This is a genomic window from Bradyrhizobium sp. Bra64, assembly GCF_024519875.1.
In the GTDB taxonomy this organism is placed as follows: Bacteria; Pseudomonadota; Alphaproteobacteria; order Rhizobiales; family Xanthobacteraceae; genus Bradyrhizobium; species Bradyrhizobium japonicum_G.
This window is the reverse complement of sequence record NZ_JALJRD010000005.1, coordinates 54578-166004: the sequence shown is the minus strand read 5'-3', so window position 1 is coordinate 166004 and position 111427 is coordinate 54578. Positions and strand designations below refer to the sequence as shown.

Below are 111427 nucleotides of genomic sequence, written 5' to 3'. Positions count from 1 at the left end.
GCGGCGAAAATGCGGCGAGCGCCAGCAGGATCAGCGTGGCCGCGGCGAGCTTGCGGCCGAATGCGGCAAAGCGCGTCGCCATCAGGACGACCGAGACGATCCCGAGCTCGATCATGAAGTTGGTCGGCAGCACCGCGGTGCCGAGGGTCTTGGAAAGGACAAAAAGCAGGGGCGCCTCGCTGGAATGATCGTGCCTGTTGCGCGGGCCTTGACCGGCACCTCGATCTTCAGAAAGCTTCTTGGAAGAGGATCGATTGCCTGGTCAAGCCCGGGCCTCGCAAGTCCTCATGGCAAGTTCAGATGAAACCGACCAGAGGCGGCCAATGACCCATCACCACCTGCGTTCGAGCCCCGAAACGTGCCACTGGGGCTTTTTCGAAGCCAGGCTCGAGCCCATCCTCACCATCGCGAGCGGCGACGAGGTGACGGTCGACACCATCAGCGGCGGTCCGGACATGCTGCCCGACCGCAGCAAGTTTCACATTCCCCCTGAAATTTTCGAGGTTCATGCCAGAAACGAGCGCATGCTGCCCGGCCACATCCTCACCGGCCCGATCGCGGTCGAGGGCGCCGAGCCTGGCGACGTGCTCGCGGTCGAGATCCTGGACGTCCAGCTCCGGCAGGATTGGGGCTGGAACATGATCAAGCCGCTGTCCGGCACCCTGCCCGACGATTTCCACGAGACGCGCATCCTCAACATCCCGCTCGACCGGACGCGGATGGTCGGCCGCATGCCGTGGGGCCTCGACCTGCCGCTCAAGCCGTTCTTCGGCGTGATGGGCGTTTCGCCGCCTCCCGCCTGGGGCCGCATCTCCTCTCTGGTCCCGCGCGCCATGGGCGGCAATCTCGACAACAAGGAGCTTGGCGCTGGCGCGACACTCTACTTGCCGGTGTTCGTTCCGGGAGCGCTGTTCTCCTGCGGCGACGGCCATGGCGTGCAGGGCGACGGCGAGGTTTGCGTCACCGCGATCGAGACCGCGCTTCAGGGCCGCTTCCGCCTGACGCTGCGCAAGGACCTGCGGTTCGATTATCCCCGCGCCGAGACGGCGACGCACTACATGACCATGGCGATGGACCCCGATCTCGACCAGTGCGTGGTGCGCGCGCTGCGCGACATGATCGCGCTGCTCGGCGAGACGCGAAATCTGTCGCGCGAGGACGCCTATACGCTGTGCAGCCTGGCGGCCGATCTGCGGGTGACCCAGACCGTCAACGGCTCCAAGGGCATCCATTGCATGATCGAAAAGGCGATCGTGCACGGCTGAGCCGGCACGCCTTCCCTGACCTGTCGAGCCACGACGCTGCCCGGCACTCCCGGCGGCGCGCGTTGCCGCGTCCAATTTCTCTTGCGATTCCAACGGGCTGAGCCATGACCTCAGCCGGCATTTGACTTCCACCCCCGAACCTAAATAGAGTCTTAATCGTTACTTTTATGTATCTGAGTATGAGGTTAGCGTTCGGACCATGGCCACCGAAAAAGCCGAGACTGACCGCATTCCCGTAACCTTGGCGCTCTCGACCATCACCTATCTGGAGAAGTTGGTGAGACAGGGCACCCACGGCACCAGCGTTCCCGGCGTCGCACGGACATTGATCGAGGAAGGCATCCGTCTCGCCATCAAGGACGGGCTTTTGTCGATTCGCGACAACGGCAGAACGTGAGCGCGCGCCGGACGTGAGGCGGACGGATCTCGAGAGGCGGATGGCCGACATCCTGCAACCTGGGACCGCTACAATGCCTGTTCTCTCAGCGACTTCTTCACCCACTTCTTCACCGACCTGGACCAACGAACGAATTGAACTTCTGAAGCAGCACTTCGAAGCCGGACTTTCGTGCCGCGAGATCGCCGCCGATATCGGCGTCAGCCGCAACGCGGTGATCGGCAAGCTGTCCAGGCTCAATCTGACGCGCAGCCGCGCGGTCGAAGCCCGCAGGCTCGAGCGGAGCCTTGCGCCGGCGCGCGCGACGAGAGCGGTGCCGCGGCTGCAATATGAGATGCTCGCCACCATCTACGGCGAGACCGGCGCGCCGGTGGTCGCCGGGCCGATCGACGAAGCCAATCGCTGCTCGCTGCTGGAGCTTGCCGAGAACCGCTGCCGCTGGCCGATCTCGACGCCGGGTGCGGACGATTTCTGCTTCTGCGGCAATTCGGCGCCGGACGGCCAGTCGTATTGCGCCGGCCACAGCCGCCTCGCCTACCGGCCGAACTCGCGCGCCCGTGTCATGCGCGGCTAGATTCTGCTTGACGCGTTTTCTTTACGCGAACCGGTATCCACTTCGCTTGAAAACGCTTTGCTGAAACGAAAAACCTCCGGCAGGGCATTGCCGGAGGTTTCTGGAGGCTTAGCATCAAGCTAAGAGCCGCAACTTTCGAAATCGGCTGAAAGCTATATAGCTTAGTAACTCAGGTAAGTAAATAAGTCTGGGGCCGATCGAACCGCATGGCTCGTCTTCGTCGCCCGCACGGGCTGCCGGATTTTCCGAACGCCCCTCTTGTAAAAAAGCCCCGGCGGTGTCCCGCCGGGGCTCTCTGATCGATCTGCGAGATCGATGTTAGAAGTTGCGCTGGGCGCGCAGGAGCATGCTGACCGAGTTCTGGTCCTTCAGCTCGTACACGGCCGCCGGCTTCGCAGCGCTGGCAATACCCGGGCTTGCAATGGAGCCGGAGTACTTCTGGTCCAGATGCGACCAGCTCACGTCGGCAGTGAGCGCCAGGTTCTTGACCGGAGTCCACACGGTGTTGACACCGACGACCGCGAAGTTGAAGTCCGGATTGCAAGTAGCGCCCGCGACCGCGATAGCAGCGAAGTTGCCGCAGATCAGGCCCTTGCCGGCATCGCCGTACTTCAACTGGGCGTAACCGCCGTAGACGGCGCTCGCCCAGTTCGGGCTCCAGTTGTGGGTATAGCCACCACGCAAGCCCCAGGTCTTGACGGTATCGATGCCGGTACCGGCACCGAAGACGCCGTCGGAAACACCGGCGAAACCGGTGCTCTGATACGCGGTGCCGCTACCGCTGAACATGAAGAAGCTCTGCGGGAACAGGCTCTGGAAGTTGTAACGGGTTGCACCGTCGGTGTAGACGGCCTGGAAGTTGATGTTGTCGCCCGCGCCGGTCGGGATATTCTTGATCGACAAGGCGCCCTGCACAGCCCAACCCCACTTGTCGGAGGGATGACCGGTCGATTCCGTGGCGCCGTAGTAGGCGGCATGGAGGTCATGCGCGGCAACCGAGATCTGGGCCAGACCCCAGGCCTGGTCGACGCGGACCTGACCGATGATGTCGGGAGAACGCGTGCCACCCCAGGCATTGGCGCCGTAGACGCCCGTCACGAACTGAGCGGCCGTACCCGAGGACACGTTCCAGAGGTTCGACTGGCCGTTCGTCGCCGTCGTCTCGTCCTGCAACGCGAATGACGCGGTGATGCCCTGGCCGAAGTCGGCCGTGTAGGCAACCTGGTTCACACCGTTGGTATGGTTGCTGCCGCCCGGAATGGTGTCGGGACCGCCAGCCGGATAGCTCTGCCACGGGGCGTCGAAGATCGAGACCGTGCGGCCGAACGTGAAGCCGGCGAACTGGATGAACGCATGGTAGAGGCCGAGCGAGGCGGAACCGGTCGAGAACGTCGAGGGATTGCTGCCGGTGGCCGTCTGGGAATCCCAGCTGAAGACCATGTCGGCGTAGGTTCGCACCACGCCATACTCGGTCGCCGTGCGGGTGTCGACGTTGAAGTCGAAACGAGCGCGGCCGGTATAGTAGTTGGTCAGACGGTTGTTCGAGCCCGCGTTCGCGCCCTGCTGGAAGCCATAGTCGCCTGCGCCGCCAAGGATCGCGTCAGCGCGCAGATAACCGCCGAGCTTGATGCAGGTGTCGGTGCCCGGCATGTAGTAGAATCCAGCTCCATACAGGGAGCAGATCTTGACGTACTCGACTGCCTTGGCCTTGACCGGAAGATCGGCCGCCTGGGCTGCACTCACGGCGATCAGACCCGCCGCAGTGCCGAGCAAAAGGCTCTTCACCACTCTCATTTAAAACCTCCAAGTTGCACATTTTGCGGAGACCGGACCGTGAGGCCCCCCAGATCCCCGTCTCTTCAAATCCGCTCGGCCGCTTCGCGCTTTCGGACGCACCTGCTTGAACGCGAGGAACGTGAGCGAACCACCTGCAACGGGACGATCGAGAACCCCCCACCGTCACGGAGCAATATGCCTGCGCCGTTCCCTTAATCAAAATAGTTTATTTAGTCAGCTTTGTGGTTTCGCTAAACCTGTGCCCCGCGCGCAACACCCCGGCTGAGCCAGTCTGCTGAGCTGATCATCTTTGTAATTTTAGTGACGAAATTACCCTGCCCTGCACTTGCGTCAGAGCAGGCTTGCGTGAACTATGGCCGCGCAAAACACCGGCCGCAGGTATTCAGATCACGGGAGTGACGCTGTGTCAGCCACGAGGAAAGAAGGGGCGCGCCTCCGCTCCGTCGGCAATCTGGATATCATCCGGCGCTTCACCTGGGAGATATCGTCGATCAACATGTATCTGGAGGAGCTGCGTCAGTTCTGGGCGAGGACGCTCGGCATCAGCGGCCCGCAATGGCTGATACTGATGGCGATCTCCGACCTCGACAAGGACGACGGCATTCCCGTCAACGTCGTCTCCAAGCTTCTCCACGTCGATCCCTCGTTCGTCACCACCCAGTCCAAGCTGCTCGAGAACAAGGCCCTGTTGCGCCGTCGCCCCTCGCTGACCGACGCACGGGTAGTCCGGTTGTCGCTGACCGAGAAGACGCAGAAGCACCTGGCGAGCCTCAACGAGCAGTACAAGACGATCAAGGAATTCGTCTTCCAGGAATTCGACGAGCAGGAACTCACCGAATTCACCACCAAGCTCGCGACCTTGAAGACCCGTCTCGAAAAGGCCTGCGTCCGCCTGACCCTCGACTTCTGAGGCGGCGTGTCTAGATGCGCCCGGCGGCGCCGAGCCGCGTTTCGAGCCAGTCGAAGATGTATTCGTTGGCCAGGCTCGGATTGTCCGCATGGGACTGCGCCGCACCGGTTTCGGCCGCGGTGAACACCTTCAGCATCACATCCGAGCTGCCGAGCCGCGAGGTCTGGACGATCTGCCGCGCCCGGTCGGCCTTGAGCCAGCCGTCCTCACCCAGCGTGATCAGCACCGGACAGTCGGCGCTGGAGGCCATCAGCGGCGTATGCGGCACCGGCACGATGCTGACGTCGCTCATGGCGAATCGGCTGGCGAAGAAGGCCCGTTCGTGCAGGTCCCAGAGGCCGCCATCGCAGACGGCGGCGGCAAGCCGCGGCTCCTGCAGCACCGCGCGCGCCACGAAGGAAGAGCCCCAGCCGTCGGCCACGATCGCGACGCGCCTGAAATCGACGTCGCTGCGCTTCTCCAGATAGTCCATGACGCTGGGAATCGCGCTTTCGAGATCCCGGCGCCGCAACAATGCGTCGAGATAATCATCGCGCTGGTCGCCGAAAAGGTCGAGTGCCAGCATCGAGAAGCCGCGCTCGCGCGCATGCGGCGCGAGCTTGAACAGGAATTCCTCCTTGCGGTGGCCCGGCTCGCCGATGCAGATCACGGTCGGGGCCTGCTCGCCTGCCGACGGCGCCGGCAGGAAGTAGCCCTGCAGCGAATGTCCGTCGAGCCAGGGTATCGTGACGACGTCGCCGGCCGGGCCGCGCGCCGTGAGGTAGCGGCGGGCGCATTCCTGCATCGCGAGCACGGCAACCCAGCGGCGCTCGTCGGCCTGGTCGAGCGGCATCGCCGCTGCGCCGTAGTAATTCATCGCGCGCAGCCAGTTGCGTTGTGCGCTCGCCATGTGGCCTTCCGCGAACGCGGCCTCGGCGCGATGACGATTGGCCTGCGCCAGCTTTTTCCACTCGCGATGCCAGGATTGGTCTTCGTCGCGCTTCAGCTGCCGCGCGATCATCAGGCATTCGGCGATCGTGGCGCCGCCCTCCTGGGCCGCGGTGAGGAGCCGGGTGAACTCAGCGGAAATGTCCTCTCGCTCCGGGCAAAGGATCCAGTCGTCGGAGAGGCATGCGGGTATCATCGGGAGCTACGCTCTGGTCATCGCCTTACACCTGACTGACTAAACTATTTCGGTTCCCTGACCAAGCTGCCGTGCACCGAATGAGAGCCGTTTAAGATCACCATCGCTTGAACGCATCGACGCGCCGCATGCGTGACATTCCAATTCGTCATGATTGGAGAAAAGCCGGCAACAAAAGCTGGCAGGAGGTGGCACGCAAAATTACATGCGCGCCTCTTGCCATGACGATCATCATACCCATATTCGCGCGCGCTCGTTGACGGCGTCAGCCAAGCCGCCAGCCGACTTCCTGGGTAAAACTTTCATAGAAGGCGCGGTCATAGGCCTGCTCCGGCGTGGCGCGCACGCGCTCGTCGAGTCGGCGGGCGTCCTCGCCCACGAGAATGCGCCAGCGCTCCGCCTTGACGCCGTCGAGAATGATCTTCGCGGCCTGCGCCGCCGTCGTCGGCGCATCCTCGAGGAAGCTGCGCGCGCGCTCGGCGAACGCCGCCTGGATGTCCTCGTCCGACATCCTGTCGGCATCCGGCACACCGGCCGCGACCATGCGCTTGCGGGTCAGCGCGACCTCGTCGGCGCTGAGCCGCTCCGAGCCGTCGGCGCTCTGCACCTTGCGCGAGTTGGAGACGATCGAGGTGCCGATGTGGCCGGGCATCACCACCGAGCATTTGACGTGCGGCGCGTGCAGGCGGAGATCGTTGATCAGCGCTTCGGAAAATCCCTTCACCGCGAACTTGGCCGAGCTGTAGGCGGTGTGCGCCTGGTTCATGCCGATCGAGGCCCAGAAGCCGTTGACGCTCGCAGTGTTGACGATGTGGGCTTCGTCGGCCGCGACCAGCATCGGCAGGAAGGTACGGACGCCGAGATAGACGCCGCCCCAGCAGATGTTGAAGGTGCGTTCCCACTGCTCGCGCGTGTTGGTGAACAGGCTGCCGCCGCCGCCGATGCCGGCGTTGTTGAACAGGAGATGGATCCGGTCCGTCTTCTGCTGCTCGGCGAGTTCGTCGCGGAAGCGCTTGAGATGATCCTCGATCGAAACATCGGCGACATGGGTCGTGACGCGCAGGCCCTGCGGCAGCTTCTCGACCTCGCACAGCCGCTTCGTCTCGGCCATCGCGGCTTCCGAGACGTCGCACATCGCGACGTTGCAGCCCTCGGCGACGAGCTGCCGCGCGAGCTCGCGCCCCATTCCCGTGCCGCCGCCGGTGATGACGGCGATCTTTCCTGCAAATTCCTTCATGGGACTTTCGGCCCCTCCCCTTGTCGGTCTGTTTCTTCGACGCCGCGCCGCATCGGGACGCACGCAAAATCTAGCAGCGCCGCATCCGCAGGTAAAAGCGGATCGGCGCTGCCGGCTTCGAGATCGATTATTTCGGCGGGCGGACTATTCCGCCGCTTCGACGCGTTGGGCGTTCAACGCGCCGAGACCCTCGAGCGCCTTGCGGATCGCCGCCTGCTGCGCAAGCGATGCCTCCGGCATCGGCGCGCGCGGATAGGTCCTGGGCAGGCCCTGCAGCGTCTGCGCGTAGCGCGTGCAGGCCGGCAGATTGTCGGCGATGGCGGCGTTCCACAGCGTCAGCAGCTTCTTGTGCAAATCCAGCGCGCGCGGATGGTCGCCCGCCTTCACCGCGTCCCACAGCGCGACCGAGGCATGCGGCGCCGCGGTCAAGATTGCCGCGATCGAACCATGGGCGCCCAATGTGTAGGACGGATACATCAGGGCATCGACCGCGCTGTAGATCAGCTTGTCCGGCGCCATCATCATGAGGTCGGCGAGCAGCTTGAGATCGCCCGCACTCTGCTTGACGCCGACCACCAGCGGCACCTCGGTCATGATCCGCGTCAGCAGCGCCGGCGACAGATAGGACCACGGCACCACGTTGTAGATGATGATGGGCATGCCGGTCTCGTCGGCCATGGCGCGGAAGTGCGCGACCATCGCCTCGTCGTCGGGCTTGAACAGATAATGCACCGGCGTGACCTGGAGGGCCGCAACGTTCATGTCGCGCACGAGCTTGCCCCGGCGAATCGCATCGCGCGTGGAATCGACGATGATGCCGGCGATCACGGGAATGCGCCCCTTCACCGCCGCCACCGTCGCTTCCATCAGGTCGCGATATTCCTCGTGGTCGAGCGTGTGGCCTTCGCCGGTCGAACCACCGGCGGCGACGCCATGCGCGCCGGCGCCGATCATCCAGTCGACCTGGGGCGCCACGAGCCCAAAGTCGATCTCGCCGTCCTTGCGAAACGGCGTCGTCATCGGCGGAATCACGCCGGTCGGTCGTGCCTTCATGGTCTGCCCTCGCGTTTCCAAAGCCCTTGCTGCGGTCCTGCTCTCCCGGCGGGTATCCGCAGTCTGCGAGCCTATCGGCTGCGAGGGCCCTGTGAAGCGTCACCGGCGCGGCGCTGCCCCCACAATCGGTCATCCCTCGCCCGGTTCCCCGTAGTTGCCCGGCTTCGGTTTATGGGCAATTTTTTTACAATCCGAATCGTCAAATGGACTCCGGACGCTGGGTCGAGTCGGCCAGGCCAGCGTGTTGTTTCAGTCACAGGCTCTGGCACTCCGCTTGCATCCTCTTCGTGGTCAGAAACTACCGATGAGGTGACAGGAATGTTCGTGACCGTCGTTGCCGTGCTCTGCCGGCTTAGTGCAGCCAGCTCAGGCAGTTGCATCGAGGAAATCGTGACCGACAGCAACATGACGCCCGAGATATCGATGATGCAGTGTGCGATCGGCGCACAGGCCCCGCTGGCGAAATGGATGGGCGAGCATCCGATCTACCACGCCAACTGGCGCCTCGATCGCTACAAATGCGTGCCGGGTCATTACGAGATCAAGGGCCACGCCTGACCAAATAAGGCCCCGCAAAACTACTGATATCAAGACTACGGATATCAAGACTGAGGATGAGGAAACGCCCCGGAGGCCGCATGGTCCTTCCGCGCGGGCACCGCCAGCGCCAGCCCCCATTGCGGCGGCGCGCTTTGTGACAACGATCACACCCTCCTCTTAAGCCACCGCCTGCAAAATCATCGCCCGCGCGCGCCGTCCTTCCGGCGTCGGCATCAGCGCGTAATTGTGCGGCTGGTCACGGAGCAGATGCAGCTCGACCGGCACGCCCGCCGCCCGCGCGCGCTCCGCAAGATCGACGCTGTCAGGGTAGAGCAGATCGCGCGTGCCCGAGAAGATCGTCATCGGCGCAAGCGCGCGGAAGGCGCCGTTCAGCGGGCTGACGAAGGGATGGCCGACATCGAGCTCACCGGCATAGAGCCGCCCCGCCTCGACGATGCCCGGAATGTCCTGGATCGGATCCCGGGCCGCGATCGCCACCTGCTCCGGGCGGCTGACCGAGGCATCAGCCGCGGGCGAGATCAGCACCAGCCGGTTCGGCTGCCGGTGCCCGCGATCACGCAACCACTGGCACGCAGCGAGCGCGAGGTTGGCTCCGGCCGAATTGCCGACAACCGTGACCTTTGCGGACCCGGCATCCTCGAGCAGCATGCGCAGCAGCTCGGCCGTCTTCGGGACGATATCCTTCGCCGTGGCGCGCGGCGCCAATGGATAGATCGGGACGACGCAGACAACGCCCGCGTTGCGCGTCATCTGCCCGACGAAGCGCCAATGCGCGGGCACGATCTCGTTGATGAAGCCGCCGCCATGCAGGAACATGACGTGGTTGCACCCCTCATGTCCCGACGACGGCGCCGTGTAATAGACCGGCCATCCGCCCATCTTGGTCAGCGTCGCCTCGACGCCGCGCCCCAGCCCCGTCGGCTCGAACGAGGCCGGCTGCAACGCGAGCTTCTGCACATGCGCCTGCACCGCCTCGGCGGACGCCAGCTGTTGCTTATACGGAAGCTGCCGCAATAGCAGATTGAGGGCGCGGCTTTGCAGGCTCGGTGCGGAATCGCGCTGGGATGGCGTATTGAACACGCAACCGCCCGGACAAAAATGCAAGACAGACACGATCCTGGCAACGCTCATGGCCACATCCCCATCGGCTCTTTCGACGCGGCGTCAAAGAGGCTTGCCGACCCGCCGCCACTTGCGGGTATAATGCGAGCATTCACTCGCTTTTCCTACTCGCATTCAGATCACAAGGCCGTGGCCCGCAAACCGCCGACAAAAGCCCGGAAAAATGCCTCGCAGCAGCGATCCCGCGCCACCGTCGACGCATTGGTAGAGGCCACCGCTCGCATTCTGGTCCGCGAAGGTTTCGAGAAAGCGAGCACCAACCGCATCGCCGAAATCGCCGGCGTCAGCGTCGGCTCGCTCTACCAGTATTTTCCAAGCAAGGAGGCGCTGGTCGCCGCCGTGATCAATCGTCACAACGAGGAGATCATGGGCATCGTCCGTTCAGCGCTGACCGAAGTCACCGACATGCCGATCGACAAAGCCGTGCGCCGCCTCGTCACCGTCGCGATCGAGGCGCACCGCATCAACCCCGAACTGCATCGCGTCCTCGCCGAGCAGATCCCGCGCGCCGGAAAGCTCGACGTCGAAGCCTTCAACCGCGAGATCCACGCCCTCGTCCGGGCCTATTTCGACATCCACCGCAAGGAAATGCGCAAGATCGACCTCGACGTCGCAACCTTCATCTGCGTCAGCGCAATCGAAGCGGTCGCGCACAACACGGTGCTGAACCAGGCCGCGATGCGATCGGACAAGACGGTGCGGACGCTGGTGGATGAGACGACGCGGATGGTGGTGGGGTTTTTGAGGTAGTGGGACGTCGCGGAACGCGTGCTTCCAGGGAAGACGACATCACTTCGGCTCGCGAAAATGTCGTCCGATTGCGATTGCCCTCTCCCGCGCCCAAAGCCCCGATCTACAGACTGGCACGATGACATCATGCCCCTGTTTTGCCCGACGCGTCAAACTGTTTCGGAAAAACGTCATCTCGCCGATGGCTTCGCTACTTTGCATGGGGTTGTTTTCCGCATTTTAGTTTGCCGACCACCGAAGCAGCCATCTGCTGCTGATCGTCGCGCATGCGTCACGGGCGGGAGCCGGCTCCACGCCGAAGGTCAGTCCACCCGACAGATGATTTGAGAAAAATGGTCGGAGCGAGAGGATTTGAACCTCCGACCCCTAGTCTCCCAGGCGAGCGCTGGCATCTGAATCTGCTCACATTTTTTGCAAACTAGGTGATTTTCCCCTCACTGAATTCATTGCGCTTTCGATCTTAATTGCAAACTTTACCGGGCCTAAAAGGCCCCGCGTCGACCGTTACATTGCTATCAATAGAATTATAGCTAAGATATTGATTCAGCGCATCTATTTGCCATAAGCCCGCCACAATCAGTGCGCAAGATAATTGCGCGTTCGGACTTCAATCCGAAATAAATGCACACACAGAGAACCGTCCCTCGCTCGCCTAACCAGCGGGCCAAGCTCTCTGTCGTGTCCAATTGTCGATCGCTTCGCGCTTCAAATCCCTTCTCGGTATCGAGACTAAGGCCAGCCTCGCTGAGCCCGACGACTTCCTGTTGTCGCTGTTCGGCGGCGGACAGACCCTTGCCGGCGCCAATGTGACCCCGGCCAGCGCCATGACGTGCGCGCCGGTCGCGTGCGCGGTGCGGTCGATCTCCGAAGCAGTCGGCCAGCTTCCCTTGCGCATCTACAAACGGCTTGCCAATGGCGGTAAAGAACCGGCGACGGACCATCCCCTCTATCGGCTGCTCGGTGACGCGCCGAACGCCTGGACCCCCGCCTCGCTATTCCGGTCCCAGATCACGGCCGACGCGCTGCTCCAGCCTTACGGCGGTTTTGCGCAGATCGTCCGCGTTGACGGCAAGCCCTATGAACTGATCCGGCTCGACCCGGCGCTTTCGTCGATTGTCGTCGATTACTCCAATTACGAACCGGCCTACGCCATCAAGGCGGACGGCAAGAAGCCGGCGCGCGAAATCCCCGCCGCTGATCTGATACATCTCCACACCCCGGCCTATCGCCCGTCGCGCGGCCTGGTCGGCGAGGCACGCGAGGCCATCGCGCTGTGCATGGTCCTGGAGCAATACGCCGCGCGCCTGTTCGGCACCGGCGCGCGCCCGTCTGGCGTGCTCTCGCTCAAAAGCAACATGACGCCCGACGCCATCGCGAAGGTGCGGGCGGCTTGGCAGGCCGCGCACGGCGGCTCCAACAGCGGCGCCACGGCCATCTTGCCGGGTGATGTGAATTGGCAGGCGCTCGCACTTACAAGCGTTGACGCGCAATTCCTGGAGATGCGCCAGTTCGCCATTCGCGAGATCGCGCGAATCTTCCGTGTCCCGGCGCATATGCTGATGGACACGGACCGCGCCACGCCTCGCAGCATCGAAAGCTTGGGCCAAGAATTCATCTCCATGACCTTGCTGCCTTGGCTTAAGGCCTGGGAGCAGTCGCTCGAATTGAAGCTCTTGGCGAAAGTAGAGCGCGATCAGTTCTGCATCGAATTCAACCTGGACGCCTTCGCCCGCGCTGATCTGCTTGCAAGAGCGCAGGCCCTTTCCGTCGCGGTCGCGGCGCGCATCCTCAATCCGAATGAAGCGCGCTCGATCGGTTTTGGCCTGCCTGCCTACGCCGGCGGCGACAAATTCGAGAACCCCAACACGTCATCTGCACATGCCGGCGGCGCGCTGAACGCTGGCAACGACAACAGCAATCAAGAGGCAGCCTAATGCTTCGTGCGTCTCATACAGCATTCATCGGTGACCAAGAATACGCATTCCATGTCACACCGGCATTGATCGGCGAGCTTGAGGTCAAGTGCGGCCCGATCGGTGCGCTCTGCAATCGCGTGTTCGCTCGCAACTTCGCGCAGGCTGACATCAACGAAACCATCCGCATCGCATTGATCGGCGCCGGCACCACGCCCAAGCGCGCCGCTGAGTTGATCGCGGCTTACGTCGATGGTCAGCCGCTGGTCGAGACGTATGAGCTCGCGGCCAAGATCCTCGAAAAAACCCTGTTTGGAAATCCTTCGAAAGGAAACGACAAGTGAGCTTTGCCACCGGCACGCCCATCAGCGACGCCAACCCGCTACCGACGGCCAAGGTCAGTGTTCAGGACAACACCGGCCGTTGGATCAATCCAGACAGCTACATTCAACATCTGACCTACAACGCTGATGGCAACTTGGCGACCGTGTGGTTTTCAGATGGGGTTCAAACCTGGACGCAAACACTCACTTATGTCGCGGGCCAGCTGAGCAGCATCAGCAACTGGGTAGTCTCTTAAATGGACCGCCTGGAGATAAAAGCGACGCTCAGCGCCAATGACGACGGGACCATCGTCGGCACGGCATGGCCGTTCGGCGAGCCTGACACGACCGGCGATTTGATCGTCAAGGGCGCGTTCAATTTCGTCTCGAATGAGCTTCCGGTTCTGTTTCAGCACAACCCGGCAGACCTTATTGGCACCTGGACCGACGCTGCGGAGACCACCGACGGTCTGGTCGTGAAGGGCAAGCTTCACATGGATCAGCCACGCGCCCGCACGGTGCTCGGCATGGTCAAGAGCGGGTTGGTCTCCGGCTTATCGATCGGCTTCAAAACGAAGTCCTCAACTCAACAGGGCCGCAACCGCGTCATCGCGGCGCTCGATCTCTACGAAATCAGCGTGGTCCGCAACCCCGCTCATCCTCGCGCTCGCATCACCAGCGCGAAGAATTACGACACCGCTGAAGCGGTGGCCGCAGTCATTCGACGCTTCACGGCGGCGTCAACCAACTGACCCCAACCTCTGAAAGGCAAAGTCCCACTCCAATGAAGCATGTTTCCCCAATTGAGCTGAAAGATACCGGCGCCGGTAACGACGACCCGGCCGCGATCGTGACCAAAGCCCTCGAAGGCTTCCAGGGCACGTTCGAAGATCGCATCAAGGCTATCGAGACCAAGTCGGCGGAACGCCTCGATCGTCTCGAAGCCAAGCTGAACCGCCAAGGCCACGGCACGGGCGCGGAAGTCGAGACCAAGTCTTTCGAGACGTTCCTTCGCCACGGCCCGGACGGCTTGAGCGAAATCGAAAAGAAGTCGCTCGCCGCCGCCGGCAACACCGTGCTTACGCCCCCGGAATTCGGGGCGGAAGTGCTCAAGCTCCTGCGCCAGTTCTCGCCCATCCGCCAGTATGCGCGCGTCGTGACGGTCGGCTCGGCACAGGTCCAGTATCCACGCCGCACCGGTTCGACCGCCGCGACCTGGGTCGCCGACACCGCCGACCGCACGTCGAGCGATCCGTCTTTCGAGGGCGTGACGATCACGCCTTACGAAGCGGCGACTTACACCGACGTCTCCAATCAGCTCCTGGAGGACAACGCCTATAACCTCGAAGGCGAGCTGGCTTCCGATACGGCTGAATCGTTTGCCATCGCTGAAGGCACTGCTTTCGTGAAGGGCAACGGCACCACTCAGCCGGCCGGCCTCATGACCGCGAGCGGTATTTCCCAGATTATCACCGGCGCTGCCGCAGACTTCCCGGCCTCGACGCCGGCAGACGTGCTTATCAAGATGTTCCACGCGCTCCCGAATCTCTGGGCTCAGCGTGGCGCCTGGCTGATGAACCGCAACACGATCGCGGCCATTCGTCTGTTCAAGGACAGCATGGGCCGTTACCTCCTGATCGACGACCTCAACAATGGTGCCGCGCCGACGCTGCTCGGCCGGCCGATCGTTGAGGCGCCCGACATGGACGATATCGGCGCGAACAAGTTCCCGATCTTGTTCGGCGATCTCTCCGGCTACCGCATCGTGGACCGGATCTCGTTCCAGGTGCTTCGCGATCCCTACAGCATGGCGACCAAGGGCCAGACGCGCTTCCACTCGCGCAAGCGCGTGGGCGGCTCGATCACGAACCCCGATCGGTTCGTGAAGCTCAAGGTCTCGGCGAGCTAAGGGACACGACTATGCGGCTCGCAGCAAACTTCGCCCTCCAGCTGGGAAGCAAGGCTTACGTCTTGCGTCCGACGCTGCGGGCCGCATTCCACCTCCATCAGAAGTATGGCTTCCCGGCGCTGTATCAGGCCGTCGCAGAAGGCAGCTTCACCGCCATCATGGACCTGATTACCGCGACCAGCGACACCGTTCCGGTCGCATCCGTGCGCAGCATCTTGGATGCGCGCGAACAGCTTCTGGAATTCGTCCTGATCTTGAGCGGCGCCGACACGTCTGATGACAAGCCAGCATCGGGCAAGCCCATGGCGTTCGATGAATACTTCACGCGCCTTTTCCAGCTCGGCACAGGTTGGCTTGGCTGGTCTCCGGAAACTACCTGGAACGCGACAACTGCTGAAATTCTAAGCGCCCGCGAAGGCCGCATGGAAATGCTTCAGGCTCTGTTCGGTGGCAAGCGCGAGGAAGAGACCGCAAACGATCTCGACAGCGTCCGTGACAGGCTCAACGCGATCGGCGACCTCAACGTCCATTCACTGGAGGCCATCTAATGCCCTTTAAACCTCGCCGCGTGTGTAACTGTGGCAATCGCGTCTGGGCTGGCGAGCTGTGCCCCTGCCAGATCAAGCGCAAAGCTGAGAACGACCGGCGCCGGCCGAATGCGAGCGATCGCGGCTATGACAGCCGTTGGAGCAAGGCACGTCGCACGTTCCTGGACAAGCATCCGGATTGCGCCATGTGCGGCAAGCCTGCCGTCGTGGTCGATCACAAGACGCCCCATCGCGGCGACCGAACCAAGTTCTGGGACAAGGGCAATTGGCAGCCCCTATGCACCCATCACCACAACAGCACCAAGCAGTCCCTCGAAAGGTCCAAGTAGTCCCATGCGCCAGATCGAATTCAATGGTGTAACTCGCCTAGTCGCTGATTGGGCTCGGCTGACCGGCATCAGTTCAGACACGCTCACCAAGCGGCTGAACATGGGTTGGTCCGTGGAAGAGGCCCTGACCAAGCCCGTCGGTAAGCAAGGCCGAAAGCCCCAATCGCGGCCTGCGCCGTCCCTCACTCACGGCTTGCCTGCGCTTGTGGAGTGGCAGCGCGACATGCACGCCGCACACCGGCAGATGACGCGTTCAGTCCGGTCGTTCGTCCGTCAGATGGAAGAGCAGATGGCACAGCTACGCCACGGCCTCGACCAGCACCTCGCTGCGCAGCGCGACGAAGCACACCGCCACATCATCGCGTCACACACCCGGGGGGTGGTCTCAGCGGACCAAAAAAGCCGCCCTGACCGGTCCATTTCCTCCGCGCAAGAGACGCTCTAATTGGAGATTTTTTGACCGTGCCCGGTATCACCCTCGACCAGGCTAAAGCCCACCTGAACGTCACCCTGGACGCTGACGACGCGCTGCTTACCGACAAGCTCGCGGCGGCAAAGGCGTGGGTTTCGGCTTACACGGCCGGTGATCCGGATGCGGACGCCGCTCCGGCGCCCATTCGAGAAGCGGTGCTGCAACTGACTGCGCACCTCTACCAGAACCGGGAAGCCAGCTTGATAGGCGTCACCGCCATGGCGCTGCCGTTCGGTTTCCTCGATTTGCTAGCCCCTTACCGCGCATTTGCCTTTTGAAATGACCCCTTCTGACCCCTCTCTCGCCCTCCAGAAGGCCATCCGGTTGCGCCTAATCGCGACCCCGGAACTGATGACGCTGATCCAGGCGGACCATGTGATGGACGCCAACGGGCGGCCAGAGATCATGCCGGCCGTCTACATCGGCGAAGGCCAGACCGTCTTCCGGCGCTGGGACGCCACCACCTACGCCACGTTGCATGTCTGGTTTCAGGAGCCGGGCCTCGCTCAGTGCAAAGAGGCTGTCTCCGCCATCGTCACAGCGCTCCGGATCGACGCTCAGGCGGATGGCGTGCTGCCGATCGACGGCTTCACCGTCCATGACATGCAGGCCACCCAAACCCGTTATCTCCGCGACCCGCACGGCTCCTACAGCCACGGTATTGTTTCGGTCGCGGCCATCGCGAAAGCGAGGGCAGCGTGAGGGCCGGCAACCTCGATCGTCTCATTGAGATCCAGCGCCGCACCACCGGTCTAGACCTCTATGGAACGGTGACAGACACCTGGACCACCTACGCCACCATGCGGGCGCAACTTCTCAAGAATGCCACCGACGACCGCGAGGGCGCGAGTGGGCACACCACCGACGCGGTGCTGACCTTCCGCTCGTATTATTTCGCTTCGCTCAGCCTCAATGACCGGCTGCTCTATGAGGGGCAGCCGTATGAGATCAAAGGTATCACCGAGATCGGTCGGCGCGTCGGGATCGACGTCGTCTGTGAACGGATTGGACTTAGCGTATGAAGCAATCAGACAGACGACTTGATACCATCCCGCTCATATACGTCGGCGAGGTCTTCATCGAAGTTCTTCACGAAGTGATGCATGCGCTGGAGCGTTTGCCGTATCGCATCCAACCTTCGGTGCCGAGGAACAATTCCCGGATCGTATTTGATCATGGACACGATGGTGCTCAGTCGATGAACAATCATCAAGTAGTGCAGGCGGTCTGGGATCTTCAATTGTGGTGCGATATCTCGCAAGAGAGGATCCAACAAATGCGCTTCTACTTGGGCTCTTGCCTTATCGGTTGCAGTGTCCCATCGCATCTGATCGACATGTGTCGTCGCGGCAATCGCTTTTCTGACTGCAAAGAGCAGAGCGGCCGCGGCATGAACGGTCTGGGTGACCAGCACTCCTGCAACTACCCTGGCCTCAGCGAATTCATGCTCTTTTCGCGAAGCATCCGCTTCATCACGCGAAAGCTCAATTGCTTGCGCGGCGCGAATTTGCCTTTGCACAGCAAACCAAGCAATGATCGCAGCGATCAAAGTTACGCAAGCACCAATGACGGAACCAAAAAAGCCAAACCAGTCTGCTCGCGCTCCTTCCCTCGCGAAATTAATCGCAAACATCACCCAAAGCGGCAGGGTGAAAAACGAAACGGCCGTCCCGGCGCAAAACGCCGCCACGGCAAGTGTTGCATTGAGTGTGCGTTGCCCCATCGTCAAAATCTGCCTGCCTACTTACCATTTGTCGAGTGGGTTGCGGCATGAAAGGGCGGAAACCACCGCTTGCTGCCGACGCGGCCGCGCTGGACGCCTCGACCAAGGCGCCGGCATGGCTCAGCAAGCACGCGAAGGCCGAATGGCGCCGAGTGATGCCGGAGCTTGCGAAGCGACGCATTCTCACGATCGCGGACCTGGGCTCGCTGGAGAGCTATTGCTTGGCCATGGGCAGGGTCCGCCAATTGGAAGCGCTCTTGAGCGCCGAGGTCGATTTGAAGCTCATCCGCGCCCAGGACAAGAGCATGGTGACGGCGCGCCAACTCGCCGCTGAGCTGGGCCTAACCCCGGTATCGAGATCGCGGCCGGCCGTCCGCGACAATGACGATGAAGGCGACGATGATAACCCGCTCGCCCTCTAAGGACACCTATCCGCACTGGATTTTCGACAACTCGCCCATTCCCGACCCGTTCGGTTTTGGCGAGCGCGCCGTCGAATTCCTCCGGCGCCTTAAGCACCCCAAATCGTCGCTGTCCCGGAAGCAATTCCAGCTCGATCCCTGGCAGGAACGTATCGTGCGCGCGATCTATGGGCCGCGCGACGACGCGGGCAACCGTATCGTCTCCGTCGTAGTGATCCTGGTCCCTCGCGGCAATCGCAAGACCAGCCTGTCCGCCGCGCTGGCGCTGCTCCACACGATAGGCCCCGAGCGGGTGCCCGGTGGAGAAGTGATCTTTGCGGCGTCCGATCGCGGCCAAGCGGGCATCGCCTTCAAGGAAGCGCGCGGCATCGTCCAGGCTGATCCCAAGCACCTGGTCCCGATGACCAAGGTTTACGACGCCTTCAACAGCGCCAAAAAAATCGCCTTTCCCCGCGACGGGACCGAGTTGGAAGTCATCTCGGCAGACGCACCGAGCAAGGAAGGCCGCACCCCGTCATTCGTGCTCGCCGACGAACTGCATGTGTGGCGTGGTGACGGCCTCTGGACCGTCCTAACCAACGGCCTGGACAAGATCGACAACAGCTTGCTTGTCGTCGCGACGACGGCCGGCCGTGGCGACGATAGCAAGGCTTGGGAAGTGATCGAACGCGCCCGCAAGATCGCGCGCGGCGAGATCGTCGATCCGACCTGGTTGCCCGTCCTGTTCGAGGCGCCGCCCGATTGCAATTATGCCGACGAAGAGCTTTGGAAGCGCGTCAATCCAGGCAGCGCGCACGGCTACCCCTCGATTGCCGGCTTCCGCAAGCATGTGGCGAGGGCAAAGGACAGCCCGACCGAACGCGCCCGGTTGCTCCAATACAAGCTCAACGTCTGGCAGGCCCATTCGACCAGCCCTTTTGTCGATATGGCGACCTATGATCGCGGCGCGGCACCGATCGACTATGAGGCCTTGCGGGGTGCGCCGTGCTGGGTTGGCGTCGATATGTCCAAAACAACGGATCTTTCCGCCGTCGTCGCATGCTTCAAAGAGGGCGACGCCTATACCGTCTTGCCGCACTTCTTTTGCCCCGAGGCCGACATACTCCGGCGCGGCGATGTTGACGGCGTGAATTATGAGCAGTGGCGCCGCGATGGCTTCCTGACTGCCACGCCTGGGAACGTCATCGATAACGCTGCAGTCGCCGACTACATTCGAGGCCTCGCTGAGCGCTTCGAGGTCCAGGAAGTTGGCTTTGATGTGACATATGCCCAAGCCGTGATCGCACCGCTGCAAGAAGAAGGCTTTCCGGTCGTCACCATCCGGCAAGGCTGGGCAACGCAGTCGCCGGCACTCAACATCCTTGAGGCCGCAATCATCGCCGGCAAGTTCTGCCACGGCGGACACCCGATCTTGCGCTGGAATTTTTCGAACGTCGCTATTCACACCGACGCGAATTCGAACCGGATCATCCACAAGACCAGATCGACGGACCGGATCGACGGCGTCAGTGCAACATGGATGGCCGTATCGCGCGCGGCTGCGGGCGAAGGCGGTTCGTTCCTCGACAACCCGGAAATCACTGCCGACATGCTGGTGCTCTGATGGCCGACGGCCTCGAAACCTACCTCGCATCGCTTCCGGACAAGCTCACCGAGCAGCTATCGGACGTGATCCGTGAGCAGGCCGAACGCCTGTCCCAGGCCCAACGCGAAGCATTGCAAGCCCTTGAGCGATCGCCGGACGAAACCGGCCGCCTTGAGGAATCATGCGTCGTGGTCCCTAGCGACAATCCCCTGGAATTCATCGTTCAGGCAGGCGGTCCGCTCACCACCAAAGAAGTCCGCGAGGGTAGCGGCGTCGAATACGACTACGCCGTCGGTTTCGAGTTTGGGACCAGCCGGCAGGCAGCCCGGTCGTTCTTTTTCAACACCTATGAAGCCATGCGCGACGACATGCAGCAGGCGATCGACGATGCAGTTAGCGAGGTTCTAAATGACTGATACCACCGGCCGCGAAATCACATGGGCAGGCGGCACCCATACCTTTGACCTGGGGCACCCATGGGTCCGCCGCGTGATCTCATGGCGCGGCATCAACGGACACGCGCCGGCCGCTCTGCTCGCCCGGTTTGGAGCCGATAGCTACGGCCCGGTAGATGCAGAGCGCGTGATCGAACTGGGACTGATCGGCGGCGGCATGCCTGAGCGCGACGTTGAGGCGTTGCTTGACGCCCATGTGCGCGGCAAGCCTATGGCTACCAGCGTTTCTCTTGCCAGCGCCATTCTGGCGACCTTGCTTGTGGGGGCTGACAATGCCGACGCCTAGTCTCCGCATCCCCGTTTCGCTGAACCTGGACCAGTTGAAGGAACAGCTCCGGCAAACGTCGTCACTTACCGGCACCGCCACGCGCCAGATCGCGAAGCAGTTCTTGGACATGAATAAGGACCTCGCCAAGGACGCGATCTTTGCGACCATGGCGCGCGGCGCCGTCGATCTCGCCGGTAAGGTCGCGCTGGCGGTGGGCACCTACAAGCTGATGACGGCGGCGATAAGCGGCGCCCGCGAGCAGATGCAGCAAATGGTCGATATCGCGGATAAGGCTGGCAATCTTGGCGTCAGTCCCGCTTTTCTCCAGGCCTTCACCGCGGAAGCCCGCAAGCTAAAGGTTGAGGCCGGCGAGCTCGAAGCTGCTCTCGATCATGCTTTCCAGGCGACCAAGGACAAGTCACCGGTCGATATCGGCGAGTGGAGCGTCGGCGAAGAGAAGATCACCGACGTTGAGAAGGCCTTGCGCGTCTATAACGAGGAACTGGCGAAGGCGGCCGGGCAGCGGCTGCAAGGCCTAGTCCTGTTCCGGGACGCTCAGACCCACGAGGACAAGATCAAGGCCGTGCTCGCGGCCATGATCCAGCTCGATCAGATCGGGCAGCGGGCGGCATCCCTGGACCTTGGCGAGCGTATGTTTGGTTCCCAGATCGTCGATCGCATGCGGCAAGGTAAGACCAGCGCCGAAAGCATGCTCGCGACCATCAAGGAAGCCAGCGCCAATTCGGACGGGATATTCAGCAACGTCCTGGTTGAGCGTGCGAAGGAAGTCGACGACCAGCTCAAGTTGGCGCAACAGCGACTTTCGACCGCGCTGAAGCCGTCCTGGGACGATCTCGCCAGCGTCATGACGGACATCAAGGGCGCCTGGGCCGACGTCATCGGCTACATCGCCAAGGCCGTCGAGCTTTCGAACAAGATGCCGCGCATTCCCGGATTGCCCGCGAGCGCAACCGACGTTGACGCCAAGCGGGACGCGCTCGACCGTGTCAATGCGCGGCTCAACGGCACAAGCTCTTGGACAGACACCTATGGCGTATTCGCAAGTCGCGAGAGTCTTGAGGGCCACCGCGACCGGCTGCAAAAGGAAATCGCCGGGCTCGCCCAAGGCGACCAGTATGGCCCGCCAGTGCCCAGCCAGACGCGCGGCACCGGCCCGGCGCCAACCAAGATCAGCACGGGCAGCGACGCGGACAAGCTCGGCACGGCTGCCGACAGCATCGAGAAGCGCACCGCCGCGTTGCGTGAGGAGGCGGCCGGCATCGATCTTTCCACCGCCGCACGCGAAAGGAACAAGATCGCGGCCCAGCTCCAGGTCGTCGCCATGCAGGCCAACGCCGCCGCTGGAAAGGGTGAAGGCGTTGTCACTGCGGAACAGCGCCAACGTATCCAGGAAGTCACCGAGGCCTACGGCAAGGCCACTGAGGCCATTGAAAGGGCGACCGTCGCACAGTCGATCCGGCGCGGCCGGCAGACCTCGCTACTCGATCCCCAGGACGTGCAGGTCGCGGAACAGCTCAAGGGCCTCTATCCCGACGTCGCGATCGCGCTCAACAGCGTTGAGGCGTCCGCCATGCGGACCAATGAGGCCATGCGCTCCGTTGGCAGCACCATGAGCAGCAGCCTCACGACCGTCCTTGCGGACATCCTGGACGGCACCAAGTCCGTATCGGCCGGCTTCGCCGACATGGCAAAGTCGATCGTCCGCGCGCTCGAAGAGGCCATGATCAAAATGCTGATCGTGCAGCCGATCATGCGCTCGCTGAGTGGCGCGTTTGGTTTTAGCGACGGCGGCTTGGTCGGCGGCACCGCACCGGTCGCCAAAGCAGACGGCGGCTACATCGCGGGACCAGGATCCGGCACGTCGGACAGCATCCCGGCGCGACTTTCGAACGGTGAATTCGTGGTGCGCGCCTCCGCCGTGGCGAAGCACCGGGCCGTGCTGGAGGCGATCAACAGCGACCGCATCCCCAGGTTTGCCGATGGCGGACTGGTCGGCAGCACGGCCGCGCCCATGATCGCTCCCTCGAATGTAATCGCGCCGCAGATCGCAGTCACAGTGCAGGGCTCGCCCGGCCAGTCGCCGCAGGACCATCAGCGCATGGGCGAGACCATCGCCCAGGCGGCCCAGCACCAAATCAAGAGCCTGATTGCTAGCGAGCTGCGAACGGCTACGCGTCCCGGAGGTATTCTCCGGCGATAAGCGTCGCTACGAAGCTATCCAATAGCGATGCAACGTTTGATTGCATAGAAGTTGCGCCGCACTTCGCGGCGTGACATAATGGTCTCGATAGCGGACCTTCTTCGACGGTATGGCGAATACGAGACGCCAGACTATGAGCCAGCCGCAGGCGCACGGACATCAGGCTAAGCGCTCCCCTGGGACGACCAGGACGCCTCAGCAGGGTCGCACCGGGACGATCGCGAGATCGTTGAACGCACCAAAAAAGATGAAGGCTCTGCTACTGCGGCATCCTTCTCCGATCGCCTGTAGACGGATATCCGGCAGACGATCTGGCTTCACCTTCGGGTGATAACCGGGAGCGTAGCTTGCTACGCGAGAAACGGAACGACGCTAGGTAATGGTCCCCACCTAGTTGCGACGTGGCGAACGTCGCTTTGGTTCTGGATTGACCTTCGATGGAATGAACCACCGATACTCTTCTCTCCTTTGGGAATGGACACTTGAGCTTCACTTGCTCTTGTCTATTCCCGGAGGGAGAAAGCTTCCTTTGGAATGGGTGCTTGTATGTTGGTTCGTTTGTGAAGATCAACAAGAGCGGGGACGCGATCGACGCCGGGAGCGGAGCGAGCGGCTAGGAGCGGACCGAAAGCGAACCGCTACAGTGCTTCCTCGAAAAACCTTGAAAAAAGATAGCGAAAACCTCGCTGAACATGCTACATTATCTGTAGCGCGGTGCTCGTATCACTGTGCACCCTGAAGCCCTCCCGATTGCCTTGGAACGTCGGGAGGGCTTTACTTTTGGTGCTCGCTCTTTTTAAGGCTACGTCCCGACTGATGGGCTTGGCAAAGAGAAGTAGTCAATCTTTAGCTGTGCCCGGATCTCGTCTACGCATTTGGCGGTGCGATGGCTGATATCGACGCACTTGTCGGCGATTGAGCATATCTCGTTTACCGTGGCCTTGTTTGCCGGTTTTGATCTCTGCTTGAAAATTGGATCAGTGGTTCCTCGTATTGGCGCGAGCCCCCAATTGTCGATGCTCGTGATCGTCTCTTGCGTATGGTCCGTAGTGTATTGTGAGTGGCAATAGTAATTTCTCGCCTCGGTGACGGGTTCGAATTCCTCGAGACATCGCAGCAGTTCTGATCTTGTCGCTTCGGCTATTCGCGTTTCGTGTCGGGCTAGGTTGTAGACCAGCTGCATACGCCTGCGAGTGCTAAGGATTGATGCCCATGCGATATCCGCATTCCCGTTCGGTGTTCCCGCGAGACAAAAATAGGCGGCGTAAAAGCAGGATTCGCAATTCGCCCAAACAGCTACCAGCTTGCCAACGCTGAGCAACAGTTGCACGGTCACGTCGAGGCCGGCCGGTATAAGCGAATAGGTAGACGGAGTTTTTTGAGCCATCCAAAGACATCCGATTTTGATCTGCACAACCCAAAGGGGTCATTGTCTACGCATCCACTCCACGACCAGCAAAACCATCACGAGCACTACTAGTCCAATCAGGCGTCTCGCGATTCTGCGCAGTTGCCATTGGGCGTTCCACTCCATCGCTTGTTGGACCGCCGGGCTAAACGCCAAAAGCACGGTCAGTATGCCCGTTACGATCATGGCCACGCCAAACAGCTCAACAGTCATCGCCGCACACCTCAGTCCATTATCAGCTTACATTGCGACGGTGCGTCCAGTCGAATTAAGTCAGCACCGACTTACAATCTTTAATTGAATCAATGGATTGACGCCACCTAACGAATATGAGTCTTATGGCCAGTGCATCACACCAACCATGGGGCTGATTTTGTCCGCTGCATCCGGAACGTTCATTTCGACCGCTGACTATTTCGAACTCGTTCGCGCGCTCCTCGATCTCCACGAAGAGCAGGCGCCGTTTGCCAGCCCCAGGGGGCGCCGGGACTGGATCGAAAACGAAATCAAGCTGAAGCTTGGTCTCGTTGGCGACATCTGGCCGGCTGAGATTCGCGGCGACCTCGTCATTGACGGGCTGGAGCATGCGGAGCGGCGGCAGAACCTAATCCATGTTGCCTTCCCGCAACACCGCGCCCTTTAGTTCAAAAACCGCGCGCAATCCTGATCGCGAACGCTATAGCGCAAACAGGCGATTGGCTTCACGGCCCCTCGCTTCTCCTCTGTCAGTGCAACCAGTCGGCGCGCATCACTCGCCGACTGGTTTTTCGTCAGAGGAGATCAAGTCAACTGATCATTGGAGAAGTGAATGCCGAGAGAGACCAAAGTAGAACGCGAACGCCGCGTAGCTATGGCGACTGACGATCTAGTCGTGAAGCTCACGCCGAGCGTTGACAAAGAAATCAAAACGATTCGCGCCGCCGTGCGGAAGCAAAAACTTCCGATAGCCGGTGAACCTCGGATTGGCGACCTGACCAGATCGCAAGCTATCGCCCACAGCAGGCAGTTTATGCAGTTGGCGTTCATGCTGAGCCAAGTCGCCAATGATCTTCCGGATACGCCGGAAGAAAAGAAACGGCGCAAGGAATTCGTGCCTAGAGGAATTTCGATCTAATTGAGCGAAAGGGCGCGGATCACACCGCGCCCCTCATCGTTCTGGTCGCCGCACGGCTAATCAGAGGCTGAACCTGTAATTGAGTGGCGGTGTGTCACCGAAGGTGTTGATGTAAGCGAGGATCAAATCTCTTTCGATCCATCGGGTATTGTTACCTGTTCGTATGAAGGCGACCGCTAAGCGGGCTATTGGATAGTTCAGGCGCCAAATTGATTGAAGTGATTGAATGGCTCTGTGCGACCGTTCGGTGCGCAAAGCGGCAGAGCGCCGGAGTTGATTTAATCGTCGCGCTAGGTCGCTTGCTTCACCAATATAGAGCGTGCCGGTTCTGTCTTGACCGCAAATGCGGTTGAAAGTTGAAGGCTTGGATAGATCATCGTCGGCATCCAATCCAATAAGCAAGTAGACTCCACTCGATCCATGGTCTTTTGCGCTGAAATATCCTCCGCCCAGCGGGTAGTGTTCCCAAGGTAGGAAGATGCGAATGATCTCCCAGGAAGGCATATCGCAGGATCTGAGGGACATGCCGTTACCCTTGCTCCAGCCTTCGACAAGGTCATAGATGCTAATGCTTTTCGGCTGGACGCGATTAGTCATGGGTATCGATCCGAGCGGATGGCACCGTAGGTGATTGCCTTAATCATCTTCACGCGATCTCGCAGCGGCCCTTCCGACTATCTTGCTCTTAGTTGATCTTTTTTTTGCGAGCAAATCTGCATCCGGCCGCTATAGCCCCCTCATCGGCAGCGATCGGGATCATTGGAAGTGCAGCTCACCAAGCGCGGACTAACGAAACGGGAGGCGGCCGATTACTGCGGCTGCAACACCCTGTCCACGTTTGACCGCTGGGTTCAAAAGGGACTTATCCCCAGGGCAATGCCCGGAACGAACCGCTGGGACCTAAAGGCCCTTGACTCCGCCCTAGACCGGGCATCGGGCCTTGTGACAGAATCTACCCCGGAAATGACCCCATACCAGCGTTGGAAGGCTGAGAATGCGCGTAAGACCCAAGCCGCTTAAGCTCCAGGGTATCAACCGCGTTCCCAAGCGTCAGGCTGACGGCACTGTCAAAATCTACCTCTACCACCGTGCCACCGGGATCCGCCTGGACCCGGATCGACTTGCTGAGACCTACGCTGAGGCCGAGAAGCGAATCCGCCGCCGGAGCGAAAAGACGCTCACCGATCTCATTCGCCTGTTCGATACGTCCAGCACCTACGCCGCACTGAGCGAAGAATCCCGCAAGCAGTATCCTTGGAAGCTCAAGCGCATTGAGCAGCAATGGGGCACCGTCCCTGAGGACACGTTCAACAACGCGGACGATGCCGACGCCTTCGCGGCGGACGCCCTCGCGTGGCACCAAGAGCTAGGGAAGACCTCGCGTCGATCGGCCGACAATCTCATGTCGGCGCTGTGCCGTGTCCTCTCGTTCGCGAAAGAGCAGCGCCGCATCAAGCACCACCCCATTCCGACGTTCCACCGGCTCTACAAGAGCGACCGGGCCGACAAGACATGGTCGGAGGAGCTACAGCAGCAATTCATCAAGACCGCGAGGCCCGCCATGGCGACGGCCATGATCTTGGTCCGAAACACCGCCATGCGCGCAAGCGACGTGCGTAAGTTCGCCTGGACGCGATACGATGGACAGCGTGTGCAAATCCGGTCCAGCAAGACCGGCAAGATGCTCTGGATCCCCGTTACGCGCGAGCTGAAGGCCCATCTGGACGCCCTTCCTCGCGTCGGCGCGCTGGTCATGCTGACGCCTACGGGCAAGGCCTACACCAAGCGCTACTTCAACGACCACTGGCGCGAGGACTCCGACGCGGTCGGAGTTGGCGACCTAAACTTCCACGACAACCGGGGCACTGCCGCCACCCTGCTCGCTGAGGCGGGCGCAACGGCTCCGGAGATCGCTGAGGCCCTTACCTGGACCGTGGACAAGGCCCAGCGCGTCATTGATGCCTATCTCGCCCGCCGTGGTGTTCTGGCGGCCAACGCCTACGCAAAGCTTGAAGATTACCGAGATAAGATCACCAGAGACGCGAACTAATCTCCCAACCTAAGCGGCCTCGGCAAGACGGATAAAGGTTGCGTCAGGCACCTCATATTCGATGACATTGGCAGACTGCGCGAGAACGTTCAGGTAGTTTCCCAGCTCGGCCTTCTTCTTCACGACCGCAACTCTCTGCGGAGGATTGTCCAGACGGGCAATGTCGTTGAACTTCACTGCGGCGTTCACTACCGACGTGTGGTGCTTGCTCACGGGCTCGAACAGCGAAACCCTATCTCTGTGGGTAACCATGGTCGCCACCGGCCACTTGTGGGTGGACGAACCAACAAAATCGACATTTCGGACAATTTCCGTTTTCGGGAATACGGTCGTCAGCCGGCGATAAAGAATGTCCGATTCCTCTTCGAAGCGTCGCTCAGCTGCTTTGAATGCCGCAATTGCTGCGGCTTCCGAAGAACAATTTGCGACAATAGTAACAGCTCCCGCTAGCTGCTCTTTGTTTGCCTCTGCGATGAAAAACGCCTGATTGTCGAAACGAATGCCGAAGTGCTCTGCCAACGGCTTCGCACTGTTGGCGTAAAGAACAGACGCTCCGATCATGTCGGCCTCCATCTGCCCCAGACCCATATCCGTGACGAAAAAACGCTCTCCGTGCTGCGTCACTTGGACCACAGCACTCGCACCGCTGGGATACATCAGAGGCGTTTTAATCAAAGAGGCCGACCCGAAGTGCTCTGTTGACACAAGCTCACGAGCTACTGCGTCTACGGCAGAGGCAAATTTCTCGTCGATCTTGATCGGCATGATTAGGCAATCCCGAAGAGCCCCGGCTCCTGCCAGCCAGGTCTTTCGACCTTCTGCATCCCAGAGATTCTAAACGCTTCACCGATGAATACAAGAAACTCCTCAAACGATTGTAAATCGGGCCTTATGGGTCTCGCGACGGGCAGATTGCCAACGCGCATTCGGCCTTCATCGGGAAGCCAATTGTGCTCGAATTCGTGGATGTGAGTTTCACTAATCCTCAGCATCTGGAGTTCAGGCGGGCCGATCGCTTTGTTCGTATGAACGCCCATCGGGCGCCACTCGGCTCGCGACAAATGAGAGCACGGTCCTCGGGCCGGCTGATACTGAACTTGGAAACGCACGGCGCGGTCAGGCAGGTTCTGGCAAGCTCCGCCCCTCAATTCTAAGCCCGGGATTGTCACGCCATCAATTTCGAGACTTCCCGTTAGACAGAACCAGACCGAATCGGACTGCTCCCACTTCGGCCTTCCCGAAAGCGTTTTCTCAGCGGCCATCATGCCGGGGAAATCTAAAGCCATATGCAACCTGCTAAAGCACACCGGCAAGATAGCAGGGCGACGCTAAAAATCGCTTAAGATGTGGTTAATTTCCGTCCAGTTATCCGACCTTATTTCTGCTGCCCACAGCCTCGCCTTGGCGAGGCAATCTTGGTGCTCGTAGAACGACCCTAGAACAAAATTGCAAACCATTTGCAAACGGGCGGTTGGCTGCAAACACACCGCCCGAAAATATGATTGATTTTATTGGGTAATTTGGTCGGAGCGAGAGGATTTGAACCTCCGACCCCTAGTCTCCCAGACTAGTGCGCTAACCGGGCTGCGCCACGCTCCGAACGTCGTTCCATTAGCTAGGATCGCCGCTTTGCGCAAGGCGAGGTGCGCACCAATTTGGCGGCTGCCCTGTCCCCCGGAACTGACGGCAAGACGGCGAAATGCCGGCTCAGCCGTCCTTCAGCGCCTGGTCGAGCATTTCCCGGCAGGCGACGAGGTCGGCGAGTGCCCGCCCGAGCCGCTCCCGGTCCAGCGCGCTGGGGCCGGCGGGCGCGGCGGGGGGGCCGCCTTTGCGGAAGGTGGTAAGGATGTCCTCGTCGTCGACCTCCGTGAAGCGGAAGTCGATGCCTTCCTCCTCATCGCCCTGGTAATCGTCCTCGTCGGCCTCAGTGACGCCCTTGATGGGCGCCTCGTCGTCGGGCTCCATCAGGCTGGCGCCGATGGCGTCCTCGATCGCCCCGAACGAGACCGCGGCTGCGCCGTCGGCGAGGCCCTGCACCGATTTGACGCCGTGCTCTTTCAGGATCCGCTGCACCCCGCGGATGGTATAGCCCTCGCCGTAGAGGAGACGGCGGATGCCCTTGAGCAGGTCGACGTCGTCGGGGCGGTAGTAGCGCCGGCCGCCGCTGCGCTTCATCGGCTTGATCTGGGAGAATCGGGTCTCCCAGAACCGCAGCACGTGCTGCGGAATGTCGAGTTCCTGCGCTACTTCGCTGATGGTTCGGAACGCATCCGGCGCCTTGTCCAAATGCAATATCCTTTCCGAAAGGCGAGCTACGCCTCGGGTTGAGCCTTGCTGGCATCGCCATTGGTGCGGTGCTGGGCGTTGATCCGCTGCTTCAGGATCGCCGACGGCTTGAACACCATGACCCGGCGCGGCGAGATCGGCACCTCGGTGCCCGTCTTCGGGTTGCGACCGATTCGCTGACCCTTCTTGCGGACCATGAAGGAGCCGAACGAGGACAGCTTCACCGTCTCGCCCTTCTCCAGGCAGTCGGTGATCTCCTTCAGGACGAGTTCCACGAAGGCAGACGATTCCGTGCGCGACAGCCCCACCTTCTGGTAGACGGCTTCGCACAGATCGACACGCGTTACGGTTTTACTTTGATCGGTCATCGCCCTGCCCCACATCACGGCGAACAATTGTTGTCTGAAATTATGAGGTTACGATACGACGGTCAACAGCGCTCATCAATGCAGACGCATCGATAATCCGCGTTGATTCGGGCAAAATTTTATCGACTGTGGCTTACCAGCGCACCAGCGCGGAGCCCCAGGTGAAGCCGCCGCCCATCGCTTCCAGCAAAACCAGATCGCCGCGCTTGATGCGGCCATCCTTGCGCGCCGCCGACAGCGCCAGCGGAATCGAGGCCGCCGAGGTGTTGCCGTGACGGTCCACCGTCAGCACCACCTTCTCCGGCGCGATGTGGAGCTTGTGCGCGGAGGCGTCGATGATTCGCTTGTTGGCCTGGTGCGGCACGAACCAGTCGATGCTGTCGGCGTTCAGGCCGGTCGCCTCGAAGGCATCGACGATGACGTCGGTGATCATGCCGACCGCGTGCTTGAAGACCTCGCGGCCTTCCATGCGCAGATGGCCGACGGTCTGGGTCGAGGACGGCCCGCCGTCGACGAACAGCTTTGCCTTGTGGCGGCCGTCGGAGCGCAAATGCGTGGTCACCACGCCGCGGTCGGTTGCCGCATTGCCCGGCTGCTCCTGCGCCTCCAGCACCACCGCGCCGGCACCGTCGCCGAACAGCACGCAGGTGCCGCGGTCGTTCCAGTCGAGGATGCGCGAGAAGGTCTCGGCGCCGATCACCAGCGCGCGCTTGAAGGCGCCGGTACGCAGGAAATTGTCGGCGGTGGCGAGCGCGAACACGAAGCCCGAGCACACCGCCTGGAGGTCGAAGGCCGCGCCATGGTTGATGCCGAGCCCGTGCTGCACGGCGACCGCGGTTGCGGGAAAGGTGTTGTCGGGCGTCGAGGTCGCCAGCACGATCAGTTCGATCGACTGCGCGTCCACGCCGGCGTCGGCCAGCGCAGCCTGTGCCGCCCTGAGCGCCAGGTGAGAGGTGAACTCGCCCTCGGCCGCAATGTGCCGCTCGCGAATGCCGGTGCGCTGCACGATCCACTCGTCGGACGTGTCGATGCGCGTCGCCAATTGGGCGTTGGTCACCACCTGCTCCGGCAAATAAGAGCCGCAGCCCAGCACGACCGAACGAATTTGAGTCACGAAACATCCTCCGGCGCGGTTGGCACGGAACTGAGTGCACCACCCTCGCGGTTGAGCGTCTGATTGATCTTGTTCAGGAGATCGTATTGCGCCATCTCATAGCCAACATCGATCGCATAGGCAAAGCCTTCGGCGCTGATTCCGCCGTGGCTCTTGACCACTAGTCCGCGCAGTCCCAGGAACACACCGCCGTTGGACTTGTTCGGGTCCATCTTGTTGCGCAGGGCCTGAAAGGCGCCCCGCGCGAACAGATAGCCCAGCTTGGACAGCCAGCTCCGCTGCATCTCGTTGCGGAGTAATTCCGCCATCTGGCGTGCGGTTCCCTCGGCTGCCTTGAGCGCGATATTGCCGCTGAAACCTTCGGTCACGATGACGTCGGACAGCCCCTTGCCGATCCCGTCGCCCTCGACGAAGCCGATATAGTCGAGCTCCGGCAGGTTCCTCGCGCGCAGGATGTCGCCGGCGTCGCGGATCTCCTCGTGCCCCTTGATCTCCTCGGTCCCGATATTGAGCAGGCCGACAGTGGGACGGGGCTTGTTGAACAGCACGCTCGCCATCGCGGCGCCCATGACGGCGAGCGACACCAGATGGTGCGCGTCGCCGCCGATGGTGGCACCGAGGTCGAGCACGACGGATTCCCCGCGCCTGGTCGGCCATATCCCGGCAATGGACGGACGGTCGATGCCGGGCAGCGTGCGCAGGTGGAACCGCGCCATCGCCATCAGCGCGCCGGTATTGCCGGCGGAGACCGCGACGTCCGCCTCACCCTTCTTCACCGCGTCGATGGCCATCCACATCGAGGAGGTCTTGCGGCCGCGCCGCAGCGCCTGGCTCGGCTTGTCGTCCATGCCGACGGCAACGTCGGTATGGACGATCTTCGAAGCGGCCTTGAGGGCCGGATGATTCTCGAGCTCGGGCTCGATTTTGGCGCGGTCCCCGACCAGCAGGAACTCGATCTGGCGATGCCTTTGAAGCGAGATGGCGGCGCCTGGAATGACCACGGCGGCGCCGACGTCGCCTCCCATGGCGTCAAGGGCGATGCGAACCTTGCTTGGCATAAAAGTCCTGGAAACCTGGTCTGGTGCGGTCTTGAAGGAGCGGGCCCGCAAAAATGGCTTCGCCATGGACATGGCGATGGGCCAAGCGCCACGCGCGCCCGGACCGGGGCGCGACAATAGCGTTTTGTTATCCCGAAACAACCTCTTGCCCCCAGCCTTTTGCATTCGGGGCAATCCGGAAAGGGGCCGGCAAATTCAAAGGAAATATATTGAAATCAGATAGATAAACGCGCCTCTCAAACCATCCGGGCAAGCACTTCGCACCGCCCGGCAAGGCGTTCTTACGGGAATGCCCGGCTATTTGTCTTTCTTCTTGTCCCGCTTCTTGCCCTGGAGCGCCTTCAGCACCGCGAACGGATGGTCCGCCGGGTCGGGGGCGGTGACCTCCGCCTCGAACACGGCCCCTTCCTTGCGCGGATAGGGGTCGATCGCCAGGAACAGCGCATCGGTGGCGAGCCGTCCGAGGTCGATGATGCCATTGGCAATCGCCTCCGGCGGGTCGGCGATCTCGGCCGGCGCCTTGTCGTCCTGCCCCTCCTCGATCAGGTCGGCCAGCCGCCGCGCCTCCGCCTCGGGGACGAACATCAGGTCCACCGCCTCCTCGATCTCGCTCTCGATCGGGTCGAGCGTGATCACGCAGGTCTGGCCGACCCTGGCGCGGACGCGGCCGGTCACCTCGAAGCGGCCGCCGCTTTTCGGCACCACGTCGAACTCTGCCTGGGCGGAGAGGACCTCCCGCAAACCCGCGAGCTCGGCCATGGCCTGCCGCTCGGCGGCGGAGGCCTCGAGCTTGCGGTGCACGCCGGTGTCGGGAATTTGCGCGACGATCACAGGGGCACGCCAGGGATCGGGCCTGGATTCGGCGTTCGGTCGGCTCATCGCGTGGTGTCCTCAGTGAGCGCTGGGGGAAACCGGAAGGACGCGAGCAGCAGCGCAGCCTCGTCGGTCCGGCCGAGATCCGCCTCCGTGGCCAGGGCGTAGGCCGCCAGCCGCTGCGCCTGGTCCAAGCCGGTCCCATTCAAGATATTCTTGCAGATCGCCGCCGCCAGTGCTCCATCGCCATCTTCGATGGCCTGGTCGTAGGCCTGGACGCGGCCATAAAAGGCCTCGCCAAAGGCCCGCATCCGCTTCGGCACGGTCTGGTCGCCGATCCCCATCTCGCGCAGATTGTCGTCCATGTCCTCGCAGAACCGGTCGAACAGCGCCTGCGACAGCTCGGTGGCGCGTCCGTTGGCGCCCTGGGCCGTGCGCAGGCGGCGCAGCAGCAGCCAGAGATGCAGCAGCAACAGGTCGAAACGCCCATTAACCGTATCCGGCACGCCCAAGTCGCGGTAAAATATGGGTTCTCGCGCCTGCGTCACGATCATGCCATAGATGGCTTCAATGGTGCCCGGCGGGGCTGGCCGGGGTTTCCTGAAGTGATTGAACGGCCAAAGCATTGTGGTTTCCGCAAGCGGGCGCGCGCGTGTTGCATTCAGAGCCTCCGCCCGGTACTTCAGCGCCTCGCGCGACGCAAGGGGACGGAATCAGTTCCGCTATGACGATAACGAATCAGAACGGCCTGCGCCCGAACAAGCGGCGCGGCCTTCATGCACGCTGGCGAAGCTTGCGGCTGTTCGCGGCCGCGACCCTGGTTGGCGTTGCGCTTGCGGGCTGCACCGGCGAGCAATTCCAGAAGGGCTACATCCTGCCCCCCGGCGCGCTGGAGCAGATTCCGATCGGTGCGAGTCAGGACCAGGTGCTGATCGTGATGGGCACGCCCTCCACAGTCGCAACCCTCGACGGCGAGGTGTTCTACTACATCTCGCAGCGCTCGGAGCGCATGGTCGCCTTCATGAACCAGAAGGTGGTCGACCAGCGCGTCATCGCGATCTATTTCGACAAGACCCGGCGCGTGCGGCGGCTCGCGAATTACGGCCTGCAGGACGGCAAGATCTTCGACTTCATCAGCCGCACCACGCCGACGTCGGGCCAGGAAATGAGCTACCTCACGCCGCTGTTCAAGCTGCTCAGCTTTAACTGAGCCTTCAGCCTGCGGCGTCGTGCCGCTCTCCGCGCGGCACTTGCCGTCGCGCGCGACTTGCCGTTGCGCGCCTGGTTCCATACGCTCCCCGCAAAACAAGAAGCAGGGAGTGGATTCGTGCCCAATCAATTTCTGTCTCGCCGTCGCGTGCTTACCGGTGCTGCCGGCCTTTCGGCCGCAGCGATCCTGCCGCGATCGAGCCTGGCGGACTGGAAGCCCACCGAAAACATCCGCATCGTCGTACCGGCTGCCGCCGGCGGTTCGACCGACGTGATGGGCCGGCTCCTGGCCGCGCATCTGCAAGCGGCCTGGGGCCAGTCGGCCGTGGTGGAAAACCGCTCCGGCGGCGGCGGCACGATCGGCACGGCCGAGGTGGTCCGCGCCAAGCCGGACGGGCATACCATTCTGATCGGCAATCCCGGTCCGAACGCGATCGCCTACAGCATCTTCAAGAATCTCGCCTACAAGCCGGACCAGCTCCAGCCGGTCTCCAACATGATCCGGATCCCGAACATCGTCTCGGCGCATCCGAAGACCGGCATCAAGTCGATCGCCGAGCTGATCGCCTTCCTCAAGGCCAATCCTGACAAGCTCAGCTATGCCTCCTCCGGCGTCGGCCAGAGCCCTCACCTCACCGGCGCCTGGTTCCTCCAGCTCACCGGACTGAAGATGACCCACATCCCGTTCCGTGGCGCCGGGCCTGCGCTCCAGGCCGCGCTCGCCGGCGACATCCAGATCCTGTTCGATAATCTCTATCCGAGCCTGCCGCAGGTGCAGAGCGGCACCCTCACCGGCCTCTGCGTCACCACGACGGAGCGTAGCGAACTTGCACCGAACCTGCCGACCATGCGCGAGAGCGCGCCGGAGCTGGCGAATTTCGACGTCTCGTCGTGGTTCTCGGTGTTCTTGCCGAAAGGCGTTCCCGCTCCGGTGCTCGAAGCGCTCAATCTCCAGGTGAAGGCGATGCTGGAGCGCGACGACATCAGGAAGAACATCACCGCCATGGGCGCCCGCACCGACTACGGCACGCCGCAGCAGTTTGCCGCCTTCCTGGATGCCGAGACGAAGAAATTCGCCGGCATCATCCAGAAGGAAGGGCTGCAGATGGATGTGCAGTAGGCGGGCTCGCTTGCGGCGCAGGAGATTTGAACCAGTTGAAGGCGATGAGGACGGCCGCCGCCAGCGCGACCGCCAGCATTGTGCGAGGCCCAGATTGCCGGCTGCCTCTTTGCGCCTTACCGCAAGCCGGACAGACGGTGTCGGCCGCCAACATGTCGCAACCGCACCGCATACATTTGGTCGTCTCGAAGTTCACAGCGACGGTCTCCCGTAAAGCTGACAACAAAAAACCCGCGGTTTGCACCGCGGGTTTGTCGTTTGTAGAGCACCGCAGGTTCAGTGCGCCAGGATCGCCAGCAGCAGCAAGGCCACGATGTTGGTGATCTTGATCATCGGATTCACCGCCGGGCCGGCCGTATCCTTGTAGGGATCGCCGACGGTGTCGCCGGTCACGGCGGACTTGTGGGCATCACTGCCTTTGCCGCCGTAATGGCCGTCCTCGATGTACTTCTTGGCGTTGTCCCAGGCGCCGCCGCCGGAGGTCATCGAGATCGCGACGAACAGGCCCGTCACGATCACGCCGAGCAGCATCGCACCGACGGACGAGAACGCCGCCGACTTGCCGGCCGCGCCGCCACCCGCGATCGTGTAGATCAGGAAGTAGACGACGATCGGCGACAGCACCGGGAGCAGCGACGGGATGATCATTTCCTTGATCGCCGCTTTCGTCAAAAGGTCGACCGCCTTGCCGTAGTCCGGCTTGTCGGTGCCCTGCATGATGCCCGGCTTCTCGCGGAACTGCCGGCGCACCTCCTCGACGATCGCGCTGGCCGCACGGCCCACGGCCGTCATGCCCATCGCACCGAACAGATAGGGCAGCAAACCACCGAACAACAGGCCGACAACCACGTAGGGGTTGTTGAGCGAGAAGTCCGGCTTGACGCCTACGAAATAAGCGTGGTGTGCGGAGTCCGCAATGAAGAACTTGAGGTCCTCATTGTAAGCCGCGAACAGTACCAGTGCGCCGAGGCCGGCGGAGCCGATCGCGTAGCCCTTGGTCACCGCCTTGGTGGTGTTGCCAACCGCGTCGAGCGCGTCGGTCGACTTGCGCACCTCCTTCGGCAGGCCCGCCATCTCGGCGATGCCGCCGGCGTTGTCGGTGACGGGGCCGAACGCGTCGAGCGCGACGATCATGCCGGCCAGCGCCAGCATAGTGGCGGTCGCGATCGCGATGCCGAACAGGCCGGCAAGGCTGTAGGTAACCAGGATGCCGGCGATGATGACGATCGCGGGCAGCGCGGTTGACTCCATCGAGATCGCCAGCCCCTGGATCACGTTGGTGCCGTGACCGGTCACCGACGCCGCCGCGATCGACTTCACCGGGCGATAGTCGGTGCCGGTGTAGTATTCGGTGATCCAGATGATCAGCGCGGTGACGACGAGACCGACGATGCCGCATTCGAACAGCGACATGCCGGTATACTCGACGCCGTCGAGCTTGCCGAAGCCGATCAGGGCGTAGATCACGCCGGCGATGCCGACCAGCGACAGAACGCCGGTTGCGATCAGGCCCTTGTAGAGCGCACCCATGATCGACTGGCTCGGCCCGAGCTTGACGAAGAAGGTGCCGATGATCGAGGTGATGATGCAGATGCCGCCGATCGCGAGCGGCAGCGTCATCATGCTCATGAGGATCGGCGTCTTGGCGAAGAAGATCGCCGCCAGGACCATGGTGGCGACCGCGGTCACCGCATAAGTCTCGAACAGGTCGGCCGCCATGCCGGCACAGTCGCCGACATTGTCGCCCACATTGTCGGCGATCGTCGCCGGATTGCGCGGATCGTCCTCGGGAATGCCGGCCTCGACCTTGCCGACGAGGTCGCCGCCGACGTCCGCACCCTTGGTGAAGATGCCGCCGCCGAGACGGGCGAAGATCGAGATCAGCGAGGCGCCGAAGCCGAGCGCCACCATGGCATCGACGACGACACGGCTGTCAGGTGCGAGCTTCAGCGAATAGACCAGGAAGCCGAAATAGAGGGTCACGCCGAGCAGCGCGAGACCCGCCACCAGCATGCCGGTGATGGCGCCCGCCTTGAAGGCGAGCTCGAGGCCACCGGCGAGCGATGTCGTCGCCGCCTGCGCGGTGCGCACGTTGGCACGGACCGAGACATTCATGCCGATGAAACCGGCCGCCCCCGACAGGACGGCGCCGATGGTAAAACCGATCGCGACATAGAGTCCGAGGAAATAGGCAAGCAGCACGAAGATGACGATGCCGACGATACCGATCGTGGTGTACTGACGCCGCAGGTAGGCCTGTGCGCCCTCGCGCACCGCTCCCGCAATCTCCTGCATGCGCGGCGACCCCGCATCCGCACTCAACACCGAAGACGTCGCCCAAATCGCGTAGACGACGGAAAGCACTCCGCAGAGCACTATCAACCATAATGCTGTCATGTGATTTTTTGCCTCAGATCCTTGATGTACGTACCCCCGGCGCCTTTTGTTTTCCCGTCGTGCGGTGCGGCGCCTTTATGTTGAACAGGGCCGCTCCTTGCCTGAAGGGGTGGCCCTGGTCGGTCACAAGCTTGCCAAAATCAGAATGCGGGTGCAACGCCGTAAGCGGCCGAAAAGGCCGATCTCGGCAGGTATTTAGGGCACGAGCGCCGGTTTGGAGCAATTCCTAGAAGTGGCTGTACGAAAGCCGCTTCAACAACAGTTCCTTGCCCTGCCCGTCCAGGAAGCGAGGCGGCTCATGTCCCGCGACGATCGTGCCGATCGCCGTGACGGCGAGGCCGACCGCCCGCCCCGCGGCAATCAGCGCATCGCTCTGTACCGACGGCACCGTGCACAGGACCTCGTAATCGTCGCCCCCGGCAAGCAGCGTCTCAACGCAAACGACGTTGCCCGCAATCAGGCCGGCCGCCGCGGCCGACAACGGCACGCTCGCCACATCGATCGTGGCCGAGACGCCGGACGCCGCGCAGAGTTTCGTCAGGTCGCCCGCCAGGCCGTCGGAGACGTCCATCGCCGCAGTCGCATGGTCGCGCACCGCCTGCGCCAGCAAATTGCGCGGCTGCGGGACGCGGTAGCGCGAGATCAGTGCGTCCCTTGCAGCAGGATCGGACGCGAGCGCCGCGGCAGCCGCGCCGCCGGTGAGCACGTCGAGGCCGAGCGCGGCATCGCCGATCGTCCCCGTCACCAGGATGCGGTCGCCGGGCCTCGCGCCCGTGCGGCCGACCATCCGACCTTGAGGTACGCGGCCGAAGGCCGTGATCGAGATCATCTGCGGCCCCGGCGTCGACACGGTGTCGCCGCCGAGCAGCGGGCAGGCGAAGGTCCTGGCGTCCTCGCCCAGCGCGTCGGCGAACGGCCTGAGCCAGCCATCCGCCTTGCTGCGCAGCGCGAGCGTCAGCACGAAGCCGGCGGGCGTCGCGCCCTTGGCGGCAAGATCGGACAAATTCACCCGCAACGCCTTGCGCGCGATGGTGTCGGGCGGGTCATCGGCAAGATAATGCACGCCCTCGACCACGGCATCGGTGGTGACGACGATATCTCCGCCGAGCGATTGCAGGATGGCGGCGTCGTCGACCAGCCCCAGCGCGCCGGGATCGGTCGCCAGCGGCTTGAAATAGCGCGCGATGAGGGAGTCTTCGCCGGAAGGATTTTGCGAGGTCGCCATCGATGTCAACCTAACCTCCGGCGTCGCCTTACCCCCGCCCGAACTCGTCACCGCGAAACTGGCGGCCGATCTGGTCGAGCACGGCGTTGACCATGCCGGTTTCCTCGCGGTCGACGAAGGCATTGGCGACATCGACATATTCGGAGACCACGACACGGCCCGGCACGTCCTTGCGGTGCTCCAATTCGTAGGCGCCGGCCCGCAGCACCGCGCGCAAGATCGCCTCGATCCGCTTCAACGGCCAGCCCTTCGACAGCGCCTCGTCGATCAGAGGATCGAGCTTCTTCTGGTCGCGCACGACGCCGGAGACGACGTCGCGGAAGAAGGCCGCTTCAGCCGGCAGGTACGTGTCGCCCTCGACTTCGTTACCGAGCCAGTGGCTCTCGAACTCCGCAAAAATGTCGTTGATGCCCGCGCCGGCGATGTCCATCTGGTACAGCGCCTGCACGGCCGCGAGCCGCGCCGCACCGCGCCGGTTCGCCTTCTTCTCCGTGCCAGCCGACGGCTTTTTGCTGTGATCGGCCATCGTCAGGCCCGCGCCAGGCGGCGTTTGATGCGCAGCATCGCAATCGCGGCGCGCGCGGCATCGCCGCCCTTGTTGAGCTCGCTGGCGCGCGCCCGCGCCCAGGCCTGCGCCTCATTGTTGACCGTGAGGATGCCGTTGCCGAGCGGCAGCTTTCGCGCCACCGCAAGGTCCATCAGCGCGCGCGAGGATTCCTGCGAGACGATCTCGAAATGGATGGTGTCGCCGCGGATCACGCAGCCGAGCGCGATCGCAGCGTCATAGGGCTTGCCGCTGGCGGCAGCCGCATCGACCGCAATGGCGATTGCCGCCGGGATCTCCAGCGCGCCGGGAACCGTGATGACGTCATGCGTCAGGCCCGCCGCCTTCAGCTCGGCCACCGCGCCGTCCAGCATCGCGTCCTGGAGATCGTCATAGAACCGTGCCTCGACAATCAGCGCGCGCGCGCCGGAAATGTCGGTCTGGTCCTTCAGAGGTGCGCGCCGCGCGTCTGCCATCGTAAACCTATTGTGTCATTGCCAGGCTCGACCCGGCAATCCATCGGGTCAAGACCTCTTAAGAGGATGGATGCGCGGGTCAAGCCCGCGCATGACGAAGTTTGATCACCGTCACTTCATTTCCGTCAGCCGCGCAGCGTAGCGGGCCATCAGATCGACCTCGATATTGACCTCGGTCCCCGCCTTCCAGCCGCCGATCGTCGTCACCGTCAGCGTGTGCGGGATGATCAGGACCGAAAAGGTCACGTCCGCCACCGTATTAACCGTCAGCGAGACGCCGTCGAGGGTGATCGAGCCCTTGGTGGCGATGAACCGCGCCAGCTCCCGCGTGGTCGAAAGCTCGAACCGCGCCATGTCGGGCAGGTCCTCGCGGCTGACGAGGGTCGCGATGCCATCGGCATGGCCGGCGACGATATGCCCGCCAAGCTCGTCGCCGATCTTCAGCGCGCGCTCGAGGTTGAGCTTCGTGCCGAGCCTCCAGTGTTTTGCGGTCGTCAGCGCCAGCGTCTCGGCCGCGGCATCGACATCGAACCAGGTTCTGCTGTCTTCGACGCCCGAGGCGACGACGGTAAGGCAGACACCATTGCAGGCGATCGAGGCGCCATCGGCAATGGTGGTCTGATCGTAGCGGCAGACGATGCGCAGCCGGTGCAACTGGCCCTGCGCCGTCGGCGTGAAGCCGACGACCTCGCCGATATCGGTGACAATGCCGGTAAACATTACGCGCGCTCGTAGATGGTGAGAGTATCCTTGTCGAATGTCTCGCTAGCATGAACCTTATAGGCCGGCGACTGCGTGATTTTCGACAGTGGCAATGCATCGAGCGCATCGACGCCGCTGCTGCCGACCTCTTCCGCGCCGCGGAACAGCCAGATTTCGTCCACGAGGTCCGCGGCCACGAACGACGCAGCGACGCGGCTGCCGCCCTCGACCATCAGCCGCGAGATGCCCTTCTCGGCCAGCGCACGCAGCACGGCCGGCAAATCCAGCCCGGATGTGCCGCCCGGCGGGACGCGGATCACTTGCGTACCGGCAGCGCCAAGCCGTGTTGCGGCCGCAGCTTCCGCAAGCTCCGAGCCGACCACCCAGAGCGGCGTCTCGCGCGCGGAGCGGACGAGCTGGCTCGAAGCCGGGATGCGCAGGCTCTGGTCGAGCACCATGCGCACCGGCGAGCGGGCGGCCATGCCCGGCAGGCGGCAGTTGAGCTGGGGATCGTCCGCCAGCACGGTGCCGATGCCGACCAGGATGGCATCGCTCTGCGCGCGGAGCAGATGCACGCGATTGCGCACGGCCTCGCCGGTGATCGCGACCGGCTTGCCGCCGGCCGCACCGATCTTGCCGTCGGGCGAGACCGCGAGCTTCAGGATTACATGCGGGCGCCGATCGCGGATGCGGCGGAAATGACCGGCATGATCAAACGCGGCCTCCGCCGCGCACAGGCCGACATCCACCGTGATGCCTGCTGCGCGCAGGCGCGCATGGCCCTGGCCCGCGACTTCCGGATTGGGATCCTCGATCGCTGCGACGACGCGCTTGATGCCGGCGGCGATCACCGCATCGGCGCAGGGCGGCGACTTGCCGAAATGCGAGCATGGCTCCAGCGTGACATAGAGCGTGGCGCCGCGCGCCGCCTCGCCGGCGCGCCGCAGCGCCTCGGGCTCGCCATGCGGCCTTCCGCCGGGCTGTGTCCAGCCGCGACCGACGATCACTCCATCTTTCACGATGACCGCGCCCACGGCCGGATTGGGCCAGGTGCGCCCCTGCCCGCGGCGGCCGAGCGCAAGCGCAAGCTGCATGAAGCGGCGATCGGCGTCCTTGGACTCGCGGATCTTCTGGCCGAATTGATCCTCCAGGATGCGGAAGATCATTTGCGGATCGCGGCGAGCCGCGCTTCCTCCTCACCGGAGAGCTCGCCGAGCACGTCGGCAAAGTCCTTGGCCTCGCGGAAATTGCGGTAGACCGAGGCGAAGCGCACATAGGCGACGTCGTCGAGCGTGCGCAGATGCTCCATCACGGTCTCGCCGATCACCTCCGAGGAAATCTCGGCCTCGCCGCCGGTCTCGAGCTCGCGCACGATGGTGGAGACCATCTTCTCCACCCGCTCCGGCTCGACCTGCCGCTTGCGCAAGGAGATCGACACCGAGCGCATCAGCTTGTCGCGGTCGAACGGCACGCGGCGGCCGTTGCGCTTGATCACGGTGAGCTCGCGCAATTGCACGCGCTCGAAAGTGGTGAAGCGGAAATTGCAGGCGACGCACACGCGCCGCCTGCGGATGACGGAGGAGTCCTCGGTCGGACGCGAGTCCTTTACCTGCGTATCGAGACTGTTGCAGTTCGGGCAGCGCATCCGTTTACCTTGAGCGGTTTACTTACTGGTAGATCGGAAAGCGGTCGGTCAGCGCCTTGACCCGTTCCTTGATCGCGGCTTCGACCAGCGGCGCCTTGCCGTCGGAGGATTGTGCGATCGCGTTGAGGACCTCGGCGATCATGCCGCCGACCTGCTGGAATTCAGCGACGCCGAAGCCGCGGGTGGTGGCGGCCGGCGTGCCCAGCCGAATCCCCGAGGTGACGAACGGCGACTCGGGGTCGAACGGAATGCCGTTCTTGTTGCAGGTGATGGCGGCGCGGACCAGCGCCTTCTCCGACGCATTGCCCTTCAGGCCCTTCGGCCGGAGATCGACCAGCATCAAATGGTTATCGGTGCCGCCCGAGACAATATCGAACCCGTGGCTCTTCATCGCTTCAGCCAGCGCCTTGGCGTTCTCGACCACGTTCTTCGCGTAGATCTTGAAGTCCGGACGCAGCGCCTCGCCGAAGGCGACCGCCTTCGCCGCGATCACATGCATCAGGGGGCCGCCCTGCAGGCCCGGGAAGATCGCCGAGTTGAATTTCTTGGTCAGCGCCTCGTCATTCCACAGCATCAGGCCGCCGCGCGGGCCGCGCAGCGATTTGTGCGTCGTGGTGGTGGTGATGTGGGCATGCGGCACCGGCGAGGCATGCACACCACCGGCGACGAGACCCGCGAAGTGCGCCATGTCGACGAGGAGATACGCGCCGACGCTATCCGCGATCTCGCGGAAGCGCTTGAAGTCCCAGGCGCGCGAATAGGCCGAGCCGCCGGCGACGATCAGCTTCGGCTTGACCTCTTCGGCCTGCTTGGCGACCGCATCCATGTCGATGATCTGGTCCTCGCGGCGCACAGTGTAGTGCGCGGCCTTGAACCACTTGCCGCTCATGTTGACGGGCGAGCCGTGGGTGAGATGGCCGCCGGCCGCAAGGTCGAGGCCCATGAAGGTGTCGCCGGGCTGGAGCAGCGCCAGGAACACCGCCTGGTTCATCTGGCTGCCCGAGTTCGGCTGCACGTTGGCGAATTTGGCGCCGAACAGCTTCTTGGCGCGATCGATCGCGAGGTTCTCGGCGACGTCGACCCACTCACAACCGCCGTAATAGCGCGCGCCCGGATAACCCTCTGCATACTTGTTGGTCATCACCGAACCCTGCGCTTCCAGCACGGCACGGCTGACGATGTTCTCGGATGCGATCAGCTCGACCTCATGGCGCTGCCGGCCGAGCTCGCCCTTGATGGCGGCGGCGATTTCCGGGTCGGCCTGGTCGAGCGAGGCGGTGAAAAACGAATCGGGCGCGGAGGCGGTTTTGGCTGAGGTCATCTTGCGAATATCTCCACCGCCGCAGCCTTTTGGCGGGCTACGGGCGGGTCTGGTGTGGCGGTCGGAAGCGGCGAGCGCGATCTACCACATTGCCCGCCCCCGGCCAAGTAGTTGCGGGTCGGGCCTGATATTTATGCAAGATATGGTGGGGATTGCAGGTTTTCGGCACTGGGTGGTTCCAGCGAGCCACCGATCTGCGGGCATCCCTAATGGGGCCGCTTTGAGCCTCAAACTCTGCGCCAGACCCGCCGGCCGCGGTCAGCGTCCCGTCACAGCCCGGTATACCCCGCCTTCACGGGGTCGACGCTGCCATCGAGCTCGCGCAGATAGGTCAGACCGAACACAGTCAACCTGTGGGTGTCCTTCTCGCCGGCTTCCATCAGGGTGTTGAGGTAATTCGTCACCTTGGCCCGCGCCTCCGCGCTCGCCGCAGACGTGCGGTTGGCGAGCAAATCGTAGGTCTGCATGATGCGGTCGATGGCAGCTTCCATGGCACCCTCTGGTTCTTGGACATGTTGGGACTCGTGATCAGGCAACCGCTTTGGCCTCGGACTGCGCCTCGAACCTCGTGATGGCCTTGTTGGCCAGCCTGATCTTGTTGAATTCACCGTGCTGGAGCAGCTTGATGACGATCTCGAGCAGGTGCTCGTCGGTGACGAGGCTGTCGGGGATCGCGCCGGAGCGGCGGAGATAGTTCGCGGCGATAGCATAGGCCTCGCTCACGAGTTCCACGTTCATCACCCCCAAGCCACGCTCGACCAGCATCGTCCGCCCTCCGATCCGAAGGGGATAAGCACCGAACCGGGAACTCGTTCCCTGCGGCCGGAGATTTTTTCGCAACCGCGAAATGACAGAACGCACCGGTCCGGGCACAAGCCGGGCCGGCGCGCTTGGGGAAGTCAGGCACGTTCGGGAGGCTTGCCGGTCTTGTTGTGGGCCGGCTTGGCCAAGTCCCGTCGAAAAGATCTCAAAGACGATACAGGATCTGGTCGGTCCAGAACCGCTCGAGGCGGTGCAGCGACTTGTTGAGGGTCGAGAACTCCTCGCCCGAGATGCCGCCGACCTGCTCCACCGTCTTGACGTGCTTCTGGTAGAGGGAGTCGACGATGCGGCGAACTTCCTGGCCCTGCGGCGTCAGGCGGATGCGCACCGAGCGGCGATCAACGCGCGAGCGCTGATGATCGAGGAAACCGAGCTCGACGAGCTTCTTCAAATTGTAGGAGACGTTGGAGCCGAGATAATAACCGCGCGTGCGCAGCTCGCCCGCGGTCAGCTCCTTGTCGCCGATGTTGTAGAGCAACAGCGCCTGCACCGAATTGATGTCCGCGCGGCCGCGGCGATCGAATTCGTCCTTGATGACGTCGAGGAGCCGGCGATGCAGCCGCTCCACCAGAGTCAAAGCTTCCAGATAGAGCGACTGCACCGAACCCTGCTGGCCGGAGACGCGCTCTGCGGTATCTGCCGCAGTTGCGACGGCTTTCATCATGACACTTCCCCTGTTGTCGTTTTTATCGACACTTATTCGACGAAACTTGTGCTCCGTCTGATAGCTGCAACTTAAGGGGCTCGTTTGAAGATCGGCTTAAATAAGAGAATAAAGAGATCATGAATTTAAGACAGTGAATTGCGGATTAAGCCTGTGCCACAAGCACTTTTCGCAACCCTCTGTTGACCTTCGCAAGGTCCTGTTCACCCTCCGTCCGCTCCCGTTGTCGCATTCCAGAACAGCCCCGCCCCGTTTCGAAACGGCCGCGTAAGAGCTGTGGCGGAATGCACGGAGTCAACGAAAAGTTACCTCGAATTTTAGGCAACCGGCGGTCAACCAAGCGCACCATTCTCGTGTCATGGACAAGCGCAGCGAAGCCAGAGCATGGATCGTAGAGAGATGGACCCCGGCTCTGCGACGCATCACGCCGCAAGTGCGGCGCGCTCCGTCGCGTCCGGGGCACGAGAGTTTGCCAGCTACGGCGGCCGTTCGCGTGCTGCCATCCAGGCGAGCGCGAGATAGGCGGCCAGCATGAAGGCTTCGACACCGACCACGACCAGGCTGCCGCCGTAGATGCCCGGGAACATCAGCTCGATCACCGCCATCGACACTACGGTCGTCAGCCACACCACCGCGCCCCAGGGGGTCGCGAGCCACAGGCCGACCGCGGCGACGAGCTCGATTACGGCGAAGTAGACGGTCGCGGCCTGCCAGGCCATCGACTGGTTCTCGAACGCCTCGTCCTCGCCGCCGACGAAGCCGGTGACCTGCGCCCAGTGATAGAGACCTTTGAGGATCGAGAGCAGCGCCATCACCCGCAGGAACAGCACGAGCCGGCGCGTCCAGACATTGTCGTCCGACTCGGCGCGCTCCGACGAGATCGCCGCCACCGACATCGCGTTGTCTCTGGCGTTGTCTCGGGCGTTATCCCTGGCATTGGCGCCGTCGCGGGCCGCATCGCGGGTGGAAATCTCGGACATGCCTCTCTTCTGGCTGCTTCGGCCTGCAAAATCAATCGGCTGCCCAGGCCGGTCCTTCGCCTTGTCTTTACCTTGCGGCAGGTCAAGCCGCGGTGACGGGACCCATGCGAGCTGGTATAAGAATAATTCCAGCCGGAGGAAGAGTGATGGCGATCAAATACGGACGTCCGATCGAATTGCGCGAGGTTTCGCGCGGGGATGGCGCTGGCGCCTCCCCTGCCCTCGATCTGACCGTCCGCCCGCGCCGCAACCGCAAGGCCGAATGGGCCCGGCGCATGGTGCGCGAGAACGTGCTCACCACCGACGATCTGATCTGGCCGCTGTTTTTGATCGACGGCGACAACAAGCGCGAGCAGATCGCCTCGATGCCGGGCGTCGACCGCCTCAGCGTCGACCAGGCCGTGCGCGAGGCCGAGCGCGCGATGAAGCTCACCATCCCCTGCCTGGCGCTGTTTCCCTACACCGACCCGTCCCTGCGCGACGAGGAAGGCTCGGAGGCCACCAACCCGAACAATCTGGTCTGCCAGGCGGTGCGCGCGATCAAGAAGGAGTTTCCGGAGATCGGTATCCTGTGCGACGTCGCGCTCGATCCCTTCACCAGTCACGGCCATGACGGCCTGATCTCCGACGGCAAGATCTTGAACGACGAGACGGTCGCGGTGCTGGTGCGTCAGGCCCTGGTGCAGGCCGAAGCCGGCTGCGACATCATCGCGCCCTCCGACATGATGGACGGCCGCGTCGCCGCGATCCGCGAGGGCCTGGATCGCACCGGGCTGCTCGACGTGCAGATCATGGCCTACGCCGCAAAATACGCCTCCGCCTTCTACGGGCCGTTCCGCGACGCCATCGGCTCGGCCAAGACGCTTACCGGCGACAAGCGCACCTACCAGATGGACAGCGCCAACACCGACGAAGCGCTCCGCGAGGTCGAGCTCGACATCTCCGAGGGCGCCGACATGGTAATGGTGAAGCCCGGCATGCCCTATCTCGACGTGGTCCGCCGCGTGAAGGACACCTTTGCCATGCCGACCTTCGCGTACCAGGTCTCGGGCGAATACGCGATGATCGCAGCCGCCGCGAACAATGGCTGGCTCGACGGCGACCGCGCCATGATGGAGAGCCTGCTGGCGTTCAAGCGCGCGGGCGCCGACGGCGTGCTCAGCTATTTCGCGCCGAAGGCGGCGGAGAAGCTGCGGGCGCAGTAATTGTAGGGTGGGCGCACCTGTCTCCCCAACCTCGTCCTGGCGAAAGCAAGGACGACACCGGGGCCGATAACTCGCCGCTCCCCCGACCACCTCCCCGCCCCCGAATCGCCGGAATATTTCAGCTTGTTGACGTCGGCGCACCCTTGGCACGCGGACGGCCTGTTCCCATGTCCTGCCACGGGAGTTTCCCTCGGGAGGACGGTCATGTCGTATTCGGACTCGGGCAATGCCTGGCGCAATGCCGGCGGGGCGCACGCCTATGATCCCGATCTGCACCCGGAACTGTTCCGCGGCGTCGCTACGCGGCGGGTGTTCGCCTTCCTGATCGACATGGTCGTGATCTCGGTGCCGGTGATCCTCGGCTACCTCTTCATTGCGGTGTTCGGCGTGATCACGCTCGGCATCGGCTGGGCGCTGTTCTGGCTGGCCTGGCCGGCCTCCGTGATCTGGGCGATCGTCTATTACGGCGCCTGCATCGGCGGTCCGTCGTCCGCGACGATCGGCATGCGCGTGATGGATCTGGAACTGCGCACCTGGTACGGCGCATCAGGCTATTTCGTGCTCGGCGCCACCCACGCCGTGCTGTTCTGGGTGACGGTGTCGTTCCTGTCGCCCTTCGTGGTGCTGGTCGGCCTGTTCAACGGCCGCCGTCGCCTGCTGCATGATTTCGTGCTGGGAACGGTCGTGATCAACAATTCCGTTCGCGCCCCGGTGCCTCAGGGCGCCAGGACTTACTGAGAAGACCTACTGGGAAGACCACCTGAGAGCACCTGCTGAGGAACTGGTGATCAAGAACCTATCAACCTGGATCCGCTAAACTGGCTGATCCGACCTGCCGAGCAGACCGATTGACCGGGAGCTTTCGTAGCGCGATGCTGGTACCCAATTTGGAGGCCCACGACGTCCCTTGACCCAGCACTCGCGCGATACCCCACAATTTTACCTCACGGCGCCCTCCCCCTGCCCCTATCTGCCGGGCCGGCACGAGCGCAAGGTGTTTACGCACCTCGTGGGTGAGCGCGCCGGTGATCTCAACGACCTCCTGACCCATGGCGGGTTCCGCCGCAGCCAATCGATCGCCTATCGGCCGGCCTGCGACCAGTGCCGCGCCTGCGTCTCCGTACGGGTCGTCGCCAACGAATTCCGGCCCTCCCGCAACTTCCGCAAGGTGATCGCCCGCAACGCCGACATCATCGGCGAGCAGCGCAGCGCGGTGCCGACCTCCGAGCAATATTCGGTGTTCCGCGCCTATCTCGACTCCCGCCACCGCCATGGCGGCATGGCGGACATGACAGTGCTCGACTACGCCATGATGGTCGAAGACAGCCATGTCGAGACCCGCATCATCGAGTACCGCAAGCGCGGCCCCGACAGCGGCATCACCGGCCGCGGCGAAGAGCTGATCGCGGTCGCGCTCACCGATGTGCTCAGCGACGGCCTGTCGATGGTCTATTCCTTCTTCGAGCCGGGCCAGGTCAGCCGCTCGATGGGCACCTTCATGATCCTCGACCACATCGCCCGCGCCCGCCGGCAAGGGCTGCCCTACGTCTATCTCGGCTACTGGATCGAAGGCTCCAAGAAGATGGACTACAAGGCCCGATTCCTGCCGCAGCAGCGCCTCGCGCCATCAGGCTGGCTGCGCATCGACGCGCTGGGCGATGCGGCCTCCGAGCCGCAGGATTAGCCGCCCTCACCCGAACAGCGTATCCGCGAGCAGCTTCACGTTCAGAACCACGATCACGCCCGCGACGATCCACGCGATGGCGGCGACCCATGCGGGGATCGCGAACTTGCCCATCTTGCGGCGATCGGAGACGAAGCGCACCAGCGGGATGACCGCGAACGGCAGCTGCATCGATAGCACGACCTGGCTGAACACCAGCAGATCGGCCGTGCCGCGCTCGCCGTAGATCGCCGTCACGACGATCACGGGAACGATGGCGATGCCGCGCGTCAGGAGACGCCGCGCCCAGTTCGGCAGGCGCAGGTCGAGAAAACCTTCCATCACGATCTGGCCGGCGAGCGTCGCCGTCACCGTCGAATTGAGGCCCGAGGCGAGCAGCGCGACCGCGAACAGCGTCGAGGCGATGCCCAGACCCAGCAAGGGCGAGAGCAGCTCGAACGCCTGGCCGATCTCGGCGACATCCGAATGGCCGCTTGTGTGGAACGTCGCGGCGGCCACCACGAGGATCGCGGCATTGATGAACAGCGCCAGCATCAGGGCGATGGTCGAATCCGTCGTCGCCCATTTGATCGCCTCGCGCCGGCCGGTGTCGTTGCGCTCATAGGCGCGCGTCTGCACGATCGAGGAGTGCAGATAGAGATTGTGCGGCATCACGGTCGCGCCGATGATGCCGATCGCGATGTAGAGCATCTCCGGGTTGGTGAAGATCTCGGTCTTCGGCACGAATCCCCTCAGCATCTCGGCAACCGGCGGCGCTGCCGCGGCAAGCTGGACCGTGAAGCAGACTGCGATCACGACGAGCAGCGCGATGACGAAGGCTTCGAGGAAACGGAAGCCGCGGTTCATCAGGATGAGCAGCAGGAAAGCGTCCAGCGCAGCGATCAGTGCGCCGCCGATCAGGGGAATGCCGAACAGCAGTTTCAGCGCAATCGCGGTGCCGATCACCTCGGCGAGATCGCAGGCGATGATCGCCGCCTCGCAAGCGAGCCACAGCATGAAGTTCACGGCCGGCGAATAGGTCGCGCGGCAGGCCTGCGCGAGGTCGCGGTCGGTGACGATGCCGAGCCGTGCCGCCAGCGACTGGAGCAGGATCGCCATCAGGTTCGAGAGCAGTATGATCGAGAGCAGCGTGTAGCCGAACTTCGATCCTCCGGCGAGGTCGGTCGCCCAATTGCCGGGGTCCATGTAGCCGACCGAGACCAGGTAGCCCGGGCCGACGAAGGCGAGCATGCGCCGCCACCACACTCCCGCCTTGGGGAGGGCAACCGTGGAATTCACCTCGGCGAGGCTTTTGGTGGCAGGCGCATCATTGCGCCAGCCGGCGGCGTCTCGGGTCAGATCGGGCGAGCGAGCATCCATGGAGAGGACAATACCGAAGTCGAGGCTTATTGCAACTCATTTGCAACTGCATCTAGCCCTTTTGGTTCCCGACACGGCCTTGTTCGCCGTCCTGTCGGGAAGCGGGTGGGTTTGAAGGCCTCCCGAAGCGGATACTGGCGCCAACCCGACTTTGCAGGAAATGAGCCATGTCAAATCCGCCTCGCCTTCCGCCGACCTTCAACCGCCTTGCCTGGTCCAACCTCGCGGCGCAGTCGGCCGAGCAGATCGCACTGGCCGCAGCCCCGATCGTCGCCGTGCTGACGCTCGGGGTGGCCGAAGGCCAGACCGGCCTGCTCCAGACCGCCCTGACCTTGCCCTTCGTCCTCTTCGCCATTCCGGCCGGCCTGCTCGCCGACCGCATCTCCCGCCGCGCGCTGATGGCCGGTGCCGAGGCGCTGCGGGCCGCTGCGCTCGCCTCTATCGTGCTGCTGCTCGCGCTCGGCGCGCTCAATCTGCCGCTGCTGGCGCTGCTCGGCTTCGCAGCCGTGTGCGGCACCGTCGTCTACAGCGTGGCCGCGCCGGCGCTGGTGCCGTCGCTGGTGAGCGCAGAGCTGTTGCCGGCAGCCAATGCGCGCATCGAGCTCGCGCGCACCATCGCCTTTGCCAGCGGCCCTGCGCTCGGCGGCGCGCTGGTGGGATGGTGGGGCGCCAGCCCGGCCTTCGGCTTTGCCGCGGCCCTCTCCGCCATTGCCGTGGTGCTGCTCTCCGGCATCTACGAGCCCACCCGCACGCCGGCGCCGCGGCGCCATCCGCTCCAGGACATCCGCGAAGGCGCGGCCTTCGTGTTTCACCATCCGCTGCTGCGGCCGGTGTTCATCACCCAGTTCATCTTCAACACCGGCTGGTTCCTGCAGATCGCCGTGTTCGTGCCCTACGCCGTGCGCCATCTCGGCCTGACCGCCACCGGCATCGGCACCGTGCTTACGATGTACGGGGTCGGCATGGTGATCGGCGCGCTGTTCGCAACGCGCGTGATGAAGCGCATCGCCTTCGGCACGGTTGTCGGCCTCGGCCCCGTCACCGGCTTCTTCGCCGCGGTGGTGATGGCGTTGACCGTGCTGGTCCCCTCGCCCTGGCTCGCGGCCTTGAGCTTCTTCCTGCTCGGCGTCGGGCCGATCCTGTGGGTGATCTCGACCACGACCTTGCGTCAGTCGGTAACGCCGCCGCGCCTGCTCGGCCGTGTCTCCGCCATCAACATCATGAGCTACGGCGCGCGCCCGGTCGGCTCTGCGCTGGGCGCGATCGTCGGCGGCATCTGGAGCGCGGAGGCGTGCCTGTATCTCGCCGCCGCCGTGTTCGGCGTGCAGGCGCTGGTCATTTGGCTCTCGCCCGCGGCGGCGCTGGATCGGCAGCCGGCGATGGTGGGGGACGAGGCGGCGGCACGATGCTAGCCTCCCCGTGACGGGGCGGCCCGGCCTAATTCGCCAGATACCGCTCGTAGCTCCCCGTCACAGGCTCGCTCGCGTCCACCTCCGGATCGAGCGTGTAGAGATCCTGGGCGCGGCCGATGCCGCGCAGCGCGTAGCGGCCGGTGGAGACGAGGTAACGCCGGCCTGCGGCGTCGAGACCCTTGTAGAACTCCGCCGAGGCCAGCAGTTCGCGATCGACCGAACGGCTCATCGAGGCGATGCGGCTGACCTCGTTCACGGTCGGACCGACCACGGTGAAGTCGAGCCGGTCCTCGCTGCCGATATTGCCGTAAAAGACCTCGCCGACATGCAGGCCGATATAGGCGGACGTGACGGGACGGCCGTCGGCTTCCCGCCGCACGTTCAGCGCCGCGACGTTCTTGCGGAACAGATGCTCGGCGCGCAGCGCGGCGCGGCGGGCCGCCGCCATGTCCTCGCCGGTGAACATCGCGAGCACACCGTCGCCGATCAGCTTCAGCACGTCGCCGCCGGCATCGTGGATCGCGTCGATCACGGCCTGCGCATAATCGTTGAGGAACGGGATGATCTCGTCGGGGCCGATGCTCTCGCTGATCCCGGTCGAGCCGCGCAAATCCGAATACCACAGCACGGCGTTGATGCGCTCGGTGACGCCGCGCGAGATCCGCCCGCGCAGCACCTGCTCGGAGGCATCGCGCCCGAGATAGACCCGGCCTAGCGTGCGCGCGATGTCGACCTGCTGCGCCGACTTGATCGCGAGCCCCAGCACCGGCACGAGATCGCGCAGAGCCTCCAGCTCGGGTTCGGAGAAGCCGCTCTCGCGGCGCGTGGTCCAGCAGGAGTAGAGGCAGTCCATTAGGCCGAGCGCGCCATTCTCGCCGAAGCGGTGCACGAAGGCGAGATAGTGCCGGTGGCCCTTCTCGGCGAGCTCGCCGATCTGCGAGAAATCCATCGACGGCGCGTCGGCGAGATCGATCACCATCTCGTCGTCGCCATGCTCGAGCATGTGGAAGAACACCGAGCGGCGCCAGCTCTTGGCTGCGTCGCCTTCGGCGGTCGAGCCGTATTCGAACGCATCGCTCTCATTGCTCGGCCGGTCGCTCCAGCGAAAGCCGCGCCCCTCGTAGATCGGATGCAGCGTGTCGATCACGACGAGCCCGCGCGAGAGTTCCAGCCCTTCGGCGCGGCAGCGCTCGCAGAAGCCGCGGAGCAGTTCGTTTTCGGGCAGGCCGGTGAGCCCCTGGCCGGTCAGCCAGTTCATCAGCGCAAGGCGGGAGGTCAATTGCATGCGCCATTATGCCGTGCATTCGTGACGGGCGAAAGGCGCAAGCCACGCGCGGGCCGTGCGCAAGGTCCCGTCCCTTGCAGATCGAATATGCCGCAGCCGCGGTTGACGCACTCGCCGCGCGGGCGGCAAATGCTAGCGATGATGATCTTGTCGGCCAGAATCGGAAGCACGCGGGGATGAGCCAGCGCCAGCTTCCGATCATCCTGGCGCTCGGCACCACGCAGACCCTGGCCTGGGCTTCCAGCTACTATCTGCCGGCGCTGCTCGCCGATCCCATGGCGCACGACCTCGGCGTCTCCTCCAACTGGATCTTTGGCGCGTTCTCGGCCTCGCTGGTGATCTCGGCAATGCTCGGCCCGCGGATCGGGCGACGGATCGATCTCGTCGGCGGCCGGCAGGTGCTGTCGGCATCGAACGTGACGATCGCGGCCGGCCTTGTGCTGCTCGGCCTCTCGCAATCGGTGGCGGTGATGGCGATGGCCTGGCTCGTGCTCGGCATCGGCATGGCGATGGGGCTCTATGACGCCGCCTTCGCCGCGCTCGGCCGCATCTACGGCACCGAGGCGCGCAGGTCCATCACCGGCATCACGCTGATGGCGGGCTTTGCCTCGACCGTCGGCTGGCCGCTCACCGCCTGGGGCCTCGCCCATATCGGATGGCGCGACACCTGTTTTGCCTGGGCCGCCGCCAACATCCTGATCGGCCTGCCCCTCAACTTCTTCATGCTGCCGGCGATCAAGGGGGCGAAGCAGGCGGCGGCGACGGCCGAGAAGCCGCATTTGCCGCTCGACCGCACCATGATCCTGCTCGCCTTCGTCTTCGCCGCGGTCTGGACGGTCACCGGCGCGATGGCGGTGCACTTCCCGCGCATCGTGGAGGCAACCGGTGCGACACATGTCGAGGCGATCGCGGCCGGCGCGCTGATCGGTCCGGCACAAGTGCTCGCGCGCATCCTCGAAGCGAGCGTTCTCAGCCGCTTTCATCCGCTGTGGTCGACGCGGCTCGCCTGCCTCACCCATCCGCTCGGCGCGGCCGTCGTCGCCATCTTCGGCGCCCCCGCCGCCAGCGCGTTTGCGCTGCTCCACGGCTCGGGCAACGGCATCCTGACCATCGCCCGCGGCACCCTGCCGCTGTCGATCTTCGGGCCGAAGGATTTCGGCTACCGCCTCGGCATCATCGGCGCGCCGGCACGGATGGCGCAGGCCGTGGCGCCGCTGGCCTTCGGCCTGCTGATCGACGTGATGGGAGCCAAGGTGCTGATCGTCTCGTCCGCGCTCAGCCTGTCGGCACTGGCCGCGCTGTTCCTGATCCGCGCCGAGCCGCGGCCGGATTGACCGGCTTGCGGCTTTCGCGCACAAGCAAAGCATGACCGAAGACAACCGTCCGCCCCGCGACTTGAAAGGCCTCCTGCGCTGGGCGACCACGCCGCCGCAGGCCTGGGGCGTCTATCTCCTCGCCATCATCCTGGTCTGGCTGGTCTCGTTCTATGCCGGGTCGCTGCGGCCGAAGAAGGCGCCGGATGCGAGCCCGCCCGCTGTGACCGCGCCGAAAAGCTGACCCCGGTTCGGCTTGCGGCCACGCCGCGCAATTCCGCTTCAGCCGATCACGTCAATGCGGGCAGGTCTCGACCTCGACCGTGACGTGGCTCAGCCCCTTCAGCCCGGCGAGCCGCTTCTTGTAGACGGCCGGCTGTTTCGGCTTGTCCGACACCACGGACACCAGCACGGCGCAATGGCCGGGGCCGACCTGCCAGAGATGCAGATCGGTGACGCGGTCGTCGCCGGTTTCCATCCGCGCACGGATCACCCGCTCCAGCTTCTCGTCGGCGCGCACGTCGAGCAGCACCGCACCTGATGTCTTGATCAGGCCGAACGCCCAGCTCGCGATCACCGCGCTGCCGATCAGGCCTACGGCCGGATCGGCCCACACCCACTCCGAATACATCGCCATCAGCAGCGCACCGATCGCCAGCACCGAGGTCGCGGCATCCGCCATGACATGGACGTAAGCGGCGCGAAGATTGTTGTCGTGATGATAATGGTGGTGATCATCACGATCGTCGTGGTCATGATGCGCATGGCCGTGGCCGTGATGGTGGTGATCATGGCTGCCGCGCAAGAGCCACGCGCTGGCGAGATTGACGCAAAGGCCAAGGGCAGCCACAGCGATCGCCTCGCCGTAGACGATCGGCACCGGCGTGATCAGCCGCAGCACGCTCTCATAGGCGATCTCGACCGCGATCAGCCCGAGAATGATCGCGCTGGAGAAGGCGGCGAGATCACCAAACTTGCCGGTACCGAAGGTGAAATGCGAATTTCCCAGGTGCCGCCGCGCAAAGCGGTAGGCGAAGGCGGCAATGCCGAGCGCCGCCGCATGCGTGCCCATGTGCCAGCCGTCGGCGAGCAGCGCCATCGAGCCGAACAGCGAGCCGGCGACGATCTCGACGACCATCATGACCAGCGTCAGGACGACCACGAGCCAGGTGCGCCGCTCGTTCTCCTCGTGCTTGTCGCCGAGAAAGGCGTGGTCATGGGTCCATTGCTCGATGGAATGGGAATGCATCAGGTCAGGCTCCGGGAACAGATTCCTCTGCCCAATATAGGCCGCGGCAGCCGATCTTTCTAACGCTCATCGCCTTCGAAACCGGCGATTGACAGGCTCGCACGATTTCGCTGTAATGTTCCCATGGGGATTTGAGCGATCTCCCCACGAGGCGACATGCCCAAGTATCGCGTCCCGTTTCGTTTATGCGAGGACGCATCATGTCAACGTTTACGACCATATCATCTGACAAATTGACACGGCTGATCGGCACGGCGAACGCCCCTGTGCTGATAGACGTGCGCACCGACGAGGATTTTGCTGCCGATCCGCGGCTGATCCCCGGCTCGATCAAGCTCAGCCACGAAAACGTCTCGGACTGGGGCGGCGAGCTGTCCGGCCGCTCCGCGATCGTCTCGTGCCTGCGCGGCGCAAAGCTCGCGCAGGGCACTGCGGCCTGGCTGCGGCAGCTCGGCGTGCAGGCCGAGACGCTGGAGGGCGGCTTCGAGGGCTGGAAGGATGCCAAGCTGCCGCTGATCGACGCGTCAAAACTGCCGCCGCGCGACGCCAGGGGACGCACCGTCTGGGTGACGCGGGCACGGCCAAAGGTCGACCGTATCGCCTGCCCGTGGCTGATCCGCCGCTTCGTCGATCCGAACGCGGTGTTCCTGTATGTGGCCCCGTCCGAGGTGGTCGCCGTCGGCGAGCGGTTTGGCGCGGCCCCCTTCGACATCGAGAACGTGTTCTGGAGCCACCGCGGCGAGCTCTGCACCTTCGACGTCATGATCGAGGAGTTCGGGATCGCCACCCCGGCCTTGCTCCGGCTCGCAACGCTGGTGCGCGGCGCCGACACCGCACGGCCCGACCTTGCGCCGGAAGCGCCCGGCCTGCTCGCCGCCTCGCTCGGGCTGTCGCGGATGTACGATGACGACATCGAGCAACTCGAGGCCGGCATGCTGCTCTACGACGCCTTCTACCGCTGGTGCCGCGACGCCACTGGCGAGACCCACAACTGGCCGACCAACAAAGTGAAGGCGTGATGGATACCCGTACTCTCGAAGCAGGAGCTGACGCCGGTCACGGCGTCAGCTTCCGTGAAGCGTTTCGCGTCTGGTTCCGCGTCGCCTGCCTGAGCTTCGGCGGGCCCGCGGGCCAGATCGCGGTGATGCACCGCATCCTGGTCGAGGAGAAGAACTGGATCTCCGAAGCCCGTTTCCTCCACGCGCTGAACTACTGCATGCTGCTGCCGGGCCCGGAGGCGCAGCAGCTTGCGACCTATGTCGGCTGGCTGATGCACCGCACCGCCGGCGGGCTGATGGCGGGCGGGCTGTTCATCCTGCCCGGCATCATCGCCATCTTCGGCCTCAGCTACGTCTATGCCGCCTTCGGCAATGTCAGCTTCGTCGAGGCGCTGTTCTTCGGGCTGAAAGCCGCCGTGCTCGCCATCGTCATCGAGGCCGTGGTGCGCGTCGGCAAGCGGGCGCTGAAGAACCGCATCATGATCGCACTCGCGGCGATCGCCTTCGTCGCCATCTTCTTCTTCGCAGTGCCCTTCCCGATCATCATCATCGCCGCGGGCATGATCGGATATGTCGGCGCGAGGCAAGGCCGTCCGGAATTCGCTCCGGCCGGTCATGGCCACGGCGGCAGCACCGCCGCAATCGACAGCATGCTCGGCGAGGCCGTGCCCGATCACGTCCGGCCCGATACCGGGCGCGCGATCCGGGTCGGCGCATTGTGGCTGGCGCTCTGGCTGGTGCCGGTGATCGCGCTGCTTCTGTCTCTCGGGCAGGCCAACGTCTTCAGCCAGATCGCGCTGTTCTTCTCCAAGATGGCGCTGGTCACGTTCGGCGGCGCCTATGCGGTGCTGGCCTACGTCGCCCAGCAGGCGGTCGAGCATTATCACTGGCTGAAGCCGCACGAGATGCTCGACGGGCTCGGCATGGCCGAGACGACGCCGGGCCCGCTGATCATGGTGCTTCAGTTCGTGGGCTTCATGGCCGCCTACCGCGATCCCGGCGGCCTGTCGCCGATGCTCGCGGCCACGCTCGGCGGGCTGCTCGCGACCTGGGTCACCTTCACGCCCTGCTTTCTCTGGATTTTCGTCGGCGCCCCCTACGTCGAACTGCTGCGCGGCAACAAGGGCCTCGCCGGCGCACTCAGCGCGATCACGGCCGCCGTCGTCGGCGTGATCCTCAACCTCTCGATCTGGTTCGCGCTGCACACGCTGTTCCGCGAGACCGTGCCGGTGCATGCGTTCCCGTTGAACTTCGACATGCCGGTGCCGACCAGCGTCGATGTCCCCGCGCTCGTGCTGTCGATCGCGGCCGCGACCGCGATCTTCCGCTTCAAGCTCGGGATGCTGACGGTGCTCGCGGGCAGCTGTGCCGCGGGCGTCGCGTTGCGGTTTGCGGGGATAATCTAGGGCGCATTCATCGCGTGCACTTCGGCCGCCAAAGCCGAATGCGATCGGGCCGTCGCCTGTAGCACGACTGCTACATGTAACGCCTCACACTCTCGAGAAAGCGTTCTTTTTCGCCGGGCGCGTAACCCTGGCAAGCCCCGTAATAGGCTTCGACGCCATGATTGCACGATCTGGTCTCGGCAGGCGCGCGAGAGCCTGATCCGATTTGGCGATGATATCGCGGATCATTCCGTCTCACCCGGGACTTCGTACCGGCATAGTATGGATTAAGGCTGCACGATTGACCGTTAGCCGCTGCCCGGCATTGGTCCATCGTATGGTAGGCGCATCTATGGTAAGAGGCGCCTCCCCGGGCGACGACGCGCAAGCAAACCGGAAAAGCCGGATCATAGGTCTGAGCCCCGGCGTACCCCGCTGTTAAAAGGATGCCCATCGTCAGGATCGTCAAAACCAACTTGCGCATTGGAACTTCCTCGACCTCGCACAAGGCTCCTGCACTTGGACCGGCAGTCTTGATCCAAGTCAATGTTCTCCAAGTCAATGTTCCCGGAATAGGTTCCGTGCAGTGACAGGCCGCGCGCGGCGTCATTTTGCGCCGTGCAAATTCTGAACGGCGAAATGCCTTACATGGGTCGAAGACGGCGGCCGTCGTCCCTTGAGTGGGACGACTTCTGCTCTACCTCTCGCTCGAGACAGGTCGCTGCGGTGTGACAACCAACTCGATGGACCATTAGCGGTCATTCAGGTGCCGTGGCGCGAGTCAGCCTGACGTGAAAGATGGCGCCACCGGTCGGCTTGTTCTCCGCCCACAACTCCCCGCCATGCGCTTCTACAATGGTTCGGGCAATGGACAGGCCCATGCCCATGCCCCGGGGCTTGGTCGTAAAAAACGGCTCAAACACGTTCTTGAGCTTCTCAGTGGGAATGCCGGGACCTACATCTGATACGGAGAGTTCCGCAAAATTGCGGTCACGTTTGGCCGAAATCGCAATTGCGCGTTCAGCAATCGGCATATCAGACATCGCATCCATCGCGTTCGTGATCAAGTTCAAGACGACTTGCTGGAGTTGAATCGGGTCGGCTTTGATGGGCAGCGGCAGCGGATCAATGTGGTTGGTGAGATTGACATTCCGAGCAACAGCCAATGCAGAGAGAAAGTGCACGGTGTCGCGGACAACATCATTTAAATCGATCTGCTTAAGTTCAAATGGCGCTTTCCTAAGCAAACTGCGCAATCGCGCGATGACCTCGCTTGCGCGTTGATCGTCCCGGCGAATATCCGCAAGGATATCTGCGATTTCGTTAAGGTTGGGCGCGCCGGATTTAACAATGATTTCCGCGGTCTCGGTGTTGGTCAATATCGCACCAAGCGGTTGGTTCAGTTCATGCGCAATAGTCGCAGTAAGCTCACCCGCCGTCGAATATCGATTGATATGCGCGAGTTCCGCCGCGCGCTGCTGCGCCTGCACTTCGGCACGCGAACGACGCAGCCGCTCCCTCAGCAAATTAGAAATCAGCACGCCCTGAAGCAAAATGACCGTGGCAATTAAAGCAATTTGCCAACGGTATTGCTCCCACGCGGTCGGACCGCGAAAATCGACTTCACTTCCTTGAGGAAGGCGACCCTCGGCTATCCCCCAACGTTTCATTTCGCGCCAGTCGAATTTCGGAGCTGCAAATGGAAGAGCGGGGATCCTGATTTCGCCTGCCTTTTCACCTCCAAGGATGCGAACCGAGACAGCGGCCGTGGTGCGGCTTGTGTCGCGTATTGCGTTGAACGGCCCCCCAACAACGCCTTGCCCGATAAGTGGCTCGGTATAACCAAAGATGGGTGCATTAGCGACAGCACGTAAACTCTTAAAAGGTTCGTCGCCGTCGTGCACAACACCTGCCGCATCGACATTCATCCCTTCCCAAATGATCGCAGAGTGCGGCGGAAGACGGGAAGCTTCTTTCAATATGTCTGCAAAGGACAAATTGTCCCATATTGTTAGCTCTACGCGGCCCGCTAAAGGTGCCGCTTCCTTTTTGATGAGGTTTGACCAAAACTGCTCGTTGGGTGAAGTGCCGTTGACGACCGCGATATGTCGGGTGTCGGGTAATACCTTTAGGATGTTCGCGATCACCGCCTTGTAGTCGATCTGAATAGGTATGACCGCATCGTCCTGCGTAAGGTCGGAATATCGGATGCGACGCTCCTCGAGAGTGGTCAGGACCATCGGAGTAGAAGCAAATAGCTGGCCGCGGTTTCGTTGCACAAACGCCGCCGCAGGAGCGCCGACACTTATGATCACAGCGGGAGGGTGTTGGGCGAACAGAGCAGCGAGATAGTCGGCGAACGGCTTCTCCGAACTGTTGGTATCGTAGCGAGCCGAGACCACCGATTGGTCTGTAATCGTCAGCGGCCATGGCGATTGACGGTTCAGCTCTTGACGAATGCCTTGAGCATAGTCACTCCAAGGCCTCATCTCGGCGCCGAACGAATGCAACAACAAGACGTGTTTGTTGTCGTCGGCCAAGACGCCGGGACCAGCGGCCATCGCCAGCAGCAAAAGTGCAGAAATCAAAGCCCGTGAAATGCAAGGCATATAGAAAAACAGCCGGCTTAAGGTCGACAGCTAGGCTTGCAAATGTTGCCACCGAACACAAGGCCGATGGGCAAGAGTCGCTCGGTTCGGGTAGGGTCAGTCTCGTCGGCTTGCCCCCGATGTGATGACTTCCGGTCTGACCGAATGAAGCGACCTCGTCAGATCGGACCTGCATGTCTCGAACGGGCCAGAACGCCCGCTTCGGGGCATGAGCCGTCGGTGATGACTTAAGCGGGGGCGACCTTCGCTTTGCCGTCAGTAGCCGCCATTTCTGAGTACGCGCTCGCAACGCAGACGTTCGTCACCTAGGTCTCGCCGTCGACCATTGTCCGTCTGGCAAAACACCGGGACATTTGGATCACTTCTCCTGTCAATCTCCATCTGCGAAAATATTCCATTTTACCGAATTTCGGAACTATCGTACAAACGAGCCACCCTGGCCCGAGACAAGGGGCGGATCGCGATCGTCACGAACCGCGGGCCGGGCAGCGATGGACGCGACGGCGTCGGGCGCGATCGGCGTTACAGGGCGGCTTCGGCCGTGAGTAATCGCCTTCGCGCGTACGACACGACGCTGACAAGCGTCTTGGCATGGCTTCGACGGCGAGCACACGCCAGCCTTCGAAGTCCCAGCGAAGACGTGCGCGGACGGAGAAGTCGTGTGGTCCTGACGCCCGGGGTCTGTGCGTCAAGCCTTGCGGTGACGTGGCGGCCCGACCGGGCACGTGCATCAGCCATCCGCAAGCGCGACGGGGGCATAGTGCATCGCTCCCCGGGGAGAGCACGAAGGACACCGTTAAAACCATTTCGCGCAGGGAAGGCCGGGCGATCCGGCGAGACCTGTGGTCCACCCCGTGTGCATTTCTATGGCGCACGGACCTGCGGGTGCCAGCCGGCGCCCGACCTTCCCTGCGCCCTTTCCTTGAAGATGGCGCGAAACTGACCGTAAACCTCGGGCACAACATGCCGCGAGAAAGCGACGGCGTGTCTGCTGCTTGACATGTGAATTGGAGAGCGATGCCTCGGCGCTTGCTCCGTCATTGCGAGCATCATGCCATCATCCTTAGGGCGCGCCTCAGGATGATGGTAACGAGTGGGTTTTGGCGCAGTAGCTCTACCGCATCATCATCCGCGCGATCGCCTCGCCGATCACCACCGTCGTGAAGTGGGTGTTGGCGCGGCAATCCGACGGCATGATCGAGGCGTCGGCGACACGCAGGCCGGAGATTCCCTTCACGGTGCCATCCGGGTTGACCACGCCGTCGGCGTCGTTGACGCCGCTCATCCGACAGCTGCCGGCGGCATGCTGGATGTCGCCGGTCTCGCGGCGCAGCAGCGCGTCGAGCTCGTGGTCCGGCAACGCTGCAGCCTGCGGCAATGTCAGTTCGGTGTCGGTGAGCCGGATCCAGTCGGCGATGCCTGAAAGCGCCGGCTGGGAGGTGATCACGGCCAGGCGCTTCACTGCATCCATCATGCGCAGCATGTCGCGGGGATCGGCCAGCATGTTTTCCTCGACAACAGGATCGATCGTCGGATCGGCCGAGGCCAATTTAAGCGTTCCACGCGAATATGCATTGAACAGACCCGCGCCGATCGCTCCGGGCACGCCGATGCCGCGGTGATTGAAGGCGATCAGGATCATGTCGCGCTTGCCGCCGTCGGCGAGGCCCGACGAATAGGTCACGCAGCAATTGGTGTGGCGGGTGTCGGGATCGGTGGGCCGCAGATTTTCGTGGAGTTGGATCGTGGCGCGAAACAGCGGATGGTCGAAGAAATGGCGGCCGACCGGCAGGTCGCGCTCGACCGCGATCCCCATCGCCTTCAACTCGTCGGCCGGTCCAATGCCCGAGCGCAGCAGGATAGCGGGGCTGTGGATGGCACCGGCGCACAGCACGATCTGGCGCGCGCTGATCTCGCTCGTGCCCTGGCCCTCGACGTGAACACGAAGGCCGGTCGCCCGGCCGTCGCTGATCAGCACGCGATCGACCAGCGCGCGCCCGCGGATCTCCAGATTGGCGCGCCCGCGCGCGGGCTCCAGATACCCCTCATTGGTCGTGATGCGGCGGCTGTCTCGGCTGTTGATGGGATAGCACGCCACCCCCTCGCCATCAGGACCGTTGAGGTCGTCGCACCAGGGATAGCCGCTCGCCAGTGCGGCATCGCGCAAGCCCCGATCGATCGGGCCCCACTTCTCAGGCGGCGCGCGGTAAACTGGCAGCGGGCCGCCGCGGCCATGGCCGGCAGCGTCGCCGAACTCAAAATCGTCCTCGATCACCGAGAATAGCGGCATCACTTCCCTGGCCGACCAGCCGGTGCAGCCATTGGCAGCCCATTCGTCGAACGCGTCGGCGACGCCGCGGATCGCGATCTGGCCGTTCATCATCGACGAGCCGCCGAGACCCTTGCCGCGCCAGTAGAAGCGCGGCTCCTGCCCGGCCACGCGGCGCGTCAGAAGATCAGGCCACTGCCACTTCTCCTGGTATTCGCGCTTGTGGATGATCGGGATCGGATTCGGCGTCCTGACCTCCCAGGGCGCCTCGTCGGCACGCCAGTCAAGGCCCGCTTCGAGCAGCAGGACACGCCTTGCGGAATCTTCCGAGAGCCGCGCCGCAACAGCGGCGCCGGCGGAGCCGCCGCCGACAACAATGACATCGTACATCGCGTTACTTCTCGACGTTCCAGAAAACCGGGATGGCGGACGGTATCAGACCGCGCAAGGTGGCGGAATGCAAATTGGAGAGCGACGCTCTCTCCTCGCGTCATTGCGTTGTGGAGGCAGTTGCACGCTGCTTCCACAACGTCACGGCCGCCCCTACCCGATCACCCGGCCGAACTTGTTCGACTTCGGGAATCCCTTGGGCGGCAAGCGGCCGGCGTCGGCGCGGGTGCCTTGCCACTCGGCCAGCTCCTTCATGGTCGCCGAGAATTCGCGGCCCGCGGAGTCCTTCCAGGTCAGGCCAGCCTTGGCCTCGAACACGGCAACGTCCGACAGGCCGCCGTCCTTGTACTTCTGCAGGCGGACGCCGCGGCCGCGGGCCATCTCCGGCACCTGGTCGAGGGGGAAGACCAGCATCTTGCGATTCTCGCCGATGACCGCGACGGTGTCGCCGAGCACCTCGGTGACCGTGCGCGCCTCGTTCGGCATGTCCACGTTGAGGACCTGCTTGCCCTTCTTGGTGGTGCCGACGCAATCGTCCTCGTTGACGACGAAGCCCTGGCCCTCGTGGCTCGCGACCAGGAATTTGCGGCCGCCCTTGTTGACGAACAGCGCGACGGGCGCCGCCTCCTGCTCCATGTCGATGAACAGGCGGATCGGCTCACCGTGACCGCGTCCGCCCGGCATCTTCGCGACGTCGAGCGAGTAGAACTTGCCGTTGGTGGCGAACAGCAGCAGCTTCGAGGTGGTCTCGGCGAAGAAGGCAAAGCCGAGCTTGTCGTCCTGCTTGAAGGCAAGGCCCGAGAGATCCTCGACATGGCCCTTCATGGTGCGGATCCAGCCCTTGTCGGAGACGACGACCGTCACCGGCTCGCGCTCGACGAAGGCCTCCTCGATCGCGGCGAGATCGTGCTCGGGCGCGTCCGCGAAGGTGGTCCGGCGCTTGCCGAGCGGCGTCTTCGGCCCGAACATGTCGCGGACCTTGCCGACCTGCTCGCTGACCTTCTTCCACTGCTCGGGCTCGGACGCCAGGATTGCGTTGATGCCCTTCAGCTCGTTGCGGAGGTTCTTGTCCTCGGTGCGGATCTCCATCTCTTCCAGCTTGCGCAAGCTACGCAGCCGCATGTTGAGGATGGCTTCGGCCTGCACGTCGGTGAGCTTGAACGCCTTGATCAGCGCCGGCTTCGGCTCGTCCACGGTGCGGATGATCCTGATCACCTCGTCGAGGTTCAGATAGGCGATCAGAAGGCCGCCGAGAACTTCCAGCCGGTGCTCGATCTGCGCCTTGCGATAATTGGTGCGGCGGATCAGCACGTCGCGCAGATGGTCGAGCCATTCACGCAGGCACTCCGCGAGTCCCACCACCTTGGGCACGCGGCCCTTCAGCAGCACGTTGAGGTTCAGCGGAATCTTGTTTTCGAGCTCGGTCAACCGGAACAACGATTCCATCATCAGGGCAGGATCGACGTTCTTCGACTTCGGCTCGATCACGAGACGGACGTCTTCGGCCGACTCGTCCCTGACATCGCCGACCAGCGGCAGCTTCTTCTGGTCCAGCAACTCGGCGATCTTCTCGACCAGGCGCGACTTCTGCACCAGAAAGGGGATCTCGGTGACGACGACGACCCAGGTGCTGCGGGCGCCCTCCTCCTGCTCCCATCTGGCGCGGACTCGGAACGAGCCGCGGCCGGTGGTGTAGGCTTCGGCGATCGCCTGCTTGGAATCGACGATGATGCCGCCGGTCGGGAAATCCGGACCCTTGACCCACTTCAACAACGCCCTGGATTTGGCGTCGGGCTTCTCGATCAGATGCAGTGCGGCGTCACAGAGCTCGGCGGCGTTGTGCGGCGGGATCGAGGTCGCCATGCCGACCGCGATGCCCTGCGCACCGTTGGCGAGCAGGTTCGGGAAGCCGCCCGGCAGAACCACCGGCTCCTTGGACTGGCCATCGTAATTGGGACGGAACTCGACACCGTCCTCGTCGATGCCGTCGAGCAGAAGCCGCGCGACATCGGTCATGCGCGCTTCGGTGTAGCGGTAGGCGGCGGGATTATCGCCGTCGATATTGCCGAAATTGCCCTGGCCGTCGACCAGCGGATAGCGCGAGGAGAAATCCTGCGCGAGGCGCACCATGGCGTCGTAGATCGCCTGGTCGCCATGCGGATGGAACGAGCCCATCACGTCGCCGACGATCTTGGCGGACTTCTTGAAGGCCGTGCCGGGGTCGAGCCTGAGCAGACGCATGCCGTAGAGGATGCGCCGGTGCACCGGCTTGAGGCCGTCGCGCGCGTCGGGCAGCGCGCGGTGCATGATGGTGGACAGCGCGTAAGCAAGATAGCGCTCTTCCAGCGCCTCACGCAGCGGCACATCGTGAATTTCGGCCGGGTCTTCCGGCGGAATCAATCGTTTTCCCATGCCGCCCGGTTAAACCGTGGAAGCGAATCGGGCAAGGATCGATTGGTTCCCGGTGGGCGGCCTACTGGCCGGCCCAGCCGGCGGTGAAAGTCTGGGTGGGTTGCGCGTTTTTGGCCTGCGTGGTGGCCGGGGCATTGGTCACGCAACGCCGGGCGGTCTCGATCTCGGCCTCGGTTGCCCCCTTGGATCGCGCCCATGCCTCTGCTGCTGCAGCGGAATATTTGGCCACATAGAATCTGACGACGGTGCAGGAGGCGCGACGAAACACGCCCGGCTGCTCGCCAGCGAGCGCTTCCGGCGCCAGCGCGACAAGCGCTGCCGATACGATAAGTCCCTTGATCAGCATCAGGTTATCCCCGGGTTGGAACCCCAAAAGGCAAGTCAGGGAAACCCGATTTCGTTCCACGGCGGGCTGGCCTATTGCGACAATGCAGAACTGCGACAGGCTCATGGCGCCGGAATGGCCGCCTTCGCCTGCTGCCGCGTCAGCGCGTTGATGAAGCCGGCCCGGGCGTCGGAATGGCCTTGCCCGCGCGGCTCCAGCACGTGGCGCAGCAGGAACAGGCCGGTCAGTCGAAAGCCGTCCTGGAGATCCTCGTCAGTGAGGTCACTCTGCATCTCGCCCTGGCGCAGGAACGGCGGCAGCCGCAACAGCCGGTCGCGCCATGGCTCGCCGGCGCCGCGCGACACCGCGCCGCCGGATTTGGGCGAGACGTAGATCAGGTCCGTGGTCTCCCCGGTCACCGCACAGTTCTCCAGCGCCAGCCCGAAGCCGAGCTCGGCGAGCATCGCCAGCTCGAAATGGATCACGTGGACGGCCGCGCTGCCGATGTCGTCGAAATCGTCGAGCGAATGTTCGAGCAGCGCAAATATCTCCCCGTGCGGATCGCGCTCCGGGAGCAGCCGCGCGATCGAGGCCAGATGAGTGATGCCGTAGACGCCGTGGGACGATCCCAGCAGCGCCGCCGCGCGCAGCTTGAGGCCCTCGATGGCATAGGTCCCGAGATGCTCGTCGAGCCGCGCCCGCCACACCACGCTGACGCTGTTGCCGGGCTGCAGCAGCGGCCGCATCCGCGAGCCGGCGCCACCGCGGACGAGACCGAGATGCCGGCCATGCGCGCGGGTCAGCAGCTCGACGATGGCGCTGGACTCGCCATGCCGCCGCACGCCCAGCACGATGCCTTCGTCGGTCCATTCCATGGGGTGGATTCTACCGCATTTCACGCGTCCGTAGGGTGGGCAAAGCGAAGCGTGCCCACCAATTTTGATCCGAACGGCGCGCTGGCAGTTGCGGTGGGCACGGCGCGCGAGTGCGCGCTTTTGCCCATCCTAAGGCACCGCGCGGACGCTCACGCGTTGAACCAGCCCTGCGCGTCGCCGCGGAACGAGAAATACAGGCCCATCGCCGTCAGCACGCAGGAAACGATCTCGATGGCGCTGTCGAGCTCCATGCCCTTCTCGCCGATGATCTGGCCGAGCGAGATCACCGACAGCACGAGCGCTGCCGCCAGCACCCAGCGCGGCCAGTTCTTGCGCCAGCGCGCGGCCAGCCAGACGAAATAGACCAGCAGCAGGATCATGCCCCCGGCGAGCAGCGTCGACGTCATGATCATCTGCTCGGACATCTCGGCATTGGGCGTGCGGTCCTGCACCGCCACCGACAAGGCATCCAGCATCAACGATGCATAGAGCAACGCTTCGAAGCGCCGGACGTTGCTGGGCACGCTCATCGGATACCGATCTTTTCTTGGTTATTCTCTGGGAAATTCCAGGCCCATCTCTCGGTAGCGATCGGGATCGTCGCCCCAGTTCTCGCGGACCTTGACGAACAGGAACAGATGCACCGGCACGCCCAGGATCTCGCCGATCTCCTTGCGCGAGTCCGCGCCGATCGACTTGATGGTGGCGCCGCCCGCGCCGAGCACGATCTTGCGCTGGCTCTCGCGCTCGACGAAGATCGTCTGCTCGATGCGCACCGATTTGTCCTTGCGCTCCTCCCACTTGTCGGTCTCGACGGTGGATTGGTAGGGCAATTCCTGGTGCAGCTTGCGATAGATCTTTTCGCGCGTGATCTCGGCCGCAAGCTGCCGCATCGGCGCGTCCGACATCTGGTCCTCGGGGTAGAGGAACGGGCCCGGCGGCACCATCTCGGCGAGCGTATGCCTGAGATCGTCGACGCCGTCGCCCGAGATCGCCGCAATCATGAAGGTTTTCACGAACGGCATGCGCTCGTTGGCGGCCTGCGCCAGCGCCAGCAGCTTTTCGCGCTGGACCAGGTCGACCTTGTTGATGACCAGGATCTTCTCGTGCTTGACGCTCGCCGCCTTGGTGAGGATCGCCTCGGCCTCCTCGTCGATGCCGGCCTTGGCATCCAGCAGCACGCAGACGAGGTCGGCGTCATGGGCCCCGCTCCAGGCGGTCGAGACCATGGCGCGGTCGAGCCGGCGCTTGGGCAGGAAGATGCCGGGCGTGTCGACCAGGATGATCTGCGCGTTGTTCTCGATCACGATGCCGCGGATCAGCGCGCGCGTGGTCTGCACCTTGCGCGAGACGATCGTGACCTTGGCCCCGACAAGCGCGTTGACCAGCGTGGATTTGCCGACGTTCGGCGCGCCGATCAGCGCGACGAAGCCGCAGCGCGTCGCAGTGGGCGCCTCGCCGCTTGCTTCAACCGTCATTGCTGCCGCCGACGCCTTCGCGTTCGATCATCACCGAAGCTGCCACCTTCTCTGCCGCGCGCTTGCTGCCGCCGATGCCTTCAGCCGGAGCGAGACCCGGCAGGTCGACGGCGACGCGGAATTGCGGATCGTGATGCGGGCCGGTGCGCTCGACCTCGCGGTAGACCGGCGTCGGCAGCCCCTTGCCCTGCGCCCATTCCTGCAGCACGGTCTTGGGATCGCGCAAGGGACGGCGCGGCTTGTGCATGCGCTCGGTCCAGTTGCGCTTGACGAATTCGGACGCCGCCTCGTAGCCGCCATCGAGGAAGACGGCGCCGATCACGGCTTCGCAGATGTCGCCGAGCACGCTCTTGCGCAGGCGCGCATCGGCGCTGGGCCCGACCGAACCGAGCTTGACGTCGTCGAGCAGACCGAGCGACTTGGCAACGTCGGCGCAGCTTTCCTTGCGCACAAGTTCGGCAAGTCGCTTGGACAACTCGCCTTCGTCCGCGTTCGGGAAGGCGTGATAGAGCATGTCGGAGACGACCAGCCCGAGCACATGGTCGCCGAGAAATTCCAGCCGCTGGTAGCTGTCGCCGCGCTTTCGCCCGGACTTCAGGGCCGAGACATGCGTGATCGCCTGCATCAGGAGATTCGGATCGGCAAAGCTGTGGCCGATGCGCGCCTCAAGCGCCGCGTTCGCGTCCGTGGCCTTGGCCTTGCTGCTCCGCGCCCGCTTCTTCTTCGCGGGCATCTTGGTCGCAAGTGCCTTGGTCGCAGCTTCGCCGTCCGGGCCCGCTTGCGCCTCGGTCGGTTGGGTCGCGATGTCCTTGGCCTCGTCTTTCATCGGACGATTTTGAAGAAGCGGTTCCAGCGCACCGCCCACGGCCAGCGCCAGAACATCCAGGCATGCTCGCCTTCGGCGATGGAGAAGAAGATCATCTGGGCCCGCCCGATCAGATTCTCCTGCGGCACGTAGCCGACCTGGCCGAGGAAGCGGCTGTCGGTGGAGTTGTCGCGGTTGTCGCCCATCATGAAGAAGTGGCCGGTCGGCACGGTGTAGACGTTGGTGTTGTCCACATAGCCATTGTCGGCGCAGTCCAGCGTCTCATAGGACACGCCGTTCGGCAGCGTCTCCTTCCAGCGCTTCACCCGGGAGACGCCGCCGCCTTCGGCGCCGCAGGGATCCTCGCCGACAAACTCGCTCATGCGCTGCCGCTCGACCGGCGTGTCGTTGATGTAGAGCAGCCCGTCCCGCATCTGGATGCGGTCGCCGGGAAGCCCGATCACGCGCTTGATGTAGTCGGTGGAATCGTCCTTCGGCAGGCGAAACACGACGATGTCGCCGCGGTTCGGGTCCGAGCCCCAGATCCGCCCCGAGAACAGCGGCGGCGAGAACGGGATCGAGTAGTGGCTGTAGCCGTAGGAATATTTCGAGACGAACAGATAGTCGCCGACCAGCAGCGTCGCCTTCATCGAGCCGGATGGGATGTTGAAGGGCTGAAACAGGAAGGTGCGGATCACCAGCGCGATCAGGAGAGCGTGGATCACGACCCGGATCGTTTCGCCGACGCCGCTTTCAGTTTTTGTTCCCGAAGTCACGCTCATTGCTCTCTCAATTCCGGCCGGCGGTCATAGAGCGCCCTCCTCCCGCGAACAGCCCATCGGTTCGCGGCCCAAGGAGATTGTCCTGATTCTGATAATGAGGGCCAATTCCGGCGTAAAGCCGAATTCGCCCAGCCTGATTTGCGTCCGCGGACTTTTAGACGGTTGTCGGAGGCCACGCAATCGATGAACACATCAAAAGCGCGTAAGCGACTGATGTATAACGAGAATTATAAAATATTCAGAAACCGTCAGGGTTTGGCCTGCGGAACGGCCGAAATGACGACGAAAGCCTGGGCCAACGGCCAGTCGTCGGTGATCGACAGGTCGATCCGGGGCTCGAACCCCTCCGGCGTCAGGGCCTGGAGCCGGGCCAGCGCTCCGCCCGTCAATTGCATGGTCGGCCGTCCTCCCGGGAGGTTGACCACCCCCATGTCGCGCCACCACACGCCGCGCCTTATGCCGGTGCCGAGCGCCTTGGAGCAGGCCTCCTTGGCTGCGAAGCGCTTGGCGTAGGTCGCCACGACCATCTTCTCGTTCTTGGCGCGCCGCTCCGCCTTGGCCCGCTCGGCGGCGGTGAAGATGCGATCGAGGAAGCGCTCGCCATGGCGCTCCATCACCTTGGCGACGCGCGTGATATCGATGAGATCAGAACCGATGCCGATGATCATGCCCGGCTCCGGCCGCGGTCCATCGCCGCGCGCATGCTGCGCACCGTTTCGGCGAGACCGACGAACAACGCTTCGCCGATCATGTAGTAGCCGATGTTGAGCTCCATGATCTCCGGCAGTGCCGCGATGGTCTCCGCCGTCGCGTAGTCGAGCCCGTGCCCAGCGTGCACTTCCAGCCCGGCGGCCTTCGCCAGCTTCACGCCCGCCACGATCCGCTTCCACTCCACATCTGCCTTGTCGCTGTGGCCGTCGACCACGGCGTCGCACCAGGCGCCGGTGTGGATCTCGATCACGGGCGCGCGCAGCCGCGCCGCCATCTCGATCTGGGCGGGATCGGCGGCGATGAACAGCGAGACGCGGATGCCGGCATCGTTCAGCCGCGCGATATAGGGCGCCAGCGCATTGTGCTGGCCGACCACATCGAGCCCGCCTTCGGTCGTCACCTCCTGCCTGCGCTCCGGCACCAGGCACACGGCGTGCGGCTTGGTGGCGAGCGAGATGCGCATCATGTCGTCGGTCGCCGCCATCTCGAAATTGAGCGGCTTGGCGATCCCGGCCTTCAGCCGCGCCATGTCCTCGTCGCGGATGTGCCGGCGATCTTCGCGCAAATGGGCCGTGATGCCGTCGGCGCCGGCCTCGATCGCCAGCAGCGCCGCGCGCACCGGATCGGGATTGCGGCCGGCGCGCGCGTTGCGCAGGGTCGCGACATGGTCGACATTGACGCCGAGGCGGAGCGGAGGTGCAGGCATTTCAGGACTCACGACGGTGACATTTCTCAACTTGTCATGCGCGGGCTCGACCCGCGCATCCATCCTCTTCGAAGAGACGGGTTGCCGGGTCAAGCCCAGCAACGACGAGCCTCATCCATTAACACGTTCGACGCGGGCGACGACCGCCTTCGCACGCAGTTGGGCCAGGATCGCGCTCAAATGCTTGAGATCGTAGACTTCGAGATCGATCGTCGTCTCCGTGAAGTCCGGTGAGCGGCGCTGCATGCTGATGTTGTCGATGTTGCCGTCGTGCTCGGCGATCACGGTCGCGATCTGCGCCAGCGCGCCGGGCTCGTTGACGTTCTCGACCTTGATGCGGGCGGGGAAACGCTGCGGCGCGGAGTCCTCGATGTCCCAGCGCACGTCGAGCCAGCGCTCAGGCTCCTCCTCGAAATCCTTCAGGGCCGGCGCCTGGATCGGGTAGATGGTGATGCCCTCGCCCGGCGTCACGATGCCGACGATGCGGTCGCCGGGCACGGCGCCGCCGTTCGGCGCGAACTTCACCGGCAGGTCGGAATTGATGCCGCGGATCGGGATCGCGACCGGACTGCGGGGCGGCTCGGACGACTTTTCCTTGAGCTTGGCGGCGAGCCCCTTCTTGATGCCGTAGCGCGCGATGCGCTCTTCCTTGTAATCGGGATACATTGCGCGCGCGACGTGGGAGGCCTTGATCTCGCCGCGCCCCACGGCCGCCATGACGTCCTCGATCGAGGTCCGGGCGAGCCGCGGCAGCGCGCCCTTGAGCTTGTCGTCGGCGTATTCGATCTTGGCGCGCTCGAACAGGCGCTCGACGATGCGCCGGCCGAGGCCGACATATTGATCGCGCACGGCCGTGCGCGTGGCGCGGCGGATCGCGGCGCGCGCCTTGCCGGTGACCGCCAGCGTTTCCCAGGCCGACGGCGGCGCCGATTGCGCCTCCGAGGTCAGCACCTCGACCTCGTCGCCGTTCTGGAGCTCCGAGGACAGCGGTGCGAACTTGCCGTTGATCTTGCAGCCCACCGCGCTGTTGCCGACGTCGGTATGCACGGCATAGGCGAAGTCGATTACGTTGGCATGGCGCGGCAGCGCGATCAGCTTGCCCTTCGGGGTGAAGCAGAACACCTGGTCGTGGAACAGCTCGAGCTTGGTGTGCTCGAGGAATTCCTCGGGGTTCGCACTCTCGGAGAGAATGCCGATGGTGTGGCGCAGCCAGGCAAACGCATTGGACTCGCGCTTGAGGAATTCGGTCGGCGAGCCCACGCCTTCCTTGTAGAAGACATGCGCGGCGATGCCGCGCTCGGCGATCTGGTCCATCGCCTCGGTGCGGATCTGGAGCTCGACGCGCTGGTTGCCCGGACCGATCACCGTGGTGTGGATCGAACGATAGTCGTTCTGCTTCGGCGTCGAGATGTAGTCCTTGAAGCGTCCCGGCACGACCGGCCAGGTGGTGTGGACGATGCCGAGCGCGCGATAGCAGGCCTCGATGTCGTTGACGACGACGCGGAAGCCGAAGATGTCGGACAATTGCTCGAAGCCGACCGACTTGCGCTCCATCTTGGTCCAGATCGAGAATGGTTTCTTGCGGCGGCCATAGACCCGCGCCCCGAGGCCCCGGTGGCGCAGATTGTTGGAGAGCTGGTCCTCGATTTCCCCGATCAGGTTGCGGTTGCGCTCGGCGAGCGCGTCGAGCCGCTGCATCACCACCGAATAGGCTTCGGGATCGAGCGTGCGGAAGGACAGGTCCTCCAGCTCCTCGCGCATCTCCTGCATGCCCATGCGCCCCGCCAGCGGCGCATAGATGTCGAGCGTCTCCTCGGCGATGCGCCGTCGCGATTCCGTCGGTACGAAGTCCAGCGTGCGCATGTTGTGCAGGCGGTCGGCGAGCTTCACCAGAAGCACGCGGACGTCGTCGGCAATGGCCAGCAACAATTTGCGAAGATTCTCGGCCTGCTTGGCCTCCCGCGACACCAGCTCCAGCCGCTTCAGCTTGGTCAGGCCCTCGACCAGGGCGCCGATCTCGGGCCCGAAGATCTGGTCGATCTCGGCCCGCGTCGCTTCGGTGTCCTCGATCGTGTCGTGCAGCAGCGCAGCCACGATGGTGGCGTCGTCGAGCTTCAAGTCGGTGAGAATCGCCGCCACTTCGAGCGGGTGGGAGAAATACGGGTCGCCCGAGGCGCGCGTCTGCGAGCCATGCGCCTTCATGGCGTAGACATAGGCGCGGTTCAGCAGGTCTTCGTTGGTGTTGGGATTGTAGGACCTGACGCGCTCGACGAGGTCGTATTGACGCATCATGCGCGCGCGAGGCTTTGCCGGGCGCGCCACCGGCGCAGTCGGGGCCACGGCAACCGATTCGGTTGCGGCCTGCATCTGCGATGGTGTGCGGCGCCGATATACCATGCCGTCCTGCCTTCAAACGGGCCACGAGACCGCCCGTTGTATACATCTTAGCTCCGATCGCGCGCGTGTCCGATCAAATCAGTGACAGGGCGAGGCGCGAACTGACAACGCTATGGTAACCACGAAAACGCCAACAAAAGCAAAGGCCCGAACAACGGTTCGGGCCCTTGATAAGATCACAAGAAGTCGACGATCGCGACGGGACGATTTACTCGTCCTCCTCGGGCTGCTCCTCGGGCGGCGCGAGGCCTTCGAGACCCTTCAGGAGCTCCTCTTCCGTCATGCGCTCAACGGCAACTTCGGTATCATCCGCATCCACGCTCGCACCCGCGGAGCCGATCAGCGGCACAGTGTCCGGCTCGGGCTCGTCGACCTCGACGAACTTCTGGAGCGAATGCACCAGCTCCTCGCGGAGATCCTCCGGCGAAATGGTCGTGTCGGCAATTTCACGCAAAGACACAACAGGGTTCTTGTCGTTATCGCGGTCAACCGTTAGTTGTGAACCAGACGAAATCATGCGGGCACGGTGGGCGGCCAGCAGGACCAGGTCAAACCTGTTGTCGACCTTGTCGATACAATCTTCTACGGTGACGCGAGCCATGGACTGTCGCTCCGTTGTGGGTGGGACGAAATATGTGGATGATTGGGGCTAGTTATAGGGGCCGGGATGGTTTCGCAAGGCCAATTTGTGATTTGGCCTCGCCAAACGGCTCTGATACCTCCACATTAGGGCTGGGATGGGTGGTTTCCCGGGCTGCCATCGAGGGCGGCCCCGGGTGTATGCAAGTCCGCCATAACTATACCTTGATTGCCCCGACTTCTCCGGATTTGCGGTTTCGACGGGTTTCGGCGGGACTTTAGAAGTGCGCGGCCTGCGGCCGCCGCGCCAACAATAAACGATCAATCACGAACTCTACGCGAGCAAACTGAATGTCACCTTCCACCACCGACAAGATCGCGCTCTTCATCGATGGAGCCAATCTCTACGCGACGGCGAAAACTCTCGGCTTCGACATCGACTACAAGCGCCTGCTGAAGGAGTTTCAGAGCCGCGGGACGCTGCTTCGGGCGTTCTACTACACCGCCATCATCGAGGATCAGGAATACTCCTCGATCCGCCCCCTGATCGACTGGCTCGACTACAACGGCTACACCGTGGTCACCAAGGCGACCAAGGAGTTCATCGACGCCTCCGGTCGCCGCAAGGTGAAGGGCAACATGGACATCGAGCTCGCCGTGGACGCCATGGAGCTCGCCGAGCACATCGACCAGATGGTGCTGTTCTCGGGTGACGGCGACTTCCGCTCCCTGGTCGAGGCCGTTCAGCGCCGCGGCGTGCGGGTCACCGTGATTTCCACGATCGCCAGCCAGCCGCCGATGATCGCCGACGAGCTGCGCCGTCAGGCCGACGTCTTCACCGACCTCGTGGAGCTTCAGTCCAAGCTCGGCCGCGACCCGTCCGAACGCCCTGCCCCGCGTGACCGCGGCGAACGCGAGGCGCGCCACCACGCCCCGCAGTTCCTCCAGCGCGCGACCACCATGGCGCCGAGGGGCGATGACGACTTCGAGGAGTGAGGCGGCTCGGTCAAGCCGCCAGCCTCTCACCGTCGTCCCCGACCGCGATTGTCCGCTCTGCCCGCGCCTGGTCGCCTTTCGCGAGGCGAACCGCGCGCGCGAGCCGTTGTGGCACAATGCGCCGGTTGCGCCTTTCGGCGACATCAAGGCGCGCCTCCTGATCGTCGGCCTCGCGCCGGGGATGCAGGGCGCCAACCGCACCGGCCGTCCCTTCACCGGCGACTATGCCGGTGACCTGCTCTACGCCACGCTGCTCGAATACGGTTTCGCCAAGGGCAAATATCAGGCGCGGCCCGATGACGGGCTGAAGCTGGTCGACTGCCGGATCGCCAACGCGGTGCATTGCGTTCCGCCGCAGAACAAGCCGCTGCCCGCCGAGATCAACACCTGCCGCCAGTTTCTCGCGGCGAATCTCGCGACGATGCCGAACCTGCGCGCGATCGTCGCGCTCGGGCGGATTGCGCACGATACCGTGCTCAAGCCGCTGAATCTGAAGGGCTCGCAAGCCCCGTTCAGCCACGGCGCGGTGCATCAGGCCGGCGCGTTCAGGCTCTACGACAGCTATCACTGCTCTCGCTACAACACCAATACCGGGGTGCTGACGGCGGACATGTTCCGCTCCGTCTTCGCGAAGGTGAAGGCCGAGCTCGACTAGTTTTGGGCTAGGCCTTGGCGGGATTGGCCTTCAGCCAGTCCAGCACGTCGCCGGCGTTCCGATCGGGCGGAAACACCGGATAGAACACATGGGTGACCTTGGCATCGTCGATGATCAGCGCGAGGCGCTTGATCAGCGTCAGGCCTGCGACCGCCATGGTCGGTAAATTGAGGGCACGCGTGAACGCCAGCTTCTCGTCCGACAGCACCGGGAACGGCAAATGCAGCCGCGAGGCCATCTCGGTCTGGTACGCGTTGCTCTGGGTCGATAGGCCGAACACGTGGGAGGCGCCGGCCGCCTTCAGCTCGGCGAAAAGATCGCGGAACGCGCAAGTCTGCGGGGTGCACCCGCGCGCGCCGGGAATCATGTCCCAGTCGTCGACCAGTGCAATCTTGCCGGGCTCGCCGGTGCGGGGATAGGCGAACACCACGGTCCGGCCACGCAGCGCCGACAGCGCGACCGACGTGTCGTCCGTGGCGAGCAGGCTGATCGCCGGCAGCGTCATGCCTTTCAGGTGCGAGGCGCCGCCGTCGTCCGCGGGGGCGGGAATCTGGGTCCAATCGACCTCGAGCAGGTTTCTCTGGGTCATCTCGCTAGCCCCTCGCCCGCATCAGGCGCCCCTTCTCCCGACTCCAGTCGCGCTTCTTCTCGGTCTCGCGCTTGTCGTGCAGCTTCTTGCCCTTTGCCACCGCGAGCTGCAACTTGGCGCGACCTCGCTCATTGAAGTAGAGCTTGAGCGGGATCAGCGTCATGCCCTCGCGGTCCACCGCGCCCATCAGCTTGTTGATCTGCTTGCGGTGCAGCAGCAGTTTTCGCGGCCGTTTCGGCTCGTGATTGAAGCGATTGCCCTGGAGATATTCGGGAATGGTGGCGTTGATCAGCCAGATCTCGCCGTCCTTGGAATCGGCGTAGGATTCCGCGATCGTGCTCTTGCCGCTGCGGATCGACTTGACCTCGGTGCCGGTGAGCGCAATGCCGGCCTCGATCGTATCCTCGATGGCATAGTTGAAGCGGGCCTTGCGATTTTCCGCCATGACCTTGATAGGACGTTCGTTCTTATCGGCCATGGTCGAAAAACCTGATCGCATTGCGCGCGTAAGCTAGCAGTTTGGATGAAGCGCGCGCGTCACTTCTTGAGGAGATCGCGGATCTCGGTCAGCAGCTCGACCTCCGCCGACGGTTTTGGCGGCGCGGCTGGCGCGCTCTCTTCCTTGCGCTTCAATGTGTTCATGGCGCGGATCACCAGGAACAGCACGAAGGCGACGATGATGAAGTTGATCGTCAGCGTAAGGAAGCTGCCGTAAGCAAGCACTGCGCCTTGCTTTTTCGCATCCGCCAGGTTGGTGGCGGTGACCGCCTTCGACAAGGGGGCAAAGTAGTTCGAGAAGTCGAGGCCGCCGGTCGCGGCGCCGATGATCGGCATGATGATGTCACCGACCAGCGACGTGACGATAGCGCCGAAGGCCGCGCCGATGATGACGCCGACCGCGAGGTCGACGACGTTGCCCTTCATGGCGAACTCGCGGAACTCCGTGAGCATCCGCCTGCCCTTTTCGTCGACTGCGCTCATGACAAGCTCCCCGGTAGCCGATGCATCAGTTGATCAGGCCAGCGTGCACCATCGCACTGCGCACGGCAACGCGCGTCGGCTCGGTTACCGGAACCATCGGCAGCCGCAGCGTCTCGTCCAGCTTGCCGAGCAGCGACAGCGCATACTTGATCGGCGCCGGATTGCTCTCGATGAAAAGGTTGTTGTGCAGCGGCATCAGCTTGTCGTGCAGCTTCAAGGCGGTGGCATGATCGCCCTTCGCCCAGGCGGCCTGGAACTCCGAGCACAGGCGCGGCGCGACGTTCGACGTCACCGAGATGCAGCCATGGCCGCCATGGGCCATGTAACCGAGGATGGTGGCGTCCTCGCCCGAGAGCTGGTTGAAGTCCTCGCCCATCGCCGCGCGCTGCTGCGAGACACGGACCATGCTGGCGGTAGCGTCCTTGACGCCGGCGATGTTCTTCAACTCCCAGAGCCGCTTCATGGTGTCGACCGACATGTCGATCACCGAGCGCGGCGGGATGTTGTAGATGATGATCGGAATCCCGATCGCGTCGTTGATCGCCTTGAAATGCTGGTACATCCCTTCCTGGGTCGGCTTGTTGTAGTAGGGCGTCACCACCAGCACCGCGTTCGCGCCCGCCTTCTCGGCGTGCTGGGCGAGCTCGATCGCCTCCTTGGTCGAGTTGGAGCCGGCGCCGGCGACGACAGGCACGCGCCCCTTCGCTTCCTCGATGCACCATTCGACGACCTTCTTGTGCTCGTCATGGCTCAGCGTCGGGCTCTCGCCGGTGGTGCCGACGGGGACCAGGCCGTTGGTGCCTTCCGAAATCTGCCAGTTGACCAGGGAGCGAAACGCCGCCTCGTCCAGCGAGCCGTTCTTGAACGGCGTGACCAAGGCGGTGAACGATCCCCGGAATTTCGTCTTGGCTGCCATGGACTTCCTCCGTACGCGGCAATCTTGAGAGCAAGCCGCATTCATATCGGGTCTATCCCGCGGGTAAAAGGCCCGCTTCCGCGTGACGCACCGTTTAGGCCGCGATTTTGCCGCGGTGGTGGTGCAAACCCGGCAAAGGTAAGCGGCTGTTGGTATTTTGTCCGCATATTCAATCAAATACAGCCAGATCTTGTACAAGCAGGTCTTGAGCCAGCTGACTGATTCGGGGCGACGAAACGCCGTGACCTCCTTTCCGCGCGCCGCATGGCGATTCCTGGGTTTGCTCGTGTGCCTGATGGCCGGGCTGTCGCTCGGCTGCGCCGCCTGGGCCAAGTCCAATGAGACAAGCGCGGAAACCTCCAAGGAACCACCTAAGGAAACCGCGAAGCCTGCCGCCAAGCCTGCCGCCAAGCCTGCCGCCAAGCCTGCCGCCAAGCCTGCCGCCAAGGACACCACGAAGGGACCCGCCAAACGACAGGCCAAGGAATCGGCCAAGGGGACCAATAAGGGAACTGGCCCCGCCAAAGAGACAGCGAAGGGAGCAAGCAAGGGGGCAACTCCCGCCGCGGCGAAGGATGCCGCGAAGAAGCCTGCGCGGGACGCCGGCAAGGACCCCGCAAAGAACAAGCCCAAGTCTGCGGCAGCGGCCCCCGCGCCAAAATCACACCCGACCGCCAGCGGCCCGGTCCCCAGGACCGCACCCGCGCCGGCCATGACGGCCACCGTCAGGCCGACCGCCCCGGCCGCGGCCAAACCGCTTGCGGCTCCCGTGCTGGCTCCTGCGACCCGACAGCACGCGGCGCCTCGCAAGCCGATCACGCCGGCCGCGGTTGCCGCGACCTCCTCGACGTCACAGGCCGACAAGGACACGCTGGAGACCGTCATCGAACTCGTGCGCAAGCGCAAGTCGGGTGACGCCACCAATGCCGCGGACACGATCTCGGATCCCGTCGCGCGAAAACTCGCGGAATGGATCATCCTGCGCAGCGAGGACAATGGCGCCACCGTGGAGCGCTATCGCGCCTTCCTGTCCGCCAATCCGAGCTGGCCGTCGCAAACCTTCCTGCGTCGGCGCCTCGAGGCCGCGATGTGGGACGACAGGCGCGACGATGCAGTCGCGTGGTCATGGTTCGAGAACGAATCCCCCGTGTCGGCCAAGGGCCGCTTCACGCTCGCCAAGGCGATGCTGGCGCGCGGCGATCGCGCCAATGCCGAACGGCTGGTGCGCGAGGCCTGGCGCAGCGATCCGATGTCGGAAGACACCGAGAACAACGCACTCGACCAGTTCGGCGCGCTGCTGACTCCGGGCGATCAGAAGGCGCGCATGGACACGCTGCTGTACGGCAGCGAGACCGAGGCCGCATTGCGTGCTGCAAAGCGCCTCGGCGCCGGCTATGTCGCACTCGCCAAGGCCCGCATCGCCTCCCTCAAGAAGGCACCGAACGCGCGTGCGCTGCTCGATGCCGTGCCGCACGAGCTGCACGGCGATGCCGGCTTCATCTTCAGCAAGATCCAGCTGTTGCGCCGCGAGGAGAAGTTCTCCGAAGCCGCGCAGCTCATGCTTTCGGCGCCAAAGGATCCGAACCGGCTCTACAACCTCGACGAATGGTGGATCGAGCGGCGCCTGCTGGCACGCAAGATGATCGACACCGAGGAATTCCGCAGCGCCTATCTGATCGCGCGCGACGCCGCACTGCCCTCGCGCGACATCTACAAGACCGAGCAGGAGTTCACCGCGGGCTGGATCGCGCTGCGCTTCCTCAACGATCCCGCGGCCGCCACCCAGCATTTCGCCCGCATCGGGATCGGCAGCGTCAATCCGACCACGCTGGCGCGCGCCGGCTATTGGCAGGGCCGCGCCGCGGAAGCCGCTGGCCGCCAGCAGGAGGCGCGCAACGCCTACGCGCGGGCAGCCGAGCAATCCACCAGCTATTACGGCCAGCTCGCGCGCGCAAAACTCGGCCTGCCCCAGATCGAGCTCAACAGCCAGCCGCGCGGCCGCGGCGCCGAGCGGCTCGAGATCGTGCGCGCCGCGCAATTGCTCTACGAGCTCGACGAGCGTGAGATGGCGGTGCCCGTTCTGGCCGACATGGGCGAGAACGGCGATCCCGAGGCGCTTGCCGGCCTCGGCGAACTCACCCAGCGCTACAGCGACGCGCGCGGCATGCTGCTGCTCGGCAAGGCGGCGCTCAACCGCGGCCTGCCGTTCGATTTCTATGCCTACCCCATCAACGGCATTCCGCAGTTCACGCCGATCGGCCCGGAGGTCGAGCGCAGCATCGTCTACGCCATCGCGCGGCAGGAGAGCGCGTTCAATCCTCGTGTGGTCTCGCCGGCGCAGGCCTACGGGCTGATGCAGGTGACGCCGGATGCCGCGCGCTATGTCTGCAAGCGGCACGGCGCGACCTACGATCTGGGAAGGCTGAAGAACGATTCGGTCTACAACGCCACGCTCGGCTCGGCCGAGCTCGGCGGACTGCTCGAGGATTATCGCGGCTCCTACATCATGACCTTTGCCGCCTACAATGCCGGCCGCGGCAGCGTGAAGAAGTGGATCAATCGCTACGGCGATCCGCGCGACCCGAAGGTCGACGCGATCGATTGGGTCGAGCTGATTCCGTTCTCCGAGACGCGCAACTATGTGCAGCGGATCATGGAGAACCTTCAGGTCTACCGCGCCCGCTTCGGCGGCGGCACGCGATTGCAGATAGAGGCCGATCTGCGCCGCGGTGCCGGCAGCGTGGAATAGCGGCTCGTCGGTGGACCCGATCGGCTCCTGAGCCGGGGCGCCGGTGCGGCAGGCCTCGGCAGGATTCCGTTACTGCGTCAACGGCGCGGAGAGAGGGTTGGAACTAGCAATCCCACTCACCGGTTGGTAAGCCTCACAAAGTTGGAGACGTGTCATGTTGCGCGTGGTCGGTGCATTCATCTTCACCGCCGTGATTGTGTCGGTTCTGCCGAGCGGTGGCCCGCCGGCCTACGGCAAGAGTCGCCACCATTCCCAGCCGCAGGCGACCGGCATTCAGGATCGCTATTGCCTGCAAGGACGGCGTTGGGGGTACCCCGGCAACTGCCTGTTTTCTACTTACAGCCAGTGCATGGCGACCGCGTCAGGCACGAACGATTCCTGCGGTCTCAATCCAACCTACGCCTTCCAGGAGTGGAAGGGCCCGAGGTGGTAGTCTGATCGTTGTGCTCGGGGCAGCTCCGGGGAGCTGCAAAGCCGGCGCCGCTTCACGCGCGGAGGATGATTTTTCACCACGTCCTGGTCGGGGCGGACCGGCCCTGCGGCGCACCGGCTGGACCCGGCTGGGACCAATATGGATTGGCCATGCACATCGCCGACAGTCCCATTGCGGCGGCCCTGCAATCTTCCCATGACAGATAGCTGCAGGAGACCCTGTTACTGCCGCCCCACTCCCATTTCTGGAGGCAGACCGGATAACGGGGATCCAGGGGTTCAGCAGCTGCCGGCGCAAGAAGTGCCGTAACCGCGGCGACCATCGATGCCGCTGTCACGGCCAGCATCCGTCCCGTTAGAACCTTCATGCGCAGAAACTCCAATACCGCACAGCCCACCGAGCCGCTTTTAGACCGCCTCTACAAGGCCCGCAAAGAAAAACCCCGGCAGTTGCCTGCCGGGGTTTCCAGATCAACCGTAAGATTGATCAGAAGTTGCGCTGAGCGCGGAGCAGCAGCTGGAGATTGCCCTGATCCTTCAGCTCGTAGGTGGTCGCCGGCTTCGCAACCGCGGCGTTCGCCGTGGCCGCACCCGTGATCGTGCCCGAGTACTTCTGGTCGAGCCAGACGTAGCTCAGGTCGGCGGTGAAGGCGAGGTTCTTGACCGGGGTCCAGACCACGTTACCACCGAGAACCGCGAGGTTGAAGTCGGGGTTGCAAGTCGAAGTTGCGGCGCCGTAGGCGGCGACGAAGTTGGCGCAGATCAGAGCCTTGCCCGTGTCGCCGTAGCGAAGCGAAGCATAAGCACCATAGATCGACGAAGCCCAGTTCGGAGACCAGTTGTGGGTGTAACCACCGCGGAAGCCCCAGGTCTTGACCGTATCGATACCGGTACCGGTGCCGAAGACGCCGTCAGAAATACCGACGAAGCCGAGGCTCTGGTAGGCGATGCCGCTGCCACCGTAGATGAACATGTTCTGCGGCATCAGGCTCTGGAAGTTGTAGCGCGATGCACCGTCGGTGTAGACGGCCTGCAAGTTGATCGAGTCACCCGCGCCGGTCGGGATGTTCTTGATCGACAAGGCGCCCTGCACCGCAAAGCCCCACTTGTCGTCCGGGTGACCGGTCGTTTCCGAGGTGCCGTAGTAGGCCGAGTGCAGTTCGTGCGCGGCAACCGACACCTGGGCAAGACCCCAGGCCTGGTCGACGCGAACCTGACCGACGATGTCGGGGGTACGCGTGCCACCCCAATCGTTGGTGCCGTAGATGCCCTGGATCATGGCGGCGCCAGCAGCCGAGGCCGAGGTGAAGCCACTGATGCCACCAGCAGTGATGCTGGCGTTATAGAGGTTCGTCTGGCCGCCTGCGGCGGTCGTCATGTCCTGCAACGCCACCGAACCGGTGATGCCCTGGCCGAAATCAGCCGTGTAGGCAACCTGGTTCACACCGGTCACGTTGTTGCTGCCGCCCGGGAGGAAGTCGGGGCCACCAGCCGGATAGCTCTGCCACGGCGCGTCGAAGATCGAGACCGTGCGGCCGAAGGTGAAACCAGCAAACTGGATGAACGCATGGTAGAGGCCGAGCGTCGCGGAGCCGACCGAGAACGCCGACGGGTTGCTGGCGGTGGTCGCCTGGCTATCCCAGCTGAAGATCATATCGGCGTAGGTGCGCACAACGCCATACTCGGTCGCCGTACGCGTATCGACGTTGAAGTCCATACGAGCGCGGGACTGGTAGTAGTTGTCCAGACGGTTGTTCGCACCGCCGGGAGCGCCCTGGCCGATGCCGTAGTCGCTGTTCGTGTTCCCCAGCATGTCCGCACGGACGTAGCCGCCGAGCTTGATGCAGGTGTCAGTGCCCGGCATGTAGTAGAATCCGGCACCGTACAGGGAGCAGATCTTCACGTATTCGACCGCTTTGGCCTTCACGGGAAGATCGGCTGCCTGAGCTCCGCCAACGGCGATCAGACCCGCCGCCGTACCGAGCAAAAGGCTCTTAAACTTCATGGTAAACCTCCAAGTTTGCTCTATAGGGAAGGTTCCGGATCCGCTGGGTGATGACACCCTAAGGTTGGTTCCCTTGTCCCTTAACTCACCGCTTAGCCGCTTCGCGCCTTCGGACACACCCGCTGAACGCGAGGGACTTAAGCGAACCACCTAAACCGGGACGACCTCGGGATGCCCCCCTCCGTCGCCCGATCACAATTGCCGAACGTCCCTGCACACACAACAAAAGAACGCTTCGAAGCGGGCCCGTGACGCGTGTTTTCCGACGGGTGTTGCACAAATAACACGCAGTTGTGATCAGAGCGCCCTAGTAACTATTTGATAAATATAACAAGTTTCAGACGGTTCCATTTGCCTTCAAAAATCCGCGGTTTGGGCGCCGGGGCCAATGGGCGCCGTTCCGCCTTCCGTCTCCTCGAATCGTGCGAACGAATCCGCGTCGAATCTGGAGGCCCCTCCTTGCAACAAGGACCGGGCAGGCACCCGAGCATCGCGTGGAACATTCGTGCGTGAACCGGATGCTCGCGGCTCCCGCATCAAACGGATGACACCGGAGAAATCTCGATGTGATCCGGCGGCAATCCGGCGCGACACCGCCGAACCATGACCTCGAACGCGTCTTCCAGGTTTCGGGCAAGCAGAGGCGTATCGAACAGCGGTGCCGTGAGACGTTGCTGTTCCAGCCTTTCCCGGATGCCCCGAAGCCTCTCACGATCGAGAGCCAATGCGATCGCGCGCTCTTCATATTCATCACGAGAATGCGTGATCAGCTCGGCAAGTCCCAGTGCCTGCAGCAGGCTGGCCGCCACCCGTCCCGCAAAGGCTTCTCCGGCCAGCGTCAACACTGGCAGGCCGGCCCAGAGAGCGTCGCTGGCCGTGGTGTGAGCGTTGTATGGCAGCGCGTCCATGAACAGGTCGGCCAGGCCATGCCTCGCCAGATGATCCGCCGTCGAGGCAACGCGTGTCGCAAAGACCAGGCGCTGGGGATCAACGCCGCTTGCCTCGGCCGCTCTCCGCAAATTGGATTTCGCGACATCCTGCAGATCGGAAAGCCAGATAACGGAGCCCTGGACCTCCTTCAGAATGCGCATCCAGCTCCGAAACGTTGCCGGATTGAGCTTGTAGGCGTTGTTGAAGCCGCAGAAGACAAAGCCCTCGGCCGGCAGTCCCTGCTCTCGCCTGTCGAGCCCGACATGCGACATCGCACGTCCCTCGGCATCGTGGGGCATGAAGCAATGCGGCAGCCAGACAACCTTTTCCGAAAAATGCTTGCGGTCGTCGGCTGGAATGACCCTCTCGTCGGCGATCACATAGTCCAGCAATCCCCCGCCGACCGTGCCGGCGAAGCCGAGATAGTTGACCAGGATGGGAGCTGGCCGCTGCGCGAGAACGCCGAGCCGCGCTCCAAGCGTGTGCCCCATCAGATCCACGAGGATGTCGATCTTGGCCGTCTTGATGCAGCTGACGATTTCGTCATCGCTCTGCCCGTGGAGATCGGTAAAGTGGACGAAGCTCCTCTCCAATCGTGCACGCAAATCGCTGTCATCGGTCGGGCCGATCGAGAATCCATGCGTTTCAAATCTGGTGCGATCGTGGGCTTCGAAAAGTCCTGCGGACAGATAGCTCACCGGGTGGGTGCGAAAATCCGCCGACAAGTACCCGATGCGGATCTTGTCGGCGTCGGCGGGGACGACGTCATCCGATTTGCGTACGGCAAGACCAAGCATTCTTTCGATCCAGAAATCGGCGCTTCGTCGTTGGTCCTCGGCCGATGCGGCGATCGAGAGAAGCGCAAACGGCTGACATGCGCCCTCGCCCGCGCGAATGGATTCAATCAAGCGCGCCTTTTCGCTCTCGATGTCGGTCCAGTCGCAGCAATTCAGCTTCGAGTAGAGCCGCGCGCCCTCCACGCCGGGCAGCTCGCGATTCAGCGACAACGCCCTGTCGAAGGCTGCGAACGCATCGTCGTGGCGACGAAGATCGGCGAAGATATTCCCTCGCCCGAACCAGGCTTCCGCCAAATCGGACCTGAGGGACAGCGCCTTGTCGTAGCCCTCGAGCGCCTCCCCGTAGCGCTTGATGTCAGCAAAGACGTTGCCTCGCCCCAGCCACGCTTCGGCAAGGTCCGGAGCGATGGAGAGCGCCCTGTCGTAGGCAGCGAGCGCCTCGTCATGGCGCCGCAGATCGAGAAAGACGTTGCCGCGGCCGAGCCAGGCCTCGGCCGAACCTGCCCTGCCCGAGAGCGCCGCGTCATAGATTGCGAGCGCATCGTCGTGGCGCCTGAGGCCGAGGAAGACGTTGCCGCGACCAATCATGGCTTCAGTGGAGTCCGGCTTGATCGAAAGTGCCTTGTCGTAGGCTGCGAGCGCTTCGTCATGGCGCTTGAGATCGGCGAGGGCGTTGCCCCGGCCGAGCCAGGCGGCCGCCGCCTGCGGGGCGATGGCGAGTGCGCGGTCGTAGGATGCGAAGGCGTCCTCGTGGCGCCTGAGCTCATACAGAACATGACCCCTGCCAATCCAGGCCTCCAGCAGGTCTGTCCGGATCGAGAGAACCCTCTCAAAGGCGGCAAGAGCCTCAGTGCGGCGCCTGAGCCGGGCCAGCACGGTGCCGCGGCCTAGCCAGGCTTCCGGCAAATCCGGCCTCAAGGAAAGCGCGCGGTCGTAGGCCGCCAAAGCGTCCTGGTAGCGCCCGAGTTCGAGCAGCGACTTGCCCTTGTTCGCATGGGGGTCGGGATAGTTTCGATCCAATGCGATCGATCGATCGAAGTCGGATATCGCCGCTTCGTATTGGCCGAGGTCATTGCAAACCGCGCCACGGTTGTTCCAGCTCTCGCGCACATTGGGATTGAGCCGCAGGGCCCTGGTGAATTGCTCGTGCGCCAGTGCGGGCTTGTTGAGCTGCTTCGCGATCAGGCCGTAATTGTAGAAGGAAACATCGGATCCCTGATTGAGCTTGACCGCCCGCGCGATGAACGGCTCGGCCTCGGCGAACCGGTTGGTGTTCATGAGAGCGATCGTCAGCAGGTTCAGCGCCGGAACATGCGACGGCTCGGACTTGATGACGCGCCTGAAGCCCTCTTCGGCCTTCGCGAGATCGCGTGCATTCAGGGCCGCGAGCGCCTCATTGAAGATTGCTGCGATGTTCTTCATCGACGGGAACAGACCTCTTTCACCGCGTCCGGCCAGGTCCAATGGACCGATGTCGCGCTCAGCACCAAAACCATGCGGATATCCGCCAAGTCGAGCGCAGGATCGGTGAAGTACCCCACGCTTGCCCGGTTGAACATATGCCCGGCGCCATGTTCTCATCGGGCGAAGGCCGCAGAGAACGTGATCCAGCGGGCTGGGACGATCTCAGCAGAGCCGGATTTGACGACCTTGCAGGGCGTCCTTGCGTCGATTCGCGAGCAGCAAACCGGACGCCCCGGACCATGCGGGAGGATGAGGCCGGTGATCCCTGGCCTTCGCCCAATCCCGGCAGCCGAGCGCGCGGGTCGCCTGCGGAAAATATCTGCGATTTCAATCGGATAAATCTGGCGGAGACGGAGGGATTCGAACCCTCGATAGGCCTTTACAAGCCTATAACGGTTTAGCAAACCGCCGCCTTCAGCCACTCGGCCACGTCTCCGGCTCCGCCGGGTATGCCCGACCCCGCGGCGAGCCGCAAGCGGCAGAATTAAGACCGGTAGTTTCTTTGCACATGAGAGCTTCGACAGCGATGGAAGCCAGGGGCGGGTCAGGGCTGGCTGACGTCCCGAGCGCCGGCCGTCGCCGCGCCCGCACAGCAGGGTGCCGTCGCCTCAGGCCGGCATCGATATTTTCGTGCGCGACATCTCGGCACAAGCGCGGTCGTTTGGTGCCTCGAAGCGCGAGCGGCGCGGCCGTTGTTCTAGCCAGCAAAGGCGACTAGAGTTTTTTGCACCAGTTCGCCGAAGCACAGACCCCTCATCTGGGTCCAGAAACCCAATCACATGTCGCAGCAACGCCGCAACAAGGGAGCTTCGGCCCCCTCCTCGCTCCATCCGTCGGCTATTCTGGATCAGGCCATTGCGGCGCACCGTTCGGGCAATCTGTCGGATGCGGAACGGGCCTACGCGAGCATCCTGAGGGCAAGCAGAACGCATCCCATCGCGCTCCACATGCTTGGGCTGTTGCACGCCCAGCGCGGCAATTTCGTGGACGCCGAGCCATTGCTCAAGAAGGCGGCCCGCGTCGAGCCCGGCAATCCGCAGGTTCTCTTCAACTATGCCAACGTTTTGCGGGCATTGGACAAGACTGACGATGCGCTCGCCTGGCTCGCGAAAGCGATTGCCCTGTCGCCGAACTTCGCCGATGCGCATCTCAATCGCGGAGCGATCCTGATGGCACGGCAGGAGCTTCACGCCGCCATCGCGGAATTTGATCGCGCCATTGCGATCGCGCCATCGAGCGCAGCATTCGCAAACCGAGGCAGTGCGTTCCAGCAGCTTGGCCAACTTGACGAAGCGCATGACAGCTACCAACGCGCCGCCGCGCTTGCACCGTCGGATCCACAGAACCATTTCGCGTTGTCTGAGGTCCTTACCCGAATGGGCCGAGACGACGAAGCAATCGGGGCGCTCGAAAGAACGGTCGCGCTGGACAAGGCCTTCCCGTTCGCGCTGAGCAAGCTCGTTGCTTCCAGGCGGAAGCGTGCCGATTGGCGCAGTTTCGAGCGTGAACAGGCCGCGCTGGACGAGATCCTCGAAGCCGGCGCGCTGATCGACCCTTTCACCTTCTTTCATGCCTCATCATCTCCTGCAGGCCAATTGACCTGTGCGAAGACATATGTCGCCAACGTGGCCCCGGATCGAGGTGCCGCGAGACCCAGAACGCCGTCGCCGGCTTCCCGGCTGCGCGTTGCGTACATGTCTGCCGATTTCCGTAATCACGCGACCGCGAATCTGATGGCCGGAGTTTTCGAGGCGCACGACCGCGCGCGCTTCGACATCAGCGCCATCTCCTACGGACCGGATGACCGCAGCGAGATGCGCAACCGCCTGAAGGCAGCATTCGAACGCTTTGAAGATGTCAGCCACCTTGCCGACGAGGACGTGGTCGAGCTGACACGCAAGCTCGACATTGAGATCCTCGTCGATCTGGGAGGCTTCACCGCCGGTGCGCGCCCGAAAATCCTTGCGCGCCGGCCGGCTCCCATCCAGGTCAGCTATCTCGGCTTCCCCGGCACGATGGGCGCCTCGTATATCGACTACATCATGGCGGACCGGATCGTCATTCCCGAAGCAGAGCAGCAGCATTACACCGAGAAGGTGATCTATCTCCCCGACAGCTATCAGGCGACCGACGCCAGGCGACCGCTCCTGCCAAATGCGCCGGCCCGAAGCGAGGTCGGACTGGCGGATGATGCGTTCGTCTATTGCGCGTTCAACAGAACGCCCAAGATCACGCCCCTGCTGTTCGATGTCTGGATGAGGCTGCTTGCCAAGACCCCCAAAAGCGTCCTTTGGCTGCTTGATGGCGACCCGATCGCCACGGAGAACCTGAGGCGTGAAGCGGCCGCGCGCGGCATCGCCGCCGAGAGGATCGTGTTCGCCCCGTCGCTGCCTGCCGAGGAACACCTGGCGCGCCACCAGCTTGCCGATCTGTTCCTGGACACATTGCCCTACAACGCCCATACCGCCGCCAGCGACGCCCTATGGGCTGGCTTGCCGGTCGTCACCTGCCTCGGCACCGCCTTTGCGGGACGTGTTGCCGCCAGTCTCCTGAATGCCGTCGGCCTTCCCGAGCTGGTGACGCGATCGTTGGACGAATATGAGGCTTTGGCGCTTCGGATCGCTCACGATGTCGAGCTTCGAACCGCCCTCAAGAGCAAGCTGGCGGCGCATCGGTCCACTCGGCCTCTCTTCGATACTGTCCGCATGACGCGGCACATCGAAAAGGCCCTCAGTGAAATGTGGCGCCGGCATTGCGCCGGCGAAGCGCCGGCCTCGTTTGCCGTCCCAACCTCACCATGAGTCCGCCCCCGGCGCGATCGCACTGATCGGTCAAGGTTCGGTTCCCCCACGGCGAAGCGAACCGCTCAGTGGGCGGAAACCCACGCCCTCGCTTCGCGCTGTGCCGCCGCGATCTCGGCGTCCGACATCTGCCCGGCAACCTCCTGGCGCAGCGTCACGGCATCCTTGCGGCCCTTCAGTGCGGCGAGGTTGAACCATTTATGCGCGGCGACGAGATCGACGAGGCCGGAGCGGCCGCTCGCCCAATAGATCCCGCGCTCGAACAGCACGTCCGACAGCGCGCCCGCGTCGATCGGCGTTGCCGTCTCCAGATCGAAAGTACCCTGAAACATAACGCATCCCCTTTTTTCTTATGCCGCCTCGTCCCCCGAGCGCGGCTCCCGTCCAACTCTGATTTGCATGACCCCTTCCGGGATCGTGCGCTGTTCAACTCGTCCCCAAGTCTTCTTGCCAATGCCGTTTGCCGGCTTGTTGGAGGCGATGATGGCGGGCAAATTTGAATGGCAGTTTAAGTATCGCGATGAAGCAGAGGTAAACGCGAGCGCGCGGCGCCCCCGCGCCGAATTCAAAAAGTCCCTGATTTGCAGGCACTTCCGGGATTCCTCAGATTCGGTTTACCCTGGGATCTTGGGACATCGATAACCATCGCGCGCGGTGGTGCGTGTCGTGCGGTTACAATGTGTCGGAGCGGCCGCTGTCGTGCCCGCTCCTCGCCCTGTCATTCAATGACCGCAACGTCGTGCCCGATGGCCTGGTCAACCCGGGCGATGACGCCGTGCAATGGTCCGGCCGCAGCTCTCGCCTGCCCCAAGGCAGGCGGCCAAGGCAAACGTCCAAGGCAGGCGGTCACCTCAGCGCGATCAGATCAGCAATGTCGAGGGGGAATGCCGGCAATACCCCGGCCTCAAGAGAACGAGGGCGTCGGCGAACACGTCAGGACCAGATTCCACTTTGACCGCGAGGCCGCTCGTGAAATTGCAGAACCGGAAGAACCGGCCCCGCACCGAACGAAGAAAACTTGTTTCTTCTGCCGGACCGCGAAAGTGAAGCGATCCGACCGTTGACCTGATGTCTCGCCGACACCCTCTATCGTCGACCAGAACCTTAGGAGGCGCTGATGACGTGCCGGCTGTCTAGCAGCCGGCAACTTCAGAAGTCGAAGTTACTTCTTCTTCTTCGCGACCTTGCGGGTCTTCTTCGCAGTCTTCTTCACTGCGCTCTTCGCCTTCTTCGCCTTCTTCGCTTTCTTGGCCATGTTGCCCTCCGATGTGTGAGATGGCTTTAATCGCTGCATGCAGTCGGGGATCGAATGCACACTCATCCCGAATACACCAACACAACGAAAAAAACAGCGTCTCGCTTAAAGAAGTGTTGACGACGCAACGCGCGTGAGCTTGGCGAGCGCGATGCAGGCGCACTGCGTAACGTGCGGCAGCCATCGCACGGAGTGCTTGCAGCATCGACGTTTGCGGCAGATGCGATTGCAGGAAAACACTATGCAGCAAGTATTTTTCTGCATGAATGCATCGCGCGCGATCAGCGCGATGACCTGCGCCGCCAATCCCGCGATCGCCCCGCGAAGGCGCTTCGCGGACTCTGAGTCGCGACTTTTGGCAACGAAAATATTTTCATGCTTAACGGCGGAGGCGCTCGTCTGAGCGTGTGCAAGTCGCCGTTTTGCGCGAATCGCGTGACCGCGATTCGGTCGGGGGTCGCGGTCGATCAGGATGAAGTTTGCCGCCGAGCATGCGCGCGAGCGTCGCACCGCGAACCGAGAGCGAGGTGACGATGCATGTCCGTCACCTCGTTCGCACGCGTGACGTCAGATGCCGAGCTTGGACTTGAGCAGGTCGTTGACGATCTGCGGGCTCGCCTTGCCGCCGGATGCCTTCATCACCTGGCCGACGAACCAGCCGAGCGACTGCGGCTTGTCCTTGACCTGCGCCGCCTTGTCGGGATTGGCCGCAATGATGTCGTCGACCACCTTCTCGATCGCCGAGAGGTCCGTGACCTGCTTCATGCCGCGGCTTTCGACCAGCGCGCGAGGATCGCCGCCCTCCTGCCAGACGATCTCGAACAGATCCTTGGCGATCTTGCCGGAGATCGTGCCCTCGCCGATCAGATCGATGATCGCAGCCAGCTGCTCGGCGTTGACCGGAGAGCCCGTAATATCCCGGCCTTCCTTGTTGAGACGGCCGAACAGCTCGTTGATGACCCAGTTCGCGGCAACCTTGCCGTCGCGCGCGCGGTTGGCGAGATTCTCCAGCACGGTCTCGTAGAACACCGCGCTCTCGCGCTCGGCGACCAGCACGCTCGCATCATAGGCCGACAGGCCGAGATCCGCGACGAAGCGCGTCTTCTTCTGGTCCGGCAGCTCGGGCAGTTTTGCTTTCAGCTCATCGACGAAGCTTTGCGTGAACTCCAGCGGCAACAGGTCGGGATCGGGGAAGTAGCGATAGTCGTGCGCCTCTTCCTTCGACCGCATCGAGCGCGTCTCGCCCTTGTTGGGGTCGTAGAGCCGGGTCTCCTGATCGATCTGGCCGCCGTCCTCGAGGATCTCGATCTGGCGGCGCGCCTCGTACTCGATCGCCTGGCCGATGAAGGTGATCGAGTTCATGTTCTTGATCTCGCAGCGGGTGCCGAGCGGCGCGCCCGGCTTGCGCACGGAGACGTTGACGTCGGCGCGCAAGGACCCCTTCTCCATGTCGCCGTCGCAGGTACCGAGATAGCGCAGGATCGAACGCAGTTTGGTCACATAGGCCTTGGCCTGCTCGGCGTCGCGGATGTCCGGTTTCGAGACGATCTCCATCAGCGCCACACCACACCGGTTGAGGTCGACATAGGACATGGTCGGAGATTGGTCGTGCAACAACTTGCCGGCGTCCTGCTCCAGATGCAGCCGCTCGATCCCGATGGTCGCGGTCTTGCCGCCGTCCAGTTCGACCGCGACCTCGCCTTCGCCCACGATCGGCGACTTGTACTGGCTGATCTGGTAGCCCTGCGGCGAGTCCGGATAGAAATAGTTCTTGCGGTCGAACACCGAGCGGAGGTTGATCTGCGCATTGAGGCCCAGGCCAGTCGTGACAGCCTGCCTGACGCATTCCTCGTTGATGACGGGCAGCATGCCCGGCATCGCGGCATCGACCAGCGACACGTGCGAGTTGGGCTCGCCGCCGAAGGCGGTGGACGCGCCCGAGAACAGTTTTGAGTTCGACGTCACCTGGGCATGGATCTCCATGCCGATGACCATCTCCCAGTCGCCGGTTGAACCCTTCAGAAGCTTATGCGTGGCCGTACTCATGTCTTGCTCCCGAGCAGCGTGGCAACGATCCGCTCCCACTCCGCTTCCAATGAATCCTTCGCCGCCGACTGGCCCGCCTGACGATACCAGTAGCCGGCATTGCCGAGGTCGCCCTCGACGCGGTGCAGATAGGCATGCACCCAGGCCGCCTCGCGGCTGCTGTCGTCCTGCACGATCCTGTGCGCCTGCTCCCAGTCGCCCTTGGCGGCCCACCAGAGGCCCGCGAGCGGCGCACTGAGATCCGGCGCCGGCGCTGCGCCCTCAAGGCTGGCTATGAACGCCGCCGCATTCACCACCACCTCGCGGGCGTAAAGCGGCCGGCCGCCTGCTCGATCACCTCGCCGAGCGAGAACAGCGTCTCCTCGTCGAACGGACGGCCGATCAATTGCAGGCCAAGCGGCAGGCCCTGCGCGTCCTTGCCGGCGGGCACTGCAATGCCCGGCAGGCCTGCCATGTTCACGGTCACCGTGAAGATGTCGTTGAGATACATCTCGACAGGGTCCGCACCGCCCTTCTCGCCGATGCCGAAGGCCGCCGACGGCGTCGCCGGCGTCAGGATCGCGTCGACACCCTTGGCGAAGCAATCCTCGAAATCCTTCTTGATCAGCGTGCGCACCTTCTGGGCGCGCAGATAATAGGCGTCGTAATAGCCGGCCGAGAGCACATAGGTGCCGATCATGACGCGGCGCTTCACCTCTGCGCCAAAGCCTTCGGCGCGGCTGTTCTCGTACAGCTCGATGATGTTCTTGGCCTGCTCGCGCAGCCCGTAGCGCACGCCATCATAGCGCGCCAGGTTGGAGGAGGCCTCCGCCGGCGCCACGATGTAATAGGCCGGCAGCGCGTACTTGGTGTGCGGCAGCGAGACCTCGACGAGTTCGGCACCCGCCGCCTTGAGCCAGGCGGCGCCCTCGCTCCACAGCTTCTCGATCTCGGCCGGCATGCCGTCGAGGCGATACTCCTTGGGAATGCCGATCCTGATGCCCTTTACGGACCTGCCGATCGCGGCCTCATAGTCCGGCACGGGCATGTCGACCGACGTCGTGTCCTTCGGATCATGCCCCGCCATCGAGCGCAGCAGCATCGCGGCATCGCGCGTGCTGCGCGCGATCGGACCGGCCTGGTCGAGCGAGGAGGCAAAGGCGACGATGCCCCAGCGCGAGCAGCGGCCATAGGTCGGCTTGATGCCGACGGTCGCGGTGAACGCCGCCGGCTGGCGGATCGAGCCGCCGGTATCGGTCGCGGTCGCTCCCATGCAGAGCAGCGCCGCCACGGCCGAGGCCGAGCCGCCGGACGAGCCGCCCGGCACCAGCGTGGTGTTGCTTCCCGCACGCCGCCAGGGATTCCCGACGGGGCCGAAGCACGAGGTCTCGTTCGCCGAGCCCATCGCGAACTCGTCATTGTTGAGCTTGCCCAGCATCACCGCGCCGTCGCGCCAGAGCTGCGAGGTCACTGTCGACTCGTAGGTCGGCACGAAATTGCCGAGGATCTTCGAGCACGCCGTGGTGCGCACGCCCTTGGTCGCGAACAAATCCTTGATGCCGAGCGGAATGCCGGCGAGCGGACCGCCCTCCCCCTTGGCGATCTTCTCGTCCACCGCCTTCGCCATGTCGCGCGCGCGATCCGGCGTCTCCATCACGAAGGCATTGAGCACGCGCGCGGCCTCGATCGCGCTCAGATGCGCGTCGGTCAGCTCGAGTGACGTGAAAGTCTTGGCCGCGAGGCCCTTGCGGGCCTCGGCGAGCGTCAGCGATGTCAAATCGGTCATTTATTGATCGGGCTGCAGAAGAACGGAGACAGGGTCTTGTCGTTGGCCGGGTCGTCTTTTTTCTTGGCGGCGGCGTTGGCAGCAGCCTCGATCTCGTCGAGCACGGCGTTGACGGCGACGTTGGGATCGGCAGCCTTGCCCTGCCGCTCCATCTTGTCGAGATAGTTCATGTAGGCCTGATAGGCCTTCTCATCGTCGCAAAGCATGCACATCGGACGGCGTCCTAAGACTATTTAGTTTGACGCGTTTTCTTTACGCGAACCGGCTTCCACTTCGCTCGAAAACGCTATGCAGATTACTCGACGACCTTCGGCACCAGGAAGAAGTGACCCTCGGTCGCGGGCGCGTTGGCAACGATATCGTCGGCGATCTCGCCGTCATTGACCACGTCCTGCCGCTTCTTCATCTGCATCGGGGTGACCGAGGTCATCGGCTCCACGCCCTCGACATTGACCTCCGAGAGCTGCTCGACAAAGGCGAGCATGGCGTTGAGCTCGCCCTGCAGATGCGGAACCTCGCCCTCGGAAACCGCAATGCGCGCCAGATGCGCGATGCGGCGGACGGTAGCGGCGTCGACGGACATTATATAAGGCCTCTCACGGCAAAACCCATGTGCCGTATAGCAGAGGCCGGTTTTGCGCCGCAACCGGCGCTGCGCGCATGATCCGGAAAAGTGCGCAGCGGTTCTCCGAAAAGATCATGCGCAAACAATAACCTAAAGCGATGAGATCCTCTCGGACCTCATCGCGCCCTATCCACCCAGTGCTTTCATGCGGGCCAGCGCCGATTTGGCGAGATCCCGGGTCAATTCGGCCGCCGGGACCTCGCGGCCCAGGGCAATGGCCTGGCCGGCCCAGAGATTGGTGAAATCGACCCTGCCCTGCTTCTCGGCCGCAGCCTTCAGCGGTCCCAGCGCCGTTGCGGCATGGGGAAATGGCGGCGCATCCGGCGAAATCGGACCGGCCTCGCGCATCAGGCGGTTCTGGACACCGCGCGCCGGCCGCCCGGTCATGACGTTGGTGATGACGGTGGAATCGTCCCGGCCCTCGGCCAGCGCCACACGGGCCGCTGCACTGACCTTGGATTCCGGACAACGCAGATAGGCGCTGCCGATCTGCACGCCGGCCGCGCCGAGCGCGAAGGCCGCCGCGATGCCGCGGCCATCCGCGATGCCGCCGGCTGCGATCACCGGCACCTTCACCGCGTCGACCACCTGCGGCACCAGCGCGAAGGTGCCGGGCTGTTCGGAGATCTTGTCGGTCAGGAACATGCCGCGATGGCCGCCCGCCTCCGCGCCTTGCGCAATGATGGCATCAGCGCCGTGCTGCTCGAGCCAGACCGCTTCCTTCACCGTGGTCGCCGAGGAGATGACGAGACAGCCGGCCGCCTTGACCCGCTTGAGCAGTGCGTCCTCCGGCAGGCCGAAATGAAAACTGACGATCTCCGGCTTCAGTTCCTCCACCACCTCGCAGAAGCCGGCGTCGAACGGGGCGCGGTTCGCGGCATTGATGGGTGCGGCAGGATCGAGACCGTGCTCCCGGTAATAGTTCGCGAGGCGCTGCTTCCAGCGGGCCTCCGCCTCGGCCGTGAGCTCGACCGGCTTGTGGCAGAAGAAATTCATGTTGACCGGCGCGGAGACGCGCTGGCGGATGATGTTGACCTGCTCCCGCGCCTTCTCCGGCGACAGCATCGCGCTCGGCAGCGAGCCGAGCCCCCCGCCCTGCGCGACGGCAATCACCAGTTCCGCATCCATCACGCCGGCCATCGGCGCCAGCACGATCGGGAATTCGGTCTTGAAGAGATCAATCAGTCGACGGTTGGGCCACATGGTGGTGTCTCTTGTGTTTCAGGCGACGGAGGCGATGAAGTTGCGTCGGCCAGCAAGATGCAGCTCGGCTTCGGTGGCAATGCGCCCGACGATCTCGGCCGCCGGTGGAATATCATGGATCAGGCCGACAGCCTCGCCCGCGATCACCGCGGCGACGTCGAAATTGCCGGCCGCCTTCGCAGCCGCATAGTCGGCCCCGACTGCGGCGACATTCTGCATCAGTTCGACCTCGCGGCCGATCCAGCGTCTGGCGTGATCGTTGATGAGGCACCGGCCGGTAAACGGCGCCGGCCAGACATTGTTGCGGGAGAGATCGAAGATGATGCCGCGCACCGTGGAGCCGCTGTTTGCCGCGCAGATGCGCCGCTTGGCTTCGTCCGCGCCGTCGGCCTCCTGGCTCGCATAGAAGCGTGTGCCGAGCAGCACGCCGCCTGCACCGAGCATCATCATGGCCGCAAGCCCGCGCCCATCGGCAATGCCGCCGGCCGCCACCACCGGCACACGGCCCGCGGCAAGATCGACGATCGCGGGCACGAGATCGATCGTGGTGCGCGAGGCGCCGTGACCGCCCGCCTCCGTCCCCTGTGCGATCAGGACGTCGGCGCCGGCATCGAGCGCTTGCCGCGCCATCGTCTCGTCCTGCACCTGGCAGATCAGGCGCGCACCGGCGGAGTTGATCCTGGCCGCGAAGGGTGCGGGATCGCCGAACGACAACATGATCGCGGATGGTTTTGCGGCGAGCGCGATGTCGAGAAGTTCAGGCCGCTTGGCGAGGCTCCAGGTGATGAAGCCGATCCCGAACGGCGCGGACAAGCCGGCGAGCTTCGCAGTCTCGCGCTCCAGCCATTCCCTCTCGCCGTAGCCTCCGCCCAAGATACCAAAACCGCCGGCGCGGCTCACCGCTGCCACGAGGCGGCTGCCTGCGACGATATCCATCGGCGCCAGCAGGATGGGATGCTCGATCTGAAGCAGCGCGGTCAGCGACGTCGCGATCGGCATGGCCCCTCTCCCGTCTGGACAGCGAGACTAGTTGCGATTAGCATTCTCGAAAAATGAATTGTTGCGAACGCTGCCATCTCAAAAGCGAAACGAAGCCATGGAACTCAGCGACATCCAGACCTTTGCCGCGGTCGCCCGCAGCGGCGGCATCACCCGCGCCGCCGAAGAGCTCAACACGGTGCAATCCAACGTTACCCAGCGCGTCAAGGCGCTGGAAGCCGAGATCGGCACGCCGCTATTCGAGCGCCACAGCCGCGGCATGGCACTCACCGCCGCCGGCAAGCGCCTTTTGCCTTACGCGCAACGGATGGCGGCGTTGTCGCGCGAGGCCGTGCTCGCCGCGCGCGACGATGGCGAGCCCAAGGGACCGCTCGCAATCGGCTCGATGGAGACGACCGCAGCGGTGCGGCTGCCGCCCCTGCTCGCCGATTTCCACCGCCGCTTTCCCGCCGTGCGGCTGAGCCTGCGCACGGCACCCACGGCCGACCTCGTCGATTGCGTGCTCGAAGGCACGCTCGACGGCGCCTTCGTCGCAGGACCGATCGCGCATGCCGACCTGTTCGCGACCAGCGCTTTCCGCGAAGAGCTGGTGCTGGTCAGCGCGCGGCGCTGGAGCTCGCTTGCCGAATTGCGCGCCGGCACGCCGGAGTCGGGTCCGACCGCGCTGGTGTTCCGCACCGGCTGCACCTATCGCCAGCGCCTCGAGCAGGTGTTCGTCGAGTTCGGTTGGCCCTCGGCCGCGCGCTTCGAACTCGGGACGCTCGACGGCATGATCGGCTGCGTCGCCGCCGACATGGGCGTGACGCTGCTGCCGCGCGCGGTGGTCGAACGCAGCGCGATGAACGGCAGCGTGTCGATGCACACGCTCGGCGCCGCGCACGCGCGCGTCGAGACGCTGTTCGTCCAGCGCCGCGCCGGGCATCAAACCAGCGCGCTCGGCGGTTTTGCCGCCTGCCTGAAGACGGATGACGACGTCATCGCGGCCTGAGTTGCCATCGCCGCAGTGCGACGACGGCCCAGACCGCCTCGACCAGGCCGAACGGCCAGGCGCCTTGCAGGAAGCCGTAGGCCGAGCCGAGCGCGCAAGCACCGGCGAACAGCAGCACGAACCAGTGGCTGCGATCCTCCATGGCATAGCAGACCAGCATCGCGGACACGGCGAACAAGCCGAATAATGTCAGCACATCCATGTTCCGGGTTCACTCCGCAGCGCGACGCGTGATAAGCGCTAGTCCCATGCCGGCTCTTATCCTGCCTCTCGTCGATGCTGCAACCCACTGGCCCGATCGCGGCGGGTTGGTCGGCCTTGATCTCGGCACCAAGACCATCGGCGTTGCCGTGTCCAATCCGGACCGCCGGCTGGCGACCGGCGTCGAGACCATCCAGCGCAAGGCGTTCAAGCAGGATGCCGCCCGCCTGCTCGCGATCGCGACCGAGCGCAAGGCCGTCGGCTTCGTGCTCGGCCTTCCCATCAACATGGACGGCAGCGAGGGTCCGCGCGCGCAATCGACCCGCGCCTTCGCCCGCAATCTCGCCGGCCTGACCGCCCTCCCCATCGGCCTCTGGGACGAGCGCCTGTCGACGGCCGCGGTCGAACGCGAATTGATCGGCATGGACGTGAGCCGCGCCAAACGCGCCGAGGTGATCGACGAGCACGCCGCGATCTTCATCCTGCAAGGCGCGCTCGACCGTCTCGCCAATCTTCGCGCAAGCCCCGGGGCCGGCTGATCCATGGCCGTCGTGATCGCGGCGCTGCTGCCGGTCTTCATCCTCATCGTGCTCGGCGTGGTGCTGAAGCGCAGCCTGATGCGGCTCGACACGCAATGGCACGGGCTGGAGCGGCTGACCTATTTCGTGCTGTTTCCGATGCTGCTGATCCAGACCTTGGTGAAGGCCGATCTGTCCAGGGTGCCGGTCGCTGGCGTCGGCGGCGCGCTGCTGCTGTCCGCGCTCGCGATGTCGCTGCTGTGCCTGGCGCTCCGCCCGGCGCTGGCACGGCTCGACATCGACGGACCTGCCTTCACCTCGATCTTCCAGGGCGCGACCCGCTGGCAGACCTATGTGGCGCTGTCGGTCGCCGCCAACCTGTACGGCGATGTCGGGCTGGCGCTGGCCTCCGTGGCGATGGTCGCGATCATTCCACTGGTCAACGTCTTCAGCGTCGCCGTGCTCGCCCACTATGCATCGCCCGAAAAACAATCCGCGCGCACGATCGTCATGACGGTGATCCGCAATCCCCTGATCTGGGCCTGCGTCATCGGCCTCGTCATCAATGTGATCCATCTGCCGCTGCCGAAAATCTGGCACGAAGTTGCGGACGCGCTCGGCCGCTCCTCGCTCGCCATCGGCCTGCTCGTCACCGGTGCCGGCCTGCAGCTCAAAGGCCTGCTCCGGCCGAGCGTCAGCGCGAGCATCGGCGTAGTGTTCAAGCTGGTCCTGATGCCTGTGATCGCACTGGTGCTGGCGGCCTGGTTTGGCCTCTCCGGCAACAGCCTCGCAATCGTCGCGATCTGCGCGGCGGTACCGACCTCGCCCAGCGCCTATGTGCTGGCCCGCCAGATGGGCGGCGACGCGCCACTGCTGGCGCAGATCATCACGCTGCAGACGATCCTGGCGGCGATCACCATGCCGATCGCGATCGCGCTGGTGGCCTGAGCACCCGTCATTGCGAGCGCACGTCTCTCACCTCGTCATTGCGAGGAGCCCTTGCGACGAAGCAATCCAGACCGCCTCCGCGGAGGGATTCTGGATTGCTGCGCTGCGCTCGCAATGACGGAGTGCCTAGCTCCCCAGCCACATCGTCAGCACCACCGCCGTCAGATTGTTCAGCGCATGCAGCACGATCGTGAGCCAGAGCGAGTTCGCGCGGTAGCGCATGTAGCCGAACCAGAGACCGATGGTGAAGACCTCGGCGAGGAAATACAGGTCGTATTGCAGATGCACGACCGTCCACAGCAATGACGACAGGATGATCGCGCCGGGCACGCGCAGGAAGCTCGCCGACCAGCCGCGATAGAGGAAGCCGCGCGCCAAAACCTCTTCCGACATCGGCGCTGCGACGCTGAACGCGAACAGCAGCATCATTGCGGCGCCCTTGTCGCGGCCCGATTTCAACAGATCGCTCATGAAGCCCGGCGTCGCCTCGCGGCCGAGGCTGCGCGAGATTGTTTCCCAGGCCACGACGAGCAGGATGAGGCCGACCGCGCCGAACAGGAGCTGTGTCCAGGACGGCCAGCGCAGCGCGAGATAGTCGACGAAGGAGGCCTTCTTGATGCGAATGGCCAGCCACACGGCGGCCAGCGTCGCCGGCAGACCCATCGTGACAGAAAACGCGAGCGACGCCGGCTCGCGGCCGACGTGCTGCATCGATGTGAGGTCGATGGGGTCGCGAGCGACCCAGACCAGATAGACGATGGCACCGATCTGCCCGACGAACATCGCAGCGAAGATGACGATGCCCCAGAGCGAGGTGCCCCAGAATTTCCAGACGCGCGCGTCGGCCGCGGGCGTCACGGTGAGCGGCGGGAGATCGGGAGTGAGGGAGTCCATTCAAGCGCTTTCGTTGGCAACGGCACCGTCACGCCGGGCCGTTCGCATGACGATCTACCTCGTCCGCGGCGGAATCGGGAAATCATAGGCCGCCCCGCCCGCCCCCGGCAGCGAAAAGTGCCACCACTCCTTCGCATAGTTCACAAAGCCTTGCCGGGCCATCGCAGCCACCAGCCGCCTGCGCCAGGCGCGCTGGTCCGAATTGATCGACGGTGCGGACGTATGTCCCTTCGCGTCCGTGCAGTCATAGCCGGTGCCCATGTCGACGCTGCCTTCCGGCAATCGCGCCTCGACCGGCGCCGTGCAATCGGCATAGGCTTTCGACGAATCGTATTTGGCGGAATTGTCGGCTTTGAGGTCGACCAAAGTGAGATCGAGCGCCGCCCCGGTGGAATGTTGCGAGCGGCTCGCGATGTAGCCGAGACGGAACAACTCGGTCTTGGGAATCTTCGGATTGTAGCGCCGCTCGGCGGCGGTCTCATGGCCATTCTGCGACCACTTCACCATGTCGAGCGAGGCCTGCGCCGGCCGGTAGCAGTCGAACATCTTCAGCGACAGGTTTTGCGCCGCCAGCTCCTGCTGCACCGCCTTCAGCCGCAGGCCGACCTCCCGCTTCACCACGCATTCGCCGGCGTTGTACCCGGCGAGTGGACGGCCGACGAAATTGTTGGAGCTGGCGTAGCGGATGTCCTGGACAATGCTGGGGTCGATGTCGCGCAGATAGACGAAGCCGCCGGGAAGCGATTGGGCGTGGGCGGACGAGGCCAGGGCAATCGCGAGACATGACATCAAAATTGGCCCAACGAAACGCATCGCTTCCCCCTGTCATTCCGAGCCGGCCCGAAGGACGGCACCCGGAATCTCGAGATTCTCCGGTACGGGAGCCCGCATGATCGTGCGATGCTTCGCATCGCCCCGCACCGACGACAAGGTGACAGATCGGGGGATAACTCCCCGCCCCGGCATTGGCCCTTGCCCCCCCGGCCATCCCCGCCTATAGCTCTCGCTTTAATGACATCGAAATCGACCTTCGTCCTCGGCCACCGGCATTTGCTGGGCATCGAGGGCCTTTCCGCGGCCGACATCACCGGCCTCCTCGACCTGTCCGAAGAATATGTCGAGCTCAACCGCCAGGTTGACAAGAAGCGCACCGTCCTGCGTGGACGGACGCAGGTGAACCTGTTCTTCGAGGCCTCGACCCGGACCCAGTCCTCGTTCGAACTCGCCGGCAAGCGGCTCGGCGCCGACGTCATGAACATGTCGGTGTCCTCCTCGTCCATCAAGAAGGGCGAGACGCTGGTCGACACCGCGATGACGCTGAACGCCATGCACCCGGATATCCTGGTGGTCCGGCATCACGCCTCCGGCGCGGTGGAACTGCTGGCCCGAAAAGTCGACGGTTCCGTGATCAATGCCGGCGACGGCGCACATGAGCATCCGACCCAGGCGCTGCTCGACGCGCTCACCATCCGCCGCAACAAGGGCCGGCTCGAGGGCCTCGTGGTCGCGATCTGCGGCGACGTGCTGCATTCGCGCGTCGCGCGCTCCAACATCATCCTGCTCAATACCATGGGCGCCCGCGTCCGCGTCGTCGGCCCCTCCACCCTGCTACCGCCCGGCATCGAGCGGATGGGCGTCGAGGTCGCGCGCGACATGCGCGAGGGGCTCAACGGCGCCGACATCGTCATGATGCTGCGGCTCCAGCGCGAGCGCATGAACGGCTCCTTCGTGCCGTCGACCTCCGAATATTTCCACTATTTCGGGCTCGACCAGAAGAAGCTCGCTTACGCCAAGCCGGACGCCCTCGTCATGCATCCCGGCCCCATGAACCGCGGCGTCGAGATCGACACCGCGGTCGCCGACGGCGCGCAATCGCTGATCCGCGAACAGGTCGAGATGGGCGTGGCCGTGCGCATGGCCGTGCTCGAAGCGCTCGCCCGCAATTTGCCGAACGCGTGATGCTCATGCTGACTGACCGCCGTCCCATCCTGCTCGCCAACGCCCGCGTCGTCGATCCCAGCAGGGATTTCGACGGCCCCGGCGACGTCCTGATCGCCGACGGCATCATCCGCGAGACCCGCCGCGGCATTGGAGCTGCCGGCGTCCCCGAGGGCACCGACGTCGTCAATTGCGCCGGCAAGATCGTGGCCCCCGGCCTGATCGACATGCGCGCCTTCGTCGGCGAGCCCGGCTTCAGCCACCGCGAGACCTTTGCCTCCGCGAGCCAGGCCGCCGCGACCGGCGGCATCACCACCATCATCTGCCAGCCCGATACGTCTCCGGTGATCGACAACTCGGCGACCGTCGATTTCGTGATGCGGCGCGCCCGCGACACCGCGATCGTCAACATCCAGCCGATGGCGGCGCTCACCAAGGGCATGCACGGCGAGGAGATGACCGAGTTCGGCCTCCTCAAGGCCGCCGGCGCGATCGCCTTCAGCGACAGCGACAAGAGCGTGACCAATGCGCAGGTGATGCGCCGCGCGCTGACTTACGCCCGCGATTTCGACGCGCTGATCGTGCATTACACCGAGGATCCCGATCTCGTCGGCGAAGGCGTGATGAACGAGGGCGAGTTCGCCTCGCGGCTCGGCCTGATGGGCATCCCGAATGCCGCGGAGGCCGTGATGCTCGAACGCGACATGCGTCTCGTCGCGCTCACCGGCGGCCGCTATCACGCGGCGTCGCTGACCTGCATCGACTCGCTCGAAATCCTCAAGCGCGCCCGCGACGCCGGCCTCGCCGTGACCGCCTCGGCCTCGATCAATCATCTGGCGCTGAACGAGAACGACATCGGTCCCTACCGCTCGTTCCTGAAGCTGTCGCCGCCGCTGCGCACCGAGGACGACCGCCGCGCGCTGGTCGCGGCCGTGGCTTCCGGCCTCATCGACGTCATCATGTCCGACCACAATCCGCAGGACGTCGAGGTCAAGCGCCTGCCGTTCGCGGAAGCAGCATCCGGGGCCATCGGGCTCGAGACCATGCTGCCGGCAGGCCTTCGCCTCGTGCACAATGACGAACTGAACCTGAAGACGCTGATCCGGGCGATGTCGACCCGGCCGGCCGAGATCCTGGGGCTGCCGGGCGGAACCCTGCGCACAGGCAGCCCGGCGGACGTCATCGTGATCGACCCGGATGTGCCCTGGATCGTCGATCCCGCCGACCTCAAATCGCCCTGCAAGAACACCCCGTTCGACGAAGCGCGCTTTACGGGCCGCGTGGTGCGCACCATTGTCGGCGGACGGACGGTCTATGAGCATGTCTGACGTGCGGAGCTGCAGCCAGGGAATTTGCAGACATGGCGCTTGAATTGTTTCTGCCGGTGGCCTTCGTCATCGGTTACCTGCTCGGCTCGATTCCGTTCGGGCTGATTCTCACCAGGCTGGCGGGCACGCAGGATATTCGCTCGATCGGTTCCGGCAGCATCGGCGCCACCAACGTGCTGCGCACGGGACGCAAGAGCCTTGCCGCGGGCACCCTGCTGCTCGACGCGCTCAAGGGCACCGTGGCCGTGGTGATCGCAGGCTACATCGCGGGGCCCAATGCCGCCATGGTGGCCGGCCTCGGCGCCTTCCTCGGCCATCTCTTCCCGGTCTGGCTCAAATTCAAAGGCGGCAAGGGTGTCGCCGTCTATATCGGCATTCTGCTCGGGCTGTTCTGGCCCGCCGCACTGGTGTTCTGCCTGCTCTGGCTGGCGACCGCCTTCACCACCCGCTATTCCTCGCTTTCGGCGCTGGTGGCGTCCTTCATCACGCCGCTGTTCCTGTGGTGGTTCGGCCATCTCGCACTTGCAGCGCTGGCCGTGGTGCTGACGCTGCTGCTGTTCTACGCGCATCGCGAGAACATCAAGCGATTGCAAGCGGGCAAGGAAAGCCGGATCGGCGAGACGGCGTAAGGCCGGAAAAAGTACGGATATCGCCGCGCCCTTTCCGCATTATGTGCCAAATCCTGTTCGCAACTTGCGGCCGAATCGCGATTGTATTGGCGAACGGTTCCATGCCTGTCATCCTGACAGGGGAAGTGGCGTTACGCGGTTGCTCAGAATGAGCGAGAAGATTGTTGGCGCGCAAGACGAAGTCGGTTCGCACGGTGCTGCACGCACCGCGGCAAGCCGGCTGCTCTCGGCGACCAACATCTGGTCCGATGCGCCCTCGCCGCCTCCCATGCCGGAGCCGGCCCGTCTCCCGCCACCACATCCCGAATCCGTCGCACATGCGCCGCCGCCCGGGATCGTGACCGTAGCGGCGCCCGTTGCGCCCGCGCCGCCACGCGCCAGCCAATGTCCGCCGCGAAAACTCTCGCTGGCGCTCCAGGGCGGTGGCACCTACGCCGCCTTCACCTGGGGCGTGCTGGAACGGCTGCTCGAAGAGCCCTCCATCGCGATCGACACCATCAGCGGCGCCAGCGCCGGCGCCATCAATGCGCTGCTGCTCGCCTCCGGCTTTGCGGAAGGCGGCCGTGAAGGCGCCCGCTCGCGGCTGAACCGGTTCTGGATCCGGCTGATGCACGAGGCCTCGTTCCGGTCGTTGATGCTGATCGGCGGCTTTTCGCCAGCGGGAAGCTCGGTCGCGTTCGGCCCGACGCTGCGCTCGGGCCAGTTCGATCCGTTCGATCTCGATCCGCTGCGGCAGGCGCTGTCGCGCGACATCAACTTTTCCGTCTTGCGCGACGCGCGGTGCCCGAAGCTCCTGATCGCGGCGACGCGGATCCGCGACGGACAACAGCAGATCTTCCGCAACGACGCCATCACCGCCGACGTCGCGCTGGCCTCGACCTGTCCGCCATTGGTTCATTGCGCCGTGGAGATCGACGGCGAGGCTTATTGGGACGGCGGCCTCGGCAGCAATCCGCCCCTGCTGCGGCTCGCGCAGGACACGACGAGCACCGAAATCCTGCTCGTGCAGGTCACGCCGGCGCGCGACAGCTACGTGCCGATCACACTTGCCGCCATCGACCGCAGGCTGGACCAGATCGCGGCCAACGCCGCCCTCAATGCCGAGATCGCGGCGATCGCATGGGCGCAATCGCACGCCGCATCGTCGTTGCGGCTCTCCAGGATCGCAGCCGAGGACTTCGTCGACGGCCTGGCGCAACGCTCATCGACCGATCTCGGCCGCGGCTTCATTCGCGCGCTGCACCGGAGCGGCCGCGAGGCCGCCGAGCGCTGGCTCGGGCAAGGCGCGACGGCTGCGGAGGCCCAACGCGCTCCGCCCACCGCCGAACTGGCGCTAGCCTGATTTCGCCAGCGCATCCTCCAGGAACCACGCCGCAGCGAGTGCGCCGGGATCGTTGCCGAAGCGCGCGATCACCTGCACGCCGATCGGCAGGCCATTGGCTTTCAGCACCGGCACGTTGACGCAAGGATTGCCCATCAGCGTCCAGAGCCGGTTGTAACGGGGGTCGCCGGTGGAGGCGAACTCCTTGGCCGGCGGCGTGCCCGGCGCCGAATAGGTCAGGAGCACGTCGAAACCCTCGAACAATTCGCCAAGCTCGCGGCGGCCGCGACGGCTGATCCGGCGTGCGTCGTCGTAGTCTTTCGGCGTCAGGCCGACGGTGGCATCGAGACTGGCGCGCAGCATCGGCGCGATCTCGTCGTGACGCTCGGAAAACTCCCAGGCGAGCGCGCGATGCGCCTCGAAATCCTGGATGACCGGATGAATACGCCAGGCCTCCTGCACTCCTTCGGGCAGATCGATCGTCTGCACGCTGGCGCCGGCCCGCGTCGCGGCCTTGATCGCGGCTTGCAGCCCCTGTTCGGCGGCAGGCTCCACGGCACCGGCGAATTCCTGCCGGACCACGCCGATGCGTGGCATTTTTGCCGCGACGATGCCGGAAAACTCCGTGCGACCGGTCATTCCCAAAAGGCCGCGCGCGAGATCTTCAGCGCGGGCGCCGAACAGGCCGACCGTGTCGAGCGCCCACGAATAGCATTTCACCCCGACCGTCGGCAGCATCCGGAACGACGGCTTGATCGCGGCAGTCCCGCAATAGGCGGCGGGCCGGATCACCGAACCGCCGGTCTGGGTGCCGAGCGCCAGCGGGATCATGCCGGCGCCGACGGCGGCCGCCGAGCCCGAGGACGAGCCGCCCGGCGTATGGCCGAGATCATGCGGATTGAGCGTCGCCGTAGGATCGCGCGAGGCGAATGCCGTGGTCGTGGTCTTGCCGATGATGGTGGCGCCCGCCCGCTTCAGCATCATGACGACCGGCGCATCGGCGCGCGGCTGCCAGCCGCGATAGATCTCCGAGCCCATCTCGGTCGGCATGTTGGCGGTGTCGATGATGTCCTTGATCCCGACGGCGATGCCGCGCAGCGGGCCGGAGGCTTGCGCCTTCGCCAACTTGTCGTGACGGACGAAGGCGCGGACGTCCTTCTCCCTGGCCTCGATCGCCGCGTGCGACTGGGCGATGGCATCATCGGGCGCAAGCTCGCCGGCTTCAATGCGGCGCTGGAGGTCGGCGAGTGAGATCATGGCAAAACCCTTCTTATTGGGATCGCTTTTAGCATCGCGGCGAGGTCGCGCAAGCGCACGTAGACGCGATCGATACATGCGTGCAGTCAACCGAGACCTACGGCTCGACCAGAGCATTCGTCTCCGCGACGTCGCGCCAATAAGGTCAAAAATGGAAACAGTAATTTTCAATCATTTCTATTTCGATCGCAATTCGATCGAGCGAATTTGAAGACACAAAGCAGGGCCTACGGCGCGCACTTTCTTCCAGGCCACAAGTGCTTGTGCGTCACAGCGTCTGACCTCAACCAAGTACAGGAGCGACTATCGTGGATACGACCCGTTATGCTTCCCTCGTTGGCCGGCTGCTGATCGGTCTCCCTTTCGCAATGAGTGGCTTCAGCAAGCTCGCCGCTTATGGCGCGACCACCACCTATATCGCCTCTGCGGGATTGCCTGTGCCCCCGTTGGCATATGCGGTCGCAGTTCTTGTCGAGTTCGGTGGCGGCTTGCTGCTGATCGCTGGCTATCAGGCGCGATCGATCGCGCTGGCGCTCGCCGTATTCTCACTCGCAGCAGCGGTCGCCTTTCACAGCAACTTTGCCGACCAGAATCAAATGATCCATTTCCTCAAGAACGTGATGATGGCAGGCGGCCTGCTGCAGATCTTTGCCTTCGGCGCCGGTGCGCTCAGCCTTGACGCTCGCGTCTCGCGTGGCAGCGTCGGCGTTCCCCAGGCGGCGCACGCCCGCTAAGCGAAGAGGTTCGCGGAAGACCCGTCGACCGCGGCGGGTCTTCCGGTCGTGCTTTTGAAGCCTGATCAAGCGCACGCCACTGTTGCCCACGCCCTCAGGTTGTTCCATGCTGTGCCCGCAAGGAGCCGCCGTGGACGCCATCAATCCGAGCGTGGAGCTGACCGAGCCGGCCGGGAATGTGCCGCTCGCCAGCTTATTGGTGATTTGATGCTTGTTTTCCTTCAGCCCGTGTTACTTGAGCCTTACGGCCGGCTCATCATAGGGAGGGCGCCGTTACCGATAGGGATTTGGAGTGTTTGGTGGGCAATACAAAGCAATTAGGGAATCCGTGCCTGTTCGCAAACTATCCAATTGCTTTTTGTCAGTAGGATCAAACGGTCTGAAATCGACTTGCGATGGATACTGGGGAGCATCGCCACTTCGGTGAACGAGAAATGTAATGTCTGGATAGTTGCCGCTGCGTTCTTCTTTAGCTATCTCATCGAAGTGATCGGTGTAGGGGAATGAGCCCATCTTGTCGCCGGGATGCATCCGATCAAAAAAATCAGCGTAGGTCAGAAATTTTCCAGCAGTAGCGCTTTTAAAAAGCTCAGCGCGAACCTTACGCTTAATTTCTTGATTGACTGGCATGCGTGGCACTCCAAGAACGACGCGAGACAGTGTATACAAGAAAATCGCGCCGGACTGCCATTCGATTAGAAATTCTAGCGCTTGCGTCGGCTTTCTTTATATCCGCTTTGAGGGAACGCGGCGGCACGCTGCCCCTCCTGAGTGTTGGGTAGAACCGGCAACTTGACATCGCTTTTAGCATCGCAGCGAGGTCGCGCAAGCGCACGCCACTGTTGCCCACGCCCTCAGGTTGTTCCATGCTGTGCCTGCAAGGAGCCGCCGTGGACGCCATCAACCCGAGCGTGGAGCTGACCGAGCCTGACAGGATCGACCGCCTGCGGCTGATCCGGTCCGACAATGTCGGGCCGCGCACCTTCCGTTCCCTGGTCGATCATTTCGGCACGGCGCGCGCCGCGCTGGAGCGCTTGCCTGATCTCGCGCGCCGCGGCGGTGCGCAGCGATCGGCGCGCATTTGCAGCGCCGACGAGGCGAAGGCCGAGCTCGCCGCGAGCCGCAAGGTCGGCATCGCCTGGCTCGCGCCCGGCGAGGATGGCTATCCGGCGCGGCTGGCGATGATCGACGATGCGCCTCCACTGCTCGCCGTGCGCGGCGACACCAAAACCCTGATGCGGCCGATGATCGCCATCGTCGGCTCGCGCAACGCCTCCGGCGCCGGATTGAAATTCGCAGGCCAGCTTGCCCGCGAGCTCGGCGAAGCCGGCTTCGTCGTCATCTCCGGCCTCGCCCGCGGCGTCGACCAGGCCGCGCATCGCGCCAGTATCGAGAGCGGCACGATCGCTGTGCTCGCCGGCGGGCATGATTGCATCTATCCGCCCGAGCATGGCGATCTGCTGGCCTCGATCCTCGATCACAAGGGCGCAGCGATCTCCGAGATGCCGCTCGGCCACGAGCCGCGCGCCCGCGATTTTCCCCGCCGCAACCGGCTGATCTCGGGCGCCGCGTTCGGCGTCGTCGTGGTGGAGGCGGCGCACCGTTCGGGCTCGCTGATCACTGCGCGCATGGCTGCCGAACAGGGCCGCGAGGTGTTCGCGGTGCCGGGCTCCCCGCTCGATCCGCGCGCCGCCGGCGCCAACGATCTGATCAAGCAGGGCGCAACGCTGGTCACGGAAGCTGCCGACATCATCAACGCGGTCGCACCGATCATGGAGCGGCCGCTGATGCGCACCGCGAGCGAGCCCGACAGCGAGCCGTTCGAAAGCGATCCGCAAGGACACGACCGCGACCAGATCACCGGCCTGCTCGGCCCTGCCCCCGTGACGATCGACGATCTCGTGCGGATGTCCGGCGCCTCACCAGCGATCGTGCGCACCGTGCTGCTGGAGCTCGAGCTGGCCGGGCGGCTCGAACGCCACGGCGGCGGCCTGGTGTCTCTGCTTTAGTTCTCGCCGCGCTCGTCGAACTGCGCACGTGCAGCCTCGATCTGCGCGAGATGCTCCATCGCCCACTTGCCGAGCGCCTCCACGGGCCGCGACAGGCCGCGGCCGAGATCGGTCAGCTCATAGTCCACGCGCGGCGGAATGGTCGGAAAGATGGTGCGCGTGACGAGGCCGTCGCGCTCGAGGCCGCGCAGCGTCAGGGTCAGCATCCGCTGCGAGATGCCGTTGATCATGCGCTTGAGCTCGTTGAAGCGCTTGGGCCCGTCGCCGAGCATCATGATCACGAACACGCTCCATTTGTCGCCGACGCGGGACAGCACGGAGGCAACCCCGCGACAATCGGCGTGGTTCGGATCCGGCCTCGGTGAGGCAGGCAAACCGGTGTGTGTCGGTTTCAAATATGTGTCCATGGCTCAAAAAGGTGCGTTCTTGCGGGGATTTCGATAGTCACTCATGTAGCTCTGGTTACAAACTTATACCAGGGTGACCCCAAATGAAACTGCTCCATATCGACTCCAGCGTGCTCGGCCCCCACTCCGTCTCCCGGCAGGTTTCCGCCGCCATCGTCGACCGCCTCAGGCAGGCGACACCGTCGCTCGACATCGTCTATCGCGACCTCACCCAGAGCCCGCTCGCGCACCTCTCCGGCTCGCACCTCGCCGCCGCGCAAGGCGCCCCGGCGCCGGCGGAACTCGGCCCCGACCTCGCCGCCAGCAAGGCCGCGCTGGACGAGTTCCTGGCCGCCGACATCGTCGTGATCGGTGCGCCCATGTACAATTTCACCATTCCCAGCCAGCTCAAGGCCTGGATCGATCGGGTTCTGGTGGCGGGGAAGACCTTCAAATACGACGCAAGCGGCCCGCAGGGTCTCGCCGGCGGCAAGCGCGTGATCTTTGCGATCTCGCGCGGCGGCTATTACGGCGCGGGCTCGCCCGCCGCGTCGCTGGAGCACCTGG

117 protein-coding genes and 2 tRNA genes (2 of these 119 cut by a window edge) are annotated in these 111427 nt (G+C 63.8%); 50 read left to right on the top strand and 69 right to left on the bottom strand.

The annotated features are described in order from the left end of the window. Window positions 1-133, bottom strand: partial view of a YdcF family protein gene (locus NR187_RS17760; protein ID WP_256807169.1) — the start only. The gene continues 635 nt to the left of window position 1, outside the view; 133 of the gene's 768 nt are visible here — the first part of the coding sequence; the start codon lies at window positions 131-133; its stop codon lies off the left edge, out of view. Window positions 134-323: 190 nt separating this feature from the next. Between NR187_RS17760 and NR187_RS17755 the strand changes: the two genes are divergently transcribed. The 3 genes from NR187_RS17755 (at window position 324) to NR187_RS17745 (ending at window position 2236) form a co-directional block, all read left to right on the top strand. Then, window positions 324-1265, top strand: coding sequence for an acetamidase/formamidase family protein (locus NR187_RS17755; protein ID WP_256807168.1), 942 nt, complete (start codon window positions 324-326; stop codon window positions 1263-1265). Window positions 1266-1464: 199 nt separating this feature from the next. Continuing rightward, window positions 1465-1662, top strand: coding sequence for a hypothetical protein (locus tag NR187_RS17750; protein ID WP_007603456.1), 198 nt, complete (start codon window positions 1465-1467; stop codon window positions 1660-1662). A gap of 73 nt (window positions 1663-1735) precedes the next feature. Beyond that, window positions 1736-2236, top strand: coding sequence for a GcrA family cell cycle regulator (locus tag NR187_RS17745; RefSeq protein WP_256807167.1), 501 nt, complete (start codon window positions 1736-1738; stop codon window positions 2234-2236). A 318-nt stretch (window positions 2237-2554) separates the two neighbouring features. Here the strand turns inward: NR187_RS17745 and NR187_RS17740 are convergent, their stop codons facing one another. Further along, window positions 2555-4030: a porin gene (locus NR187_RS17740; RefSeq protein ID WP_256807166.1), complete on the bottom strand. Its 1476-nt coding sequence runs from the start codon at window positions 4028-4030 to the stop codon at window positions 2555-2557. Between the two features lie 406 nt (window positions 4031-4436). Between NR187_RS17740 and NR187_RS17735 the strand changes: the two genes are divergently transcribed. Then, entirely contained in the window at window positions 4437-4943 is a 507-nt protein-coding gene (locus NR187_RS17735; RefSeq protein ID WP_256807165.1) for a MarR family transcriptional regulator, read from the top strand. A 10-nt stretch (window positions 4944-4953) separates the two neighbouring features. Here NR187_RS17735 and NR187_RS17730 read toward each other — a convergent pair whose 3' ends face one another. From NR187_RS17730 to NR187_RS17720, 3 genes are all read right to left on the bottom strand, one after another. Then, window positions 4954-6066, bottom strand: a complete 1113-nt coding sequence (locus tag NR187_RS17730) for a S9 family peptidase (RefSeq protein WP_256807164.1) — start codon at window positions 6064-6066, stop codon at window positions 4954-4956. A gap of 265 nt (window positions 6067-6331) precedes the next feature. Beyond that, entirely contained in the window at window positions 6332-7303 is a 972-nt protein-coding gene (locus tag NR187_RS17725) for an SDR family oxidoreductase (RefSeq protein ID WP_256807163.1), read from the bottom strand. A 144-nt stretch (window positions 7304-7447) separates the two neighbouring features. Next, window positions 7448-8356 (bottom strand): dihydrodipicolinate synthase family protein, encoded by a 909-nt coding sequence (locus NR187_RS17720; RefSeq protein ID WP_256807162.1) that lies wholly within the window; start codon window positions 8354-8356, stop codon window positions 7448-7450. Window positions 8357-8674: 318 nt separating this feature from the next. Here NR187_RS17720 and NR187_RS17715 point away from each other — a divergent pair, with 318 nt between their 5' ends. After that, complete coding sequence (locus NR187_RS17715; RefSeq protein ID WP_094891819.1) at window positions 8675-8914, top strand: hypothetical protein; 240 nt, start codon at window positions 8675-8677, stop codon at window positions 8912-8914. Between the two features lie 159 nt (window positions 8915-9073). On the opposite strand, the gene NR187_RS17710 is transcribed toward NR187_RS17715, so the two are convergent. Beyond that, on the bottom strand, window positions 9074-9931 hold the full coding sequence (locus tag NR187_RS17710; RefSeq protein ID WP_256807161.1) for an alpha/beta hydrolase: 858 nt from the start codon (window positions 9929-9931) through the stop codon (window positions 9074-9076). A 21-nt stretch (window positions 9932-9952) separates the two neighbouring features. Here NR187_RS17710 and NR187_RS17705 point away from each other — a divergent pair, with 21 nt between their 5' ends. The 12 genes from NR187_RS17705 to NR187_RS17650 all read left to right on the top strand — a co-directional run bounded on the left by NR187_RS17705 (window position 9953) and on the right by NR187_RS17650 (window position 17305). Continuing rightward, window positions 9953-10789, top strand: a complete 837-nt coding sequence (locus tag NR187_RS17705; RefSeq protein ID WP_256807160.1) for a TetR/AcrR family transcriptional regulator — start codon at window positions 9953-9955, stop codon at window positions 10787-10789. A gap of 686 nt (window positions 10790-11475) precedes the next feature. After that, entirely contained in the window at window positions 11476-12723 is a 1248-nt protein-coding gene (locus tag NR187_RS17700) for a phage portal protein (RefSeq protein ID WP_256807159.1), read from the top strand. Continuing rightward, window positions 12723-13046, top strand: coding sequence for a gene transfer agent family protein (locus tag NR187_RS17695; protein ID WP_256807158.1), 324 nt, complete (start codon window positions 12723-12725; stop codon window positions 13044-13046). Before NR187_RS17700 ends, NR187_RS17695 begins: the two co-directional genes overlap by 1 nt. Then, window positions 13043-13282, top strand: coding sequence for a hypothetical protein (locus NR187_RS17690; RefSeq protein ID WP_256807157.1), 240 nt, complete (start codon window positions 13043-13045; stop codon window positions 13280-13282). Before NR187_RS17695 ends, NR187_RS17690 begins: the two co-directional genes overlap by 4 nt. Then, window positions 13283-13777 (top strand): HK97 family phage prohead protease, encoded by a 495-nt coding sequence (locus NR187_RS17685; protein WP_256807156.1) that lies wholly within the window; start codon window positions 13283-13285, stop codon window positions 13775-13777. It abuts the gene before it with no gap. A 98-nt stretch (window positions 13778-13875) separates the two neighbouring features. After that, window positions 13876-14934: a phage major capsid protein gene (locus NR187_RS17680; RefSeq protein ID WP_256807155.1), complete on the top strand. Its 1059-nt coding sequence runs from the start codon at window positions 13876-13878 to the stop codon at window positions 14932-14934. Between the two features lie 11 nt (window positions 14935-14945). Next, on the top strand, window positions 14946-15482 hold the full coding sequence (locus NR187_RS17675; RefSeq protein WP_256807154.1) for a phage tail assembly chaperone: 537 nt from the start codon (window positions 14946-14948) through the stop codon (window positions 15480-15482). Continuing rightward, window positions 15482-15811, top strand: a complete 330-nt coding sequence (locus tag NR187_RS17670; RefSeq protein ID WP_256807153.1) for an HNH endonuclease signature motif containing protein — start codon at window positions 15482-15484, stop codon at window positions 15809-15811. Before NR187_RS17675 ends, NR187_RS17670 begins: the two co-directional genes overlap by 1 nt. Before the next feature lie 4 nt (window positions 15812-15815). Beyond that, window positions 15816-16256, top strand: a complete 441-nt coding sequence (locus tag NR187_RS17665) for a hypothetical protein (RefSeq protein WP_256807152.1) — start codon at window positions 15816-15818, stop codon at window positions 16254-16256. A 17-nt stretch (window positions 16257-16273) separates the two neighbouring features. Continuing rightward, complete coding sequence (locus NR187_RS17660; protein WP_256807261.1) at window positions 16274-16561, top strand: head-tail connector protein; 288 nt, start codon at window positions 16274-16276, stop codon at window positions 16559-16561. Between the two features lies 1 nt (window position 16562). Beyond that, the gene (locus NR187_RS17655; RefSeq protein WP_256807151.1) at window positions 16563-16985 is read left to right on the top strand and encodes a DUF3168 domain-containing protein; all 423 of its coding nucleotides are present in this window, start codon (window positions 16563-16565) and stop codon (window positions 16983-16985) included. Next, the gene (locus tag NR187_RS17650; RefSeq protein WP_256807150.1) at window positions 16982-17305 is read left to right on the top strand and encodes a phage head closure protein; all 324 of its coding nucleotides are present in this window, start codon (window positions 16982-16984) and stop codon (window positions 17303-17305) included. Before NR187_RS17655 ends, NR187_RS17650 begins: the two co-directional genes overlap by 4 nt. Window positions 17306-17310: 5 nt before the next feature. Here the strand turns inward: NR187_RS17650 and NR187_RS17645 are convergent, their stop codons facing one another. After that, window positions 17311-18006: a hypothetical protein gene (locus NR187_RS17645; RefSeq protein WP_256807149.1), complete on the bottom strand. Its 696-nt coding sequence runs from the start codon at window positions 18004-18006 to the stop codon at window positions 17311-17313. Between the two features lie 47 nt (window positions 18007-18053). Here NR187_RS17645 and NR187_RS17640 point away from each other — a divergent pair, with 47 nt between their 5' ends. Genes NR187_RS17640 through NR187_RS17620 form a run of 5 tightly spaced genes read left to right on the top strand, consistent with a single transcriptional unit; the run spans window position 18054 to window position 22957 of the window. Beyond that, window positions 18054-18428 carry a P27 family phage terminase small subunit gene (locus tag NR187_RS17640; protein WP_256807148.1) on the top strand — a complete coding sequence of 125 codons (375 nt, stop codon included), beginning with the start codon at window positions 18054-18056 and terminating at the stop codon, window positions 18426-18428. Beyond that, on the top strand, window positions 18394-20031 hold the full coding sequence (locus NR187_RS17635; RefSeq protein WP_256807147.1) for a terminase large subunit: 1638 nt from the start codon (window positions 18394-18396) through the stop codon (window positions 20029-20031). The genes NR187_RS17640 and NR187_RS17635 overlap by 35 nt, the downstream gene beginning before the upstream one ends. Then, window positions 20031-20429 carry a hypothetical protein gene (locus NR187_RS17630; RefSeq protein WP_256807146.1) on the top strand — a complete coding sequence of 133 codons (399 nt, stop codon included), beginning with the start codon at window positions 20031-20033 and terminating at the stop codon, window positions 20427-20429. The genes NR187_RS17635 and NR187_RS17630 overlap by 1 nt, the downstream gene beginning before the upstream one ends. Beyond that, window positions 20422-20754 carry a GTA-gp10 family protein gene (locus NR187_RS17625; protein ID WP_256807145.1) on the top strand — a complete coding sequence of 111 codons (333 nt, stop codon included), beginning with the start codon at window positions 20422-20424 and terminating at the stop codon, window positions 20752-20754. The genes NR187_RS17630 and NR187_RS17625 overlap by 8 nt, the downstream gene beginning before the upstream one ends. Then, on the top strand, window positions 20741-22957 hold the full coding sequence (locus NR187_RS17620; RefSeq protein ID WP_256807144.1) for a hypothetical protein: 2217 nt from the start codon (window positions 20741-20743) through the stop codon (window positions 22955-22957). The genes NR187_RS17625 and NR187_RS17620 overlap by 14 nt, the downstream gene beginning before the upstream one ends. Before the next feature lie 1426 nt (window positions 22958-24383). Here NR187_RS17620 and NR187_RS17615 read toward each other — a convergent pair. Beyond that, window positions 24384-24578 (bottom strand): hypothetical protein, encoded by a 195-nt coding sequence (locus NR187_RS17615; RefSeq protein ID WP_256807143.1) that lies wholly within the window; start codon window positions 24576-24578, stop codon window positions 24384-24386. A gap of 148 nt (window positions 24579-24726) precedes the next feature. On the opposite strand from NR187_RS17615, the gene NR187_RS17610 reads away from it, so the two are divergent. After that, a complete protein-coding gene (locus NR187_RS17610; RefSeq protein WP_256807142.1) occupies window positions 24727-25008 on the top strand; it encodes a hypothetical protein in 282 nt (93 codons plus the stop codon). Between the two features lie 165 nt (window positions 25009-25173). Then, window positions 25174-25479 carry a hypothetical protein gene (locus tag NR187_RS17605; RefSeq protein ID WP_256807141.1) on the top strand — a complete coding sequence of 102 codons (306 nt, stop codon included), beginning with the start codon at window positions 25174-25176 and terminating at the stop codon, window positions 25477-25479. A gap of 60 nt (window positions 25480-25539) precedes the next feature. Here the strand turns inward: NR187_RS17605 and NR187_RS17600 are convergent, their stop codons facing one another. Beyond that, the gene (locus NR187_RS17600) at window positions 25540-26076 is read right to left on the bottom strand and encodes a hypothetical protein (RefSeq protein ID WP_256807140.1); all 537 of its coding nucleotides are present in this window, start codon (window positions 26074-26076) and stop codon (window positions 25540-25542) included. 397 nt (window positions 26077-26473) lie between these two features. Between NR187_RS17600 and NR187_RS17595 the strand changes: the two genes are divergently transcribed. Further along, a complete protein-coding gene (locus NR187_RS17595; protein WP_256807139.1) occupies window positions 26474-27529 on the top strand; it encodes a tyrosine-type recombinase/integrase in 1056 nt (351 codons plus the stop codon). Window positions 27530-27538: 9 nt separating this feature from the next. On the opposite strand, the gene NR187_RS17590 is transcribed toward NR187_RS17595, so the two are convergent. From NR187_RS17590 to NR187_RS17550, 9 genes are all read right to left on the bottom strand, one after another. Beyond that, a complete protein-coding gene (locus tag NR187_RS17590; protein WP_256807138.1) occupies window positions 27539-28294 on the bottom strand; it encodes a hypothetical protein in 756 nt (251 codons plus the stop codon). 2 nt (window positions 28295-28296) lie between these two features. Then, complete coding sequence (locus NR187_RS17585) at window positions 28297-28815, bottom strand: hypothetical protein (protein ID WP_256807137.1); 519 nt, start codon at window positions 28813-28815, stop codon at window positions 28297-28299. A 235-nt stretch (window positions 28816-29050) separates the two neighbouring features. Then, window positions 29051-29128, bottom strand: a tRNA-Pro gene (locus NR187_RS17580). Window positions 29129-29236: 108 nt separating this feature from the next. Next, window positions 29237-29815 (bottom strand): MerR family transcriptional regulator, encoded by a 579-nt coding sequence (locus tag NR187_RS17575; protein WP_256807136.1) that lies wholly within the window; start codon window positions 29813-29815, stop codon window positions 29237-29239. Window positions 29816-29841: 26 nt separating this feature from the next. Beyond that, window positions 29842-30183 carry an integration host factor subunit alpha gene (locus NR187_RS17570; protein WP_018456841.1) on the bottom strand — a complete coding sequence of 114 codons (342 nt, stop codon included), beginning with the start codon at window positions 30181-30183 and terminating at the stop codon, window positions 29842-29844. A 133-nt stretch (window positions 30184-30316) separates the two neighbouring features. Continuing rightward, the gene (locus NR187_RS17565) at window positions 30317-31297 is read right to left on the bottom strand and encodes a beta-ketoacyl-ACP synthase III (protein ID WP_211385940.1); all 981 of its coding nucleotides are present in this window, start codon (window positions 31295-31297) and stop codon (window positions 30317-30319) included. Beyond that, a complete protein-coding gene (gene plsX, locus NR187_RS17560; RefSeq protein ID WP_211385939.1) occupies window positions 31294-32355 on the bottom strand; it encodes a phosphate acyltransferase PlsX in 1062 nt (353 codons plus the stop codon). Before plsX ends, NR187_RS17565 begins: the two co-directional genes overlap by 4 nt. Before the next feature lie 297 nt (window positions 32356-32652). Continuing rightward, window positions 32653-33234: a DUF177 domain-containing protein gene (locus tag NR187_RS17555; RefSeq protein ID WP_256807135.1), complete on the bottom strand. Its 582-nt coding sequence runs from the start codon at window positions 33232-33234 to the stop codon at window positions 32653-32655. Beyond that, window positions 33231-33794 carry a ubiquinol-cytochrome C chaperone family protein gene (locus tag NR187_RS17550; protein WP_256807134.1) on the bottom strand — a complete coding sequence of 188 codons (564 nt, stop codon included), beginning with the start codon at window positions 33792-33794 and terminating at the stop codon, window positions 33231-33233. The genes NR187_RS17555 and NR187_RS17550 overlap by 4 nt, the downstream gene beginning before the upstream one ends. Window positions 33795-33892: 98 nt before the next feature. Here NR187_RS17550 and NR187_RS17545 point away from each other — a divergent pair, with 98 nt between their 5' ends. After that, on the top strand, window positions 33893-34378 hold the full coding sequence (locus NR187_RS17545) for an outer membrane protein assembly factor BamE (protein ID WP_256807133.1): 486 nt from the start codon (window positions 33893-33895) through the stop codon (window positions 34376-34378). Between the two features lie 117 nt (window positions 34379-34495). Continuing rightward, on the top strand, window positions 34496-35497 hold the full coding sequence (locus NR187_RS17540) for a tripartite tricarboxylate transporter substrate binding protein (RefSeq protein ID WP_256807132.1): 1002 nt from the start codon (window positions 34496-34498) through the stop codon (window positions 35495-35497). Between the two features lie 276 nt (window positions 35498-35773). Here NR187_RS17540 and NR187_RS17535 read toward each other — a convergent pair whose 3' ends face one another. The 12 genes from NR187_RS17535 to NR187_RS17480 form a co-directional block, all read right to left on the bottom strand. Further along, on the bottom strand, window positions 35774-37894 hold the full coding sequence (locus NR187_RS17535; RefSeq protein WP_256807131.1) for a sodium-translocating pyrophosphatase: 2121 nt from the start codon (window positions 37892-37894) through the stop codon (window positions 35774-35776). Between the two features lie 226 nt (window positions 37895-38120). Next, complete coding sequence (thiL, locus tag NR187_RS17530) at window positions 38121-39119, bottom strand: thiamine-phosphate kinase (protein WP_256807130.1); 999 nt, start codon at window positions 39117-39119, stop codon at window positions 38121-38123. 28 nt (window positions 39120-39147) lie between these two features. Next, window positions 39148-39645, bottom strand: a complete 498-nt coding sequence (gene nusB / locus NR187_RS17525; RefSeq protein WP_211385932.1) for a transcription antitermination factor NusB — start codon at window positions 39643-39645, stop codon at window positions 39148-39150. Between the two features lie 2 nt (window positions 39646-39647). Further along, the gene (ribH, locus tag NR187_RS17520; RefSeq protein WP_256807129.1) at window positions 39648-40139 is read right to left on the bottom strand and encodes a 6,7-dimethyl-8-ribityllumazine synthase; all 492 of its coding nucleotides are present in this window, start codon (window positions 40137-40139) and stop codon (window positions 39648-39650) included. Window positions 40140-40250: 111 nt separating this feature from the next. Beyond that, on the bottom strand, window positions 40251-40859 hold the full coding sequence (locus NR187_RS17515; RefSeq protein ID WP_256807128.1) for a riboflavin synthase: 609 nt from the start codon (window positions 40857-40859) through the stop codon (window positions 40251-40253). Then, on the bottom strand, window positions 40859-42007 hold the full coding sequence (ribD, locus tag NR187_RS17510) for a bifunctional diaminohydroxyphosphoribosylaminopyrimidine deaminase/5-amino-6-(5-phosphoribosylamino)uracil reductase RibD (RefSeq protein WP_211385929.1): 1149 nt from the start codon (window positions 42005-42007) through the stop codon (window positions 40859-40861). Before ribD ends, NR187_RS17515 begins: the two co-directional genes overlap by 1 nt. After that, the gene (gene nrdR, locus NR187_RS17505; RefSeq protein WP_007603426.1) at window positions 42004-42486 is read right to left on the bottom strand and encodes a transcriptional regulator NrdR; all 483 of its coding nucleotides are present in this window, start codon (window positions 42484-42486) and stop codon (window positions 42004-42006) included. The genes ribD and nrdR overlap by 4 nt, the downstream gene beginning before the upstream one ends. 22 nt (window positions 42487-42508) lie before the next feature. Beyond that, a complete protein-coding gene (gene glyA, locus NR187_RS17500) occupies window positions 42509-43807 on the bottom strand; it encodes a serine hydroxymethyltransferase (RefSeq protein ID WP_211385928.1) in 1299 nt (432 codons plus the stop codon). Between the two features lie 269 nt (window positions 43808-44076). Beyond that, window positions 44077-44298 (bottom strand): hypothetical protein, encoded by a 222-nt coding sequence (locus NR187_RS17495; RefSeq protein ID WP_211385927.1) that lies wholly within the window; start codon window positions 44296-44298, stop codon window positions 44077-44079. 37 nt (window positions 44299-44335) lie between these two features. Beyond that, a complete protein-coding gene (locus NR187_RS17490; RefSeq protein ID WP_211385926.1) occupies window positions 44336-44572 on the bottom strand; it encodes a hypothetical protein in 237 nt (78 codons plus the stop codon). Between the two features lie 202 nt (window positions 44573-44774). Further along, the gene (gene ldtR / locus NR187_RS17485; RefSeq protein ID WP_011087797.1) at window positions 44775-45293 is read right to left on the bottom strand and encodes a transcriptional regulator LdtR; all 519 of its coding nucleotides are present in this window, start codon (window positions 45291-45293) and stop codon (window positions 44775-44777) included. Window positions 45294-45769: 476 nt separating this feature from the next. Next, entirely contained in the window at window positions 45770-46273 is a 504-nt protein-coding gene (locus NR187_RS17480) for a DUF6163 family protein (protein WP_211385925.1), read from the bottom strand. 146 nt (window positions 46274-46419) lie between these two features. Between NR187_RS17480 and hemB the strand changes: the two genes are divergently transcribed. The 3 genes from hemB to NR187_RS17465 all read left to right on the top strand — a co-directional run bounded on the left by hemB (window position 46420) and on the right by NR187_RS17465 (window position 49162). Then, entirely contained in the window at window positions 46420-47478 is a 1059-nt protein-coding gene (gene hemB / locus NR187_RS17475; RefSeq protein ID WP_211385924.1) for a porphobilinogen synthase, read from the top strand. 204 nt (window positions 47479-47682) lie between these two features. Next, window positions 47683-48216: an RDD family protein gene (locus NR187_RS17470; RefSeq protein WP_211385923.1), complete on the top strand. Its 534-nt coding sequence runs from the start codon at window positions 47683-47685 to the stop codon at window positions 48214-48216. A 169-nt stretch (window positions 48217-48385) separates the two neighbouring features. Further along, window positions 48386-49162 carry an arginyltransferase gene (locus NR187_RS17465; protein ID WP_211385922.1) on the top strand — a complete coding sequence of 259 codons (777 nt, stop codon included), beginning with the start codon at window positions 48386-48388 and terminating at the stop codon, window positions 49160-49162. Window positions 49163-49168: 6 nt separating this feature from the next. Here NR187_RS17465 and NR187_RS17460 read toward each other — a convergent pair whose 3' ends face one another. Further along, entirely contained in the window at window positions 49169-50521 is a 1353-nt protein-coding gene (locus NR187_RS17460) for an Nramp family divalent metal transporter (RefSeq protein ID WP_256807126.1), read from the bottom strand. Window positions 50522-50688: 167 nt separating this feature from the next. Between NR187_RS17460 and NR187_RS17455 the strand changes: the two genes are divergently transcribed. Beyond that, window positions 50689-51933, top strand: coding sequence for an MFS transporter (locus NR187_RS17455; protein WP_256807125.1), 1245 nt, complete (start codon window positions 50689-50691; stop codon window positions 51931-51933). Window positions 51934-51958: 25 nt separating this feature from the next. Here the strand turns inward: NR187_RS17455 and NR187_RS17450 are convergent, their stop codons facing one another. Then, window positions 51959-53218, bottom strand: coding sequence for an adenylate/guanylate cyclase domain-containing protein (locus NR187_RS17450; protein WP_211385919.1), 1260 nt, complete (start codon window positions 53216-53218; stop codon window positions 51959-51961). Window positions 53219-53394: 176 nt separating this feature from the next. On the opposite strand from NR187_RS17450, the gene NR187_RS17445 reads away from it, so the two are divergent. Then, the gene (locus NR187_RS17445) at window positions 53395-54552 is read left to right on the top strand and encodes an MFS transporter (RefSeq protein ID WP_211385918.1); all 1158 of its coding nucleotides are present in this window, start codon (window positions 53395-53397) and stop codon (window positions 54550-54552) included. Between the two features lie 31 nt (window positions 54553-54583). Then, window positions 54584-54775: a hypothetical protein gene (locus NR187_RS17440; RefSeq protein WP_211385917.1), complete on the top strand. Its 192-nt coding sequence runs from the start codon at window positions 54584-54586 to the stop codon at window positions 54773-54775. 51 nt (window positions 54776-54826) lie between these two features. Here the strand turns inward: NR187_RS17440 and dmeF are convergent, their stop codons facing one another. Continuing rightward, window positions 54827-55780 (bottom strand): CDF family Co(II)/Ni(II) efflux transporter DmeF, encoded by a 954-nt coding sequence (gene dmeF, locus NR187_RS17435; RefSeq protein WP_256807124.1) that lies wholly within the window; start codon window positions 55778-55780, stop codon window positions 54827-54829. Between the two features lie 200 nt (window positions 55781-55980). On the opposite strand from dmeF, the gene NR187_RS17430 reads away from it, so the two are divergent. After that, window positions 55981-56799, top strand: a complete 819-nt coding sequence (locus tag NR187_RS17430; RefSeq protein WP_211385915.1) for a chromate resistance protein ChrB domain-containing protein — start codon at window positions 55981-55983, stop codon at window positions 56797-56799. Beyond that, window positions 56799-58184 carry a chromate efflux transporter gene (gene chrA / locus NR187_RS17425; protein ID WP_256807123.1) on the top strand — a complete coding sequence of 462 codons (1386 nt, stop codon included), beginning with the start codon at window positions 56799-56801 and terminating at the stop codon, window positions 58182-58184. Before NR187_RS17430 ends, chrA begins: the two co-directional genes overlap by 1 nt. A 70-nt stretch (window positions 58185-58254) precedes the next feature. Here chrA and NR187_RS17420 read toward each other — a convergent pair whose 3' ends face one another. The 14 genes from NR187_RS17420 to rpoZ all read right to left on the bottom strand — a co-directional run bounded on the left by NR187_RS17420 (window position 58255) and on the right by rpoZ (window position 74523). Then, the gene (locus tag NR187_RS17420) at window positions 58255-58647 is read right to left on the bottom strand and encodes a DUF3551 domain-containing protein (protein WP_256807122.1); all 393 of its coding nucleotides are present in this window, start codon (window positions 58645-58647) and stop codon (window positions 58255-58257) included. Between the two features lie 274 nt (window positions 58648-58921). Then, on the bottom strand, window positions 58922-60751 hold the full coding sequence (locus NR187_RS17415) for a HAMP domain-containing sensor histidine kinase (protein WP_256807121.1): 1830 nt from the start codon (window positions 60749-60751) through the stop codon (window positions 58922-58924). A 1135-nt stretch (window positions 60752-61886) separates the two neighbouring features. Further along, window positions 61887-63431: a GMC family oxidoreductase gene (locus tag NR187_RS17410; RefSeq protein ID WP_256807120.1), complete on the bottom strand. Its 1545-nt coding sequence runs from the start codon at window positions 63429-63431 to the stop codon at window positions 61887-61889. 153 nt (window positions 63432-63584) lie between these two features. Continuing rightward, complete coding sequence (gene parC / locus NR187_RS17405; RefSeq protein ID WP_256807119.1) at window positions 63585-65843, bottom strand: DNA topoisomerase IV subunit A; 2259 nt, start codon at window positions 65841-65843, stop codon at window positions 63585-63587. A gap of 61 nt (window positions 65844-65904) precedes the next feature. Then, window positions 65905-66189 (bottom strand): hypothetical protein, encoded by a 285-nt coding sequence (locus NR187_RS17400; RefSeq protein WP_211385909.1) that lies wholly within the window; start codon window positions 66187-66189, stop codon window positions 65905-65907. Window positions 66190-66290: 101 nt separating this feature from the next. Continuing rightward, window positions 66291-67043 (bottom strand): DNA repair protein RecO, encoded by a 753-nt coding sequence (gene recO / locus NR187_RS17395; RefSeq protein WP_211385908.1) that lies wholly within the window; start codon window positions 67041-67043, stop codon window positions 66291-66293. A gap of 149 nt (window positions 67044-67192) precedes the next feature. Further along, complete coding sequence (locus NR187_RS17390) at window positions 67193-67573, bottom strand: hypothetical protein (protein WP_256807118.1); 381 nt, start codon at window positions 67571-67573, stop codon at window positions 67193-67195. Between the two features lie 21 nt (window positions 67574-67594). After that, window positions 67595-68521: a GTPase Era gene (gene era / locus NR187_RS17385; protein WP_256807117.1), complete on the bottom strand. Its 927-nt coding sequence runs from the start codon at window positions 68519-68521 to the stop codon at window positions 67595-67597. Next, a complete protein-coding gene (gene rnc, locus NR187_RS17380; protein WP_211385905.1) occupies window positions 68511-69347 on the bottom strand; it encodes a ribonuclease III in 837 nt (278 codons plus the stop codon). The genes era and rnc overlap by 11 nt, the downstream gene beginning before the upstream one ends. Continuing rightward, window positions 69344-70108, bottom strand: a complete 765-nt coding sequence (gene lepB, locus NR187_RS17375) for a signal peptidase I (protein ID WP_211385904.1) — start codon at window positions 70106-70108, stop codon at window positions 69344-69346. Before lepB ends, rnc begins: the two co-directional genes overlap by 4 nt. A gap of 248 nt (window positions 70109-70356) precedes the next feature. Then, window positions 70357-70776: a holo-ACP synthase gene (acpS, locus tag NR187_RS17370; RefSeq protein ID WP_211385903.1), complete on the bottom strand. Its 420-nt coding sequence runs from the start codon at window positions 70774-70776 to the stop codon at window positions 70357-70359. After that, window positions 70773-71525 (bottom strand): pyridoxine 5'-phosphate synthase, encoded by a 753-nt coding sequence (locus NR187_RS17365; RefSeq protein ID WP_211385902.1) that lies wholly within the window; start codon window positions 71523-71525, stop codon window positions 70773-70775. Before NR187_RS17365 ends, acpS begins: the two co-directional genes overlap by 4 nt. A 111-nt stretch (window positions 71526-71636) precedes the next feature. Then, complete coding sequence (locus NR187_RS17360) at window positions 71637-73922, bottom strand: bifunctional (p)ppGpp synthetase/guanosine-3',5'-bis(diphosphate) 3'-pyrophosphohydrolase (protein WP_211385901.1); 2286 nt, start codon at window positions 73920-73922, stop codon at window positions 71637-71639. Between the two features lie 208 nt (window positions 73923-74130). Next, the gene (rpoZ, locus tag NR187_RS17355; protein WP_008133017.1) at window positions 74131-74523 is read right to left on the bottom strand and encodes a DNA-directed RNA polymerase subunit omega; all 393 of its coding nucleotides are present in this window, start codon (window positions 74521-74523) and stop codon (window positions 74131-74133) included. Window positions 74524-74852: 329 nt separating this feature from the next. Between rpoZ and NR187_RS17350 the strand changes: the two genes are divergently transcribed. Both NR187_RS17350 and NR187_RS17345 read left to right on the top strand, forming a co-directional pair. Next, a complete protein-coding gene (locus tag NR187_RS17350; protein WP_211385900.1) occupies window positions 74853-75497 on the top strand; it encodes an NYN domain-containing protein in 645 nt (214 codons plus the stop codon). Next, the gene (locus tag NR187_RS17345; protein ID WP_211385899.1) at window positions 75478-76152 is read left to right on the top strand and encodes a uracil-DNA glycosylase; all 675 of its coding nucleotides are present in this window, start codon (window positions 75478-75480) and stop codon (window positions 76150-76152) included. The genes NR187_RS17350 and NR187_RS17345 overlap by 20 nt, the downstream gene beginning before the upstream one ends. 7 nt (window positions 76153-76159) lie before the next feature. Here the strand turns inward: NR187_RS17345 and NR187_RS17340 are convergent, their stop codons facing one another. From NR187_RS17340 to dapA, 4 genes are read right to left on the bottom strand one after another with little or no spacing between them, the layout of a single operon-like run. Further along, entirely contained in the window at window positions 76160-76741 is a 582-nt protein-coding gene (locus NR187_RS17340) for a peroxiredoxin (protein ID WP_211385898.1), read from the bottom strand. Window positions 76742-76745: 4 nt separating this feature from the next. After that, window positions 76746-77219 (bottom strand): SsrA-binding protein SmpB, encoded by a 474-nt coding sequence (gene smpB, locus NR187_RS17335; protein WP_211385897.1) that lies wholly within the window; start codon window positions 77217-77219, stop codon window positions 76746-76748. 59 nt (window positions 77220-77278) lie between these two features. Next, the gene (gene mscL / locus NR187_RS17330; protein WP_211386080.1) at window positions 77279-77692 is read right to left on the bottom strand and encodes a large conductance mechanosensitive channel protein MscL; all 414 of its coding nucleotides are present in this window, start codon (window positions 77690-77692) and stop codon (window positions 77279-77281) included. Window positions 77693-77747: 55 nt separating this feature from the next. Continuing rightward, window positions 77748-78638, bottom strand: coding sequence for a 4-hydroxy-tetrahydrodipicolinate synthase (gene dapA, locus NR187_RS17325; RefSeq protein WP_211385896.1), 891 nt, complete (start codon window positions 78636-78638; stop codon window positions 77748-77750). 295 nt (window positions 78639-78933) lie between these two features. On the opposite strand from dapA, the gene NR187_RS17320 reads away from it, so the two are divergent. Continuing rightward, window positions 78934-81387: a lytic transglycosylase domain-containing protein gene (locus NR187_RS17320; RefSeq protein ID WP_256807260.1), complete on the top strand. Its 2454-nt coding sequence runs from the start codon at window positions 78934-78936 to the stop codon at window positions 81385-81387. A gap of 154 nt (window positions 81388-81541) precedes the next feature. Further along, complete coding sequence (locus NR187_RS17315) at window positions 81542-81820, top strand: DUF3551 domain-containing protein (protein ID WP_256807116.1); 279 nt, start codon at window positions 81542-81544, stop codon at window positions 81818-81820. 73 nt (window positions 81821-81893) lie between these two features. Here the strand turns inward: NR187_RS17315 and NR187_RS17310 are convergent, their stop codons facing one another. From NR187_RS17310 to NR187_RS17290, 4 genes are all read right to left on the bottom strand, one after another. Beyond that, window positions 81894-82166, bottom strand: a complete 273-nt coding sequence (locus NR187_RS17310; protein ID WP_256807259.1) for a DUF3551 domain-containing protein — start codon at window positions 82164-82166, stop codon at window positions 81894-81896. A 140-nt stretch (window positions 82167-82306) separates the two neighbouring features. Further along, entirely contained in the window at window positions 82307-83824 is a 1518-nt protein-coding gene (locus tag NR187_RS17305; protein WP_211385892.1) for a porin, read from the bottom strand. Window positions 83825-84360: 536 nt separating this feature from the next. Continuing rightward, complete coding sequence (locus NR187_RS17300) at window positions 84361-86973, bottom strand: tetratricopeptide repeat protein (protein WP_372703147.1); 2613 nt, start codon at window positions 86971-86973, stop codon at window positions 84361-84363. A gap of 384 nt (window positions 86974-87357) precedes the next feature. Further along, window positions 87358-87451 (bottom strand) — tRNA-Ser (locus NR187_RS17290). Window positions 87452-87794: 343 nt separating this feature from the next. Between NR187_RS17290 and NR187_RS17285 the strand changes: the two genes are divergently transcribed. Then, window positions 87795-89816: a tetratricopeptide repeat protein gene (locus NR187_RS17285; RefSeq protein WP_256807115.1), complete on the top strand. Its 2022-nt coding sequence runs from the start codon at window positions 87795-87797 to the stop codon at window positions 89814-89816. Window positions 89817-89881: 65 nt separating this feature from the next. Here the strand turns inward: NR187_RS17285 and NR187_RS17280 are convergent, their stop codons facing one another. The 8 genes from NR187_RS17280 to NR187_RS17245 all read right to left on the bottom strand — a co-directional run bounded on the left by NR187_RS17280 (window position 89882) and on the right by NR187_RS17245 (window position 97709). Next, window positions 89882-90148 carry a hypothetical protein gene (locus NR187_RS17280; protein ID WP_211385889.1) on the bottom strand — a complete coding sequence of 89 codons (267 nt, stop codon included), beginning with the start codon at window positions 90146-90148 and terminating at the stop codon, window positions 89882-89884. Window positions 90149-91638: 1490 nt separating this feature from the next. Then, window positions 91639-93117, bottom strand: coding sequence for an Asp-tRNA(Asn)/Glu-tRNA(Gln) amidotransferase subunit GatB (gene gatB, locus NR187_RS17275; RefSeq protein WP_211385888.1), 1479 nt, complete (start codon window positions 93115-93117; stop codon window positions 91639-91641). Further along, window positions 93114-93416 (bottom strand): hypothetical protein, encoded by a 303-nt coding sequence (locus tag NR187_RS17270; RefSeq protein WP_211385887.1) that lies wholly within the window; start codon window positions 93414-93416, stop codon window positions 93114-93116. Before NR187_RS17270 ends, gatB begins: the two co-directional genes overlap by 4 nt. Then, window positions 93407-94882 carry an Asp-tRNA(Asn)/Glu-tRNA(Gln) amidotransferase subunit GatA gene (gene gatA / locus NR187_RS17265; protein WP_211385886.1) on the bottom strand — a complete coding sequence of 492 codons (1476 nt, stop codon included), beginning with the start codon at window positions 94880-94882 and terminating at the stop codon, window positions 93407-93409. Before gatA ends, NR187_RS17270 begins: the two co-directional genes overlap by 10 nt. Continuing rightward, entirely contained in the window at window positions 94879-95094 is a 216-nt protein-coding gene (locus NR187_RS17260; protein WP_014494728.1) for a hypothetical protein, read from the bottom strand. The genes gatA and NR187_RS17260 overlap by 4 nt, the downstream gene beginning before the upstream one ends. 83 nt (window positions 95095-95177) lie before the next feature. Next, window positions 95178-95465 (bottom strand): Asp-tRNA(Asn)/Glu-tRNA(Gln) amidotransferase subunit GatC, encoded by a 288-nt coding sequence (gene gatC, locus NR187_RS17255; protein WP_007611211.1) that lies wholly within the window; start codon window positions 95463-95465, stop codon window positions 95178-95180. A 168-nt stretch (window positions 95466-95633) separates the two neighbouring features. Further along, complete coding sequence (locus tag NR187_RS17250) at window positions 95634-96710, bottom strand: nitronate monooxygenase family protein (RefSeq protein WP_211385885.1); 1077 nt, start codon at window positions 96708-96710, stop codon at window positions 95634-95636. 18 nt (window positions 96711-96728) lie between these two features. After that, window positions 96729-97709: a nitronate monooxygenase family protein gene (locus NR187_RS17245; protein ID WP_211385884.1), complete on the bottom strand. Its 981-nt coding sequence runs from the start codon at window positions 97707-97709 to the stop codon at window positions 96729-96731. 97 nt (window positions 97710-97806) lie between these two features. Between NR187_RS17245 and NR187_RS17240 the strand changes: the two genes are divergently transcribed. Next, window positions 97807-98697, top strand: coding sequence for a LysR family transcriptional regulator (locus tag NR187_RS17240; protein ID WP_256807114.1), 891 nt, complete (start codon window positions 97807-97809; stop codon window positions 98695-98697). Here the strand turns inward: NR187_RS17240 and NR187_RS17235 are convergent. Continuing rightward, window positions 98684-98899 carry a hypothetical protein gene (locus NR187_RS17235; protein WP_256807113.1) on the bottom strand — a complete coding sequence of 72 codons (216 nt, stop codon included), beginning with the start codon at window positions 98897-98899 and terminating at the stop codon, window positions 98684-98686. The genes NR187_RS17240 and NR187_RS17235 overlap by 14 nt on opposite strands. 46 nt (window positions 98900-98945) lie before the next feature. Between NR187_RS17235 and ruvX the strand changes: the two genes are divergently transcribed. Continuing rightward, window positions 98946-99437 (top strand): Holliday junction resolvase RuvX, encoded by a 492-nt coding sequence (ruvX, locus tag NR187_RS17230; protein ID WP_256807112.1) that lies wholly within the window; start codon window positions 98946-98948, stop codon window positions 99435-99437. A gap of 3 nt (window positions 99438-99440) precedes the next feature. Further along, entirely contained in the window at window positions 99441-100364 is a 924-nt protein-coding gene (locus NR187_RS17225) for an AEC family transporter (protein ID WP_211385880.1), read from the top strand. A gap of 126 nt (window positions 100365-100490) precedes the next feature. Here NR187_RS17225 and NR187_RS17220 read toward each other — a convergent pair whose 3' ends face one another. Both NR187_RS17220 and NR187_RS17215 read right to left on the bottom strand, forming a co-directional pair. Continuing rightward, window positions 100491-101258 (bottom strand): CPBP family intramembrane glutamic endopeptidase, encoded by a 768-nt coding sequence (locus tag NR187_RS17220; RefSeq protein ID WP_211385879.1) that lies wholly within the window; start codon window positions 101256-101258, stop codon window positions 100491-100493. A gap of 54 nt (window positions 101259-101312) precedes the next feature. After that, window positions 101313-102071 carry a M15 family metallopeptidase gene (locus tag NR187_RS17215; RefSeq protein ID WP_211385878.1) on the bottom strand — a complete coding sequence of 253 codons (759 nt, stop codon included), beginning with the start codon at window positions 102069-102071 and terminating at the stop codon, window positions 101313-101315. Window positions 102072-102269: 198 nt separating this feature from the next. Here NR187_RS17215 and NR187_RS17210 point away from each other — a divergent pair, with 198 nt between their 5' ends. The 4 genes from NR187_RS17210 to NR187_RS17195 all read left to right on the top strand — a co-directional run bounded on the left by NR187_RS17210 (window position 102270) and on the right by NR187_RS17195 (window position 106495). Beyond that, window positions 102270-103217, top strand: coding sequence for an aspartate carbamoyltransferase catalytic subunit (locus tag NR187_RS17210; RefSeq protein WP_015685626.1), 948 nt, complete (start codon window positions 102270-102272; stop codon window positions 103215-103217). 5 nt (window positions 103218-103222) lie between these two features. Next, the gene (locus NR187_RS17205; protein WP_211386079.1) at window positions 103223-104524 is read left to right on the top strand and encodes a dihydroorotase; all 1302 of its coding nucleotides are present in this window, start codon (window positions 103223-103225) and stop codon (window positions 104522-104524) included. Between the two features lie 32 nt (window positions 104525-104556). After that, window positions 104557-105153, top strand: a complete 597-nt coding sequence (plsY, locus tag NR187_RS17200) for a glycerol-3-phosphate 1-O-acyltransferase PlsY (RefSeq protein WP_211385877.1) — start codon at window positions 104557-104559, stop codon at window positions 105151-105153. A 148-nt stretch (window positions 105154-105301) separates the two neighbouring features. Beyond that, on the top strand, window positions 105302-106495 hold the full coding sequence (locus tag NR187_RS17195; RefSeq protein WP_256807111.1) for a patatin-like phospholipase family protein: 1194 nt from the start codon (window positions 105302-105304) through the stop codon (window positions 106493-106495). Here NR187_RS17195 and NR187_RS17190 read toward each other — a convergent pair. Continuing rightward, entirely contained in the window at window positions 106487-107731 is a 1245-nt protein-coding gene (locus tag NR187_RS17190; protein WP_256807110.1) for an amidase, read from the bottom strand. The genes NR187_RS17195 and NR187_RS17190 overlap by 9 nt on opposite strands. A gap of 308 nt (window positions 107732-108039) precedes the next feature. Here NR187_RS17190 and NR187_RS17185 point away from each other — a divergent pair, with 308 nt between their 5' ends. Beyond that, complete coding sequence (locus NR187_RS17185) at window positions 108040-108465, top strand: DoxX family protein (RefSeq protein ID WP_256807109.1); 426 nt, start codon at window positions 108040-108042, stop codon at window positions 108463-108465. 273 nt (window positions 108466-108738) lie between these two features. On the opposite strand, the gene NR187_RS17180 is transcribed toward NR187_RS17185, so the two are convergent. After that, window positions 108739-109095 carry a hypothetical protein gene (locus NR187_RS17180; RefSeq protein ID WP_256807108.1) on the bottom strand — a complete coding sequence of 119 codons (357 nt, stop codon included), beginning with the start codon at window positions 109093-109095 and terminating at the stop codon, window positions 108739-108741. 236 nt (window positions 109096-109331) lie between these two features. Between NR187_RS17180 and dprA the strand changes: the two genes are divergently transcribed. Next, entirely contained in the window at window positions 109332-110474 is a 1143-nt protein-coding gene (gene dprA, locus NR187_RS17175; RefSeq protein WP_256807107.1) for a DNA-processing protein DprA, read from the top strand. On the opposite strand, the gene NR187_RS17170 is transcribed toward dprA, so the two are convergent. Next, the gene (locus NR187_RS17170; protein WP_211385873.1) at window positions 110471-110881 is read right to left on the bottom strand and encodes a helix-turn-helix domain-containing protein; all 411 of its coding nucleotides are present in this window, start codon (window positions 110879-110881) and stop codon (window positions 110471-110473) included. The genes dprA and NR187_RS17170 overlap by 4 nt on opposite strands. Window positions 110882-110964: 83 nt before the next feature. On the opposite strand from NR187_RS17170, the gene NR187_RS17165 reads away from it, so the two are divergent. Beyond that, window positions 110965-111427, top strand: partial view of an FMN-dependent NADH-azoreductase gene (locus tag NR187_RS17165; RefSeq protein WP_211385872.1) — the 5' portion only. It continues 146 nt past the right edge of the window; 463 of the gene's 609 nt are visible here — the first part of the coding sequence; it begins with the start codon at window positions 110965-110967; its stop codon lies beyond the right edge, outside the window.

Excerpts from the sequence above, each read along its gene's own strand:
- lepB (WP_211385904.1), bottom strand. The coding sequence starts at position 70,108 with ATGAGCGTGACTTCGGGAACAAAAACTGAAAGCGGCGTCGGCGAAACG.
- NR187_RS17725 (WP_256807163.1), bottom strand. The coding sequence starts at position 7,303 with ATGAAGGAATTTGCAGGAAAGATCGCCGTCATCACCGGCGGCGGCACG.
- NR187_RS17305 (WP_211385892.1), bottom strand. The coding sequence starts at position 83,824 with ATGAAGTTTAAGAGCCTTTTGCTCGGTACGGCGGCGGGTCTGATCGCC.
- ruvX (WP_256807112.1), top strand. The coding sequence starts at position 98,946 with ATGCCGGCTCTTATCCTGCCTCTCGTCGATGCTGCAACCCACTGGCCC.
- NR187_RS17720 (WP_256807162.1), bottom strand. The coding sequence starts at position 8,356 with ATGAAGGCACGACCGACCGGCGTGATTCCGCCGATGACGACGCCGTTT.
- glyA (WP_211385928.1), bottom strand. The coding sequence starts at position 43,807 with ATGACCTCAGCCAAAACCGCCTCCGCGCCCGATTCGTTTTTCACCGCC.
- NR187_RS17495 (WP_211385927.1), bottom strand. The coding sequence starts at position 44,298 with ATGGAAGCTGCCATCGACCGCATCATGCAGACCTACGATTTGCTCGCC.
- mscL (WP_211386080.1), bottom strand. The coding sequence starts at position 77,692 with ATGCTCACGGAGTTCCGCGAGTTCGCCATGAAGGGCAACGTCGTCGAC.
- NR187_RS17745 (WP_256807167.1), top strand. The coding sequence starts at position 1,736 with ATGCCTGTTCTCTCAGCGACTTCTTCACCCACTTCTTCACCGACCTGG.
- NR187_RS17450 (WP_211385919.1), bottom strand. The coding sequence starts at position 53,218 with ATGCAATTGACCTCCCGCCTTGCGCTGATGAACTGGCTGACCGGCCAG.
- NR187_RS17630 (WP_256807146.1), top strand. The coding sequence starts at position 20,031 with ATGGCCGACGGCCTCGAAACCTACCTCGCATCGCTTCCGGACAAGCTC.
- nusB (WP_211385932.1), bottom strand. The coding sequence starts at position 39,645 with ATGGCCGATCACAGCAAAAAGCCGTCGGCTGGCACGGAGAAGAAGGCG.
- NR187_RS17190 (WP_256807110.1), bottom strand. The coding sequence starts at position 107,731 with ATGATCTCACTCGCCGACCTCCAGCGCCGCATTGAAGCCGGCGAGCTT.
- NR187_RS17170 (WP_211385873.1), bottom strand. The coding sequence starts at position 110,881 with ATGGACACATATTTGAAACCGACACACACCGGTTTGCCTGCCTCACCG.
- NR187_RS17430 (WP_211385915.1), top strand. The coding sequence starts at position 55,981 with ATGTCAACGTTTACGACCATATCATCTGACAAATTGACACGGCTGATC.
- rpoZ (WP_008133017.1), bottom strand. The coding sequence starts at position 74,523 with ATGGCTCGCGTCACCGTAGAAGATTGTATCGACAAGGTCGACAACAGG.
- NR187_RS17235 (WP_256807113.1), bottom strand. The coding sequence starts at position 98,899 with ATGGATGTGCTGACATTATTCGGCTTGTTCGCCGTGTCCGCGATGCTG.
- NR187_RS17445 (WP_211385918.1), top strand. The coding sequence starts at position 53,395 with ATGAGCCAGCGCCAGCTTCCGATCATCCTGGCGCTCGGCACCACGCAG.
- recO (WP_211385908.1), bottom strand. The coding sequence starts at position 67,043 with ATGGAATGGACCGACGAAGGCATCGTGCTGGGCGTGCGGCGGCATGGC.
- NR187_RS17455 (WP_256807125.1), top strand. The coding sequence starts at position 50,689 with ATGTCAAATCCGCCTCGCCTTCCGCCGACCTTCAACCGCCTTGCCTGG.
- NR187_RS17625 (WP_256807145.1), top strand. The coding sequence starts at position 20,422 with ATGACTGATACCACCGGCCGCGAAATCACATGGGCAGGCGGCACCCAT.
- NR187_RS17670 (WP_256807153.1), top strand. The coding sequence starts at position 15,482 with ATGCCCTTTAAACCTCGCCGCGTGTGTAACTGTGGCAATCGCGTCTGG.
- NR187_RS17490 (WP_211385926.1), bottom strand. The coding sequence starts at position 44,572 with ATGCTGGTCGAGCGTGGCTTGGGGGTGATGAACGTGGAACTCGTGAGC.
- NR187_RS17205 (WP_211386079.1), top strand. The coding sequence starts at position 103,223 with ATGCTGACTGACCGCCGTCCCATCCTGCTCGCCAACGCCCGCGTCGTC.
- NR187_RS17635 (WP_256807147.1), top strand. The coding sequence starts at position 18,394 with ATGAAGGCGACGATGATAACCCGCTCGCCCTCTAAGGACACCTATCCG.
- dapA (WP_211385896.1), bottom strand. The coding sequence starts at position 78,638 with ATGGCAGCCAAGACGAAATTCCGGGGATCGTTCACCGCCTTGGTCACG.
- NR187_RS17555 (WP_256807135.1), bottom strand. The coding sequence starts at position 33,234 with ATGAGCCGACCGAACGCCGAATCCAGGCCCGATCCCTGGCGTGCCCCT.
- dprA (WP_256807107.1), top strand. The coding sequence starts at position 109,332 with ATGCTGTGCCTGCAAGGAGCCGCCGTGGACGCCATCAACCCGAGCGTG.
- NR187_RS17390 (WP_256807118.1), bottom strand. The coding sequence starts at position 67,573 with ATGAGCGTGCCCAGCAACGTCCGGCGCTTCGAAGCGTTGCTCTATGCA.
- chrA (WP_256807123.1), top strand. The coding sequence starts at position 56,799 with ATGGATACCCGTACTCTCGAAGCAGGAGCTGACGCCGGTCACGGCGTC.
- NR187_RS17595 (WP_256807139.1), top strand. The coding sequence starts at position 26,474 with ATGCGCGTAAGACCCAAGCCGCTTAAGCTCCAGGGTATCAACCGCGTT.
- NR187_RS17585 (WP_256807137.1), bottom strand. The coding sequence starts at position 28,815 with ATGGCTTTAGATTTCCCCGGCATGATGGCCGCTGAGAAAACGCTTTCG.
- NR187_RS17715 (WP_094891819.1), top strand. The coding sequence starts at position 8,675 with ATGTTCGTGACCGTCGTTGCCGTGCTCTGCCGGCTTAGTGCAGCCAGC.
- thiL (WP_256807130.1), bottom strand. The coding sequence starts at position 39,119 with ATGGCGACCTCGCAAAATCCTTCCGGCGAAGACTCCCTCATCGCGCGC.
- NR187_RS17310 (WP_256807259.1), bottom strand. The coding sequence starts at position 82,166 with ATGCTGGCCGTGACAGCGGCATCGATGGTCGCCGCGGTTACGGCACTT.
- NR187_RS17550 (WP_256807134.1), bottom strand. The coding sequence starts at position 33,794 with ATGCTTTGGCCGTTCAATCACTTCAGGAAACCCCGGCCAGCCCCGCCG.
- NR187_RS17460 (WP_256807126.1), bottom strand. The coding sequence starts at position 50,521 with ATGGATGCTCGCTCGCCCGATCTGACCCGAGACGCCGCCGGCTGGCGC.
- NR187_RS17360 (WP_211385901.1), bottom strand. The coding sequence starts at position 73,922 with ATGGTATATCGGCGCCGCACACCATCGCAGATGCAGGCCGCAACCGAA.
- acpS (WP_211385903.1), bottom strand. The coding sequence starts at position 70,776 with ATGATCATCGGCATCGGTTCTGATCTCATCGATATCACGCGCGTCGCC.
- NR187_RS17300 (WP_372703147.1), bottom strand. The coding sequence starts at position 86,973 with ATGAAGAACATCGCAGCAATCTTCAATGAGGCGCTCGCGGCCCTGAAT.
- era (WP_256807117.1), bottom strand. The coding sequence starts at position 68,521 with ATGACGGTTGAAGCAAGCGGCGAGGCGCCCACTGCGACGCGCTGCGGC.
- NR187_RS17280 (WP_211385889.1), bottom strand. The coding sequence starts at position 90,148 with ATGTTTCAGGGTACTTTCGATCTGGAGACGGCAACGCCGATCGACGCG.
- NR187_RS17220 (WP_211385879.1), bottom strand. The coding sequence starts at position 101,258 with ATGGACTCCCTCACTCCCGATCTCCCGCCGCTCACCGTGACGCCCGCG.
- NR187_RS17535 (WP_256807131.1), bottom strand. The coding sequence starts at position 37,894 with ATGACAGCATTATGGTTGATAGTGCTCTGCGGAGTGCTTTCCGTCGTC.
- NR187_RS17410 (WP_256807120.1), bottom strand. The coding sequence starts at position 63,431 with ATGTACGATGTCATTGTTGTCGGCGGCGGCTCCGCCGGCGCCGCTGTT.
- gatA (WP_211385886.1), bottom strand. The coding sequence starts at position 94,882 with ATGACCGATTTGACATCGCTGACGCTCGCCGAGGCCCGCAAGGGCCTC.
- NR187_RS17480 (WP_211385925.1), bottom strand. The coding sequence starts at position 46,273 with ATGTCCGAGATTTCCACCCGCGATGCGGCCCGCGACGGCGCCAATGCC.
- NR187_RS17655 (WP_256807151.1), top strand. The coding sequence starts at position 16,563 with ATGACCCCTTCTGACCCCTCTCTCGCCCTCCAGAAGGCCATCCGGTTG.
- NR187_RS17740 (WP_256807166.1), bottom strand. The coding sequence starts at position 4,030 with ATGAGAGTGGTGAAGAGCCTTTTGCTCGGCACTGCGGCGGGTCTGATC.
- parC (WP_256807119.1), bottom strand. The coding sequence starts at position 65,843 with ATGGGAAAACGATTGATTCCGCCGGAAGACCCGGCCGAAATTCACGAT.
- NR187_RS17620 (WP_256807144.1), top strand. The coding sequence starts at position 20,741 with ATGCCGACGCCTAGTCTCCGCATCCCCGTTTCGCTGAACCTGGACCAG.
- NR187_RS17250 (WP_211385885.1), bottom strand. The coding sequence starts at position 96,710 with ATGTGGCCCAACCGTCGACTGATTGATCTCTTCAAGACCGAATTCCCG.
- NR187_RS17600 (WP_256807140.1), bottom strand. The coding sequence starts at position 26,076 with ATGACTAATCGCGTCCAGCCGAAAAGCATTAGCATCTATGACCTTGTC.
- NR187_RS17195 (WP_256807111.1), top strand. The coding sequence starts at position 105,302 with ATGAGCGAGAAGATTGTTGGCGCGCAAGACGAAGTCGGTTCGCACGGT.
- NR187_RS17610 (WP_256807142.1), top strand. The coding sequence starts at position 24,727 with ATGGGGCTGATTTTGTCCGCTGCATCCGGAACGTTCATTTCGACCGCT.
- NR187_RS17440 (WP_211385917.1), top strand. The coding sequence starts at position 54,584 with ATGACCGAAGACAACCGTCCGCCCCGCGACTTGAAAGGCCTCCTGCGC.
- gatB (WP_211385888.1), bottom strand. The coding sequence starts at position 93,117 with ATGAGTACGGCCACGCATAAGCTTCTGAAGGGTTCAACCGGCGACTGG.
- hemB (WP_211385924.1), top strand. The coding sequence starts at position 46,420 with ATGGCGATCAAATACGGACGTCCGATCGAATTGCGCGAGGTTTCGCGC.
- NR187_RS17285 (WP_256807115.1), top strand. The coding sequence starts at position 87,795 with ATGTCGCAGCAACGCCGCAACAAGGGAGCTTCGGCCCCCTCCTCGCTC.
- NR187_RS17750 (WP_007603456.1), top strand. The coding sequence starts at position 1,465 with ATGGCCACCGAAAAAGCCGAGACTGACCGCATTCCCGTAACCTTGGCG.
- NR187_RS17365 (WP_211385902.1), bottom strand. The coding sequence starts at position 71,525 with ATGCCTGCACCTCCGCTCCGCCTCGGCGTCAATGTCGACCATGTCGCG.
- NR187_RS17320 (WP_256807260.1), top strand. The coding sequence starts at position 78,934 with ATGGCCGGGCTGTCGCTCGGCTGCGCCGCCTGGGCCAAGTCCAATGAG.
- NR187_RS17730 (WP_256807164.1), bottom strand. The coding sequence starts at position 6,066 with ATGATACCCGCATGCCTCTCCGACGACTGGATCCTTTGCCCGGAGCGA.
- NR187_RS17645 (WP_256807149.1), bottom strand. The coding sequence starts at position 18,006 with ATGGGGCAACGCACACTCAATGCAACACTTGCCGTGGCGGCGTTTTGC.
- NR187_RS17350 (WP_211385900.1), top strand. The coding sequence starts at position 74,853 with ATGTCACCTTCCACCACCGACAAGATCGCGCTCTTCATCGATGGAGCC.
- NR187_RS17260 (WP_014494728.1), bottom strand. The coding sequence starts at position 95,094 with ATGTGCATGCTTTGCGACGATGAGAAGGCCTATCAGGCCTACATGAAC.
- nrdR (WP_007603426.1), bottom strand. The coding sequence starts at position 42,486 with ATGCGCTGCCCGAACTGCAACAGTCTCGATACGCAGGTAAAGGACTCG.
- rnc (WP_211385905.1), bottom strand. The coding sequence starts at position 69,347 with ATGAAAGACGAGGCCAAGGACATCGCGACCCAACCGACCGAGGCGCAA.
- ribH (WP_256807129.1), bottom strand. The coding sequence starts at position 40,139 with ATGGCAGACGCGCGGCGCGCACCTCTGAAGGACCAGACCGACATTTCC.
- NR187_RS17570 (WP_018456841.1), bottom strand. The coding sequence starts at position 30,183 with ATGACCGATCAAAGTAAAACCGTAACGCGTGTCGATCTGTGCGAAGCC.
- dmeF (WP_256807124.1), bottom strand. The coding sequence starts at position 55,780 with ATGCATTCCCATTCCATCGAGCAATGGACCCATGACCACGCCTTTCTC.
- NR187_RS17590 (WP_256807138.1), bottom strand. The coding sequence starts at position 28,294 with ATGCCGATCAAGATCGACGAGAAATTTGCCTCTGCCGTAGACGCAGTA.
- NR187_RS17640 (WP_256807148.1), top strand. The coding sequence starts at position 18,054 with ATGAAAGGGCGGAAACCACCGCTTGCTGCCGACGCGGCCGCGCTGGAC.
- NR187_RS17605 (WP_256807141.1), top strand. The coding sequence starts at position 25,174 with ATGCCGAGAGAGACCAAAGTAGAACGCGAACGCCGCGTAGCTATGGCG.
- NR187_RS17615 (WP_256807143.1), bottom strand. The coding sequence starts at position 24,578 with ATGACTGTTGAGCTGTTTGGCGTGGCCATGATCGTAACGGGCATACTG.
- ldtR (WP_011087797.1), bottom strand. The coding sequence starts at position 45,293 with ATGATGAAAGCCGTCGCAACTGCGGCAGATACCGCAGAGCGCGTCTCC.
- NR187_RS17470 (WP_211385923.1), top strand. The coding sequence starts at position 47,683 with ATGTCGTATTCGGACTCGGGCAATGCCTGGCGCAATGCCGGCGGGGCG.
- gatC (WP_007611211.1), bottom strand. The coding sequence starts at position 95,465 with ATGTCCGTCGACGCCGCTACCGTCCGCCGCATCGCGCATCTGGCGCGC.
- NR187_RS17545 (WP_256807133.1), top strand. The coding sequence starts at position 33,893 with ATGACGATAACGAATCAGAACGGCCTGCGCCCGAACAAGCGGCGCGGC.
- smpB (WP_211385897.1), bottom strand. The coding sequence starts at position 77,219 with ATGGCCGATAAGAACGAACGTCCTATCAAGGTCATGGCGGAAAATCGC.
- NR187_RS17240 (WP_256807114.1), top strand. The coding sequence starts at position 97,807 with ATGGAACTCAGCGACATCCAGACCTTTGCCGCGGTCGCCCGCAGCGGC.
- ribD (WP_211385929.1), bottom strand. The coding sequence starts at position 42,007 with ATGATCTTCCGCATCCTGGAGGATCAATTCGGCCAGAAGATCCGCGAG.
- NR187_RS17340 (WP_211385898.1), bottom strand. The coding sequence starts at position 76,741 with ATGACCCAGAGAAACCTGCTCGAGGTCGATTGGACCCAGATTCCCGCC.
- NR187_RS17695 (WP_256807158.1), top strand. The coding sequence starts at position 12,723 with ATGCTTCGTGCGTCTCATACAGCATTCATCGGTGACCAAGAATACGCA.
- NR187_RS17755 (WP_256807168.1), top strand. The coding sequence starts at position 324 with ATGACCCATCACCACCTGCGTTCGAGCCCCGAAACGTGCCACTGGGGC.
- NR187_RS17345 (WP_211385899.1), top strand. The coding sequence starts at position 75,478 with ATGACGACTTCGAGGAGTGAGGCGGCTCGGTCAAGCCGCCAGCCTCTC.
- NR187_RS17245 (WP_211385884.1), bottom strand. The coding sequence starts at position 97,709 with ATGCCGATCGCGACGTCGCTGACCGCGCTGCTTCAGATCGAGCATCCC.
- NR187_RS17420 (WP_256807122.1), bottom strand. The coding sequence starts at position 58,647 with ATGCGCAAGTTGGTTTTGACGATCCTGACGATGGGCATCCTTTTAACA.
- NR187_RS17225 (WP_211385880.1), top strand. The coding sequence starts at position 99,441 with ATGGCCGTCGTGATCGCGGCGCTGCTGCCGGTCTTCATCCTCATCGTG.
- NR187_RS17180 (WP_256807108.1), bottom strand. The coding sequence starts at position 109,095 with ATGCCAGTCAATCAAGAAATTAAGCGTAAGGTTCGCGCTGAGCTTTTT.
- NR187_RS17685 (WP_256807156.1), top strand. The coding sequence starts at position 13,283 with ATGGACCGCCTGGAGATAAAAGCGACGCTCAGCGCCAATGACGACGGG.
- NR187_RS17210 (WP_015685626.1), top strand. The coding sequence starts at position 102,270 with ATGACATCGAAATCGACCTTCGTCCTCGGCCACCGGCATTTGCTGGGC.
- NR187_RS17675 (WP_256807154.1), top strand. The coding sequence starts at position 14,946 with ATGCGGCTCGCAGCAAACTTCGCCCTCCAGCTGGGAAGCAAGGCTTAC.
- NR187_RS17665 (WP_256807152.1), top strand. The coding sequence starts at position 15,816 with ATGCGCCAGATCGAATTCAATGGTGTAACTCGCCTAGTCGCTGATTGG.
- NR187_RS17315 (WP_256807116.1), top strand. The coding sequence starts at position 81,542 with ATGTTGCGCGTGGTCGGTGCATTCATCTTCACCGCCGTGATTGTGTCG.
- NR187_RS17515 (WP_256807128.1), bottom strand. The coding sequence starts at position 40,859 with ATGTTTACCGGCATTGTCACCGATATCGGCGAGGTCGTCGGCTTCACG.
- NR187_RS17400 (WP_211385909.1), bottom strand. The coding sequence starts at position 66,189 with ATGCTGATCAAGGGACTTATCGTATCGGCAGCGCTTGTCGCGCTGGCG.
- plsY (WP_211385877.1), top strand. The coding sequence starts at position 104,557 with ATGGCGCTTGAATTGTTTCTGCCGGTGGCCTTCGTCATCGGTTACCTG.
- plsX (WP_211385939.1), bottom strand. The coding sequence starts at position 32,355 with ATGCCAAGCAAGGTTCGCATCGCCCTTGACGCCATGGGAGGCGACGTC.
- NR187_RS17215 (WP_211385878.1), bottom strand. The coding sequence starts at position 102,071 with ATGCGTTTCGTTGGGCCAATTTTGATGTCATGTCTCGCGATTGCCCTG.